This is a genomic window from [Clostridium] scindens (genome assembly GCF_019597925.1).
Taxonomy (GTDB): domain Bacteria; phylum Bacillota; class Clostridia; order Lachnospirales; family Lachnospiraceae; genus Clostridium_AP.
Map to the genome: position 1 here is coordinate 2,661,790 of NZ_CP080442.1, position 115,343 is coordinate 2,777,132.

Below are 115,343 nucleotides of genomic sequence, written 5' to 3' on the forward strand. Positions count from 1 at the left end.
TTACCGCCTGATATAATTTTGAATCCTTATGCTCTTTATAATCCCTAATCAGCCGGTCTGTCTCCTTATCTGCCTTTATATCCGTCCTGAGGCTATTAAGCCATCGATTCTCATCGCTGGATAGTTCGTGGTTTAATATGATCTGAATCGGCAGAAACTCATTTTCCAGCCAATAGATTCCGTTCTCAATCTTTCTTACGGCAATCTTCCGCTCCTTCTTTAAGATTCTTAGCATCTCTCTTGGATAGTGGTTGCACACAAAGGTAATGGTAATCTCCTCCAACCGGATCTACCCCACCTTCTCCGTGTCTGACTGGTAAAAGCAGGCGTATCCGTAAACTTTATAAAAGTCGTTGATGCTCAGATAATCCCCCGGACTTTTATATTCGATCAGGTTATGCTTCCGAAAAATTCTCCCAATATTCTTGCGTACCGGGGAATCGGTCATTTTCTTTACAATCAATGTGTCTATACGCATCGGCTTCTTGCTCAATTCGTACTCCGGGTAGAACTCCAGATTCCCGAATTCTTCCTGTAATTCAATCTGCAATGCTGCGCAGAATCCCGGATGCCATTGTAAAACCTTATCTGTCATCTGGTACCTCCATTATATTTAATTTTTTCTTCTCTTGCAAGGTCAATGGACAGATTCATTCATAGGCATCACCACATTTCTGTCTGAATTACAAATCGGATAATCCTGACGAACGTCAGATTGGATTATATAGATAACTTAGAAACTAGATTTGTGAGATTACTGTAACATATTTCTCTGATATAGGCAATCCGTTTTACTGGTATGCCTGACAAGCCTAGTGAATATGTCCAGCAGAACATTTCAACATATCAGCAAAGTTTACAACATTTTGGAGCATCAAAAAGGAGCAGGTTTTAAGCACCTGCTCCTTGCAAATATTCGAAATCTAAAACTGCGCATAGATGAATCCGCCCGTGGTGGTCATCACATACCCGAACATGGGAATCCCGAACACTAGCATTCCATACACGGCCCACCGAATCACCAAAGGCTTCCTTCCCAGACTTTCCCGGATCTGAATTCCCCTCTCCTTTAAAAAACTGATCAGGAATACCACCAGGCAGCCCATCGCCAGGATCATATAATCCAGTTTGTCCAGTCCCAGCATCATCAGAGAGCCATCCGTAAGCGTGGCAAGGCTGAACCCTGTCACCGTGCTTTTCATCATGGCAAATGCGGCCGACAGGCTGACAGCCATGTCAAAGTACCAGCTGATATTCACCAGTAGGAAGGTTCGAAGGATCTGCACGACATGCCAGGCTCCGGACTTGGGATTGATATGGAACTTCTCAAATCCTTTTCGGTAAAGCGGGGCCAGCAGGCTGCTGACCGCGATGATCAGGCCGTTATACAGACCATAGGCAATGTATTTCCATGCGGCGCCGTGCCAGATGCCAACGACCAGGAAGACGATGATATTAGCGACACAGATGGGAACCACCCGCCCGGTCTTCTTGCCAAAGGCCTTTTTGGACCATTTGCCGAACTTGCCCATCCATTTAGACAGAGATACTGGATAAAAGATATAGTCCTTCATCCAGGTCCCCAGCGTAATGTGCCAGCGATGCCAGAAGTCTGTGATGGACGTTGCAAAGTAAGGCCGCTTAAAGTTCTGATCCAGTTCTACGCCAAAGAGCGCGGCAACACCCATGACTACATCCATGCCGCCGGAAAAGTCCATATACAGCTGGATGGAATACATCAGGACCGCAACGATATTCGTCACGCCGGAATACTGGGTATAGTTCTGGAACACCTGATTTACCACCACCGCTGCCCGGTCTGCCAGCACCAGTTTCTTAAAGAATCCCCATAGCATCAGCTGAAGCGCGTACTGGGCCTTCAGCAGATCAAAGGAATGCTGTTCATACAACTGCCTGGCCAGCCTGTCGAATCTGCCGATCGGCCCCTGCAGCAGCTGGGGGAAGAAAGATACGAACAAGGCAAATCGGAACGGATTCTTCTCAGCCTCATATTTTCCCCAGTATACGTCGATGATATATCCCATGGACTGGAATGTATAGAACGAGATTCCAAGCGGCAGGATCAGTTTCTGGAACGAGATTCCTGCATGGAATATAGCGTTTACATTCTCGATCGCAAAGTTGGTATATTTTAAGACCGCCAGCATGCCGAAGTTAAGCAGCAGGCACCCAATCAGGATTCTCCGCTTTCTCGACTTCGCCTCATTCCTGGGCAGTTCTTTGTGGTTCACCCGATCTAAGAGTCTTCCTGTCCCATAAGTGGTGATGGTGGTATAGAGCAGGAAGAACAGAATCTTGATTCCCGATGATGCATAGTAAATATAACTGAAGATCAGCAGCCATATCCACTGGAATCTTTTCGGAATCAGATAGTAGCCGATTACCGCGATTCCCACAAATATCAGGAATTCCATTGATATAAGGGACATGTTTCTCCTCCGCTATTTAGGCTTCCTGAAGACGCTGTACCATAGCCCACAGCGCCTGTGCCGAATTGAAATTCTCAGGCACGATATCCACAGGCGTGATCTCGATGTCAAATGCTTCTTCCAATTCTCCTACAATAGACAGGATCGCAAATGAGTCCAGCACTTCGTCATCAATCAATGTGGTACAGGTCTCATAGTCCGCATCCGGCTGGATGTCATTTAAGATTTCCAATAATTTTTCCATATTCTTTCTCTCCTATTTTATCGTTTCCTTTTAATTTTCTTTTTTTGTCTCATTCTCAGACAGATATTTTCCCAGCTCTGCGCTGAATCTTTCTGCCTCTTCGCCGTACATATGGCCGTCATAGTCCCAATAACCTTCCATGCTCCGATCGATGTTCAGTCCATCATCAAAATTAAAGTTCTTGTACGGGACTTGATATTTCTTGGTCAGGGCTTTAAAATATGCATCCGACTGCCGGAAGCTATCCGGCATATTCGCTATCGTGTCCGCAGGGACCGGCAGAGTAATCACTTCCAGCTCGATTCCCTCTTCCTTGCAGAATCTGACCATTTTTCTGAAATACTCAAGCGCCGCCGGACGTATCTGTCCTTCGTCCCAGGGAACATTATTGAAAGTTCCCTTATCCGCCCCTTCGACTTTGTCCTGATAAAGGAATCCTCGGTCCGCATAATGACCGCCAGGCACGTCCAGGATCTTCGGGTCATGCGACTGATATGCGGGGCTAAGCTTCTTCTTGGCCGTTTCCTTGGCTAGAAGGAGATTATTCTTATAGTAACTCCAGGGAAACAGCGTTCCTCTGAATTCTAGTTCCATGATCTTATTTGCAAAGTATTCTGCCTTATTTAGCGACCATGGGAACTCCTTATAAAAGAAAATGGACGTAGAGCCAAGTCTCTGGTCCAGAATCCAGTAAGATGGATCCAGTTCATAGATGATTTTCTCTGGCTTCTGCTTTCTGCAGGCTTCCTTCATCAGATAATAAGTATCCACCGGATACTCGTCTGCCATGCACAGGTTGAAACTCTTCTTTCCTGTCACCTCGTCGACTTTCCCGGGGCTGATCCCATACTGTCCATGAGAGGTGCCGATGAATAGATAGTCAAAAGGCCCTTCTTCTTTTACTTTATGCAGATTCATCCACACCACGTTAGGCGGCATGGTAATCCAGTTCAGGCATCCGGACAGTACCTCGCAGATAGCCAGGAACAGGATGATCCTTATAATTTTAAATCTTTTTTTACTTTTCATGTCTATTGTTCTGCCTCTATACAATTGATCTCGTCCGTACTTCGGCGTCTTCTTGCCACTTTGATGCCTTCGTTTTTTGAATAGAACAGGATCTGTGGAAGGTCCCTGCTCAGAAACAGATACATGCCTTCCGTCACAGAATAGGCCCCCGTACGCTCAAATACCAGTATATCTCCAATCTTCGCCTCCTGCAAGGGCAGATTCTTCACAATCACGTCATTGACGGTACACAGCGAGCCGCATACGTTCCACTCCGTTACATCCTTTTGACTAATATCCTCCTGCTTACTGCCTTTATCCACAGATACTTCTTCATATCTGCCCTCTTCCTCGTGATACTGACGATAATGAGGGTGCTTCATTGCCATTGCCTGACCAAAATAGGTGAGGTGATGGATGCCTCCATCCACGATACAGTACTTCTGTCCCATATTTACCTTCTGATCCACGATGGCGGTCAGGTAGCATCCGCAATAAGCGGCCAGATACCGGCCCATTTCCAAAGTAATCTTACCCTGGAATCGAAGTTCTGAAAGAAATCCTGCAAATTCCTTCAGCATGGCTTCATCATCAACTTCTTCGTCTGTAGAAAAATATGGCACATAGAATCCAGGACCATACTCCAATTCTTCTGCCTCGTACCCATAGGCTTCTTTCAGCATGGCTATCAATTCATCCAGATGCGCCAGTTCCTTCTTAAGTTTTGCCAGTTTCTTTTTCTGAGTTCCGGAATAATGCTGCAAGCCTATGATATTTATATGGGAATACTCGTTTCGCCGCTCTATGATCCGGCAGATCTCTGCCTCATCCATCCCGAACTGGTTGCCGCTGGTCACGCGGATCAGTGCCCGGATACGGATGCCTTCCTTGCAGGCGCATTGTTCCAGAAGTTCCAGATGACTGGCGGACTCTATGGTATAGGTTCCCTTATCCCCATAGTTGCGCATAGCATGGGCAACGTCCTTCTCCTCCTTATACACGCCGGAGAGCACGATCTGTTCCATGGGGATCTGGCACATCTCGCAGATGCCAAACTCCCCTGGAGAGCAGACTTCATATTTATCAACCACGTCCTTTAAAGGCTTTACCAGAAAAGGATTGGCTTTCATAGCATAGCAGAGGCTTGCCTTTCCTCCAAGAATTTCCCGGATCATGGCAATTCTTATTTTCAACTCATCGATATGGAATACATAGAACGGCGTCTCATATTTTCCGGCAATCTGCCTTAATAGATCTCTATCCATGCAATCCCTCCTTATACTGCGTTTTCAGTCCTTTGCGGTCGATCTTTCCATTATTTGTAATCGGAAGCCGGTTCATCTTTATGAATACATTTGGTACCATGAACGCTGGCAAGGCCGTCCCCAGGCTTTTGACAATCTGGCGCTTTTCCAATTCTCCTTCATAGAATGCCACGATTTTGTTCTTCTCTTCATCATAGATGCAGCACCCGCGCCTCATTCCTTCCACCCGCTCCAAGGCAGTCTCGATCTCTCCCAGTTCGATCCTGTGGCCCATGTGCTTAATCTGGTAATCTTTCCTGGATGCAAAATACAGATACCCGTCTTCTCCATAGTAGCCCAGATCTCCCGTCCGGTAGATCGGCTCCAGATACTGCCCATTCAGAGGATTCTGCATAAACACAGCCTTCGTCTGCCTGGGATCATTATAGTACCCCAGCGAGAGCGCCGTGCCGGATACGCAGATTTCTCCTTTCTTAGAAGGCTCTGTAACCAGGCGGTCTTCCTCATCCAGAAGAAACACCTTCTCATTGGGAAACGGCTGGCCGATCGGCAGGTTCTCGCCTGGCTGAAACTCCCGGTCTATCTTATAGTACGTGCAATTGCAGGTAATCTCCGTAGGACCGTAAACGTTGGCATACCTGGCATCCGGCAGGTATCGCTTCCACTCGTTCAGATGCTTTACGGGCATTACCTCGCCGGAGAAGATTACCTTGTCTACCTTGGAAGGCACCTTGTACTCGAAGCCTTTCAGCGTCGTAATGATACACAGCGCGGAGACGGCCCAGATCAAGGTAGTCACTTCCCGTTCCACCAGATAGTCCAGCAGTTTCGTGGGAAACGAAAAGAGTTTCTTAGGGATAATCTGCATGGCAGCGCCTGTCTTAAGGGTGGAATAGATATCCTTTACCGATACGTCAAAATCAAACGGCGCCTGATTTCCGATCACATCTTTGTCGGTAATTCCAAAAATCTCCGTAAAATCTTCCATAAAGTCAATGACCGACCGATGGCTTACCACCACGCCTTTGGGAATGCCTGTAGAACCGGAGGTGAAGTTGGCATAAAGCGGATCAATGTCAAGCCTCTGGCTTCTGATTTGCTCCAGAAGTACGGGGTCTTCTTGCGTCTTTACTGCCTCTTCTATATCTATGACCACTCCTTCAAAGCCCAGGCCATCCAACTGCTTTTTATACTTTAAATCCGCCACCAATACCCTGGCCTTTAGCGTGTCCAGGATCTGCCTCAGCCGTTGGGACGGCAGTTTCGGATCCAGGAGCACATAAAAACAGCCCCCATATACCGCGCCCATAAAGGAATAGATCGCATTTACGCTCTTCTCCATCAATACGGGAACCGGCATCCTGGGGCTTACCTTCTGTGCAAGACAGGTTCCCACGGCCCTGGCTCTCATCTTAAGTTCCGCATAAGTGCAGGATGCCCCTTCATCCGCGAAGGCTGTCTTGTCCGGAAACTTGTTTTCGGATCGTTCCAGATACTCTAATATATTTCGAATCATATTTTCCCCCTGATTATATAACATTCTTAATATGCTATCTAGTTTATACGATACTGGAGAAAATGTCTATTACATCCATAAAATCTTAATAATTATCCGGCGGAAAAGACCCGATACCCTGCGCCCATCCATAGATGAATTGGCGCCCCTTTTCGGGACATATAATGCCAGGGTATCAAGCTATAACTGTATTTTCACTATGGTATTATCCCAGTGCTTTTTATTCATTGGCCTTTTTCCGATAACTTCTGTAATTATAGAGTTCCAGTTTTTCTTTCAGTTCCCTGCCCAAACGCTGCGCATAAGTACAGAATATGTTTTCTTCAAAATAAAGAATCCGATTCCTGGTATCTACTTTCCAGACTAGATCCAGATTCGCAAGCGTAGATGATTTTGTCTGAAAAAAATAGGGCGCGACCTTCTCATACAAAGGCTTTACATCCGCATGGATCTTGCCTGTGCCTTCTTTATGGACGACCTTGCAATAGTGGGAGGATTTAATGGTTTCAAAATAGTAGATATCTTTCAGCGACACTTTCATCCATAAATAATCCTCGCTCATAATATACATGTGCTTGCTCTCTTCCGTTGCTGCTCACTCCTTTAGCTGCCCTACACTAAGAAACCTTATTAGTATACCATATATAAAATACTATACATCTCCCTAAAACAGGTCGACTTTTCACATTATGTAGAATTTTGTCGCATTTTGTAGTATGAAAATATCATAATAGGCGGCCTATGCATATGCACAGGCCGCCTTTTCAACAGTCTTCCCTATTCGCCCAGGCCGCTCTCAATGGCTTCCACCATTGCCTTTAACGCCGCTTCTTCATCTTCCCCTTCACATACCAGTTCAATCTCGTCGCCCTTTTTGATACAGGCGCCAAGCACGCTTAAAACGCTCTTCGCGTTTGCAGTCGTATTGTCATACTCGAACGTCACCTTGCATTTAAAACTGCTGGCTGTATTGCAAAATATTCCAGCCGGCCGCAGATGTAGTCCGGTGGGGTTAATAATTGTAACTTTCTGCCTAACCATAATCTCCTCCGTTTATCCTTCTTGCTATACTATTCGCCAGCAGGAGCATTAGAATCCGCTTCTTCCAAAACCACCTCTACGCTGACTTCATTTACCAGGGAACACCCATCCGGAAGTTCCACGGTTACCGGTACCCGATAAGTTCCGGGTGCCGTGTAATCCTTCAAGTCTATGCTCACCTTCTTTGCGATGGAGAACACATCCAGAACCGCGCTGGGGCCTTTGATCTGTATCTCCAGATCTACTGTGCTGTCATAACTTACCTGCAGCCCATCGGTAAGGTTATTGACCATGATGGAACTGGTCGAGACTTCAAATATCTTCGCTCCCGGCTGCTCGATCGAAATGGACACCACCACATTGCTGGCATTCTCATCTGCCAGGGTGACTCCTTCCGGCAGATAGGGTGAGATATCTACCGTCTTTTCCGTCCTCTGGGTCAATTCAGATACCTTAAGCGCCTCCGCGGGGACATCAATCTCGGTCAGTCCCGCCAGATCCTTTTTCTCCCCGGATACCCGGACTTCCTGTGGCTCAACGGTAATTCCGCTTACTTTATAGCCTTCCGCCGCAGTTACCTGGGAAGTATCCAGCTTGACGGGTAAACTCTTGATCTGATAAAGAGTCACTTCTACGCTGACGCCATCCTTGCCCAGATTATTCGCCAGCAGCGTCTGGTCAATCACATTATTATTCGCGTCATACAGTACAAGTTTTGCCTCAAGGTTCGAATTCTCGGATAATCCTGAGACATCTACCTCGGCCACCACCTTATTGATGCTGTTGATCACCTTCTTAGGCCCTCTTAAGGTAACCTTCTCCGGATTCGCCGTCATCTCTCCTACCATATATCCTTCCCGTACCGTGCCGGTGGTAGTTGGAGTGATCGGGAAATTATTCTTTGCCTCGTCATCAATCTGTACTTGCAGATTCCGCGGCGTCGAGTAGGCCTTTTCATATTTGTAGCCCGGTATCGTCACCTCGATGGGAACCTGGGTTCCCAAAGTCAGTTCCTTCATATCTGCAACTGCCATAATGTCGTCCGCCTTGATATTATTAAGGACGGAACGTTTCGCAGTTACGGTAACGCTTACTTCCTGGGTATTGTCTATAATCTGGTAGGTTCTGTTGTTGTCCGTTACAATCTCTTCATTCATTACCGTGACAGGGATGCCGGAAAAGGTCTTATCCGTCACCGGATTGTCGATATTAACCACAATAAGCCACATAAAAGCGGCAATCAGAAAGGCTAATATCTTAAGACCAAGATTATCCATTAGTCTTTTTTTCATGCTTATGCCTTCCTTTCCATAATGCCGCTATTTTATTGACTTCTGCCTTTTTATCCTGAATGCTTGCTAATTTTTCCCTCAATTCTTTCTGGCTGATATTGCGGAACAGCTGGCCCCCCTGTGCCACGGATACTGCGCCCGTCTCCTCAGACGCCACGATTACCAGCGCGTCGCTTACCTCGCTCATTCCTACTGCAGCCCTATGCCTGGTGCCCAGGTCTTTGCTGATGCCCATGTTATCCGACAGCGGCAGATAGCAGGTAGCCGATACGATCCGGTCTCCCCGGATAATGATCGCCCCATCATGAAGCGGCGTATTGTGCTCAAATATGTTGATCAGAACCTGGCTTGACACAAGACAGTCCATCTGGATTCCCGTACTTTCATACTCGGTCAGACGGATTGCCTGTTCAACGACGATCAGCGCTCCGGTCTTAGCCTTTCCCATTACAAAGGCCGCTTCTACGATACTCTCTCTTGTCTCCTCGCTGAAACGTACCTTCTCCCTGTTCGTCTCAAAAGGCACCACGGAACTGAGAAACTTCTTTTCTCCCAGTTTCTCCAGGGCCCTCCTTAGTTCTGGCTGGAATACCACGATTGCTGCCGTCGCCATGACCGTTACGGCATTCTTGGCAAGATACAATATGGTATGCATCTTGAATATGGCGGCTAAAAGAATGAATGCAGCAAGCACGATGATTCCCTTTAGAAGCATCCACGCCTTCGTGTTCTTAATCCAGACCATGATCTGATATATCAGGAATGTAAGGATCAATACTTCGATCACATCGGTCAGCTGGATCTCCGGGAAATAAAACCCTGTGACATATTTTTCTGCAAATCTGGTGATCTGCTGTTCCATTCTTTCACCTCCTTCTTTCTATGATTCCTTTCCCCTTGAGGGAATGGCTTCCTCTTAATCTTTTAAATCCAAGTCTTTTCGAAGACTCTGGGTCAGAAGCATCTTATCTACTTCCCTCATATCATGCTTCTTTGCTGACGGCCCCTTCTTTGCAGAAGGCTTCCTTGGCGCTTTCTTCTGGGACGGCGCTGCTACATTCCTGCCCTGCCCTTTCCCTGATTTTCTGCGCACCTCTTCGGTATTGATGATCTCCGTCTCCTGCCTTTCATTGATCCTCTTCACCGTCTTCTCCGGTGTAGAGATGGAGACCTTAGGGATTGCTTTTACATAATAATAATATTCATCATCTTCAAACTGGAGATTCTCGCTTCTTGCATAATCCACCGTAAAGAAGAACAATTCCAGCACAAGTCCGATTGCGACGGCCGCAATACTTCCTCCGATCAAGGCTCCATAGGAAGTATGTACGCCAAGCGCAATGTCGCCGGCCGCGATCACGATGATGCTGGCAATCGCGCCTGTGATGATGGCGATCTTCCAGGCATGATCCATTGACTGCCTGCGTAAAGTATATACGACAAAGAAGCAGATGATGAATGCCACGATAATGACCCACATCTCTTTATTCTGGAAAACCTGCTTGGCATAATTGGCGACCTGGGTGAGCATTCCTTTTGCGCCTGCCCCCTCAATGGCGGCAGCCGACTTCTTCACATACTCCATCATGTAGAATACGATCGTTCCACATGCAATGGCAACCAGGCTTACCGGCGCTGCCACCAGGCCGCACGCGATGGGAATGACGTATGGAATCTTCAGCACGAAAGCCAGCGGCGTCAACAGCACGATCAGAGCCATCTTCGGCGTCAGTCTTAAATAGAAGATATACATGATCAAAAATACGATTGCCGTAACCGCCAAGGTTCCCAAGGATACCGCAAACATATGGGCCAGTATCAGAACCGTTGCCATTACGACGGTAACCATCAGTGGCAGGAAGGTACAGATGACTGCCAGGGCAAGGGATGCGACCGGCGATGCTGCGGCCTTCATAAAACCTACATTATGGTTAATTACTGAAAATGTTACTACAGCCAGGATAAACTGGAGCACCTTATCGAATATCTTGGAATTCCTTCCATATATCTCCTGCAGGCGTCCACGAAGCACATAAATACTATCCATCTATCTATTCTCCTTTTCATACATCTTTAGCAGTCTTGTCAGATCATGGTTATACTTCTTCACCCTTTGTCTGGCATCCCTGTGCTTTTGATTATAGATGTGGCTGGATATCACGGTATACAGGACCACCAGGAATACATAGCCTGCCAGAATAATCACCGCGAGCATTACGACAAGCCCGCTTGACATCTTCGAAAGCAGCTGCTCCATGCCTGCCAGCATAGCCAGCCCTACCACGCACACATAGCCAAACGTCACCCAGAGGAAAGAGCATATGCCATGCATGCTTGCATAATCTTTTCTGTAATATGCGCTGACCTTGAAATCTTCCTTTCCCTGCGTCTGTTCATAGAAAGCAAGACGGGTCATAAGCTTCACTTTTTTTTCGTCTAACATAATCCACCTCAAAATGTTGTCACTGTCATTTAAACATCATTTTTAGTATAACAAATATCAGTACCCTTGTCCAATACTTATAGTTAAAAAATAGACTTTTTCAACCCCTGCCCGCTTTAAAATATCTGCCGCCGCATCCATGGTGTTTCCAGTGGTGTAGATATCGTCCACCAGCAGTACGGTTGGCACTGGAACAAACCCGCGCCCAAGCGCAAAGGCCTTCCTTAAGTTTGCTTTTCTCTCCCCATGGCCCAGTGTCTTCTGGGGGCTTGTGGGGATCCTCCGGCAAAGGCTGGATGCGTCTACCGGTATCCCTAGCCTCCTGCCAAGTTCGCAGGCGACGATCTGCGCCTGATTGTAGCCTCTTTTTCTTCTTCGCGTTCGATGAAGCGGAATCGGAATGATCAGATCCGGATTCCATCTTCTGATGGACACAGCGAATTGCTCTGCCATTTCTTTGGCATACCAGGCTCCAAAACTTCTCTGATTGTGATACTTGAACTGATAGATAGACGTGCTGACCGGCTTTCTGTGAAGCCAGAGCGCAAGACCGCTGTCATAATGATGATGTGTATGCGAGCAGTCATGACAATATTCCTGCTCCATACGGGCAATCGGCTTGCCGCACCCTTTGCATCTTGGCTCATGGATCTTCAGTTTTTCCAGTTCTTTCCGACAGACACCGCAGATTCCCCGGCTGCTTGCCTTGCCACAGAATGGGCATATTTCAGGCCAGAGCCAGCGGAGGACAGTTTCATAGACTTTTCGTAAGATTGTCATTGTAATTCTTGGATTCGCTGTGCAAGGCTGGTATTGCGGTCCTGCTCATTGGTATTGCGTATCATCTCCTGGAATACCGAATCGCTTCCCACCAGAGTCACGCACTGCCTTGCTCTTGTAACAGCCGTATACAGAAGATTCCTGTGGTACAGCTGCCTAGGTCCCTGCAGAAGCGGTATGACCACTGCAGGATATTCACTCCCCTGTGATTTATGTATGGTAATGGCATAGGCCAGTTCCAACTCATCCAGTAAAGCATATGGATACTTTACCATTCTTTTTTCATCATACTCCACAATCACCGTTTCTTCATAGGTATTGATCTCCCGGATGATTCCCATATCCCCGTTGAAGATTCCCATGCCTTTGTCAATGGTCATGCCATATTTGGTGGCCACTTCCCATTCCAGCTGGTAATTGTTCTTAATCTGCATGACCTTATCCCCTTCTCTGAACAGGCGGTCTCCATACTCTTTTTCTGTCTTCCCCGCCTCCGGCGGATTGAGATACTCCTGCAGGATACGGTTCAGCCGCTCCACTCCCAGCAGGCCTTTGCGCATTGGGGTCAGCACCTGGATATCGTAAGGCTGGGCATTGACATACTTGGGCAGTTTCTTCTGGATTAGGGTGATAACCACGCTGATGATGACATTGGCGTCCTGCCGCTTCAGGAAGAAGAAATCCCTGCTCTTATTATCCAGCACGACTTCTTCCCCACGGTTGATCTTATGGGCATTCACCACGATATCGCTTTCTCCTGCCTGGCGAAAGATCTTGGTCAGCATCACCACCGGAAAGCAGTGAGACTCAATGATGTCTTTCAGCACGCTTCCCGGCCCCACGCTCGGAAGCTGGTTCCTGTCGCCTACCAGAATCAGCCGTGTCCCCGGGACGATTGCGCCCAGCAAGGCATGCATGAGCGGAAGATCCACCATGGACATCTCGTCAATAATAATTACATCTGCTTCCAGCGGATTCTCTTCATTGCGCCCGAATCCATTGACCGTCTCATCTTCTGGATTTCCGCTGACCTCCAGAAGGCGGTGGATGGTCTGAGCCTCATATCCGGTGGCCTCGGTCATCCGCTTGGCCGCCCGTCCCGTGGGGGCCGCAAGACGGATATCCAGCCCCTCGCTCTCAAAAAAATGTATCATGGCATTGATGGTTGTAGTCTTTCCCGTTCCCGGGCCTCCGGTCAGTACCAGGATGCCTCTTCTGGCAGCCTCCATCACCGCTGTGCGCTGCATGTCGTCCAGATACAGGCCGGTATTTTCTTCAATAGCCTGTAGCCGTTTCATCAGGCTGGCCTCCGCCACCTCGCAGGCGACATTCAGATCATGGAGCATCTTCGCCACATTCATTTCCATATAATAATAGTGAGATGCATAGACTCTCATGCCTTCTTGGGATTCCTTCATTACAATCTTCTTCTCAATAGCCAGATCCATCAGATACTTCTCGATATCCTGTATTTCCACTTCCAGCAGCTGGCCGGCACGGTAGGTCAGCGTTTCCTTTTTCAGATACACATGGCCTTCGTTCACGCTCTGTAAAAGGGTATAGAAAATACCGCTGCGGATGCGATAGTCGGAATCGGTATGGATTCCGACCTTGGATGCAATCTCATCAGCGGTCTTAAACCCTACGCCAGGCACATGGTCGGCTATCTGGTAAGGATTCTCTTCTATGACACGGTACACGCTCCGCCCGTAATGCTGGTATATCCTTGCTGCCAGAGTCGTCGATATCCCGTATTTCTGCAAATAGATCATTGCCTGGCGCATGTCCTTCTTTTCTTCTACTTGAGTGGCAATCTCCCGGGCCTTGCGCTCGCTGATCCCTTTGATCTCAGCTAAGCGTTCCGGCTCTTCCTCGATGATGCGGAAGGTATCCTGCTTAAACTTTTTTACAATCCTTCCGGCCAGGGCTGCGCCTACCCCTTTCACCGCTCCGGATCCCAGGTACCGCTCAATGGAAACCAAGTCCTCCGGCTCGCAGACTTCAGATGCCTCTGCCTTAAACTGCAGTCCGTACAGTTTATGGGTCGTATACTCTCCTTGCAATTTTAAGAGTTCGCCTTCCTCAATATAGTGGAAGTTTCCAACGCAGGTCATCTCGCCGTCGTCATTATTCAGATTAAATACCGTATACCCGTTATCTTCATTGCGGTATACGATGTGTTCTACATATCCTTTTATATTATCCATTAAAAATCTTTTCGCCCACCCATGAATTCAACAAACTGGCCGGTTCCGATGGCTACCACCTTCATCGGATCCTCGGCAGTCATAGTATTGATTCCGGTCTTCTCTTCGATTAGTTCTTCCAGTCCTCTTAACATCGCTCCCCCGCCGGTCAGCATGATTCCACGGTCAAGGATATCGGCAGACAGTTCCGGCGGCGTCCGCTCCAGCACGCTGATCACAGCTTCCACGATCTGTCCCGTAGTCTCCCTAAGCGCTTCTTCCGTCTCGGATGAAGTAACCGTAACGGTCTTTGGAAGTCCTGTCACCAGGTTCCTTCCTCTTACTTCCATGGCTTCATCCTCGATCAGGGGATAGGTCGTCCCAATCTTAATCTTGATATCTTCAGCCGTACGCTCTCCAATCAGAAGATTATGCTTCTTACGCATATAGCGCACGATGGCCTCGTCAAAATCATCTCCTGCCAGTTTGATGGAAGTATTCACCACCGTTCCTCCAAGGGAAATGACGGCGATATCGGAAGTTCCTCCGCCAACGTCAACGATCATATTTCCACAGGGCTTGGAGATGTCGATTCCCGCACCGATCGCGGCAGCCACCGGCTCCTCGATCAGATTGACTTCCCTGGCACCGGCTGCATAGGTCGCCTCTTCCACCGCTTTTTTCTCCACTTCCGTCACGCCGCTTGGCACGCAGATGCTGATCCGCGGCTTCTTGAATGTACGCTTGCCCATGGCTTTCTGCACAAAGTACTTTATCATCTTCTCCGTAACCGTATAATCTGAGATCACGCCCTGGCGCAGCGGGCGGATAGCCACGATGTTGCCCGGCGTCCTTCCAAGCATCAGGCGCGCTTCCTCGCCGATTGCCTTAATTGCGTTGGTATCCCTGTCAAATGCCACCACGGACGGCTCTTTTAAGATCACGCCCTTGCCCTTGACATATACCAGAACGCTGGCGGTACCCAAATCAATTCCAATATCTACTGACATCCTTATTCCCCTTTCATTATGCTATCTATTTGATTATCATTTGTTTATCCAATTAAACGCATCTTATGTGCACGTTTCATTATAATCAAATTTCCGAAAAATGGAAACCCCCTTTTTCCTTAATTCTTTGTGAACCGCCCTTATCGGCGCAGCATGGCGTCGATATATTTTCCTGTGTAGGACACAGGATTTGCAGCCACTTCTTCTGGTGTTCCCTGGGCAATAACGGTGCCTCCCTTATCTCCGCCTTCCGGACCGATGTCGATGATATAGTCCGCGGTCTTAATCACATCCAGATTGTGCTCGATGACGATGACCGTGTTCCCGTCGGAAGACAGCCTGCGCAGTATCTCCGTCAGTTTGTGCACATCTGCAAAATGCAGTCCTGTCGTAGGTTCATCCAGGATGTATATGGTCTTTCCCGTGCTTCTCTTGCTCAACTCTGTTGCCAGCTTGATCCGCTGCGCCTCCCCTCCTGACAGGGTTGTGGACGGCTGCCCCAGGCGGATGTATGACAGCCCCACGTCGTTGAGCGTCTCCATCTTCCTGCGAATGCTGGGTACATTCTCAAAGAAATGGAGCGCTTCCTCCACCGTCATATTTAGCACATCATAGATGCTTTTTCCTTTATACTTGACCTCCAGCGTCTCCCTGTTATAGCGCTTGCCTTTGCAGACTTCGCAGGGGACATAGACATCCGGCAGAAAATGCATCTCGATCTTCAGGATGCCGTCTCCGCTGCAGGCTTCGCACCTGCCGCCCTTGACATTGAAACTGAAACGCCCCTTCTTGTAGCCTTTCGCCTTGGCATCGGCCGTAGCGGCGAACAGATCCCGGATCAGGTCAAATACCCCGGTATACGTGGCCGGGTTCGAACGGGGCGTACGTCCGATCGGAGACTGGTCGATGTCGATGACCTTATCCAGCTGCTCGATTCCTATGATATCCTTGTGCTTGCCAGGAATGGTCCTGGCCCTGTTCAGTTCTTTTGCCAGACGCTTGTACAGGATTTCGTTGACCAGTGAACTTTTCCCGGAGCCGGAAACGCCTGTCACGCAAGTCATCACTCCCAGCGGGAACTGCACATCTATATTCTTCAGATTGTTCTGCCTGGCTCCGATCACCTTCAGCCATCCGGTAGGTTTTGCCCGCTCCTTGGGCACAGGTATCTGAATTCTCCCACTTAGGTATGCGCCAGTTATGGAATTCTTATTCGCCATAATCTCTTCTGCATTCCCTTGGGCGACGACTTCTCCCCCGTGTTCTCCGGCGCCTGGCCCGATATCCACAATATAATCGGCTTCGCGCATGGTGTCCTCGTCATGTTCTACGACCACCACCGTATTGCCCAGATCCCGCAGATGCTTTAAGGTTCCCAGCAGCTTGTCATTATCCCTCTGGTGCAGGCCGATGCTTGGCTCATCCAGAATATATGCCACTCCCACCAGGCCGGAGCCTATCTGGGTAGCCAGGCGGATCCTCTGCGCTTCTCCGCCCGACAGGCTTCCCGTTGCCCGTGACAGCGTCAGGTAGTTCAGGCCCACATCCATCAGGAATTGGATTCTCGCGTTAATCTCCTTCAGTATCTGCCCTCCAATCATCATCTGATGCTTATTCAGCTTCAGGCGGCTGAGGAACTTCTGAAGACGCTCGATCGAAAGCGCCGTAACCTCTGCAATGTTCTTTCCGCCTACCGTAACTGCCAGCGCTCCTGGCTTCAGCCTCTGGCCGCCGCACTCATGGCAGGGCGTGATACGCATGAACTCTTCGTATTCTGCCTTTGACGTCTCGGAAGACGTCTCCCGGTATCTGCGCTCCACGTTGCGGATCAAGCCTTCAAAGGCCACGTCATAGACGCCTTCTCCCCGCTGGCCCCGGTAATGCACCTTGATCTCCTTGCCTCCGGTTCCGTTGATGATAATGTCATGAATTTTCTTCGGATACTTTTTAAAAGGCGTGTCCAGAGAAAACTTATACTCTTTGCTAAGCGCATCCAGGATAGCATAAGTAAAACTCTTCTTATCCGTACAGGACTGCCATCCCATGACGGTTATAGCCCCCTCGCTGATGCTCAGATTCTTATCCGGAATGATCAGATCCTCGTCAAACTCCATCTTATAGCCCAGACCGAAACATTCCGGGCAGGCGCCAAAGGGATTGTTAAAAGAGAAGCTTCTCGGCTCGATCTCATCAATGCTGATCCCGCAGTCCGGGCAGGCAAAGTTCTGGCTGAAGTTAATCGGTTCCCCGCCAATGACATCCACGATCAATAGCCCTTCTGCCAAGGCCAGCACATCCTCAATGGAATCCGTCAGCCTCTGCTCAATGCCCTCCTTTACTACCAGACGGTCTACGATGATCTCTATGTTATGCTTGATATTCTTATCCAGCGCGATCTCTTCGGATAATTCGTACAAGTTCCCATCCACCCGCACGCGGACATACCCGCTTTTCTTAGCCCGTTCAAATAGTTTTGCATGGGTTCCCTTCCTTCCCCGCACTACCGGGGCAAGGAGCTGGATCTTGGTCTTCTCGGGAAGTTCCATGATCTGATCCACCATCTGGTCCACCGTCTGTTTCTTAATCTCTTTCCCGCACTGCGGACAGTGCGGAATTCCGATTCTTGCATAGAGCAGCCGGAAATAGTCATAGATCTCCGTCACCGTCCCTACCGTGGAACGAGGATTCCGGTTGGTGGACTTCTGGTCAATCGAGATGGCCGGAGAAAGTCCCTCAATGCTCTCCACGTCCGGCTTCTCCATCTGTCCCAGGAACTGTCTGGCATAGGAGGACAGGGACTCCATATACCTTCTCTGCCCCTCCGCATAGATCGTATCGAAGGCCAGGGAGGACTTGCCTGAACCGCTTAGGCCCGTCAATACCACCAATTCATTTCTGGGGATATCCAGATCAATATTCTTCAGGTTGTGCTCGTTGGCTCCCCTGATCTTAATAAACTGTCTGTTTGAATTCTTTTCGGTCATTGCTTTATCCTTTCAATAGTTTCTTCAATTCTACTAATTTATCACGCAATTCTGCGGCTGCCTCGAAGTTCAATTCTGCGGCTGCCTTCTTCATCTGTTTCGTCAGTTCTTTTGTCAGTTTCTCCAGTTCCTTCTCGCTCATGGATTCCGGATCTTTCTCCAGGCGCAGTTCTTCCGCCGCCACCTTCTTAGATACGGCGATCAAGTCACGGACGCTCTTCTGGATGGTCTGCGGCGTAATCCCATGGGCTTCATTATATTCCATCTGTACCTTTCTGCGCCGTTCGGTCTCATCAAGGGCAAGGCGCATGGAGTCCGTAATCTTATCTGCATACATGATGACATGGCCCTCTGCGTTACGCGCGGCACGGCCGATGGTCTGTATCAGGGACGTCTCGGAACGCAGGAATCCTTCCTTGTCCGCATCCAGGATTGCCACCAGAGTGATCTCTGGTATATCCAGTCCCTCTCTTAAAAGATTGATTCCCACCAGCACATCGAACACGTCCAGGCGCATATCCCGTACAATCTCGGTACGCTCAAGAGTATCAATATCCGAGTGAAGGTATCTGACACGGATGCCCAGTTCCCTCATATAATCTGTCAGATCTTCCGCCATCCGCTTTGTCAAAGTGGTAATCAATATCTTATTCTTCTTCGCGATTTCCTTATTCACTTCTCCAACAAGATCATCAATCTGGCCTTCCACTGGACGAACCTCTACCTCCGGATCAAGCAGGCCAGTTGGACGGATGACTTGTTCCGCCCGCAGCAGTTCGTGCTGTTCTTCATAAGGACCCGGAGTCGCGGATACGAACATGACCTGATCAATCTTGCTCTCGAACTCCTCAAAACTTAACGGCCGGTTATCTTTGGCAGATGGCAGACGGAATCCATATTCCACCAGCGTGGACTTTCTGGACTGGTCCCCATGGTACATGCCGCCTATCTGGGGCACCGTCTTATGGGACTCGTCAATCATCATAATAAAGTCATCCGGGAAATAATCGATCAGAGTATGCGGCGGCTGTCCTGGCTCCAGGCCGGTCAGATGCCGGGAATAGTTCTCGATCCCCGAACAGAAGCCAGTCTCCCGCATCATCTCAATGTCAAAATTGGTACGCTCGGAGATTCTCTGGGCCTCCAGAAGCTTCCCTTCGCTCTTAAAGTAGTGGATCTGATCCTCCAATTCCTCCTCAATACCACGGATCGCACGCTCCATGCTCTCTTTTGACACCACGTAATGGGATGCCGGGAAGATGGCGACATGGTTCAGCTCGTTCTTAATCTCCCCTGTCAGCACGTCCACTTCCGAGATCCGGTCCACCTCGTCCCCAAAGAACTCGATCCGGTAGGCCATTCCTTCCGTAAGCGCAGGGATGATTTCCAGTACATCGCCCCGCACACGGAAGGTTCCTCTCTTAAAGTCCATCTCATTGCGCTCGTACTGAATCTCAATCAACTTGCGGATAACCTCGTCCCGATCCTTCTCCATGCCGGGGCGAAGGGAGATGACCATGTTCTGGTAATCGATAGGGGAGCCCAGGCCATAGATGCAGGACACGCTGGCCACGATGATCACGTCCCTGCGCTCAGACAGCGCCGCCGTGGCGGAGTGGCGCAGCTTGTCTATCTCGTCATTGATTGAAGAGTCCTTTGCTATATAGGTATCGGAGGAAGGCACGTAGGCTTCCGGCTGGTAGTAGTCGTAGTAGGAGACAAAATACTCAACTGCATTATTGGGGAAGAATTCCTTGAACTCTCCATAGAGCTGAGCGGCCAGGGTTTTATTGTGTGCAATAATAAGGGTAGGCTTCTGCAATTCCTGTATCACATTCGCCATCGTGAAGGTCTTGCCAGACCCCGTCACCCCCAGTAAAGTCTGGCATTGATTCCCCTCTTTAAATCCCTGTACCAGCTTTTTAATCGCCTGTGGCTGGTCACCGGTCGGGGTGTATTCTGATACTAATTCAAACTTTCCCACTGCCAAAAACCTCCTTATTATTTCTATTGTTAACCCAAAATGGATTTTTCCTGTTCGTAACACAACGCAATTTTTAATACAAATTGATGATATAGTATACCATAATTTATCCTATATTAAAACATTCATGGCTTATATAAACTTGGACACACGCCAAATTCCTTTACAACACCTGTCATCATTGACATATATAAAAACACACTAAAATTCATTTTCACACGTTTCGAGAACATATGTTCCCACCCAAGTATAACGGTTATTTTTCGTACAGTCAATATGAAAATTAGAATTATATTGCTTTTATTTTCCAATCAAATAATAGACTGCAAAATGCTGCTGTTGCTTATATCAATTTCCTGTTTTAAACGCCTCTACATCATATTTCCACAAAAAATAAGACTATTGCGAGATATCCACAATAGTCTTACTTTTAAACTATGCTGAAATTTTCCTAAGATCTTTTCCATATTTTTCATTCAAAAGTCTGATGTCTTCTTCTGTATACGGATGTACTTCATCAATAAATTCTTCCATTTCTTCAACGGCACCCTCTATGATTGCCTGCTTATCCGTATATACATCTACTGTGATTATTGAACTGGCATGCCCCAACGAAGCCGCTATTGCACGTTGATTGATATTGTTTTTCATCAACAGGGTGGTGTAGGTATGCCTCAAGTCATGAGGTCTGATATAAGGAAGCTTTATACTCTCAATCAACTCTTTATAAGGCTCATATAGGTAGGAAATACTCCTTGGTCTTCCATAACTGGAACAGCAAATGTAATCCTTATCCTGGAAAGCCCACACTCCATGTTGCCGTCTGCTCCTGTTCTTTTCATATTTTGCGTTCTTCTAATATGCCATGGAACACATAATCAGAAATAGGAATTGTCGGCTTATTTTTATAGTATGATTCTCATAGTCAATATCTGAGTATTTTAAACCACTTATTTCACTCTTTCTTAAACCCATCAATACCATAAACAAGATGTACATATATATTTTTGTTCCTTTTGCTGCTTTTAATAGAACTTTTACCTGATCCAATGTATATGTCTTACTTAAGTCGATTCTTATCTCATGATAAGGTGAAGTTTCCGCATTCTTGGGCAACTGAAGTTCTGCTGCCGGATTATAAGTAATCAAATTTTTTGAAAGCGCAAATTCCAAAGACGTGTTCAAATTCGATTTTGCAATCTTGGCTTGTTACACATACATGTTTTAACCAGTAGTTCAATAATTCTTCCAGCTTCACGTCTTTGTATACGACATACTTTTTGCTATTAAGCTGTACAATTACGTTGTCTCTTTCCTTTTCTGCTTCTGATTTTTAAACAAACCCGGAATGCTGACATTCTTTTTCTGTAAGGTCATTAAATTTCACAACTACGCGGAATCCATATTTCCCCTTAATAGTGATAACACAGTCATAACTTTTATTTGCGTGCTTCCAACAGTTCCCTTATATGCAATTACTGTAGCTGGAGAACTACTTCTATTTGTATATTTAACAGTTGTATACGGCAAACTAGTACTAGCAGAAAATGATGCCGTCATAGATAACGTCTTTCTTGCAGAATATTGTTTATCTCCAAAACTCTCATTCCACACTGCGCCAGAACCAAACAATGCGATTTCTTCTGTTGTCAATTCCGTTTCACTCTTTCCCAATTCTTTAAGAATTATATCCTTGTTTTCTACAGAAAGGATATCCCCATATTGCATTGTAACCGAAGATTGTTCTTCAAGATTTTGTTCTGTGTCACTCGCAAGCGCAGTTATATTAAGTAGAAAAACTAAAGACAAAACTAACAATACAGACATCAAATTCTTATTCTTAATTTTTTTTATAAAAAATCCTCTCTTTTGTATTTAGTACCACGGATTAGGTAAAAACGGTAATACTCCATTCCAAATTGCACCAAGGATAATCTCAGTTCCTCCCATTAAAAAAAGAAGTATCATGCCAATTACAAAAACTGCATTCAAACTGCATATAAAAATTTTTATTGTCTTTGTTTCAAATATCACACATGTAAGCACTGAACTATAAAATGCAACCCATATAAAATTGAAAACAACCAATTTACTTCCACCTAGATACATAATACATAGAACAGGAAAAACAAATGATGCACATAAAACCAGGACCTTAACCCAAACTTTCGTTCTGATAAATTGTAAAACTTTTTTCATGTTATTACCTTCTTTCATTTACCATAACCCTACAATAACTTTTGTTCTTGCATTTTCTCATTCTTAAACAGAACATCTTGTTTCTTTTACCAATTCTATACTTCGGGTTTATATTCTTCGGGTTTATATTCTTCGGGTTGCAACCCTCCTCTCCTGATTTTTTATAATTATCGCTCAAATTAATTTGATAATTAAATTGTAATCTATCGACAGAATATTGCAATATTTCTTACCCAAACTACGATATCTATGTATAAAAAACTATCTTTTTGTGTCTACTACTTTTATAAGATGACATTAACACCCTAAACTGTATTTTCATTAATAATTAAGTTATTTTCGCAGAAAAAGCATTCTTTTCTACACTACCCCTAAATATATAATCATCCTGTCTAAGATAATTGAAATATTGTTCATAGTTCATACTCAACTTTTATCATATTTTTCCATACTCATCTTGATAATGTCGATCTCACATCTAAATACCAATTCAATTTCATACCGACTATATATTATAACAAAACTTTAAAGTTCTTATTTTCACCCCTGTAAGTTGTTTCTTTTATAAAAACAAGGACAGTTTTCTGCTGGAGTATGCCAAGACTCTGGGAACAAAAGGACATCAGATATTAGATGACAGTGACTTAAGTGCAGACCCTGTTGAGATTCTGTCAGAATATTATATTTATAAATCTTCGATTCTTGATGAAGCCGGATATATCCTGTGCAGAGATATCAATGACCGCTTTAACAATATATGGATGAGTAATTATGAGTATAATGAATATTCAGGGGTGCGCTGTCTTACGCCATTTCTGAGGAAAAGAATAGATGCCGGACAGTTTAAAATTAGTTATTCGGCTGAGGAAGCCGCATGGCTTATGCAGGCTTTGTTCCAGGGCTGTGTTTCATACTGGCTTCAGATTGAAGGAACAATCAAATTGCAGAATATAACGAAGGAACGGTTTCTTCCAATCGTGATTAAAAATCTTACCTAAACGAAACGGAGGACCCCAAAGTCATAAAATCTGACTCAAGGGTCCTCCGTTTCATACATCTAAAACCTCTGTAAGGTTATATCTTCATTAAAATTTCATCTGCCGGATCCATCCTTTCTCGCTTTCCCCCAAGGTAGTTAATTCCGGAGTACGAATCTCTTTTTTTATCTGCGCGGCAGCCGCATAGGTAATATTCCTTCCTGCAAAAATTTTAACATTCTCCATTGTAGTCAATAAGCCTCTATGCTACAATAATGTTTACTTAACTCTTGCCGACTGGAGGTATATCTGTGAGAAAACCTAATGCTGAGCACAGTAAAAAATGCAAGGCAAATATATATCGTGGGCAGCAATAATCCTTAGCATCCTGCTTTTGGCATCTTCGATCATCATCACCGGCTTTCCTGATATAAAGGATAGAATCCATTTTCCTGCCAAATCCCTGGATGCTTCTTTTGACGGCTGGTATTATTATGAAGGAACGGATAAAGTACCGGCTTCCCCGCTTCCATATAATGTTACCGGCTCGAAAGCCGACTTTTATAATATTATACCTGAAGGCTATAACACCGGATACGTCATGTCCTTTGACAATAGTTACCAATATATTAAAGTTTATATAGATGGCCAGCTAGTTTACCAATACCAGAAGGACAAGGAGAATCCTCGCTTCATGCCCTCTAAGATCCGATGCTTTGTGGATATTTTGCCAGAGTACTGTGGCAAGGAGGTTCGGATATCAATAAAAAGCGACTCTTTAAGTCCATATAGCAAACTGTCTCCCGTCTGGCTTCAGACGCCCAAAGAAGCAGTTAATACTCTTTTTATAGAAAACATCCGACCATTTTTATTCTTCATCATGATCGGAGGCCTCGGCATTGCGATGCTTATAGGGTTCCTCATCCTTTGCCGGCAGAAATCCCAGAACCGGCCCGACTTTTACATGCTGCTATACCTGGCGCTTTTCATTCTTGATTCAGCAATTTGGGTATTCACTGATTCCGGCCTTCCACAGTTTTTCTTCGGCAACAGCCTGTTAGTCATGGTGGTTTCTTTTGAAGCCTTCCTTCTGCTTCCGCTGCCGCTGCTTGCTTTTATCCGCACATTTAGTGGCCGCCAAAACTCCTTTGGCAAGTTTCAATGGCTCTGCGTGCTGAATTTTATCGCACAGAATCTGCTGTACATATTCGGCGCAGCCAATTTTATGCGGATGCTGCTTCTCACCCATGCTATCCTGCTGCTGAATATCGCTTACGGCGCTGTATACATGTGTGTCGAACTGTATCATAGCCGCTCGCTTTATGCTAAGTGGACATTGATCGGTTTGGGATTATTCGTAGGAATTTCCTGCCTGTCCCTTGTATCTTTTTATAAAACAAAGGGAAATGATAACTCCCGCTTTTTTACGCTGGGATTTACTATCTTTATCATTATTCTAATGCTCCTTATGTTTCGGCGCTTCCTCGGCATATCGGAAGAATCGGCCAAATCCGCAGTATATCAGGAACTGGCATATAAGGATATCCTTACAGGCCTGGGAAACCGGACTGCCTATGAGGAAAAACTGGAAACCCTGGACGATATCATACTGCTGAATCAGAACACCGCCGTTATCATGCTGGATATTGATAAGTTAAAGATTGTAAACGATACCTGGGGACACCGGGAGGGAGACTCCCTGATCCGGGACGCTGCTGAATGCATCTGGAATGCTTACGGGGATATTGGCGATTGCTACCGCGTTGGCGGAGATGAGTTTATCGTCATTCTGAAAAATTGTACGCTGACGCCTGACACCTATCGCGTAAATCTTGAAACGTCTATCCAGGCATGCAACGCGTCCAGAAATATCCCTCTGTCCATTTCAAGCGGTTTTGCCCAAAAGCCGGAAGATCTGCCGGAAATCACCATCCGAAGCCTGATCTCTATGGCTGACCAGCAAATGTACCAGCATAAGCATAAGGGAGCGTCAGACAAACCCGATTTTTAGGATACTATCTACAAGAAGCATATTTCACAGAATTCCGTGCTTTTCAGAACACGATCCCCTGTGAGATATGCTTCATTTATGTTTCAACAAAATTTTCCATAACTGGAACCTTTTTTAAATCAAATCACTTCTGACAATTCGTCCCTGAGTCCCTCTACCCTTTGGAATTCGTCTTCTATCTCCCGGTACATATCCGGATAGTCTTCTCTTGCCTCTCCCAGGCGCAAAGGCTCTACGATCGCGCATACACGATCAAATAGAGGCGTTAGCCCCATATTCGCGGTAACCCCTTTTAACGTATGGGCCGCCGTAAATGCCTCCCCGTAATCCTTGTCCTTCAGCGCCTGTCCCAGTTTTTCCATACTCGGATCCTGGAACAGCATTCCAAGAAACTTCATATACATTTTCTCATTCCCCATGAAACGGGCAATCGTTTTCTGATAATCTGCCCCGTATTCTTCAAATATCTCCTTGAACGTTCTCATTCTGCCAGTCCACCTCCAAATATAAAATCATACATAACCTGATACAGCCGTTCTGGCTCAATTGGCTTTGCCAAATGGGCATTCATCCCTGCTGCCTTGCTCTTCTCGATGTCGTCGTCGAACGCATTGGCCGTCATCGCTATGATTGGGATTTTCCGGGCATCCTCATTGCTCAGATGCCTGATATTGGTAGTGGCTGCCAGTCCATCCATCAATGGCATGCGTATATCCATCAGGATGGCATCGTAATAGCCTGCCTCGGACTTGCTGAATTTCTCCAGCGCGCGCAATCCGTTCTCTGAGGTTTCTACAGTAAAGCCCTTACTCTCCAATAGCATTACCGCAACCTCCGTGTTAATCTGGTTGTCTTCCGCAAGCAACACCCGTTTGCCGGTAAAGTCATAAACGTCAGCCGCCACCTGCTTCTCTTCTTCCTTCTCGTTCAATACCCTGGTAAACGCCGAGATCAGGGAGGACTTGAACATCGGCTTGCTCATCAGCAGATTTACTCCCGCAAGCTTGGCTTCGTGCTCAATCGCGATCCAGTCATAGGCCGTCATAATGATAATCGTCACATCCGGGCCCACTATTTTACGGATACGGCGGGCAGTCTCGATTCCGTCCATCTCCGGCATCTTCCAGTCTATCAGAATCATGTCAAAATACTTCTTCTCCTGCCAAAGTTCCTTTACCCGCTCAATAGCCTTGCGGCCGCTGTCCACCCACTCGGCCTTGATTCCCATCTCTTTTAGCGTAGCCATAGCACTTTCGCACACGGCCACATCATCATCTACTACTAGAGTCTTCAAATGCGAGAAATTGAGGTTCGTCTTTGTCTGATTGTGGCGCAGCTTCTCTTCCTCTGTAATTCCCAACTTCACATCAATGGTGAACTCGCTGCCCAGGCCTTTGATGGAACGTACGGCGATCCTCCCATCCATCATGTCTACGATGCTTTTCGAAATTGCCAGCCCCAGGCCAGTGCCTCCATACATCGTCGTGGCTCCTGTGGATTCCTGGGAAAATGGCTCATATATACGGGAAATAAATTCCTCGCTCATGCCGATTCCCGTATCATTCACGATAAATCGCAGTTGCGCGCTACTTTTGCTCCGTTTTCTCTGGGATGCCGAGAAGGTTACCTTTCCGCCTTCATTGGTGAATTTAATCGCGTTACTCAGGATATTGATCAGCACTTGCTGCAGTTTCATAGCGTCCCCTATATAATAATCATCCAGCACCGGATCTACGATGCACTCATACTCCACGCCTTTGGCTGCTGCCTGCCCATAGCAGATGGAATTGATTCCATTCAGAAACTCCTCCGTTGGAATCTTCTCATTCTTCAGCAGCATCTTCCCACTCTCAATCCGGCTCATATCCAGGATATCATTGATCAGTGATAGCAGAAACCTAGAGGATATCCCAATCTTGGATATGCAGTCAGCCACCTGTTCATCATCTCCGATGGACTGGGCTGCAATCGTACTCATGCCAATGATCGCATTCATCGGCGTGCGGATTTCGTGGCTCATCCGTGAAAGGAAGTCCGACTTGGCGGCATTGGCCTGTTCCGCCGCCACCAGCGCGGAAGCCAGTTCCTCCTTCTGCCGCTGCTCTTTGTGGATGACATCGCTTACGTCCCTGCGGGCCATGCAGACCCTTCCGGTAGCCCGGCTGATATAAAATACCTGGAAATGCTTCATCCGCTTCATGCCAAGCTGATCTTTAAATTCCACCAGGAACGTATAGGAATCCTGATGTTCCAGCTGTTCCTTCATATATTGGAAGTCCAGCTTCCCAAGATATTCCTTTCTGGCTTCCTCGTCCATAAATTTTTCCGCGATCCTGCGGATCGACTGCTGAAACCGCCCTTGCACGGGAATCGTATCCGCGCGACTGCTGTCGAAGGAAATCAGCCGATGCGTATCCCGCACGATATCGATGTCTGAGATAACGTCATAATCCAGTGTCGCAAGTTTTTTAAGCAGCAGTTCCTGCATTTTCTGCTCTGTAAGGTCGGAAGTATAGAAGAAAATGATTACATCGCCGGTTTCCGGATTCTGGGAAGTCCTCATATTCGTGCTTCCCCAGAATGCCATGCCGTCATTACGCCTGCGCAGGAATTCGAAGTGATAATCGCATCTGCCCAAGGCATAGTCCTGTAATACCTTCTCCCGCTTCAAGGTGGCACGTATTTCTTTTGCGGACTCCTCATCTATGGCAGACATTGCCAGCTGTTCTACAACCTGGTCATAATTTTCTCCGACCCTGACAATCGCCGTTTCCGAGGAAGACACATAACTTTCCAGACGGTTCTGCGTAATATTTATCCTTCCCTGGATGCTCTCCCCAGAAGAAAGCATTTCCGCAAAATAGGCCAATTCCTTTTCGTACAGTTCCCTGACTCTCTCATGCAGATGCTTCTCTTCCGTAATATCCACGAAAACGCAGTAGAAATACTGCTCCCCGTCAGGCTCGTCAAAGAGCTGGGCCTTGATGGAGATCCATCGCACCCTCCCGTCCTTGCAAACCAGCCGATTCTCATTGTGTATCGTATTCCCATGCTTTAACTGATCCTTGAGTTTGTCAGCCATAATCTCCAGATCCTCCGGATAGATCACTGACGCCATATGGTTCCCCATAGCTGCAAACTCTTCTCTTGTATAGCCTATGAACTCAAACAGCCCATCATTTGCGTCAATCACGGAAAACACATTGTCAAACTTGCACCTAAAAACTGCGCCTGGGATATTATTATAGATGTTCAGCACTTCTTCCTGCGACTGCCTCTGCCGGGTAATATCTATGCATACCGATATGAGGACCTCTCTGTCATCCTCGGTCTGCATTCCCCTTCCTGCATCATGTACCCAGATATAAGTGCCATCCTTCTTCCGCATCCGGTATTCCGCCGCATACTCTCCCTTTTCTTCTATCTGCCGGAACACATCTGCCTGCATATTCTGCCGGTCTTCCGGATATATGCAGTTTAGAAGCGATCCCTGGATTTGGGCCTGGAACTCCTCTTCGTTGACATATCCCAGATAATCCAGCATCCTCTTGTTGATGAAGTAAAGCGGCAGCCGTGGCTCCAGATAGCAGCCGATCATTCCTCCGGGCATAGATTCTTCCAGCAGTTCCTCCCTCAATTTTGCGGCCTGCTCGATAACCAGCGTCTCCGGATAATGTTCTCCATTCTGCTGGGCCCTGCTGGGCTCTGCAAAATGAATGCTCCTGATCTTCCATTGCCCGCAAGTTCTTCCCAAAACGCAGAACGCGCGCAGATGCCACTGGTACATGGTATTTCTTAAGCGGAATTTCGCAGACAGATTATGGACATTGTCCGCCAGTATCTGTTCGCGCATGTATAATATCTCGAACAGAAAAGGTTCCGGCATCTCATCGATATCCTGCCGGATATATGATGACATTTCCTCAATTCCGCTGGCTTCCTCCTCATCTCCTGTCCCTATGAATTCCACGTCCTCTGTCAGATACCCTAAAGCGTCTTCCAGATTCCGCTCTTCAAACCAGGCTTGGCAGAACGCCTGAAGCGTCGCCTTCGCCGTAACTTGCTGTTCCATCTGTCCTATTCCTCTCTATCCAATACTTTGTGCAATGTCATCCGTAATATGTCTATATCTATAGGCTTGGCCACATGCGCCGTCATTCCTGCTTCCAAAGATGCCTGTACGTCTTCGGCAAAAGCATTGGCAGTCATGGCCACGATCGGGATTGTCCGCGCATCGGGCCTGTCTGTCTGCCGGATACGCGCAGAAGCCTCATATCCGTTCATCACCGGCATCTGTATATCCATCAATATGGCATCGTATTCTCCCGGAGGCGCTTCCTCGAATGCCTGCACCGCCTGCCTGCCGTCCATCCTCAACACAGACTCTGCGCCAAACATTCCCAGCAGCTCGCAGAGGATCTCCGCATTGATATCATTATCCTCAACCACCAGGAACCGCCTGCCCGCCAATTCCTTTTCCCTCTTTGGGCCCAGAGTCTCTGACTCCAGGGAATTCTGCCATTCCTCCGGCATGATCTCGCATTCCAGTTCCACCTGGAATACAGAGCCTTTCGACACCTGGCTTTCAACCGTCAGCCGGCCTCCCATCAGATCTACCAGTCCCTTGGTAATACTAAGGCCAAGCCCCGTCCCTTCTACCTTCTCTGCCGCATGGCTTCGCATAAAGGGCTCGAACAGGCTCTGCTGGAACTCTTGCGTCATCCCAATGCCCGTATCCGTCACTGTAAAACGATAGCAGGTCCATTGTGCTCCTTGTTTTGCAGGCGACTCTTCAACGGCAAATCCGACGGTCCCCCCACTTGGCGTGAATTTTACCGCGTTGCTGAGGATATTGATCAGGATCTGGCTGATACGCAGCGAATCCCCATAAAAATTCTTATGGCTGATGCGTGACTGAATCTCGAATTTAATTCCGGCATCTTTCGCCTGAGGCTCGATGATGGCCGCCAGCTGTCCGATCAGCCCCGGCATATGGATTGCCATATGGTTGATGGTGATCTTGGAATTTTCAATCTTGCTCATATCCAGAATATCGTTGACAAGGCTTAAAAGATGCCTGGAAGATGTCTCGATCTTCTTCAGACAGTCTTTTACCCTCTCCATGTCATGGATATTGGCATTGGCCAGCGTGGTCATGCCTACAATCGCGTTCATAGGCGTACGAATGTCGTGGCTCATGGCAGACAGGAACTCGCTCTTTGCCCTGCTGGCTTCCTGCGCCATGTTCAGGGCATTCTCAAGTTCATGCTTGGCCTCCCGCTCGGATGCCAGCATATCCGTCACATCTGCCCGCACCAGGCAGATCGTGCTATGGTTCTGGTCTCCCCACAATACGTTAATCTGCTTATAGCAGATCTGATCTTCTTCTTGATAGGGAAGGACAAAGTCATATCCTTCCGGCTTTTCTTCCAGACGGCGGATCATGTTTTTCAGTTCAAACTGCTGCCTTGCTTCCTCCTTATTCTCTACCCCATAGAACTTGGCAAAGCCATCTACCGATTTGCTATACTGCTCTAAAATATATGGAGACAGATTTTCCAGCACCGTCTGCCGCGTATACATGATAAACTGCTCGCTTCTGATATTGATAAATCCTGCCAGTTCAAATGTATAGGCGATCATATGCAGCAGACCCTGCTGCTCCTGGATCGACTCCGTAATATCCGTTCTTGACAGGCACACCCTGCCAAGCCTTAAATCGATTGCGGAGACGGTAAGGTTCTTTGCCCATATATTTCCATTCTCATCCATGATAGAAAAGCCAAAAGTGTAGGAGTGTTCCTTCTTTAGCCTATCCATAATATAGCCAGGCTCCAGGCATGCCTGATACTGCTGCCTGTCTTTGGGGACGATCCGGGTCTGAACCATCTGGCTGACCCACTGCGTATGGCTGCCCTGTGCAGGCGGCGCGCAGCAAACCTTGCCGCTGCTTGACAGGATATTATATGTATCATGATGCAGGTCCACGTCCACCACAAAATCATAATCCGTAACGGAGAGACGATGCATGATCCGGTCGGAAATCGTCTGCTCAGTGATATCCGTAACCGTAAGGACTCCGGTAACATCTCCCGTATCCGGAGTTTCCAGCAGGTTCATCTTAAACTGGACATAGCGCCCCTGCTCCTCTTTGGGCAGTTTGACAAAGCATTGCAGAATCTGCTCCGTATCCTTTCTTTCAAATGCGGCCAGGCTTGGCTCATTCAAATACATTTCCAGGAACTTCCTGCGGTCTTTCTCTTCTACAATCAGGCTGCTAAGTCCTGTAAAGAACTTCTCCCTCTCCTCGCCAAACACCTCCAGAAGGCTGGAGTCCGTATAGTCAATGATTTCCAATATCCGATTCCTTGTTATATTGCAGTGCCCCAGCACCAGCGCGTTAGGCCCTGGAGCGCGGTAATGCCGGATAATCAGGTCTTTATACTGGCTGCGCATCCGCTCTTGTGCCTCTATCTCCTCTGTCATATCGTGATAGACGGCATAGACCCTATGGTCGCCACCCTGGTTTTGGATAAGAGAAAGGGTATTTTTTACCCACAGATAGCCATCCTTGCCTTTTTTAATACGGTACACGATCTCATAACTGCTATCACAGCCAGCGATGTACTTTTCCATTGCCTTGCGCACTCTTTCCCTGTCTTCCGGGTGAACTCCCGCCATAGCATCACTGCTGTATAACTCCCATGCATCATCCATATCCATCTCTGTCATAGCGGCAAATCCATCTGATATAAACTCCGGAATCATCGCGCCGTCCTTTTCATAGCGTACGACTGCCACGCCCCCCGGCAAGTGTCTGACCAGCGTCTGAAAATACTGCTCCAGCCTCTCCTTCTCCTTACGCATTTCCACTTCCTGCGTAACATCCCGGACAAACTTGATGTAAGCCGGAATCCCATTCCATTCTGTTTCCTTGAAGCGGGTCTTATAGTACTCCCCTTTCTCTTCCACCCACATCTCATGCTCTTCCCCGTCCGGCTTCTGCGTCTTTAACGAGCAGAAGCTGCAAGGCTCGCTTCTACCCTGAAGCGCTTGATAGCATTTTCTTCCAACGCTGTCTTTACAGTCCTTGAACAATTCTTTGGACTCATTGACATAGAGAAGGTCATAATTCTCCTTGTCTATTACATAGATGCCATCTGCCGTCTCATTGGCAATGCTTTGAAAGAGCCGGGTTTCGGCGGACATTCCCGTAAATACCGCGTAGAACCTGGCATTTTCCGATACCGGCCCCATGCGCCTCCCGTTCAGATGAATCCAGATCAGGCTGCCGTCCTTATGACGCATCCGGTAGGACACATCCAGGACGTCCCCGCTGATCACCGCAGCCTTTGCTGCTGCAAATACCCTCTCCCGGTCCGGTTCATAGATAATGTCCAGGACATTGTTGCGGATCATTTTCTTATACTCTTCTCTGCTGTGCCCAGACAGCATCATCACGCCATCAGAAAAGAAGGTGGGGATAAACTTCTCGCCTTCAACCCTGTAGCTGGCAATTCCTCCGGGTATGGAATTTACCAGATGGCTTAATTCCAGTTCCGTTTCCTTCTGATTGGAAATATTATGGAACACGCAGTGAATCAGAGGGCAGCCGTCCTGCTCTCCGATATATTTCATCTGGGCCCGCACCCATACGATATAGCCTTCCCGATGCTGCTTGCGGAATTCTATCTCGGCAATTCCACGGGTACGGATCACCTCCATAGCCTTATCTACGACCTTCTTAGTATCCTCTTTGTAAGTCAGTCCGGCGGCATCCTGTTTGATCAGCTTCTGGTATTCTTCCACCGTATACCCAGAAAGCTGCGGCACTCCATCTGAAAAGTAGACTGTCTCAAAAATATCCGATACTTTGTAGATTGCCACGCCGCCGGGAATTGCATCCACAATATCCTGCATCTTTTCGTTGGCGCTTGTCAGTTCGTTCTCCAGCCATACCTGCTGGCTGACGTCGCTGTAGACAGCGTAGAGCAGCCGTGTACCATCGTCTTCTCGCTTCATCGTGCCATCGATATGGATATAGTGGTACTTCGCTTCCCTGTCGCTATATAGCCGGAAGGTATGGTGAAGCTCGCGGCCTTCTTCTTTCATTTCTTTAAATTTCTTCTCCAGTTCAGGCATGTCCTCTTGATGAACGCCTGAAAAAGGCATCTTTTTCTCAACTCGGGAAATATGTTCTTTCGAATAGCCTAGTATCTCATAAAAAGCGGGATTGTGATATACCGGGAATATCCTCTCGTCCTCCAGCCGATAGACGCATACGCCGCTGGGGATATTTCGCAAGATTGCCTCTAATTCTTTCTCAAATCCTTTATTCAATTCTAATCCGTTCCTTTCCCAGGTTAAGCGATGCTACTTCGCAATTGCCCACATGCGGACCGGGAGTCCTGTGGCTCCTTCGATTGGAAGAAACGCCACAAATACGATGGCGCCTGCCGGAGGTACCTGATCCAGATTGCACATGACCTCGACCTGCAATTTCCCTTTTCCCAGGAGGTATCTTTCGCATGCCAGATCCCCGGCCTTCTCTGCCAGAGCGGAGGCATCCGTATCCAGCGTCTCATGCCCGTTGGCCGCCGCATTTCTGACTTCATAGATATACTGCAGCGCTTCCATAGACCAGCCCGGGAAATGTTCCCCGCCATTCTCATCTACATTGGAGATTGCATCCATATCCGGCCAACGCTCGCTCCATCCTGTGCGCAGTGCTACAAACGCCCCATCTGGAATATCTCCAAACTTCTCTTCATACGCCTTGATATCCTCCACGGTAACTGCATAGTGCACATCTTCCTTCACCTTCTCGGACACATCGATCACCACGAGAGGATATGCCATATTCCGCACCGTATACTGCTCGCTGAGCGGCTCCCCCTTCACAAAATGTCCTGGAAAATCAATATGCGTTCCAAACTGCCCCGGAAACTTGAAGGTCTGGATCAGACATTCCAGTTCATTTCCCCAGTCATAGGCCGTTTTCCCAAGTTCTACCGCACCTTCCGGTATCCCCGCCCAATAAGGGCTGTGATTGTTCAGTGGATGCGATAATTCTATCCAGCGATACTTTTTCAATTCTTCCAATTTTTCCCATAATTCATACATAATCCCGTCCTCCTCTAATAAAATGCACAAAATTTCTCTCCGTCCAAAAGTCATTATTATCTATTATATACAAATACCGTATTAATTGCAAGAAAAGTACAAAAAAGCAGGCTTTCTGACGAATATATTCAGAAAACCTGCTTGCCTTTACTTTTTTGCCGCCCTAAACGGGAGTTTGACACAGGATTATATCTCTTGTACGTAAAGAAAGGGACTCTGCCCCACCAGTTGAATCATCTGCTTTAGCATACGCCCCTTCTTTAGAAAATATATTTACATATTTGTCTTTTCGTTTATATCACATAGCTTTTCTTTCACATTGCTCACCAATACCTGATAACTCACGTTGACATTTTCCTGAATCAAATAATGAATTGCATCTATTTCTTCTGTCGATGCATATAAATCCTTATAATAATTTTTCCTCCCTTTCATATGACCCATACATCCAATATTAACCTGTTTTAATTCCACTTTATTTTCTACTAATTCTCGGTAGACAATTGGCGATTTTGCAAGTAGCATCTTCCTGTTTTCTGTATAATCTGTTTTATTCCGAAGCAACTGTATTGCGTTTTGCACACTTATAATCTGCAAGTCTATACCCGGCGCTAACATTGAACGAAACACCCGATAAATAAACGTATCTTTACACAATTCATCATCCACAATCACTAATTCGGCTGCACCAACATAATCCATCCACCGAAACACAACCTGTCCATGTATTAATCTGTCATCTACACGAGCAAAAACAATATCCGACATATAGTTACCTCTTCCTACCAGAATATACTAAAGAACTGTATTTTTTGTCAGTTCTATTTTTTTTGGTTTTACATATTGCTTTTCTGTTTTCCAAGCTCTGTTTTCAGAATCCAGCACTCGGATAAAATGCTTCACTCTGTCTCCATATCCTTTTTCAATCAGATTAGTCAATGCATAAGCTCCATTTCCCTCTGTATCTGCATTTTTAATTGCTGAAATCGCAGATGTAAAAAGGTCACAGCCAATGTTGACTTTATTAATTCCAAGCTTTGCGACTTTGGCAAGCCCCTCATCACTCGTACCCGATCCCCCATGTAGAACTAACGGAAAATTATTTGTTGCCTTTTTGATTTCTACAAGCCTGTCAAAATCGAGATATGGCTCTTGCCCTTTATTATATGCGCCATGTGCTGTTCCAATTGCAACTGCCAAACAATCAATTCCTGTCTCATCAATAAACTTTTTTGCCAATTCTGGCTCTGTAAGAGCTGCATCCCGGTCTTCACTGTAATTATTTGCCATACCCACATGTCCAAGTTCCGCTTCCACAGATACTCCAACCGCATGTGCAACTTTTACCAGTTCCTTAACCTGTGCGACATTTTCTTCATATGGTAATTGTGAGCGATCTGTCATAATAGAAGAAACGCCTGCTCTTATACATGAAACGGCTGATTCAAAGTCACTGCCATGGTCATGATTAACCGCTACAGGTACTGTAGCTTTTTCTGCAAGAGATTTCAAATAACGACCAAATAAATCCACATCATAATCGAAGATTAAAGGAATTAATAGAATAATTGGCGAATTCATTTCTTCCGCACACTTAATTGCAGTTCTGGCATTTAATTCTGTCTGTGTCACCGGTGCCGGAACTGCATAATTTTCTTCGTTTGCATGCTCCAGTATTTCTTTCATAGATACTAACATATTCTTCCTCTCTTTCTCAATTATTATCCTATGCTCCAACCTTGCTGCATAATCTAATCACAGCTTTTATATCTTCATCGTTTAATTTCGAAAAATTGCCACATAAATCCCCTATATCCCTCGGTATTCTTTCTACAATTAAATCCAAATCTTTTTCCTGATACCCCAAATCCTCCAGGTATTTTGGAATTCCTATTTCATTCATAAAGTTTTCTACTTTTTGAATCCCGGCTAAAATCGTTCTCTCTGGATCAAATGTGTCATTTTCAACTCCCCATACATTGGTAAAATATCTGACAAATCTTGGAATATCTTTTTTGTATACATATTTCATCCAACCTATTGTGAGCAATCCAACACCCGCTCCATGTGCCGAATCATAAAGTCCGCCAATCTCACCCTGGATACTATGAACTGCATTATCAAGAACACGTCCAACACCAAATTCATTGTTGTGCGCCAGGCGCCCTGCCCACATCAAGTGTGCCCTTGCTTCATAGTTTTCAGGATCTTTCATGACAATCGGTCCGTACCGGATTACCGTCTTTATTACCGACTCATTTAACATATCTGTAAGATAGTTATCATGCCGCTCTGTAAAATATCGTTCGTGTGCATGTACAATTATATCGGCAATCCCACATGCTGTAGGATAAGGCGGCACTGAATAAGTTAATTCCGGATTCATAACCGCAAATGTCGGCCTGTTTTTATCATCATATATAAATCTTTTTAGTTTTGTTTTTTCATCTGTAATAACAGACCCAGCCGATGATTCACTACCCGTTGCAGCAATCGTAAGGATAACACCTACTGGAAGTGGCTGCGGATTCTCTCCCCAATTTACATATAAATCTTCCCATACATCGCCTTCATACACAGCTGAAACCGCAATACATTTTGCAGTATCAATTACGCTTCCTCCCCCAACAGCTAAGATTAAATCAATATTTTCTTTTTTTACTGTTTCAGCCGCATCCAGACAAAGTTGAAGTTTTGGGTTTGGTTCGACTCCTCCAACCTCCAAATATCCAATTCCCTGCTCTTTCAAAGATTTTCTGACAGTTTCAAGCAAAGCGATTTCTGACGGATATACGCCTCCGTAGCTTACAATCATTACTTTTGTTCCACCTGCCGCTTTAACATAAGCCCCAATATTTTTTTCTGAATCTTTCCCAAAATAAAATTTTGTAGGCAAATAATGTTCAAAATTTTCCATTTTTATACATCTCCTTTTACATTTTTGCTTTCATCTCATCCGCCCATTTTTTCAGTCTCTCATCTTCTAAGACTTTTTTATTTAGAATATGGCGAGTATCCCCATCCTTTATGAATGATTTAATTTTTTCATATACGATAAGCGGAGAATTCGCCTGAGCATCGTAGGTGGCCCCACCCAGATGAGAAGTCAACGTCACATTGTCAAGCTGCATCCATGGACTATCTGCGGGAAGAGGTTCGACATCATATACATCCAAAGCTGCTCCAGCAATTTTCTTCGCCGCTAATGCTGCGTACAAAGCCTGATAATCAACCAGTCCTGCCCTTGCTGTATTTACGAAATAGGAATGTGGCTTCATTAATGAAATTTCTTCTTCTCCTACCAAATTCATAGTATCCTTTGTCAAACGCGCATGAATGCTGACAATGTCCGATTCTCTGAACAATACCTCTTTTTCCACCAGGGTGACATTTGTTCCTTCTAAAGCTTCCTGCGTCAGGAATGGATCATATGTAAGTATATTCACTTCAAAGCCCGCCATTTTTTTTGCAACCAGACGCCCTATATTTCCAAAGCCTACCAGACCAAGCGTTTTGCCTTTCATATCCGGTGTGAAATCGCTATTAGGAAAACGAAGTTTTGTGACTCCCTCTTTTATTTGATGATGGCATTTTGCAATATTCCTTATTTCACTTAATATCATTCCAACGGTAAAATCAGATACTGCATTTGCATTTCTTCCTGCTGCATTAAAAACCGCAATCCCATTTTGCGTGGCTGCTTCCAAATCAACATTTTCAACTCCTCCACGCGCTACACCAATAATCCTTAAATTTTTAGATTTCTTCATTATGGCTTCTGAAAACGGACAGAATGTTCCTATCATGATTTCCGCATCTGTATTGTCTTTCAGAATCTGCGGAATTTTCATTCCGTTTGCGCCTTTCTTTTCAACTGCAAGTGCCGCTTCTTGAAACGCATCATCCGTAGGCTCTTCAATCCAGTCTCCTGTTACATAATTTATCTCTCCCATAGAGCGGGCCCCTTGTTCCATTGGTCCTTCCATAGGAAGCATGATCGGAACTCTTTCCAGTACCGTAACAATTTTCATTATTTTGATCCTCCATTTTACTATTTTAAATCAGGTTAAAACAATCCAATCAGTGCACCCAAAAGGCATCCTACAATAATAAATGCCAAAAGGTACAAATATTTCCCTCCTTTTTTCATATACAGGTAGCATCCAAGTGTAACCAAGGCCGGCAGCAGGCCTGGCATCATATTATCCAACATTCCCTGTGCAGTTTCACTTGCCAGCTTAAGCGAAACATTTTGTGCGCACAATGCTCCCAGCATAAACATACCAAGTACACTTGCCCCTGTAATAAAAGCCTGTATTGTTCCATTTTTCAAAATATTCATGATGGAATTTCGTCCAAGATTATATCCCATATAATAAGTGACGAAACCCATAATTATTAAATGAAGCCAGAAAATAGGCTGACCTAAAACACCAATCATCATACCCTTTTGTGCGAATGGCATAAAGAATGACAATAACAATGGCATTGTCGTAACATATACACTATCTCCAAAACCAGCCATCGGCCCCATCATCCCTGTTTTGAACCCATTAATCATTTGATCAGGAATATCTGCTCCTCTTGCCCGTTCTTCTTCCATAACAATAACCGCTCCATTGATACACGCACCATAGCCAGGGTTTGTAATATATGGTGCTTCCAAATGTCTGTGCATAGAAGCTTTTAGTTCTTCCGGATTATTTTCGTAGATTTTAGTTAATGCTGGTATCATACTGTATAAGAATCCCAAGGCATAAAAACGTTCCAGATTTTGTGAAATACGCTGTCTGAAAATCCAACGTCTAATACACTTATTGCGAATTTTTGATGTTACTACGCTTTTGCTTTCCTCAACACTTACCACGTTTTCGTTATTTTCCATTGTTTCCTCCTCCTTTTACGCTTTACTCTTCGTAAACTGCACATGAAGCACTGCCATTGCAATAGCGATTACCGCCAGCGAAACTGTAGACAGACCACCATTAAGTGTCAACAGTATAAAACCAATCACAAAATATGGAAGCAGCTGCTGGCGTCCTATGGCAAGAATCGCCATAACAAAACCGATTACCGGAAGCACTCCACCCAAAACTACAAATCCAGCACTCATCCAGTCCGGAATCATTGCAACTAAAGTAGCTGTATAATTTGCTCCCAGGTATGTAATGATTGCAACCGGAAAAAATCTCAAAATAAAACTAACAAGAAGTGGACCAACTGTTGCATCAAATTCAATTGCCCGAATGTCCAGTTTATCAATATCCTTTTCTGCTTTATGAACCCAATAACCATTTACTACCCGGCGGACATTATCCAAAAGTCCACCCAGGACTCCAAATGGAACTGCAAGCACAACCGCTGTCTCTACATCTAAGCCAGCCGCTAATGCTGCTGGAATCGCAATACAGGATGCCAGTCCATAATCGGATGGCATATTTGCAGCAATTGAAAACGCCCCCATATAAATCAGTTGAATTCCCGCTCCTAAAATAATCCCCTGCGAAAGATCCCCAAAAATAAGCCCAAAAACTGCTCCCAATACAATAGGTGCCTGTAAAATATTTGCCAGCGTATGTTCTGACCAACTGACAAAATAAATCAAACCTACAATAACCGCCAATAGAAACATATTATCACTCATGATTTTCCTCCTTTAGTTTAGAACACTATCTTTTTATCTTCGGGTACCCCCTGGCAATAGATATTAATTCCCTTACCCTTTAACTGCTGCAGAGTCTTTTCTTCTTCCTCTGAAACATAAAAGGTAATATAAATCTTTTTCTTTCCTGCCCCGCTTGGGCCCTGTCCCAAATCTAATTCTTTGTATTTCAGCCCCGCTTCATAAGCAGCATTTGCAGTGGCGACATCATGGAAGATTAACATAACCCGTCCTCGTTCCATTCTTCCTTCTTTGTATAATGCAACAGCCTCATCTGTTGTACATATCAATACTTCTATATTGGGATCTGGCACTGCACAAGTATATAGTTCTTTCATAAATGGATCCTTTGCAACTATATCGCTTACCGCAATAATTGTATCTGCATTCAGAAATTTAAGCCATATAGCTGCAACCTGACCATGAATCAGCCTTGCATCAATTCTTGTTAATGAAATCATATTCCTTATTTCTCCTTCCCTTATTTATGCTTTGATAAATTTTCCAGCCATTCTGTAATATTTGCAACACCTCTTTTTCCAGCGTCAACTGCCATCTTTTGCAATTGTTCCGGAGTACTTTTCCCTCGGCTGGTCAGAACCTCCAACATCATTGGAACATTCACTCCCGATACAACATACATTTTTTCCTCCTTTACTCTGGATGTCATACACACTTGATTAAAAGGGGTTCCTGCCATCAAATCAACGAAAACTATCGATGCCCCAAAGTCCTCATACACCTCTTCAAATGTTTGTCGGAATTCTTCCGGATCATCTCCCGCCTCTAATGCAATGCCAGCACATTTATCTATGCCGCCGGCAATTAATGCTGCTGTATCCAGCATGGACAGTGCAAGAGTCCCATGACTTAATACAATCACCCCGATCATTTCATTCTTGTTTTCATACATCACATACTTTTTCATCTACTTTTCCTCCTTTCCCTCTAAAAGTTTTTTTATATCTGATGCAGTATTCATTTTGAACACCTTATCCACTAATTTATTGCATTTTTTACAATCGAGTTTTGCCAATGATTTTCGGATTTTTAAAATGGATTTTGGTACCGTAGATAATTCATCTATTCCCAACCCTATCCAGAGTGGCAGCAGTCGTCTATCTCCTCCCGCTTCCCCACATATTCCACACTCGATTCCCTCTTTATGTGCGGCTTCTGCAATATTTTTGATTAATTTCAAAACTGCAGGATGATAAATGGTATACAATTCTGAAACCGCTTCATTACCTCTGTCAACAGCCAATGTATACTGTGTCAGATCATTGGTTCCGATTGAAAAAAAGTCTACCTTCTTTGCAAATTCATTTGCCAGAATGGCGGCCGAAGGAATTTCCATCATCATACCAACCGGAATTTTGTCTTTTATCAAAACGCCTTCTTTCCTCAAGGCATCTGCCACATTTTGAAGTTCTTCCTTCGCCGCTTCCAATTCTTCTATTGATGAAATCATAGGAAACATAATAGCCAGATTCCCATATTCAGATGCACGGAGCAATGCACGGAGCTGCGTTTGAAACAGTTCTTTCCTTTTTAGACATAACCGAATTGCTCGAAAACCAAGAAACGGATTACTTTCTTCTTCAATATCAATTGCTTTTTGTGGCTTATCCCCCCCTATGTCGAGTGTTCTTACAATCACTCGCTTTGTACCCATCACCTCCAAAGCTTTTTTATATTCTTGAAATTGTTCCTCTTCAGAAGGTAATGTGTCACGGTTCAAATATAAAAATTCGCTTCTGAAAAGTCCAATTCCTTCCGCACCTTCTTGAAGCGCGTTCCGTGCTTCGGCACCATTTCCAATATTTCCGTAAAGAGAAATTGTCTTTCCATCTCTTGTTTTCGACGGACAGCCAATGTATTTTTTTAATTGATGCACTTCCTCTTCTTGTCTTCGTACATCATCTTTTGCTTTTTCAATTTCTTCCTCTGATGCATGTATAATTATATTGCCTGCGTCCCCATCTAAAATAATCATTTCCTCTGTATCCATATGCTCCATTGCATCTGCAATTCCAGCAACAGCCGGAATACCTAATGATTTTGCAATAATAGCTGCATGTGAAGTCGGCCCACCCACTTCGCTCACAATGCCTTTTACATATGAAAAATCCATTTTCATTGTCATAGAAGGTGTCAATTCATGGGTGACGATAATGCAAGGTTCCTTAGTTGGGATACTCCCAAGTTCTGAATGCAAAATTTCCGAAATCAATTGATTACGAATATCCCGGATATCTGATGCCCGCGCTTGGAACAACTCACTGTCGGATTCACTCATAGTTTTTTCAATGAATTTCAGCTGTTCTTCAACAGCTAACGAAGCATTTTTCTTTTCACACTCAATTTTCTGTTGTACCGGAGATATAAATGAGTATTGATCTTTTAAAATTGCTGCATGCACAGCAAATACTTCCGCTTCTTTACCTCCAACCCTTTTCTTTGCCTCTTTTTCCATTTTTTCTATCTTAGTAATTGTTTTATGGCATGCCTCAATGAAATTGCCTACTTCTGCTTTTACATCATAGATTTTTTCATTTGGAATTTCTTTTTTTTCCTGTTCTATAAAATAAGGCTTTTCCACTGCCATTCCCGGAGATATTGGAATCCCTTTATATTCCTGTTTATCCAATTATTCTTCCCCCAATCCTGCAGCAATTTCTGTTATCATCTTATTGACCGCCTCCCTTTCATCACTACCTTCCACTATCAATTCAATTTCTTTTCCACATTCAATGCAGCTGCTAAGGACGTCAATGATAGATTTCGCATTTCGAATCTGACCATTTGCTGTGTAAGTTATTTCACTTTCAAACTCTTGTGCAATTTCGACAAAATAGTATGCCGGTCTTGCATGTAATCCCATTTTATTCACAATTACAGCCTTTTTCTTAATCATCTTTTTATCTCCTTTTACTATTTTTTTGTTCATTTTCTATTTTTTTTATTATATTTCACCAAATCAAATCAGAAAAGTACGCACTTTTATTTCCATAAGTATCTCAAAAGATACTACTTCATATCAGCGTCCCGCTTTGCACTATGCAAATATAGTTCATCTATTGAAGGAAAGATTCTACAACAAATGTTTTATCACAGCAGGAAATTAGGAAGAAAATGCAGATAATCGAACAGGAACTTAAATCTTCTACATGGAGAGTTTTGGAAACAAATAGTAAGTTTGAATAGACACGAAGTTCTCTGAGAATCATAAACACACAATGACAATGAACAAATGCAGCCAGTTTGGAATACATATGAAAAGAACGAAGTTGATTGTACGTGTTGCCACAGGTAGGGCAAAATCTACTTTTACAACGAAAAGGAACAAACTTTATGCGCCACAATGAGGGCATGTTTTACAATAAAGTAGTACAAAAAAGCCCTGCCTCTTATGAATGAGGAAGGGCACTAAAAACATACTTTTTAAGTTTCAATTTTTATAAACAGATTTAATTTTAGTATAATAATTAAGAATCTAAATTGTCTACGGAAAAGGGAGAAGAGGTACTGGTATTGTTTCTTTCACTATATTTAAATCCCCAATTAACCAATGATTCTAATACCGGAATGAATTCTTCTCCAATTGGAGTTAAAGAATACTCAGTACGAGGTGGAACTTCGGGATACACTTTTTTGATGAGCATTCCATCATCCAGTAATTGACGCAAATTATTCGAAAGAGTGCGTTGAGTAATTCCGGGATTGTGATATAAAAGTTCTCCAAAACGTTTGGGGCCACTGGCTAAATAAAAAATAATATGTAGTTTCCACTTGTTAGTTATAACCTTTTGGGAGCATTCAATGCTCATAATAATTGAATTTTTCATGAGAAAATTGTAACATATTTAATTTTAATTGTAAATAAATGAAAAACTTGAGTTTCCGCAGTTATATCCACAGAACCGATATTTCTGTTTCTAAATATACAAATACCGTATTAATTGCAAGAAAAGTACAAAAAAGCAGGCTTTCTGACGAATATATTCAGAAAACCTGCTTGCCTTTACTTTTTTGCCGCCCTAAACTACATCTCCATCATCAAAGGGATCTCCACATTCTGGGCAGAACTTAGGCGGATTCTTCATATCTTTCGGTTCCCAGCCGCATTTATCACAGCGGTATTGGGGGACTCCCGCCGGCTTCTTCGCTCCGCACTCTGTACAGAATTTGCCCTTGTTCACCGTCCCGCAGGAACACGTCCAGCCCTCCTCAGGTATCGGCTTGGGCGCGCCGCATTCCTGGCAGAACTTTCCAGTATTCCCTGCCATGCCGCAGGCACAGGTCCACCCATCCATCACGGGGGTCCCGGGCTGATAAGGCGCTGCCTGAGGTTTGACATTCTGCGGTCCTTGCCCCGTCTGCTGCCCCATCTGGTAAAGGTTCTGCGCATTCATGCCTCCCAGCGTTCCTGCCATTCCCATGCCCATAAAAGCCATGGCCGGACCTGCATTCTCATTCTTTGCCGCCGCCTGCATTGCCGCCGCCTGCGCCTGCGCCAGGTGGGCCGCTGCCATGGTCGGATCCTTCATCACTGCCGTCCGCTGCAGTTCCTTAATATATGCCTCATCCTCCTCGGATGCGGTCACGCTGTTCACACCTATGGATACGATCTCAATTCCCCGGATGTCCTCCCATTTATCCGACAGGACTTCCTTCAGGGCATCTGCCAGTTCCATCGTATGGCCCGGCAGCGCGCTGTAACGGACGCCCATCTCGGATATTTTGGCAAATGCGGGCTGGAGCGCTGTCAAAAGTTCGCTTTTGAGCTGGCTGTCCAGATCCTTTGTCGTAAATTCATCGTCCACATTGCCGCATACATTCTTATAGAATAGGATCGGATTGTTCAGCTGATAGGAATATTGTCCAAAACACCGGATCGCAATATCCATATCCAGCCCGATATTATGGTCTACGACTCTGAATGGCACCGGATTCGGCGTGCCATACTTATTTCCCATCATTTCCTTTGTGTTAAAGAAATAGACCCTCTGGTCGTTTCCAGTCTCTCCGCCCATCGTAAAACGTTTCTTAAGGGTATTCCAGGAATCCAGAAGCCCTTTTCCAAAACCTCCGTAGAATATGGTGGGCTCTGTAGAACTATCCCAGATGAACTCGCCCGGCTCGGATGAAAATTCCACCACCTTGCCCTGTTCTACGATCATCATGCACTGCCCCTCGTTGACTGCTATGACAGAGCCATTACTGATAATATTGTCGCTTCCCTTTTTATTGGAGCCTCTTCTGGTCGTACGTTTGACTCCCTTGGTCACGATCACTCCGTCCTCCAGAGAATCGCAATAGAAGTATTCCCTCCACTGGTCTGCCAGCACTCCTCCAACTGATCCTAATGCCGCTTTAATCAATCCCATATCTGTATCCTCCTGCTCTAAAATTTACCGCTGGCGCCGCCATGCATATTCCCATGCTTATCCTTGTGCAGCGTGGTCTTGTTACGACTGCCATAATTCTGTCTGTTGTCCTGCTTTTGCTCGATCGGCTTCTTCGTGATGCTGCTGGTAAGAAAGATATCTCTCTTGCGTATCTGAGACGCAGCATCTCCTCTCTGGTAGCCCTGGGCGTCTTTCTGCATATTTGCCGTCTTCATCCCGGACTTCAGGGATGCCATATAAAGTATGGTCAGAATCAGTCCGCAGACAAGTGCCGGTATGATATAATCCTCCGGGCCTTTCGGCTCCTTAGGTTTTGCGTCCGTTTCTTCCGCCGTTTCTTCTGCCTTTTCTTCCTGCTTGCTCTCTGCCTCCTTCTGCCCATCAGCGATAGCAGAGGCCAGGGCGTCGCCGAGTTTATTTTCTTCTTTTTGCGGATTCAGATTGCGCTCAAGCGTCTTATTAAGTTCCTTCAAGTAAGATTGAAATCCCTGATAGTACTGGTCAGAGGAAAAATATCCGGATGCCGCGTGATCTCCCAATGCGGACAAGTCGTAATCGGAAAACATGGTCATGGCCGCCCCGTTGGTGGAGATTGCCCATTCCCTGCTACCCATGTCCAGCAGAAACATGATTCCGTCTTTCCCTTCTCCAATCCCATATCCTCTATTCACATACTGCAGGTCAGCCTCCGCCTGGGCTGTGCCTTCCTGCCTCCGATTCTCCGTCATCAGCACAATGTCTATCTGGTATTGCTGGATCAGTTCATCAATCTGGCTTGACAGCTGAGTCTCATCATAATCCGACAGAATCCCTGCATCATCTATGACTTTGGGCAGATCCGTCCCTTCGCTGGCCGCCACTGGAATGACATTTGCAACTAGCAGGCATAGGGCTGCCACAATCAACCGTAATCTCTTCATCATCTTCTACCCTTTCCTACAATTATAAAAATAAGCGGACAAGCATGATCAGCAAGTATACCACAATACTGCTTCCGGCAAAGAAGCCCAGGGCATTCTTCCAGAACAGCCCCGAATCAATCGGCAGCTCGCCTACCAGTTTCCCGGTCTGTCCATTCATGGCAAACCGATACATCTTGTCTTTATACTCTACCTTCACTACCCAGACAGGCAGCAGCGCGTAATGAACCGCTCCATTGGTGCAGCCGATCTGCGAATTCTTCAGCATCAGGATGTCATACTCCTTCTTGTCAACGGACTGCTTTAAAATGTCCTGGAAACTGGTCTTGATCCGCTCCTGCGCCCTGCCGCGACTCTCATCTTTGGAAACGTCGTACTTGATCGCTTCGTAGCCGGACAGGTATGCCTCGTCAAACGGAACGGCCTTTGACATATCATATGGCTCAATAGATTCCATATAGGCGTCGTCCATTTCCACAGATCCATCCACCGGTACATAGTCAAAATTCACGCAGCCTTCCCTGGATACCAGATAATAGTCTGTCTGTATGTATTCGTACTGCTGATCCTTCCATTTCCTGATCCTCTGTCCATTATAATTAATGGTTCCCTCTGCCTGGCAGCTGAACAGCCAGAAAGGAACGTAGATTCCTGTGATCTCCTTGATCTTCTGGTCGCTTTGGAAGGATCTTGGAAGCAGCGACTTCTTTTTGCAGAATCCTTTATATGCTTCTTTTGCTGCTTTCGCATCCAGCTGGAACGGCACGATAAGATCCGGCTTAAATCCCCCTGATACCTGTTCCGGAAGAATGACCGGGCTGTCGCAGTATGGACATTTGGTTGCGGCCGTCGTCTCCTGCGCCTCGATCTCACCGCCGCAGGATGGGCATTTGTATACTCTGCTTCCATCCTCTTTGACCACCCATTCGCCTGACCGTCCAAAGTCGGTGGCTCCCCAGTCGTAGGTATCTTCTTTCTGCTCCGTGGACTCGACCGCCTTCGCATATTCCCGGTAGGTCTCCATATCCATCTCGTTGTCGCAGCTCGGGCAATGAAGCTTCTGGGTGTCGCTGTTGAACACCAGGTTTCCGCCGCAGCAAGGACACTTATACTCTTTTACGCTCATGCTCTTCTACCCCTTTACCTTATGTAAGCCTAATTATAGATAGTATATCATAGATTGTTTCTGTTTTGTATAACTGTCAGCATACAAAAAATCATTTCCATTATTTTACAGAGGAAGGCCAGCGCTTCTAAGATGCGCTGGCCTTCCTTCTATTCCCGCAGGCTTAGGATCCCTTCCATAAGAATCTTCACATCGTCCAGAATATAGTCGAATGCGCCTGCCTTATAAAGATTTATTATAATCATCCCGATCGGGACCGCAAAGATCATTCCAAAAATACCGCCTGCCTTGTATCCAATATATAAAAACAAAAGGGTCAGAAGCGGCCGCATCCCCATACTGTCCCCCACCAGTTTCGGCTGAATCAGCTGCCGTACCAGCTGGGTGACCCCATAGAGGATGATCAGGCCCACCACCATCCGGTAGTCTTTCACCAGAAGCTTATACAGCGCCCACGGTATCAGAGCGGTTCCTGTCCCGAAAAACGGGAGGAAATCCAGGAATGCGATGAGCAGCGCAAGTAAGAAATAGAAGTGTACCTTCAGAATTACAAAGCCGATTACCAGAATCAGGCATACCACTCCCATAATCTTAAACTGGGCTTTAAAATAACCGCCTACCGCAAACTTCAGATTGTCGATCACCATGCTCATGCGGCGCACGACCGGTTCCGGCGATACCTTCTTCGCCCACTCGATCACCTCATCCCTTTCCGCAATGAAGAAATAGGCTGAGATGAATGTAACGATAGTTGCTATTAAGACGGATGGAATCCGTTTTGCGACGTTTCCGGCAGCCGCCACCGTAGGCTCGCTGATCCTTCCCATCAAGTCGCCCATAGTCTTATCCAGATTGCTGGTCATGGTATGCCATGCATCCTGAAGGCCCGCCGGAAGCACTTTGAACACGCCATTTAAGCTGCTCCCAATCTCTCCAAATCCGGACTCCAGGTCCTGATACATCTTTGGCATGTTCTGGATCAAAGATGCGATCTCTTTCCAGAGCTTGCTTCCGATAAAATAGATCAGGATCCCGACTGCCCCTAATACCGCGATGATAATTAATGCGGAGCCCAGCTTCTTAACGATTTTCACCCGCTTTTCCAGCCAATTGACGATTGGGCTGGCAATATAGGAGATAAACCATCCGATCACGAATGGCATAAAGAAGCCCAGCAGCCGGAAGCCTACATAGATGAACAGGATCGTCGCTATCAGGCTGAAGGTCAGGCTCACGATCACCTTCCAATAGGGACGGGTATCATGCAGCTGTTCCTTAAAGTTCGTCTCCATATGGCTACTCCACCTCTTCTTTGCCCAGCAATTCCGTCTCTACAAACGTCCAGATATCGTCTTTTCCCTGCTTGGTCACAGAGGAAAATGGAATGACCTTGGTTCCCGGAACAAGATTAAGCCCTTGCCTTACTGCCTTCAAATGCTTGTCAACCTGGCTTCTTTTAATCTTATCCAGCTTTGTGGCTATGATGATCGGATTGTACCCTTGTGCCACGATCCAGTCGTACATCATCTTGTCATTGGCAGAAGGATCATGGCGGATATCAATCAGCAGGAATACCGCTTTTAACTGGGCGGATCCATGCAGATACCGTTCGATCAGCTTGCCCCATTTTGCCTTCTCCTGTTCGGATACCTTCGCGTATCCATACCCGGGAAGATCCACCAGATACAGTTCTTCATTGATATTGTAAAAATTGATGGTCTGGGTCTTTCCCGGAGTCGCCGATATCCTGGCATAGGACTTGCGGTTCATCAGCGCATTGATCAGTGATGACTTCCCTACATTTGATTTCCCCGCAAAAGCGATTTCCGGCAGCTGATTGTCCGGCAGCTGGCTGGTTAGCCCGCACACGGTTTCCAAATTTATATTTCTGATAATCATTCTATTTCCCTTTCCTATTCTGCCAAAGCGATTTTCAATACCTCATCCATATGGGATACTGGAATAATCTCCAGCCCCCTGGTAATCTCCGAAGAGATCTCCTCCACATCCGGCTCATTCTCCTGCGGAACGATCACCGTGCGGATGCCTGCGTTCTTTGCTGCCAGCAGTTTTTCCTTCAGTCCGCCGATAGGAAGCACGCGGCCTCTTAAGGTGATCTCCCCGGTCATGGCAACATCTGCCCGTACCTTTCTTCCGGTGATCGCCGACATCATAGCAGTGGCCATGGTGATTCCGGCAGATGGGCCGTCTTTTGGAACGGCGCCTTCCGGTATGTGGATATGTACGTCATGCTCCTTGAAGAAATTTTCCTCTATCTTATGCTCTTTGCTGACAGAGCGGATGTAGCTGATGCCGGTCCTTGCGGATTCCTTCATTACGTCTCCCAATTGCCCGGTCAGCAGGATCTCACCCTCGCCTGGCATGACATTCACTTCAATCTGAAGCGTGTCTCCGCCTACGCTGGTCCACGCAAGGCCACGGACGATACCGATCTCATCCGCCTTATTGGCCATCTGGTAGATATACAGTTCCTTGCCAAGATAGAGATGGAGGTTGCGCTCGGTCACATGAACCGCCTTCTTCTTTGTCTCCAGGATCTCTCTGGCTGCTTTCCTGCAGATGTCCCCGATCTTACGCTCCAGCTGCCTGACTCCGGCTTCCTTTGTATAGTTGCGGGCCATCTTCCACAGCGCGTTCCGGCTTATGGTCAGCTGATCCGGCGCAAGGCCGTGCCGCTCCAACTGCTTTGGTATCAGATGCTCGATGGCAATATGCATCTTCTCATTCTCCGTATAGCTGCTGACTTCAATGACTTCCATCCGGTCCAGAAGCGGACGCGGGATGGTCTGAAGCGTGTTTGCCGTGGTGACAAAAAGCACTTCGGACAAGTCCATCGGAACTTCCAGATAATGGTCCCGGAACTTGCTGTTCTGCTCGCTGTCCAGCACTTCCAGCAGTGCGGAGAAGGTATCTCCTTTATAATCATTGCTCACCTTGTCAATCTCATCCAGCAGCATCAGAGGATTCTTAACACCCGCATGCTTCAGCGCGCTGGCAATTCTTCCTGGCATGGCCCCTACATAGGTCTTCCTGTGTCCCCGGATCTCCGCCTCGTCCCGCACGCCTCCCAGGGAAATACGCACATAAGGCTTTTTCAGCGCCCTGGCCAAAGACTTGGCGATGGAAGTCTTGCCAGTACCCGGAGGCCCGACCAGGCACAGGATCGGGGAATCTCCCTTTTTCGTCAGCGCCCGGACTGCCAGAAATTCCAGCACCCGTTCCTTGACTTTCTCCAGGCCATAGTGATCCTCGTCCAATACCTTCTTGGCATAGGCGATATCCTTGTGATCTCTGCATACTTTATCCCAGGGCATTTCCAGCATGGTCTCGATGTAAGTGCGGATCACTCCCACTTCCGCAGGGCTGTTCATGGAATTCTTAAACCGCTTGATCTCCTTGCCAAGCTTCTCCTTGACTTCCTTGGGAGCCTTTAAGGCATCTGCTTCCTGCTGGAATTCTTCCGCGTCTGAGAGCGTATTGTCATCTCCTAATTCCTCGCGGATCAGCTTCATCTCTTCCCGCAGAATGTACTCCCGCTGGTTCTTGTCCACGCGCTCCTTGACTTTTTTCTGAAGTTCTTCCTTTACATTGAGGATCTGTATCTCGCTCACCAGCTTATAGGACAGAAGTTCATAGCGCCGCATCAGATCCGGCTCTTCCAGCAGCTGCTGGGCATCCGTATAGGAAAATGGCATGTTGGCGGCTATGACGTCTACCAGTTTTTTCAATTCGTCGATATTTTCAATTTGAACCGCCAGTTCCTTGGACAGTTTCGGATCTTTTAAAAGATATTCCTTGAAAATGTCCTTCATCCCCCGGATCATGGCGTCCAGATTCATAGGATTCTTTTCAGCGCCCGTATCCTCAATGGATGTATCCGTGTCCGGAATCACCGTTACATTGGCCCTCATATAAGGCTCTTCGAATTCCATCACGTTGATGCAGGCCCTTGATTCTCCGGATATTAGCACCCGAAGCATTTTCTTAGGTAATTTGACTACCTGCCTGATGGTTGCGACGCAGCCGGTCTGGTACACATCCGTTACCCCCGGGCTCTCCGTCTCTACATCTTTTTGGGCTGTCAGGAATATCTTCTGGTCTCCCAGCATGGCTTCCTCTATCGCCTGGATAGACTTGGGCCTGCTTACGTCAAAATGACGCACCATCTCCGGCAATATGGACAGTCCTCTTAATGCTACCATAGGAAGGCTTAATGTTTCTCTGTTCATATACTATTCTCCCAGTTATAAAACAGGCGGGCACAAACGTCTTTCTTGCACCCGCCATACTATTTTATGCACTCTCAGATCTGACGGATGCATGCTCGCATTCCGGTTCTCCGATTCCTTTTACAACATCTTCTGTAATCCGGCATGATTTTAAGGTCTCATCAGATGGAGCCTTGTACATGATATCCATCATGATATTCTCCATAATGGCACGAAGCCCCCTTGCGCCTGTCTTCCGCTTAAGGGAAGTCTCTGCGATCGCTTCCAGCGCTTTTTGATCAAAGATCAGATCCACGCCGTCTAATTCCAGCAGTTTCTGGTACTGCTTTACAATCGCGTTCTTTGGCTCTGACAGAATCTGCATCAGCGCTTTCTTGTCCAGCATCTCCAATGCGACTGTCACCGGCATACGGCCTACCAATTCAGGGATCAGTCCGAATTTCACCAGATCCTGAGGCAGCACCTGCGCAAGCAGCCTGTCTACATCATTCTCATGCTTCTTTGCAATATCGGCGTTAAATCCGATGGATTTCTGGTCAATACGCTTTTCAACAATCTTATCGATACCTTCAAATGCCCCACCGCAGATGAACAGGATGTTGGTCGTATCAATCTGGATCAGTTCCTGATGAGGATGCTTCCTTCCTCCCTGAGGAGGAACATTGGCAACCGTGCCCTCCACGATCTTAAGCAGGGCCTGCTGCACGCCTTCGCCGGAAACGTCCCTTGTAATTGAGGGATTCTCGGACTTTCTGGTTATCTTATCAATCTCATCAATATAGATGATGCCGTATTCTGCGCGCTCGATATCGCCGTCCGCAGCCTGGATGATCTTTAGAAGAATATTCTCCACATCTTCTCCTACATACCCTGCCTCCGTCAGCGCAGTCGCGTCTGCAATGGCAAACGGAACATTCAGGATCTTGGCCAGGGACTGGGCAAGCAGCGTCTTCCCGCAGCCAGTAGGCCCCAGCATCAGGATGTTGCTCTTATTCAGTTCTACCCCCATATCCTTCTGGGCCATAATCCGTTTATAATGATTATAGACAGCCACAGAGAGTACTTTCTTTGCCTCTTCCTGGCCGATCACATACTCATCCAGAAATTCTTTGATCTCTTCTGGCTTCAGGAGATTGATGTCAGCGAATGGATTCCAATGCCTTCCATCATCATATTCAAATTCTTCTTCTATAATCTCTGCGCAGACATCGATGCACTCGTCACAGATATAAGCCCCATTGGGGCCTGCAATCAGTTTTCTCACTTGGTTCTGCGTCTTATTGCAGAACGAGCATCTCACCTGATCGTCGTTCTTTCCTACCATACTCTCACCTCATAATAATAAGGACCGATGCGCAAGACTAACGGCTCTTGATTACTTCGTCAATTAAACCATATGCTTTCGCTTCTTCCGCAGACATGAAATTATCCCTCTCTGTATCGATCCGGATAACGTCAAGCGGCTGTCCTGTATTCTCTGCTAATATCTGATTTAATTTTTGACGGGTCTTTAATATATGTTCAGCGGCAATCTGAATCTCCGTTGCCTGTCCCTGTGCGCCGCCTGATGGCTGATGGATCATGATCTCTGCATTCGGAAGAGCCAGCCTCTTGCCTTTGGTTCCCCCTGCCAGCAGGAAAGACCCCATGCTTGCAGCCATTCCGATACAGATCGTCTCAATATCGCACTTGATATACTGCATGGTATCATAAATTGCCAGTCCGGCTGTCACAGATCCTCCCGGGCTGTTGATATACAGATGGATATCCTTTTCCGGATCCTCTGCCTCAAGAAATAGCAGCTGTGCCACAATCACGCTTGCAGACACATCCGTCACTTCCTCGCCCAGAAAAATAATTCTGTCTTTTAATAATCTTGAATAGATGTCGTAGGAGCGCTCTCCGCGGCTTGTCTGTTCAATGACATAAGGTACTAAACTCATGTGTATGCCTCCTAACTACATGTTGCTTGTATGGGCCTATTTTTCAACAGCATTCTCTACCAGGAAAGTTACGGCCTCCTGTACTGCCATATCTTCCTTCATCTGCTTCTTTTCATTCTCGCCCATGAATTCTTTCAGTTTGTCTACTTCCATTTTATAGCTTTCCGCCATCTTAGCCAGCTCTTCATCCAGTTTTTCATCGCTGATCTCGATATTCTCTGCCTTTGCGATCGCTTCCAGCACAAGGCGGGTCTCAATGCGCTTGATCGCCTGCGGGCGCAGTTCATCCATCATCTTGTCGGCAGTCATTCCCGTAAACTGGAAGTACTGCTCCAGGGAAATGCCCTGTGACTGGATTCTCTGTGCGAAATCATCGGCCATCTGCATAACCTGAGTCTCGATCATCGGCTGAGGAATCTCATACTGCGCATTCTTGACTGCAGCATCTACAGCCTGGTCTTCCTGCTTTCTCTTTCCTTCGGAAGCCTTCTGATCTTTAATCTTTGCCTTAATATCAGCCTTATATTCCTCTAATGTATCAAATTCAGAAACTTCTGCTGCGAATTCATCATCGATTTCCGGAAGTTCCTTTGCCTTAATCTCATGAACTGTGCATTTGAATACTGCTTCTTTGCCTTTCAGGTCCTCTGCATGGTAATCTTCCGGGAAAGTAACCTTGACTTCCATCTCCTTCTCGGCTTCTGCGCCTACCAGCTGTTCCTCGAATCCAGGAATGAAAGAGCCTGAGCCGATGGTCAGAGGATAGTTCTCCCCTTTTCCGCCTTCGAAGGCTACTCCGTCAACAAAGCCTTCGAAGTCCAGGATCACTTCGTCCCCATCCTGTACCGGACGGTCTGTTACGGTGATCGTTCTTGCATTCTTCTCTGCTTCTTCCTGAATCTTGGCATCCACTTCCTTCTGCGTCACGCGCGTAGATACCTTTTCTATCTCCAGTCCTTTATACTCGCCAAGCGTCACTTCCGGCTTTGTCGCAACGTCGGCCGTGAAGATGAATGGCTTTCCTTTTTCGATCTGTACCACATTGATCTCCGGTCTTGATACGATATCAAGTTCCGCTTCATCATAAGCTTCTGCATATGCCTTTGGAATCAGTTCATTTGCAGCGTCATCATAGAAGATCTCTGCGCCGTACATCTTCTCGATCATCTGGCGCGGAACCTTTCCTTTGCGGAAGCCTGGCAATGAAATCTTGTTCTTTTGCTTCATATATGCACTCTGAAGCGCTTTCTCTAAATCATCGGCAGGAACTTCGATGGTAAGTTTTGCCATGTTTTTCTCTAACTTTTCTACCTGTAAACTCATTTACTATTTCCTCCTGTTTCTATCCCGCCCTTCGGTAGTCGAAAAGATGGGCATACTACATTACATTCACCCCAGAAGTATAACACAAACATCTGTAAATATCTAGCCTTGAATTTCATCTAAGCGAAGTATTTTTAAGACCAGGCTGTTCATATCATCCTCGTCGATGGAATATTCATGATTCTTATCTGCCTGCACATGCAGGATGACCGTTTCTTCTTCTCCATATGCAGTGTCCTGGTAGGCAGCGTCCAGCAGTTCGTAAGCATGGTTGACAATATCATTCAATACCTGCTGCGTCACCTCTTCCGTGGTTCCCTCATAGCCTCCCTCTTTGATCTTCTGGGTAATCTTGATGGAATCTTGCGAAAGAGACTGCTGGAAGTTTACGAACACATCCGAAGGCTGTATGGATACCGGCACTTCGTACTCCCTTTTTCCGGTTTTTTCCGCCTTTCCTACATCATAACGCATGGTAGCGAATATCTTGGACACCAGATCTGCAAACTGTGCCGTCTTGGTCTCGTTCATCTCAATCTCACTGGTGATATTGGCTGCCACAAAGTTATCGATGGACTGCTGATACTGACGCATCAGAGAATTCTCCGTAGCATCCTCCATGTAGGTCCTGGCCCTTGATGTATCACCCTGAAAAGTCAGATCCAGCAAAGCCTGCGTATATCCGGAGGCATCAAAATCCTTGCCGCAGCCCGTGACAAAGAGCGCCAGCATAAGAACCAGCGCCATAATCCGGAATATTTTTTTATATCTTTTCATACGCAATCGTCTCGCCAATCTCTTTTGCCTTTTCGCTTCCCGCCAGTACCTCAATCAGCTTAAGGGCAAAATCGACTGCCGCGCCTGCGCCGCGTCCGGTGATAACATTGTTGTCCACCGTTACCGGAACCTTTGTGATGACCGCTCCCTGGATATCCTGCTCCACAGTAGGATGGCATGTAATACGCTTGCCCTTCAAAAGGCCAAGGTTCGCCAGCACCGTAGGGCCCGCACAGATCGCGCCGATATACTTTCCTTCTTCAAAGAAGTCTTTTACGACCCTGCGCACGCCTGAGTGGGCGTCCAGATTCAGCGTTCCCGGCATGCCGCCCGGAAGAACGATCATATCTGACTCCACAAAATTCACCTCTTCAAACAGGTCTTCTGTCTGAACATTGATCCCATGCGCCCCATGGACCGTGTATTCTTCGGTAATCGAAACAGTATCTACATAGATCTGGGCTCTTCTGAGCAGATCTACCGCTGTCAAGGCTTCAATTTCTTCAAATCCGTCTGCTAAAATCACACTTACTTTTTTCATTGAAATCATCCTCCTTAATTTTACATATTAACACCGTTTACATTTTGTGTAAACTATATTATGATTGCTTTAAACATGGTACGATCATCCAGACTGGAGGTTGGAAGCTTATGGAAATAGAACGCAAGTATCTTGTACCTATACTGCCCGATAATCTAGAGGAATACCCCTGCCGCGTCATAGAGCAGGGATATCTGAATACAGAGCCCGTCATCCGCATCCGGCGGGATAACGATAAGTATGAAATCACTTACAAATCCAAAGGCTCCATGGCAAGGCAGGAATATAATCTCCCTTTGACCCGGGAAGCCTATTATCACCTTTTGCCCAAAATAGACGGACATCTGATTCAAAAGAAGCGTTACATGATCCCTCTTTCCGGCGGATTGACCGCTGAACTGGATATATTTGAAGGCCGGCTTGCGCATCTGGTCCTTCTGGAAGTTGAATTTCCTACAGAAGAAGACGCCAATACCTTTATTCCTCCCGCCTGGTTCGGAGAAGACGTAACCTTTTCCGGAAAGTTCCACAACAGTTATCTCAGCACGCTGTGATAGCAACATTTTGTTGCTTTTTCCCAAAAAGAAACGTTTTGATGCATAGATATCTATTTATTAGGTAAATTGCTATACTAACAAGTGAAATGACTTGTGGGGGTTAACGATTATGCCTAATATACAGCTGGCCAATAACTTAAGATATCTAAGAAAACAACATAATCTGACACAGACGACCTTAAGCAATATGCTCAACATTTCCAGACAGGCTTACTCGAACTATGAGACAAGCAAGCGTACTCCAGATCTCGATTCGCTGCTTCACCTGGCCGGATTCTACCACGTCAGTCTCAACGATCTAGTCCTTGGCAGCCTGAAAGACAAGCATGTCACTACATCAGGCATATCTGAGGATACGATTCCCTATGCCCTCGCAACAGATAAAAAGACCGGCAATTCCATCTATCTCACGGATGAAGAAGTAGATATGATTCTTAATTTCCGCACCCTTTCTAATGAGAATAAACAGATTATTACCGGCTTTCTACACTCCAATTCCAAACATTCAGATTAATCAGCTAACGCAAATCCATCATGAACGGCTATCATGGCCTGCTCGATGTCATCCTCTGCAACCAGTACGGTAATCCGGATCTCGGAAGTCGAGATCATGTTGATGTTGACCCTTGAGTTGTACAGAGATTCAAACATCTTTGCCGCCACGCCAGGATTGCTCATCATTCCGGCTCCAACGATGGAAAGTTTTGCCACCTTCTCATTCCATGTGATATCCTGAATCGTCAGCCTCTTCTTATTTTCCTCCAGAATCCTGATCGCATTCTCCAGGTCATCGGATGCCACCGTAAAGGAGATGTCTTTCGTCCCTTCTCTTCCCACTGACTGAAGAATAATATCCACATTGATATTGTTGCCAGCAAGAGTGTCAAAGATGCGGAACGCGATTCCTGGCTTGTCTTCCACTCCTATGACTGAGATTCTGGCAGTATTCTTATCGGCCGCCACGCCTGTCACTAATAGTTTTTCCATTTCGCTTGCCTCCTTGACTACGGTTCCCTCTGAGCGGTTCAGGCTGGACCGTACCACTAATTCTACGTTATATTTCTTCGCCATTTCCACAGATCGGTTGTGAAGCACCTTTGCGCCAAGGCTAGCCAGTTCCAGCATCTCATCATAGGTTATCACGTCTATCTTCTTTGCATCCTTCACAATTCTTGGGTCTGCCGTATATACGCCGTCCACGTCGGTATAGATCTCGCATTTATCCGCGTGCAGCACCGCTGCCAGCGCTACTGCCGTCGTATCAGAGCCGCCCCTTCCAAGCGTCGTGATATCGTCATATTTATTGACGCCCTGGAAGCCCGTTACAATTACGATCTTCCTGGAATCCAGCTCGTGGAGGATCCTCTCCGTATCCACGCGCTTAAAACGAGCATTTCCGTAGCGGGATGTGGAATGCATCATTACCTGGAACGCATTCAGGGATACTGCCGGCACATCCAGGGCATGCATTGCCATTGCCATCAATGATACGGATACCTGCTCGCCTGTTGACAGAAGCATATCCATCTCCCTTTTTTTTGCCTTAGGATTGATGGCATTTGCCATTTCGATCAGATTGTCCGTCGTATCCCCCATGGCAGAAAGCACGACCACAATGTCATGTCCTGCTTTATAGTCCTCAATGCAGCGCTGGGCCACATTGAAGATTCTCTCCTTGTTGGCCACAGAACTGCCGCCAAATTTCTTTACTATTAACATATATCCTCCTGCAGCAAGTGCCCGATTAATTGATATCCGTCCGGCCAGTTCCTGCCGGCCGCATAAGCCGTCTTCTCATTATACGCCTCCGGGCCTGCTTCTTCTTTCGTACTGTCATACAGAAGATAGGGAACCGGCTCCCCTGTATGGGTGCGTACCTCAATGGGCGTTGGATGATCCGGCAGAAGCAGAAGCCTGAATTCTTCTCCCGCCTCTCTAAGTCCATCCACTACGATGCCCAGTACTTTTTTATCTATATTTTCTATCGCGGTAATCTTATCCTTTATATTTCCCTGATGTCCCATCTCATCGGGCGCCTCCACGTGAATATACGCGAAGTCATAGCCGTCTTTTGTAAGTGCGCCGACTGCCGCCACGGCCTTCCCCTCGTAATTGGTATGCAGGCCTCCGTTGGCGCCTTCCACGATGATGCGGTCCATGCCCGCTCCCACCGCGATTCCTTTTAACAGGTCAACCGCCGAGATCATCACGCCGCGCTTGCCGGTACGCTCCTCAAAGGAGGTCAGCGCCGGTTTCTTTCCCGCGCCCCAGAACCAGGCCGAGTTGGCCGGATGAAGGCCCTCGCTTCTACGCTTTACATTGATCGGGTGATTTTCCAGGATATCATAACTTTTCTTCATCATGTCCCTAAGCACCTCGTCTTGCGGAAGGTAATCCCCGATTCTTTTTGTGAGAATATCATGAGGAGGCGTCAGTTCCACCACGTCCCCATTCTTCCAGATCAGAAGATGACGGTAGCTGGTTCCGGCGTAAAAACGGTATCCTTCCTTCTCAAGGCCTTCTCTTAAGGCTTCCAGAAGGATCGCCGCATCCTCGGTACTAATCTCATCGGAACTGTGGTCGATGATCGTCCGGTCTTCATAGGCGCAGTCTTCCTCCGACAACGTCACGATGTTGCAGCGGAAAGACACGTCCGTCTCTTCCATATCCACGCCGATGCTTAGCGCTTCTAACGGAGAACGTCCGGTATAATATACCTTTGGGTCATAGCCCATGACTGCAAGATTGGCCGTATCGCTTCCCGGAGCCATTCCTTCCGGAACCATGGAGGCCATCCCCACTTCGGATACCTTGGAAAGACAGTCCATCACAGGCGTCGCCGCCGCTTCCAGCGTCGTCCGCCCGTTCAGTTCCAAAAGAGGCCTTCCTGCCATCCCGTCGCTAAGCAATACCACATATTTCATAATCTCTCTCCTATTCCTTCTGGTCTTCTATACGTATCATATGTAAGATCTGCTCCTTGTAGATGTTAGCGCGGGTATCATAATCGCCCTCCATCATGACGGGAGTCGTAAAGCCGAACTCGCCCTCCAGGCCGTCAGCCCTTATGATCTCGATATCCCCGAAGGAGTCCTGAAGCGACGGAAGCATCTCCTGCGCATCGCCTTTCATTCGGATAAAGAATCTGCGCTTAGAGTCCGCCTTGTCTTCCAGGTGCAGCTTCTCCTGCTTCCACATGGTCATAATATTGCGGTTGAGATGCTTTGCGGCATCTACCACGTCCGCAACGACCGCGCTGGCAGTGGGAAGTTTTCCCGCGCCGCTTCCATAGAACATGGCATCGCCTAAAACATTGCCGTGGACGAATATGGAATTGAATACGCCATTAACGTTATAAAGCGGATGCTCGGGATAGAGCATGCAAGGTGCCACGATCGCATGCAGCCGGTTGCCGGCGTATCTCTTGCTGGAAGCCAGGAGCTTGATGGTGGTACCCATAGCCTTGGCATACTTCATATCTTCCACCGTTATTTCTGTGATTCCCTCACAGTAGATATCTTCAAAGTCGACCTGCTGGCCGGATATCAGGGAGGACAGGATCGCAATCTTCCTGCAGGCATCATAGCCTTCCACATCCGCCTCCGGATTGCGCTCCGCATAGCCGTTTGCCTGCGCCTCTTTGAGCACTGTATCATAGTCAGCGCCTTCGTAGAACATCTTCGTCAGCATATAGTTGGTGGTTCCATTCAAGATGCCGGTAATCTCTTCAATCTCGTCAGCAGTGAGGGAAGAGTTCAGCGGGCGGATGATCGGGATCCCGCCTCCTACGCTTGCTTCAAACAAGAAGTTGATATTGTTCTCTTCTGCGATGGAGAGCAGTTCCGCGCCGTGTTTTGCAACCAGCGCCTTATTAGATGTGGCCACGCTTTTTCCTGCCTGAAGGCATCTTTTGACAAATGTATAGGCCGGCTCGATGCCTCCCATTACTTCCACCACGATCTTAATCTCATCGTCATTGATAATCGTCTCAAAATCATGGACAATCTTTTCCTGTACCGGATCCTCAGGAAAATCCCTCAGATCAAGCACATACTTGATATTCAGTTCATCGCCGATCCTCTGGTTGATCCGGGCGCCATTCGTGTTTACGACTTCCACTACTCCGGAACCAACCGTTCCGTATCCCATAACTGCTATATTTACCATACGTTCCTCCCTTTAACTATTCACCGTCTGTTTCAAGTATGCATTTATGAACATGTCGATGCTGCCATCCATGACAGCGCCCACATTGCTGTTCTCCACATTGGTTCTATGGTCTTTTACCATAGTATATGGCTGCATTACATAAGAGCGGATCTGGTTGCCGAATCCGATTTCCTTGACTTCGCCGCGGATATCGGATACCTTCTCTGCCTGTTCCTGCTCCTTCATCAGCTGAAGCTTTACTTTCAGCATCTGCATCGCTTTCTCTTTATTGTGATGCTGTGAGCGCTCATTCTGGCATTGTACCACGATCCCGGTGGGAAGATGGGTGATGCGGATTGCGGAGGAAGTCTTATTCACATGCTGCCCTCCTGCCCCGCTGGCCCTGTAAGTATCAATCTTCAAATCATCATCTGCAATTTCAATGTCAATCTCATCCTCTATATCCGGCACCACATCACAAGATGCAAAAGATGTCTGCCGTTTGCCCGCCGCGTTAAACGGCGAGATGCGTACCAGTCTGTGGACTCCCTTTTCCGACTTCAGATATCCATAGGCATTCTCTCCGTTTACCTCAAAGGTTACCGTCTTGATGCCCGCGATATCTCCGTCCAGATAGTCCAGTACCTGGATCGTGAATCCTTTCCGCTCTGCCCAGCGGCTGTACATCCGGTACAGCATGCTGGCCCAGTCGCAGGATTCGGTTCCTCCTGCCCCGGCGTGTATCGTAACGATGGCATTGCATGCATCGTACTCGCCGGACAGCAGCGTCTGGATCCTGAGTTCCTCGTATGAGGTCTCAAATCCCCGGATCTCTTCTTCTATCTCGCGCGCCATGGAAGGGTCTTCATCCTCATATCCCATCTCGATCAGGAGATTGATGTCATCATAGGAAGCATACAGATTCTGGATGGTCTCCACCAGTTCTTTGAGATGCTTCAGCTCCTTCATCAGTTTCTGGGATTCTTCCGGATTATCCCAGAAGCCCGGCTCTTCTACTTTGCGCTCCAATTCTTCAATCCTTCTTATCTTGCCCGATAAGTCAAAGTGAATCCCTCATTTCGGCAAGGGGTTCTTCATAAGCATTCATGATGCTCTTAAACTGATCTAATTCAACCACTCAATCACCTCTTTCATCATTCTATTTGCGCCCGCAGCACTGTTTGTATTTCTTCCCGCTGCCGCATGGGCATGGATCATTGGGATAGATTTTCTTTTCTGTACGCTTCTTCGGCGTATGGGCAGCGCTTTCATCCTTGTTGGTTCCGGTAACCTTGGCTACCTGCTCCCGTTCCACCTTCTGCTCGATCCTTACGTGGGCCAGCGTACGGATCGTATCTTCCGCAATGCTCTTGGTCATCTGATCAAACATGTCGTATCCGATCATCTTATACTCCACCTTCGGATCTCTCTGTCCATATGCCTGAAGGCCGATACCCTGGCGCAGCTGGTCCATATCATCGATATGATCCATCCATTTCGCGTCAATGACCTTTAACAGGACTACACGCTCGATCTCACGCATATGCTCCGGCTCCGGAAATTCTGATTCCTTCGCCTCATAAGCTTTCGCCGCGCGTTCTTTCAGCAGATGCTTCAATTCCTTCTGGCTGAATTCCTTGACATCCTCTTCTGTGATTGGCGCCATCGGGATCGTATTATGGATGGTCATATTCAACTCTGACAGATTCCATTCATCATAATCCTGGTCCGGGCTGGTGACCATATCCACCACGTTCTCTACATACTCGTTCAGCATATGGAAGATAGAGTCGCGCATATTCTCTCCATCCAGGACGCGGCGTCTTTCTTCATATATAATCTCTCTCTGCTCATTCATGACCTGATCATATTCCAGCAGATTCTTACGGATTCCAAAGTTGTTGCTTTCTATCTTCTGCTGCGCCTTCTCAATAGCGGTAGACAGCATCTTATGCTCGATCTGCTCGCCTTCTTCAACGCCCAGCTTCGTAAATACGTCCATCAGCCTCTCGGAGCCGAACAGGCGCATCAGATCGTCTTCCAGGGAAATATAGAATCTGGATTCTCCCGGATCTCCCTGACGTCCGGAACGTCCGCGCAGCTGGTTATCAATACGTCTGGACTCATGTCTCTCCGTACCGATGATCTTAAGCCCGCCTGCTGCCCTTGCCTCGTCATCCAGCTTGATATCCGTACCACGTCCGGCCATGTTGGTGGCAATCGTGACAGCATCATGAATACCTGCCTGTGCAACGATCTCTGCCTCCATCTCATGGAACTTGGCATTCAGAACGTTATGCTTGATTCCACGCTTTTTCAGCATGCCGCTTAAGAGTTCCGAATTCTCAATGGTAATGGTGCCCACCAGCACCGGCTGATGCCTGGCATGGGCTTCTTCAATCGCATCGCAGACTGCCCGGAACTTCTCCTTCTGTGTCTTATATACCGCATCCTCTAGGTCTTTCCTGATGACTGGCACATTGGTAGGAATCTCGATAACGTCCATTCCGTAGATCTCGCGGAACTCTTTTTCTTCGGTCAGGGCGGTACCCGTCATACCTGCCTTCTTCTCATATTTATTGAACAGATTCTGGAACGTGATCGTTGCCAGCGTCTTGCTCTCTCTTTTAACCTTCACATGCTCTTTGGCCTCTATCGCCTGATGAAGTCCGTCAGAATAGCGGCGGCCCGGCATGATACGCCCGGTAAACTCATCGACGATCAGCACTTCGTCATCCTTAACTACATAGTCCTTGTCTTTGAACATCAGATTATGGGCTCTGAGGGCAAGAATGATATTATGCTGGATCTCAAGGTTCTCCGGATCTGCCAGGTTCTCAATATGGAAGAACTTCTCAACCTTTATCACGCCGTCTTCCGTCAGGTTGATATTCTTCTCTTTCTCATTGACGATAAAGTCTCCGGTCTCCTCGATGTCTTCTCCCATGATGGCATTCATCTTGCTGAATTCCCCGCTGGCTTCGCCGCGTTCCAGCTGACGGGCCAGGATGTCGCATGCCTCGTAAAGTTTTGTGGATTTTCCGCTCTGGCCAGATATGATCAGAGGAGTTCTGGCCTCATCGATCAGTACGGAGTCGACCTCATCAATGATGGCAAATTTCAGGCCTCTTTGTACCAGCTGCTCTTTGTAGATGACCATATTGTCTCTCAGATAATCGAAGCCCAACTCATTGTTGGTGACATATGTGATGTCGCAGTTATAAGCCGCACGGCGCTCGTCGTTGTCCATGCTGTTGAGTACGACGCCAACGGTAAGGCCAAGGAACTCATGCACTTGTCCCATCCACTCGGCATCACGCTTAGCCAGATAATCATTGACTGTTACGATATGCACGCCCTCGCCTGCCAGCGCGTTCAGATAAGCCGGAAGGGTGGAAACCAAAGTCTTTCCTTCACCAGTCTTCATCTCAGCGATACGCCCCTGGTGGAGGATAATGCCGCCGATCAGCTGCACGCGGTAATGCTTCATGCCCAAGGTGCGGACCGCTGCTTCCCGAACCACCGCATATGCTTCCGGAAGAATATCATCCAGCGTCTCGCCTTCCGCCAGACGCTTCTTGAATTCCCTGGTCTTTTCCTTTAATTCGCTATCTGTAAGTTTCTGCATCACAGGCTCAAGCGCCTCGATCGCATCCGCGATAGGATAGATTCTTTTCAATTCATTTTCGCTATGTGTACCAAATATTTTTTGTATCAAACTCATATTGACGTATACTCCTTGTCGCTAAAATTAGCCAGTCTCTGACCACTCTATTCCTCATTCTAGCACTATCTATATTCCAATTCAACTAATTTATAAAGTGTTGGCTGCGTAAATTTATCTTCGGAAAAATTGGTGTAGAGTCCACCCACGATGCTCTGATAAAGTATCAGGCAATGACTTGTGGTTTAACTATACTATTTTTGCGTATCACAAGCAAGCCCGATTTTAAGCGGGCACCCTATGGCTTATTCCTCTTGGGTGTTCTTTTGACCGAAGGTTTCCAGTTGTCAATGCTGCTTCGCACCGCATTGCGGCTATGGTATTGACAACTGGAAATACTTCGGTCTATTTGTAATCAGGAGGAATAAGCCTCTTTCTCACATTTCATGTGCTTCTTATAAGCCCCAGATATGACTGTTGAAATACATTTTCTTTTTGCTTTGTAATGATATACTGTGACTAATTGTTTCCGCATATTTTCCTAGTTCGCCATGGCGGTCTCTCTCTGATGATATTATCTGGGCACTGCTTAGAAGATTATATTCTTCTGCTCCAGCAGCTTTCGGAATCTCTTTTTCCTGAAAACGTACAAGTTCCAGCATATCTCCACCATTGTAATAATAAGCCCTGAGTCTAGCCATGTTTGTTGCACCAATAACACTCCAGCCTAATGGGCGTGAACTCATTCGACTTGAAAGAACATGACTTACATGACCTTCCGTACTACTCCCTTTTACACCATCTTTATGTTTTAATCTGCGCTTTGCGGCACTCCAGTTACACAGTATATATTCTCTGGCTTTTTCCATTCGCTCTAGCCCTGCATTCGGGTATTCTTCTAACCTATCAACCAATTTTATAAAGTCTGCTTTTGTTTGACTTCGTATACAGTCTCTCAGTTCCTGTTTTGCATCATCCTTTGTATCTTTCATGTGGCTTGTGAGTTTCGTTAAATATGTTTCCAGATGAAATCCATCCAGTACGTGAATTGCTCCTTCAATTCGCTTAATACCTGCCATTATCCAAGCCCCGCCATCTGAGTTTACATATATTTTCTTTACTTTGCTTAAGTCATAATGGCTGTCTAAATATTCATACACTTCGTCCCAGAATCTGTGATTTTCCTCGCCAGTGTTTACACCACAGAAATAGTAAGGATTTACCAACCGGTACCTGTGACTCTTAGGAGCTTCTCTTTCAGTTCCTTCATACACGTAGATTAACTTTGTAATTAAGCAGTTGTTTTTCTGATTATTATCGTTCCTTATCAAATCGCCCTTATGTTCGCGAAATTGCAGGGATACATGGTCTTCATCAGCATCAATATATAGATAATCGACCACCTTCTTTATTTTTGGTTTCTCTGCATTTTTAGGAAATTTCAATTCATGGATTTTGTTTTTCACAGTCTGTTTTGTTACATCAGTAGTTAAACTGGCAGCTTCCCCTCCACGACGATATGAGGTTTGCACAGCCTCCTCTAGCAGTTTTGCCTCTGCATCTTCAGTCATTCTTTCCTTTGGTTCGAGTCCGATTATCTTATCTAGCAGATATTCACTTTTTCCTGTCTCCCGATTTTTAAATAATGTTTTAGCAAACTGCACATCTCCGAGAGACGTTGTGAGTTGCTTTGTATCATGAGCTTCTACAACCCAGTTTTTCTTACGAATGGGACTTTCCTGAAGCATTTGATCCATAGACTCCAGCGATTCTTTAATCATTTCCAGACCAAGCTTGTGTAATTCATCTGTTACGCCAAGAACATACTCTGCTATCTTTGTTGGCTCTTTCATAAAATCATCTACAAGTTTTTCAAATTTTTTAATGCATTCTTCCTCAAAATATTTTATACTTTTAATCATAGAGGACACCTCCCTTTGTGTGTATTTTTGCTTGTCGGCCTAAATACTTTATCACAAAGTGGTGTCCTCTTTTAATTTCTATTTCATTTTTCCGAGTAAAATTTTACGCTAGCATAAAGTGTTCACAAACTGTTAATCTCACTGTCATCAATACTTTGCCACGATTTCATAGGGAATATCCCCCCCAAACAGATCCAGCGCGCTGCCGATCGTAAAGTCCAGGCTTCCTCCCGAAATATCCCGGAAATGGTTCAGGTCTTCCAGGCTTCCGATGCCGCCGGCATAGGTGATAGGGATGCGTCCCTGCCTTCCAAGCAAGGAGACCAGATCCTCCTCGATGCCGGAAGCCTTCCCTTCTACATCCACCCCATGCACCAGGAATTCATCACAGTATCCGGCAATGTCATCCAGCACCCCTTTTGTCAGTTTCACCCGGGTAAACGTCTGCCAGCGGTTGGTGACGATATAGTAATCCCCGCCCTTCTTCCTGCAGCTTAAGTCGATCACCACATGCTCTCTTCCCACCGCGCGGCAAAGTTCCTCCATGCAATCCCAACGGATCTGCCCGTCCCTGAACACATAGGAGGTTACGATCACATGGCTTGCTCCCGCGTCTATATATTCCCCGGCGTTATCCGCGGTGATCCCGCCGCCAATCTGCAGTCCACCCGGATAAGCCGACAGCGCCTTTAGCGCCTGGCTCCTGGTCCGTTCATAATAATCAGAAGAAGGCGGATTCAAAAGAATCACGTGTCCTCCTTTCAATCCGTCTTCCTTATATAAACGCGCATAATAGTCGGCATCCCTGGCGGAAGAGAAGTTCTCCACCGCCCTGTCTCCATTGTCCGCGAGGCTTCCTCCTACAATCTGCTTTACCTTTCCATTATGTATATCAATACACGGTCTGAATCTCATATTGCCTCCTAGTATCGGTTGTCAAAAATACGGGTGGATTTCTTCTCGCTTCTTGGAAGGTCTCCGATTGCAACCGGCTTTACATTGGTCATAATTCCAATCTTTGCTTTAAACTCCTGCTGGATCACCTTTGCCGCCGTTTTTGGCTCCACATCCTTGTTGATCTCCACGAATAAGGTGCATACGTCCTTTCCATTCATATGGTCCAGCATGAACTGATACTCGCTGGACGCCTCTTCCACGCCCTTTAGCATCTCTTCAATCTGGCTTGGAAAGATGTTCACGCCTTTTACTTTTACCATATCATCGGTACGTCCGATCAAAGTATCAATTCTTGGGAACCGTGAGCCGCAAGGGCAGTCGCCCGGAATAAATCTGGTCAAGTCATGGGTCCTGTAACGGATCAGCGGCGCTCCCTGCTTGCGAAGCGTCGTGATGACTAGTTCCCCGATCTCCCCGTCCGGAAGCACTTCTCCGCTCTTGGGGTCAACAATTTCAAAGTATACATAATCATCCCAGTAATGCATGCCGCACTCATAGTCGCAGCTCATGGCGATTCCCGGGCCATACACCTCAGTCAGCCCATAGATATCATAGAGCTGGACGCCCAGTTCCGCGGCGATCCTTTTGCGCATCTTCTCGCCCCAGCGTTCGGAGCCGATCACGCCTTTTTTCAGGCAGACCTTATCCGTCATGTCTCTCTTGGCAATCTCCTCCGCCAGAAGCAGCGCATAAGACGAGGTGGCACAGAGGACCGTGGCCTTCATATCCTGCATCATGCGCAGCTGCTTATCCGTATTCCCCGGTCCCATAGGGATTGTCATGGCCCCCAGGTGCTCGGCTCCCAGCTGGAATCCGATGCCTGCCGTCCACAATCCATAGCCAGGCGTGATCTGGATACGGTCAAGCGCCGTAATCCCCGCCATCTCATAGCATCTTGCGAACATCTTTGCCCAATCGTCCACGTCTTTCTGGGTATAAGGGATGATGATCGGCGTCCCTGTGGTCCCGGAAGAAGAATGGATCCTTACAATCTCTTCGTCAGGCACTGCCTGCAGCCCCAGCGGATAGGCCTCCCTTAAGTCTCCTTTCCAGGTAAACGGCAGTTTTTCAAAATCTTCCTGGGTCTTAATAGATTCAATATCAATATCCTGCAGCTTCTCTTTATAAAAGCAGGGCTTTGATGTCAATAATCTCAAATTTTCCTTGATCAGTCTGAATTGTAACTCTGTCATCCGCATAAGTTGCTCCTCTTATCTTTCATTATAATCTCTTGACTGTGCGGCAGCAGCCCCCAGTTCCAGCGCCAGCACATTCATCTTGGCATACTGGGGCTTCACTCTCCTGGCAAGTTCCGCCTTCATATCCTCCATCTGGATATCCAGCACCTTGCTCCCCAGCGCGACTCCCAGAAGCGCCACATTAAGCACCTTGGGGGATCCCGCCTTCTGGCAGATGGCTTCCCCGTCAATGACATACAGCTGATGGACATGCTTCTTCAGATATGCGATCATTGCCTCGCCATCGTAGCCGCCTCCGCCAAGCGTGGCTGTCACAGGCTGCATGGCCTTCCTGTTTACTACCGCTACGCCGCCTTCCTTCAGATAAGGAAGGCATCTTACTGCCTCAGCGGGCTCAAAAGCCATGATGACATCCGCGCTTCCTTTTGGAATCATGGGAGAATGGATATCCTCTCCCATCCTTACATGGCTGACTACTGATCCGCCTCTTTGGGCCATCCCGATGGTCTCTGACGTACGTACATCCATCCCCTTATCCATCGCCGCATAGGCGATCAGCTTGGAGGCAAGCACTACGCCTTGCCCTCCGACTCCGCATAACAGACAATTTTTATTCATCATGAGCCACCTCCTGTATCGCGTCAAACTTGCAGACCTGCGCGCAGATGCCGCATCCGGAGCACAAAGACGGCTCGATTGCGGCCTTGCCTTCCTCGATCACGATCGCCGGGCATCCCAGTTCCCGGATGCACTGCCTGCAGAACGTGCAGGAATCCGCCGCCACATGATATCTGGCGGTCGGTCTGGTGACGGCAATACATGGGGACTTGAATATTACGACCCTTACCCCGGCCTCATCCATGACTTCCTTCACTGCCTCCACCGCTTCGTTCAGGTTCAGAGGATCTGCCTTAACGATCCGGCTTACGCCGATCCCTTCCAGAATCTTCTCGATACTCACCTTGGCCACCACTTCTCCCATCATCGTCTTGCCGGTTCCCGGATGCGGCTGGTGCCCGGTCATCGCTGTTGTAGAATTATCCAGCACGACCAGCACGATATCCGTCTGATTATAGACCGCATTGACCACGCCCGTAAGCCCAGAGGCAAAAAACGTAGAATCGCCGATAAATGCAAAGTTCACCGTATCCGGCTCTATGATATGAAGTCCCTGGGCGATGGTCACGTCCGCGCCCATGCACAGACAGGTGTCTACCATATCTAGGGGCTTTGAATTGCCGAGGGTATAGCATCCGATGTCGCCGCTAAACACGGCCTTCCTGCCTTTTGCGGCCTGCTTTACCGCATAGAAGGAAGCCCGGTGCGGGCATCCGGCGCACAGCACCGGAGGACGGATAGGAAGCGGGGGCATCTCTTCTGCGGCTGCTCCCTCTGCCTGATTCCCTGCCATAAATTCAGGAACAAAGCGCCCCAGGTCTTCCCTGACGCTTTCTGTACTATTTTCCCCTGCATTCCTGGTATCTCCGGTCAGCTTGCCCTTGATGTTCACGGGAAGATGGTATTTGCCCGCTATCTTCAAAAGTTCCGTCTCAATAACCGGGTCCAGTTCTTCTATCACCAGCACTTCATCCAGCCCTTCCAGGAACGAGACTGCCAGATCCTCGGGAAACGGATGTGGGGTCCCCACGCGCAGAAGCCTTATCTCTTCCGGGACAGTTTCCTTGGCATATGCATAACTGATGCCGCCCGTGGCTATGCCTTTCCTGGAATCTGCCTTCCCTTCCACCGTATTATACCTGTAAGAAGAAAATACATGGGACAGTTCCACATTTCTCTTCTCGATCTTCCTATGGTTCTGATAGGAAAGCTTTGGAAATATCACCCAGCGGCTGGTATCTTTTAGGAAGCCTTCCGGCTCTTTTATCTTTGCCTCTCCTTTTAATTCCACCGTCGCACAGCCGTGGCATACGCGGGTCGTAGGCCTTAGCAGGACCGGTGTTCCGTATCTTTCCGAATATTCAAATGCATCCTTTACCATTTCGTAAGCTTCCTCCGGAGAGGAGGGATCAAACACCGGAAGTTTGGAAAATGCCCCAAAATGCCGGGTGTCCTGCTCCGTCTGGGAGGATATGGGACCCGGATCATCCGCCGCCACGATGACCATCCCGCCTTTTACACCCACGTAGGCCAGGCTCATCAGCGGATCAGAAGCCACATTCAGTCCCACCTGCTTCATGGTCACTAAGGTTCTCGCTCCCGCATAAGCTCCGCCTGCCGCCACTTCCAGGGCTGCCTTCTCATTGACGGACCATTCTACATGTATCCTTCCATCATCGTTATACCTGGCAACCGTCTCCAGTATCTCCGTAGACGGCGTCCCGGGATAGCCGGACACAAGGCCGACTCCCGCATGGATGGCGCCAAGCCCGATCGCTTCATTTCCCATCAGTAGTTCTTTCGCCATATGTATTCTCCTCACATTAAAATATATTCCTATCGGGATATTTTATCATAGTAAAGTAAGAAAGTCCAGAGTTTCGTATATCTGCCGCACGACGAAAAGAAAGCAGCCGGCAGAAATACCTGTCAGCTGCTTTCAGCTTGCATAAATAAACGTTTTAAATGCTATCGGTTCGTATTGTTTGTAGCATCATCCGCATTGTTTCTTGCATTGTCATCTGCGTTATTGCGGTCATTGTCCCCGTCAAGGCTGTCCTTTACATCATCAGCGCCATCACGGATGTCATCTCCGATCTCATCGGTAACGCTATTCGTGTCGCCTGTGCCGTCGGTAGCATCATTGGTGTTGGTATCATTGGCTTCACCGGTATTGTCTGTTGTCGTAGTGTTATTCGTTGCGCCATTGTCCTCGGCATTCTTGTCCGTGCCACAGGCTGTAAGGCCCATGATTACTCCGGTGCACATCAGGATAAGCATTAATTTCTTGAACTGTTTCATGTTAAATCTCCCTTTCATGTATAATTATCTTAATCAAGTATCACTTGTTGCTAGTAATATCTGCAAATTACGATAATTTATACCTTTCCCCCAATGGAAGTTTTTAACACAGTCTCCTGTATGCGCGTTCTTACATGCGCTCCGCGATCCGTCCGCTTCTATAAGCCATAAGCAGTGCTTCCAGATCTTCAATCTGCTCTTTTAAGTCCTTTCCAATGTCCGTATCTCCTACCAGCTTGCGGATGGCCACCCGTTTTACAATGGTACTGTCCGAATGGATATCGCTTTCCTTTTCTATGGCGGCCTCCGTAGATTCAAAAGGCTCATGGGCTGCAAGGATCAGTCCGTAGGAATTGTAGATCAGCGTATACCCCGCAATTCCAGTCTCCTTCTGGTATGCTCTGGAAAATCCTCCATCAATGACCAGGACTTTTCCGTTACATTTGATCGGGTTCTCCCCATTCTTGCTTTTTACCGGCACATGCCCATTGATGATGTGGGTTCCCTCTTCCGGCAGTCCGAATTCTTTTAAAATTCCATTGATTACTTTTTCATTTTCCAGGAGACAATAATAAGGATTCTTTTTCTCCTTGTGGGTTTCCTTGTCAGCCAGAAAATAACGCTCGAATGTGGCCATCTTGTCTTTGCCGAACAGAGGGGAATTCTCGCTGAGCCAGATATACCACATCATATCCTTGCCACGCTCCTTTTCCTTTGGATCCACGGCATAGAAGCCCTTCCTCACATAGCTTTCCAGGACCTCGTACAGGCTCTTTCCTTTATAAGAGCGTCCATAGATGCGGACCGTCTTCAGGCTTCCGTCATCTTTGAGCGGCACGCAGCCATGATAGAGAAGATTATTATTGTAGACTTTGTAAAGTCCTCCCTTGCTCAAAAGGAAGCGCATATGACGCTGCAGCTTTTCGCAGTTTAAGAAGGCCCGCTCCAGCCGGTCCATTACATCTTCCTCTTCCTTGGTAAGGGCATAAGGCTTCTTAGGATCGATGGTAGGGAAGTTCTTATCCAGCAGTTCATAAGTCTGCCCGTCTATCTCTATTGTTCCCTTTTCATAGTCGATATGATGCAGCAGATTTCTGCTTTCCATCTTGAATCCTGGATTCTTTTTGATGATCTGGCCTTCCACCTTAAACTGTATGATGGACATCGCCTTGTGCATCTTGATATCCAGGAGCATCTCCGTCTGACTGTAATTCGGCTCTCCCTTTAACTGGAAGCATTCGCAGGGATCGTCCCCATATGTAGCCATGGCAAATGTGGCCAGTGGCAGCAGATTGATTCCGTAGCCTTCTTCCAGGATATCCAGGTTCCCATACCGCGCGCAGATGCGGATCACATTGGCGATGCATCCCCTCTGGCCTGCGGCAGCACCCATCCACAGCACGTCATGATTGCCCCACTGGATATCCACAGAATGGTGCTCCATCAGTTTTTCCATGATGATATGCGGTCCAGGCCCTCTGTCATAGATATCTCCCACGATATGCAGATGATCTACGGTAAGCCGCTGGATCAGCTCGCTTAGGGCCACGATAAACTCTTCCGCCCGGCCGATCCGGATAATCGTGCTTACAATAGCATTGTAGTAAGACTCCTTATCCGTCATCTCCGCCTTTTCCGTAATCAGTTCTTCAATCACGTAGGCAAAATCCGGAGGCAGGGCTTTTCTTACTTTGGACCGGGTATATTTGCTTGCAGCGCACTTGCACACTTCAATCAGGCGGTACAGCGTAATCTTATACCAGTCCTCAATGTTCTTCTCTTCCTTCTTGATCCTGTCCATCTTCTCCCTCGGGTAATAAATAAGAGTAGCAAGGCCCTGCTTATCCCTGCTACTCATAGTATTCCCGAATACATCATCGACTTTACGGCGCACTGAACCAGAGCCATTCTTAAGGACATGGGAAAAAGCCTCATATTCTCCATGAATATCCGTAAGAAAATGCTCTGTGCCTTTCGGCAGATTCAGAATCGCCTGCAAGTTAATAATCTCTGTCGATGCCTTCGCGATGGTCGGATACAGTTGAGAAAGCCTTTCCAGGTAACGTACGTCTAACTCTTTCATAACATCCTCCCACTAAATGTTTTATATAATACAGTTCCTCCCTTAGAACTGGATTACATCGGACATATCGTATCTTCCGGCCGGTTTCCCTGCCAGGAACTTGGCGGCCTCCACGGCTCCTTTGCCAAATACGGTCTTAGAATATGCCGTATGCTTGAACTCAATCACCTCATCCGCTCCCGCATAAATGACTTCGTGATCCCCCACAATGGTGCCGCCGCGTACCGCAGAGATTCCGATCTCCTTGCTGTCACGCTTCTTGCGCACCTGGCTTCTGTCATATACATAGGAATACGCGTTGTCCATGGACTCATTGATAGAGTCCGCCAATGCCAGAGCTGTCCCGCTGGGTGCATCTACCTTCTGGTTATGATGCCTTTCCACCAGTTCGATATCGAATCCGGCAGGTGCCAGCACCTTGGTGGCGTCCTGAAGAAGCTTCAGGAGCAGATTGATCCCCAGGGACATATTGGCAGACTTCAGTACCGCTACCTTCTTTGCCGCTTCTTCTACCTTCGAAAGCTGTTCCTCTGATAACCCGGTGGTGCAAAGAACAACCGGAATCTGCCTGTCTACGCAAAAGTCCAGAAGCCGGTCCGCTGCCGCTGAGTTGGAGAAATCAATGATCACATCTGCCTTTACATCACATTTTTCTATACTCTCAAACACCGGGTAGTCATTGGCGATTCCCGTATATGTATCAATGCCCGCTACGATCTCTATCGCTTCGTCCGCTTTTATAAGGCCGGTGATTACCTGTCCCATCTTGCCATTGCAGCCATGCATAATTGCCTTTACCATATCTTGAGTCCTCCTTTATCCTGTTTATAAAAATGTACAAGAAAAGGATATCATATCCGCCGCTTGGACTCAACCTATGATATCCTTTTCACATATTTTCCTACCTATATCTATACCAGCTGAATGCCAAAATCCTTCATAGCCTGTGCCAGTGATTGCTCATGTTCCGCAGTCAGTTCTGTCAAAGGCATGCGAAGCGGTCCGCAGTCCATTCCCATGAGCTTCATAGCTCTCTTTACCGGAATAGGATTCACCTCGCAGAAAAGACGGTCAATCAGAGGAATTGCCTTCAGCTGCAGTTTTGCGCTTCCTTCAATATCGCCTTCAAAGAACTTTGCGCAGATATCGTGAGTTTCTTTTGGGGCAACATTGGCCAGTACGGAGATCACTCCGATTCCGCCAAGTGACAGTAACGGCACGATCTGGTCGTCATTTCCTGAATACAGGTCGATATTGCCGTCCGTCATGGACATGATCTTTGCAATCTGAGAAATATTTCCCGAAGCCTCCTTGACACCCACAATATTATCCACATTCTTCACCAGCGCAGCCACAGTAGCCGGCTCAATATTACATCCCGTACGGCTTGCAACGCTGTACATGATGATCGGTGCCTTTGCCTCCTTTGCCACTGCGGTATAGTGGGCGATCAGGCCTGCCTGCGTCGCTTTATTGTAATAAGGCGTTACCACCAGCAGCCCATCTGCACCGCTCTCTGCCGCTTCTTTGGACATGTCGATCGCCGTTCTCGTACAGTTCGAACCGGTTCCCGCAACCACAGGAATTCTTTTCTTTGTACGCTCAATGGCGAACTTCACGCAGTCCATGTGCTCCTCTTCTGTCATTGTGGCTGACTCCCCGGTAGTACCACATATAATAATACTATCTGTTCCATTCTCACAGTGATAGTCAATCAGTTCATCCAGTTTATCGTAATCAATACTTCCATCTTCCTTAAACGGCGTGACGATAGCCACCCCAGATCCCTTGAATATAGCCATAATTTTCCTCCTGACTTTCATAGACATACTTACTTTATCACACTACTCATATATTGAAATATTATCACCAATTAAATATGATGTCAATGAAAGTCTCAGGCAGAATTTCCGCCGCAGAGATTCTATTCTTCCAGGCATTCCAGTTTGCTGACAGACACCTCATAGGCGATTCTCTTCTCCGTCTCTGTCTCTGTCAGTTTCTTGATGTATTCCCTGCTCTGGATCCTTCCCATAATCTGGACATGCTCGCCCACTTCGAATGTCGACGCGAATCTTGCGTTTCTGCCCCAGCAGATGCATGGTATGTAGTCTGATTTGCCATACGGCCTGTTAACAGCCAGCAAAAGGTCCGCGATCTCTCTCCCAAGCGGCGTCTTGCGGTATACCGGCAATTTGCAGATATAGCCGTCCAGGAATATGTTGTTAGTCTTCGCCCCGTCCAGCTCCTCTTCTATAAAAGACACTTCTCTTACGAATACGGATAATACAAGTCTGTTCTTTTGTTCATCGTGTCTGTTATAAGAGCGGAACTGCCCGCTTACCATAATAAACTCTCCGGTGTAGTCCTGAGACACATCGATGAGCCGTTCCGATATCATAAGCGGAATCCTGTCTTCGGAATTGCTGAGGCGCTTTACGTTAACGTCCACCATATAAAAGCCTTCTCCAAACACTTCGTGGCTGAACGTAAACGGCGATGCGACTTCCCCCATAATGGTTACCTGGTTGTTTTCAATGATCTTATCTGACATAATTTTACAATCTCCCTTCCTCTGAATCGTATTTTGAGTCATTACATAGTCTATGAGTCAAGATTCCATTTTAGAACTAAATACTTGTAAATTTTGAAAAATGTGATAAACTAATGAAGTTGTATATATTAATAGGTAGAGAAAAGGAAGATTTGTATGAAGACAAAACGTGAAGACATTCGTAATATAGCCATTATCGCCCATGTTGACCATGGAAAGACGACATTGGTAGATGAATTATTAAAACAAAGCGGCGTATTCCGCGAGAATCAGGAAGTAGAAGAACGCGTCATGGACTCCAATGACATCGAGCGGGAGCGCGGCATTACCATCCTGTCGAAAAACACTGCCGTATACTATAAAGACACGAAGATCAACATTATCGACACGCCCGGTCACGCCGACTTCGGCGGTGAAGTGGAACGCGTCCTTAAGATGGTAAATGGAGTCGTCCTGGTGGTAGATGCTTTCGAGGGAGCCATGCCTCAGACCAAATTCGTACTGCGCAAGGCACTGGATCTGAATCTCCCGGTCATCGTCTGCATCAATAAGATTGACCGTCCGGAAGCCAGGCCTGACGAAGTCATTGATGAGGTCCTGGAATTATTCATGGATCTGGATGCCTCCGATGACCAGCTGGACTGTCCTTTTATATACGCTTCCGCCAAATCCGGAATTGCTGTCCTGGATCTGACGGATGAAGAAAAGGACATGCAGCCTCTCTTTGAGACGATCCTGGAATATATTCCGGCGCCGGAAGGAGACCCGGATGCTTCCACCCAGGTATTGATCAGCACCATCGACTACAATGAGTATGTAGGCCGTATCGGCGTGGGAAAGGTGGACAACGGCACGATCAAAGTGGGTATGGATGCGATCGTTGTCAATGAGCACAATCCCGATCGTCAGGAAAAAGTCCGCATCAGCAAGCTCTATGAATTCGACGGACTGAATAAGGTAGATGTAAAGGAAGCTACCATCGGCTCCATCGTTGCCATCTCCGGAATTGCCGATATCTCCATCGGGGATACCATCTGCTCTCCGGAAGAGCCAAAGGCGATTCCATTCCAGAAGATCTCAGAGCCGACTATCGCGATGCAGTTTATCGTAAATGACAGTCCTTTTGCCGGCCAGGAAGGAAAATACGTTACCTCCCGGCATCTGCGCGACCGCCTGTTCCGGGAATTGAACACGGATGTAAGCCTCCGTGTGGAAGAATCCGACAGCACCGACAGTTTCAAAGTGTCCGGCCGGGGCGAGCTGCATCTGTCCGTCCTGATCGAGAACATGCGCCGGGAAGGGTATGAATTCGCGGTCAGCAAGGCGGAAGTCCTGTATAAAAAGGATGAAAACGGCAAATTATTAGAACCAATGGAAGTTGCGTATATTGATGTTCCGGATGAATTTACCGGAACCGTCATTGACAAGCTAAGCCAGAGAAAGGGAGAACTGCAGGGCATGGGAACCACCGGCGGCGGCTATACCAGGCTGGAGTTTAAAATTCCTTCCCGAGGGCTCATCGGCTACCGTGGAGAATTCCTCACCGATACCAAGGGGAATGGAATTATGAATACCGCGTTTGACGGATATGCGCCTTATAAAGGGGATATCCAGTACCGCAAGCAAGGCTCCCTCATCGCTTTCGAGACTGGCGAGTCCGTAACCTATGGCTTGTACAGTGCCCAGGAACGAGGCGTACTCTTCATCGGACCAGGCGAAAAGGTATATTCCGGAATGGTAATCGGTGAAAATGCCAAGACGGATGATATTGAAGTGAACGTCTGCAAGACCAAGCATCTGACCAACACGCGTTCATCCAGCGCCGATGAAGCGCTGCGTCTGACTACGCCTAAGGTCTTAAGCCTGGAAGAAGCGCTGGACTTCATCGATACCGACGAGTTGTTGGAAGTAACCCCTGAGAATCTTAGGATCCGCAAGAAAATCCTGGATCCGAAAATGAGAAAAAGAGGAAATAAATAATGACATTTTTATGGCTGTTAGAAGGAATCCGTACTCCCTTCTTAGACAAACTGATGCAATTCATCACATATTTTGGCCAGGAAATCATCATCATAGCGGTTATCTGCGCACTGTACTGGTGCGCGGATAAGCGCTTTGCTTATCTGCTTGGCTTTACTTATTTTACGGCCGGACTGTGCGTGCAGTCCCTAAAGATCACATTCCGCATTCCAAGGCCCTGGATTCTGGATCCTGGCTTCCATGCGGTAGAAAGCGCCATTCCCGGCGCAACAGGCTACTCGTTTCCCAGCGGGCATACGCAGGGCGCTACCTGCCTGTTCTTCCCGCTGGCGCTAAAAGCAAGGAAGTTCTGGATAAAGTTTCTGTGTATCCTTGCTTTCCTTGCCATTGGATTCTCCCGGATGTATCTGGGCTGCCACACGCCCAAAGATGTGCTGGCATCCATGGGCATCTCTCTTCTGGTATCTGCCCTTATCTGGCACTACCAGGAGTTTTTCCTGGATGACACCAAGCACCTGAAACTGATCGCCGCTATCCTGGCCGGCCTCTCCCTGGCTGTTGCCGCCTATTCCCTGATCCTGCTTCGAAATGGCACGATCGAAGTCAAATATGCGGCAGACTGCTGTAAGGCTGCCGGAGCAGGGCTCGGATTCGCCATCGGCTGGTACGTAGAACGTACCCGTCTGAATTTTGACACCCGCACTGGGAATTTCTGGTCCCAGATATTGAAACTGGCCGCTGGTTTAGCGGCTGCGCTCATAATCAAGGAAGGCTTTTCGCTTCTCTTCGGAAGTTCTATCTTGGCAAAAATGGTGGAATATCTTATACTGGTGTTGTGGGTATTGGTAATCTACCCTTATCTATTCAGTAAACTATTGAGGAGAAATGTATGAGACACTATGTAACGATCTTTTTGAAACGGCTGGCCGTGGTACTGGAATTCGTCATTTCCATCATGCTGGCCATCGGTATCGTCCTGCTGTGCCTTCGCATGGCTACTTCTTTAAGCAGCATCCCCAATCTGGATGTCTGGCCTAATTATGACGACCTGCTGGAAACCTGCTTTAACCTGATTATCGGCGTCGAATTAATACGGATGATGTATTCCCATACGCCAAGCACGGTATTCGAGGTTCTGCTTTTTGCAATCGCCCGCCAGATCATCGTAGACCACTCTTCTATCTGGAGCAGCCTGGTCGGCGTATGCGCCATTGCCGTACTTTTTGCAACCAGAAAATTCCTGTTCTGCGAATTTGACGTATCCGATGAAATCGTCTTTAGGGCAAGCACCAGGATCAAGACCGTCAACAAAATACTGGGCATCGACATTCCCTATGAGGGCGCAAAAACCTTGTACGAGATTATCACGAAAAAGTTCGAAGAATATGAGATTGAGACTGGCGTAGGCGCCTGCGTATACTTTTCTGACTGTGGCCTCAGGGTTGCCAAGATGCATGATGGAAAAATTTCAAGAATTGAAGTAATACATGCTATACATTAATGTCCAAACATGATATACTACATATATCAGATAGATCACCAGTCTTGATATCAATTGTCAGACTTTATCTTCTGAAAATTATGTCGAAAAGGAGTTGGACATCATGAAGTTTATCATTATCGGAAAGAACATCGATGTAACACCCGGCTTAAAAGAAGCCGTAGAAAACAAGTTAGGAAAGTTAGAGAGGTACTTTACTCCTGATACGGAAATCCACGTAACCTTAAGCGTACAGAGAGAACGCCAGAAAATCGAAGTAACCATCCCCGTAAAGGGCGGCATTATCCGCTCCGAGCAGGAAAGCAGCGATATGTATGTATCCATTGATCTGGTTGAAGAGGTAATTGAGCGTCAGCTTCGCAAATATAAGAACAAGTTAATTGCAAGGCACCAGGAAGGAAGTGGAAATTTCAAGCAGGAATTCTTTGACAGCGGCGAGCGTTCCGAAGATGATGGCGAGATTAAGATCGTCCGCACCAAAAAATTCGGCTTCAAGCCAATGTATCCGGAAGATGCCTGCGTACAGATGGAACTTCTTGGACATGATTTCTTTGTATTCTGCAATGCAGAGACCGATGAAGTAAATGTTGTATACAGAAGGAAAAATGGAACGTTCGGCCTGATCGAGCCTGAATTTTCCTAAAATTTCAAACTTTATATTCTTAATGATAATATTCAGGGGATGTCCCCTCCTATGGTCGATCCGTAGGAGGGGACATCCCCTTTGTCTATTCTTCCAGCACCAGCACTTCTCCGGATACTTCTGCAAAATAACACTGCTCTCCTTCTTCCATTCCTGCCTGCCCATTGGTTCCCTCGCGTATCTCGGCCTTGACGGCTTCTAAGACATCGAGAGGTACCAGCGCGGCTATTTCCACCTTATCCGTATAGATAGAATCCAGAATCTTTATGCCCCTCTGTCCAAAAATATACTGGATTTTTCCCAATCCTGCATAATCCGTGGCAAGTCGAAGTTTAACTCCGGGAATTTTGGTTATAATCACTGATGAGGCCAAACCTTGTTTGGCTGCAGATGAATAGGCACGGACCAGCCCGCCGGTTCCAAGCAGTGTTCCTCCAAAATATCTCGTTACCACTATGGCAGCATTGTGAATCTCCTCTCCAGTGAGAACATCCAGCATAGGCTTTCCCGCGGTACCGCCAGGCTCTCCATCATCGCTGCACCTTTGCAGCTCATCATGTTCCCCGATGACATAGGCAAAGCAGTTATGCGTGGCATTCCAATACTTCTTCTTCATCGCCTCGATGAACTTAAGCGCCTCTTCTTCCGTATGGACTGGCACCACAGTAGCGATAAAGCGGGATTTCTTTTCAGTGATCTCGCCCTCGCCGCCTTTGTATACCGTCTTATATTGTGATAGCATATAGTCACCCTTTCGTACATTACATAGTCGTTATATCTATTACTATACCGAATTTCTTAAGATTTTCCTACTGAAATATGAAGTTTTCATTTTTTTCTTTATTAAAGCCTGTTTATTTGCTATAATGACTTGGTATGAAGGAGGCCTGAACTCATGAATTATGGTAAGAAAAAAGCTTCTCAAAAGCAGAAAAAAATAACGTCGAAATCTACCATGCAGGGAAAAAGAGTCGGCGTACGGCTTTTCAAGGCATTTCTACTCTGTCTTGTAGTTGTGGCCGTTATCGGAGTAATTGGCGGCGGCATTTTCGTCAAGAAGATCATTGCCGACACTCCGGACGTGTCTCCATCTGACGTAAAGCCAAAAGGGTTTACTACTTTTGTCTATGCCGACGATGGCTCCACCGAGATTGAACGTTTCGTATCTTCTGGTTCAAACCGTGTATATAAGTCTATTGACGAGATACCTAAGGATTTGCAGCATGCATTTGTAGCAATCGAAGACGAACGTTTCTACGACCACAATGGTATTGATCTTCAGGGTATCGCCCGTGCAGCAGTTGTAGGCATAACTTCCGGAGATTTCTCCGAAGGCGCGAGTACCCTTACGCAGCAGCTGATTAAGAATAATGTATTTCCGAATTTCACCAAAGAAAAGACTTTCTATGACAGACTGCAGAGAAAGCTCCAGGAGCAGTACCTTGCGCTGCAGATTGAAAAACAGATGGACAAGGATGAGATCCTGGAAAGCTATATGAACACCATCAACCTTGGCCAGAATTCCCTGGGCGTGCAGGCTGCCGCCAAGAGATATTTTAACAAGGACGTATCCGAGCTGACGCTGTCAGAAAGCGCAGTCATTGCAGGCATTACCCAGAATCCGACCGAATACAATCCGATCACCAATCCGGAGGACAACCAGAAGCGCCGGAACAAGGTTCTGAAAAACATGCTGGATCAGGGGTACATCAAGCAGGCCCAATATGACGAAGCCATGGCGGATGATGTATATGCCAGGATCCAGACGGTCAACAGCACGGCAGGCGAAGAAAGCCCATACAGCTACTTCGTGGATGCCCTGGCAGAACAAGTCATGAAGGATCTGCGCGAGCAGCTGGGATATACGGAGACCCAGGCCTATAATGCCGTGTACAGCGGAGGCTTGAGCATCTACTCCACCCAGAATATGGGGATCCAGCAGATCTGTGATGAAGAGATGAATGACGACGCCAACTATCCCGGCCTGAAAGAATACGGCCTGGATTATGCCCTCACCGTTACAAGGGCGGATGGTTCTGTAGAAAACTATAGTTCCGGCCACATTAAGCAATATGTTAAAAATGCCTATGGCAAGGAGCAGGGGCTTCTGTATTCCAGCGAGGATGAGGCTCGCGCCATGGTGGAAGAATGGAAGACGACGATTGCCCAGGAAGGGGATGCCTATGACGAGGTTATCAATATCACCCCGCAGCCCCAGGCCGCTGTCACGATTATCGACCAGGCCACCGGCCAGATCAAGGCCATGGTAGGCGGGCGAGGAGCCAAGTCGACTAGTCTTGGGCTGAACCGTGCCTATGGAACCGGCAAGACGGGCTCCAAGAGACAGCCCGGATCCTGCTTTAAGATACTGGCGTCCTATGCGCCGGCGCTGGATGCCTGCGGCAAGACGCTGGCCACCGTCATCGAAGATGAGCCTTACACATTGAAAGGTGGACAGGTTCTGAGAAATGCGGATGGCAATTATCGCGGACCTGTTACAATCCGCAATGCCATTGCCAAATCCGTCAATGTGTGCGCGGTAAAACTTAGCGACGAGATCACTCAGGAATTAGGCTTTGAGTATTGCGAGAAATTCGGCATCACCACCCTTGTAAAAAGCAAGGAAGTCAACGGAGGCATATACAGCGACCTTAGCCAGACTCTGGCACTGGGAGGTATTACGGACGGCGTTTATAATTATCAAATGTGCGCTGCCTATGCTACGATCGCCAATGGCGGCGTATACAATTCGCCTACCCTGTATACGAAGATCCTGGATCACGACGGCAATGTGCTTCTGGAAGGAACAGGCGAGAAGCGTACCGTTCTCAAGGACAGCACGGCTGCTCTTCTGACCAGCGCGATGCAGACGGTTGTGGAATCTGGTACAGGTACGGCATGCCAGCTTCCGAACATGCCGGTTGCCGGCAAGACTGGTACCACCACTTCCAATAAGGACTTGTGGTTCTGCGGCTTCACCCCTTACTATACATGCGCGGTATGGGGCGGCTACGATGATAACAAAGAATGCAACTATGATACGAACTTCCGGTTCCGCCTGTGGAAAGGCATCATGAGCAGGGTACACGAAAACCTGGAGCCTAAGGAGTTCACAATGCCATCCTCGGTTGAGCAGAAAACCGTATGCTCCATCACTGGAAAACTTGCGGTCGCAGGCAGCTGCCCGGCAATCACCGAGTATTTCGCAACCGACACGGCTCCGACAGAAAGTTGTCCGGGCCACGGCAATTCCGGCGGTAATACGGACGATAAGAAGACGGATGATCCGAATAGCGGAACCACTACGCCGACGACTCCAACCGATCCAAACTCCGGCGGTACGACTCCGCCTGACGGCGGCGGTGGGGATACGCCAGCGCCGACTCCGCCTGACAGTGGCGGCGGGGATACGCCAACACCTCCTGACGGCGGTGGTGGTGGCGAAGGTGGCACTACCCAGTAATTACGAATCAACAATAAAGAGATTAAAAAGCAGCAGAATCCCAAACGATTCTGCTGCTTTTATTTTCTTATATAATGCAAGTCCTGATCTTGCTGCTCTCCTCTAAAGGATCAATTTCGCTGCTCCGCAGATTCCTGCGTCATTTCCCAGCGTCGCAAGCACCAGCCTGGTATCTTCATTGGCAAAAAATGCCCGTTCCTTGAACGCTTTCTCCACATATTTAAGCAGGATATCCCCGGCTTTTGACACTCCACCGCCGATCACGATGACGGAAGGATCTGTGATCGCTGCCAGATTGGCCAGCGCGTGTCCCAGATATGCGCCAAACTCTTCCACGATCTCTTCTGCGATCTTATCTCCCTTTTTCAGTTCATCAAACACGGCCTTGGCGCTAAGTTTACGGTCCCTGAGGGAAGAAGGCGCATCATCTGCTTTCAAGCGCTTTCCTGCCAGCCTGGTGATTCCGGTGGCGGAAGCATATTGTTCGAGGCAGCCTTGGTTGCCGCATCCGCAATGATCCTCCTCCTCATAGTTGACGCAGATATGTCCGATCTCTCCGCCCGCTCCGTGGGCACCCACCACGGGCTGTCCATTCACGATGACTCCGCCGCCCACGCCGGTTCCCAGAGTGACCATGATCAGATTCTTCTCTCCTTTGCCTGCGCCCAGCCACATCTCGCCCAGCGCAGCCATATTGGCATCATTGCCCACCGCAACCTTCATCTGCGTCAGGTCTTCCATCTCCCTGCGGACTTCCTTATATCCCCATCCAAGGTTTGCCGTATTCTGGACGATGCCTTCAGCATTTACCGGGGCAGGAATGCCAATCCCGATGCCCGACACCTGCTCCTTTCCCAGTTTCTTTTCCTCCATCTTCTGCTTCAAGGAATCGGCTACATCCGGAAGGATCGCCTCGCCTTTCTGCTCAGTCCGGGTCTTAATCTCCCACTTCTCCAATAGTTCTCCTTCTATCGTAAAGAGACCCATCTTGACTGTGGTTCCTCCGATATCAACTCCAAAACAATACTCCATTCCTGCCATATCCTCCTATTTCTTTGCCAGATTCTGCTGTACGCGCTTATAGAGTTCCTGGGCCGCGTTGTACCCCATTTTCTTCTGCCTGTGGTTGATCGCTGCCGTCTCGACAATGATTGCCAGATTACGTCCTGGACGGATCGGCAGCTGGTGGCATACGACCTTGTTTCCAAGAAACTCCGTGTACTCTTCTTCCAGTCCCAGACGGTCATATTCCTTCTCCCGGTTCCAATCTTCCAGCGTAATGACCAGATCAATGTTCTGGGTCTCTCTTACGCTCTGTACGCCGAACAGGGTCTTTACATCCACGATGCCAATTCCCCTTAATTCAATAAAGTGCCTTGTAATATCCGGAGCAGAACCCACCAGAGTCTCGTCGCTGACCTTGCGGATCTCTACCACGTCGTCGCTGACAAGACGGTGTCCTCTCTTAATCAGTTCCAGGGCCGCCTCGCTCTTACCGATTCCGCTCTCTCCCATAATCAGGACGCCTACGCCGTATACGTCCACCAGAACTCCGTGGATGGAAATGCAGGGGGCCAGCGCTACATTCAGCCAGCGGATGATCTCCGCCGTAAACTCTGAAGTCTGCTTCTCCGTTATAAACACCGGTATATTGGCCCTTGTCGCTTTCTCAAGGAGCATTGGCTCCGGCGGAAGATTCCGGCAGAAGATTATGCAAGGAATCTGATAGGACAACAATGTCTCATAAGTCTCTTCCTTCGTCTTCTCGTCCATCGTCTCCAGGAATGTATACTCAACATACCCGATAATCTGAACACGTTCCGAGTCAAAATGCTCGAAGAACCCGGTAAGCTGCAGGGCCGGCCTGTTGATATCCGGAACCTCCACCTTCTTCTCCGTCAGATCCACATCCGGCGTAAGATTCTTAAGGTTCATCTTCTCTACAACCTTCTTTAATCCAACTTTATTAGCCATAGCACTCTCCTTCATAACACTTAATTTGTACAAAATAACTGTGTTTATTATATCATATCAATGGAAAAAGTTATATACGTCCCTCGCTGATTTTTCATTCATGGACGGTAACTCCTTCAACTGCTCCACCGTAGCATTCTTGATAGCCTCGATATTCTCAAAATGACGCATCAGATCTTTCCTTCTCGCCGGCCCTACTCCCGGGATATCATCCAGAATCGAATGCACCTGTCCCTGGCTGCGAAGCTGCCTGTGGAATGTAACCGCGAATCTATGAGCCTCGTCCTGGATTCTGGTAATCAGCTTAAAACTCTCAGAATCCTTGTCAATGCGGATTTCCTCATTCTGGTAATACAGCCCTCTGGTTCTGTGGCTGTCATCTTTTACCATACCGCAGACCGGGATATTAAGACGAAGTTTATCCAGCACCCGAAGCGCTACATTCACCTGTCCTTTTCCTCCATCCATTAGTATCAGATCCGGAAACAGGGTAAATCCTCCCATCTCCTTCCCTTCTTCCTTCTCCCTGAGTCCATGCTCAAAACGCCTGGTCAGGACTTCTTCCATGCTGGCATAATCATCTGCCCCCTGCACCCCTTTAATCTTGAACTTCCGGTAATCATTGCGTTTGGGCCTTCCTTTTTCATATACCACCATGGAGCCTACTGACTCAAAGCCATTGGTATTGGAAATATCGTATGCCTCCATCCTCACGATCCCTGTAAGCCCCAGCAGTTTCTCCAGTTCCTTTACCGCGCCGATGGTTCTTCCTTCCTCCCGCTTCAGTCGTTCTTTATCCGTACTCAGAACCAACTGCGCATTCTTTTTGGCCAGTTCCACTAATTTTTCCTTGGTCCCTTTCTTGGGCACGATCAGGCGTACCCGGTGTCCACGCCTCTTAGTAAGCCATTCCTCGATGACCGTCCGATCTTCTATCTCCTCCGGAAGCATCAGGCGGGGCGGGATATATGGCGTTCCAGCGTAGAACTGCTTGATGAAGCTGGAGAGAATCTCGCTCTGCGTCTCTCCCTTTGCAATCTTAAGGTAGAAATGATCCCTTCCGATCAGCCTGCCTCCACGAATGAAGAATACCTGCACCACCGCGTCTTCCTCTTCCACCGCCACGGCAAGTATATCCCTGTCCTCCCCTGCCGTGTCCGTAATCTTCTGCTTCTGCGCGATCTTCTGGACGCTCGTCAGAAGTTCCCGGTACTCGATCGCTCTCTCGAATTCCAACGCTTCCGAAGCTTCCTCCATCTTCTCTTCCAGTTCTTTTAAGATAACGTCATAATTCCCATTGAGAAAATGGATCACCTCATTGACTGATTCCCGGTACTCTTCCTGGGATATGTATCCCTGGCAGGGCGCCTTGCACTGGTGGATGTGATAGTTCAGGCAAGGACGCTCTTTTCCGATATCCCGGGGAAGCTTCCGGTTGCAGCTGCGGATCTGGTATAGTTTGCGGATCAGCTCGATGGCATCCTTCACTGCCCCCGCGCTGGTATAAGGGCCAAAATACTTAGACTTATCCTTCACCATCTTCCTCGCCAGCATGACTCTTGGAAATGGCTCTTCCACCGTCACCTTGATAAACGGATAGGCCTTGTCGTCCATCAGCATCGTATTATACTTGGGCCTGTGCTCTTTAATAAGATTGCATTCCAGCACAAGCGCTTCCAGTTCCGAATCGGTCACGATATACTCGAACCTGCGGATATGGGTCACCATCTGCTCAATCTTGGCTCCCTTGTTCCTGCTGCTTTGAAAATACTGCCGCACACGGTTCTTCAAACTGATAGCTTTTCCCACATAGATAATGTCGTCTTTCTCATCATGCATGATATACACGCCAGGCTTTCCCGGCAATTTCTTTAATTCTTCCTGAATGTCAAACATGTCGTCTCCCCCAGTAAAAAACCAGAAGAAATCCGCCTGCTCCCGGCAGATCTTCCTCTGGTTCCATACGATAATCTATCCTTCTATGATTCTATATGCTCTTCTGGCACAGGCTGGCCCTCCTCTGCCGGGTCATCCTCTCGTGCCTCGCCGTCGGCCTCAGGAGCAGGGCTGCTGCTCTCATCCACCGGATTCATAGCGATACGTTCCTCAGACTTCTTAGCGGACTCCGGATCAATCCCTTCCACTTCGTGGAAGATATTCATGAACTCTTTGCCTGTGATCGTTTCTTTCTCGATCAGGAATGCGGCAATCTTATCCAGGGAATCCCTATGCTGGCTTAGCAGTCTCTTTGCTTCTTCATAGGCATCCTTCAGCATCTTCATGACTTCCTGGTCAATCTCGGAAGCTGTCTCCTGCCCGCAGTTGCTCACAGGCCTTCCGTCCAGATAACGGTTCTGGATGGATTCCAGGCCGATCAGGCCGAATTTCTCGCTCATGCCATACTGCGTGATCATGGCTCTGGCAACGTTGGTAGCCTTTTCAATATCATTGGCCGCCCCGGTAGTGACGGTGTCAAATACGATCTCTTCCGCCGCGCGTCCTGCCAGCATTCCCACAAGCATCGCCTGCAGTTCTTTCTTCGTATTCAGGAACTTCTCTTCCTCCGGCGTCTGCATGACGTATCCAAGAGCGCCCATGGTTCTTGGGACGATCGTAATCTTCTGTACCGGCTCCGCGTCTTTTTGAAGCGCGCTTACCAGCGCATGTCCAACCTCATGGTAAGATACGATCCTTCGCTCCTCCTGGCTCATAATCCGGTCTTTCTTTTCCTTGCCCACCAGGACTACTTCTACAGCCTCGAACAGGTCTGCCTGAGAAACTGCCTTCCTTCCATTCTTAACGGCATTGATCGCCGCCTCATTGATCATATTGGCCAGATCAGAGCCTACCGCGCCGGAAGTTGCCAGCGCAATGGCTTCCAAATCAACCGTCTCGTCCATCCGCACATCTTTGGAATGAACCTTTAATACATCGACTCTTCCCTTAAGATCAGGCTTCTCCACAATGATACGCCGGTCAAAACGTCCCGGACGCAGAAGCGCCGGATCCAGAATCTCAGGACGGTTGGTGGCTGCCAGAAGCACAAGGCCTTTGTTGCTCTCAAAACCATCCATCTCTGCCAGCAGCTGGTTCAGAGTCTGCTCCCTCTCATCGTTGCTTCCCAGCTGATTGTCACGGCTCTTGCCGATCGCGTCGATCTCATCGATAAATATGATGCATGGCGCCATCTGCTGCGCCTGCTTGAACAGGTCACGCACCCTGGAAGCACCGACGCCTACATACATCTCAACGAAGGCTGATCCGCTTAAGGAGAAGAACGGTACCTTCGCCTCGCCTGCCACTGCCTTTGCCAGCAGCGTCTTTCCGGTACCGGGAGGTCCTACCAGCAGCGCGCCTTTTGGAAGCTTGGCTCCTACGCTGGTGTATTTTCCCGGATTATGAAGGAAATCCACCACTTCCTGGAGGGATTCCTTTGCTTCATCCTGCCCGGCCACATCCTTGAATGTAACGCCGGTCTGCTTCTCTACATACATCTTGGCGTTGCTTTTGCCAACGCCCATCATTCCGCCGCCCTTAGACATCTTCCTGGTCATCCAGACAATCATGCCCACCAATAGCGCGATCGGAAGGAATGTAAAGATGATCTGGGCCACTACGGCAGAAGTGGTATCCGGTATCTCCTGCTCATACTTAACGCCGGCCTCATACAGCTTGTCGGACAGCGTATCATCCTTTACAACGCCGGTATAATATTGCTTGGCCGGCTTCTTGTCACCCTTTGCCTTCTTCTGGGTAATCACGATCTTATCGTTCTGGATTACGACTTTTTCTACTTTGCCTTTATCCACCATCTTCAGGAACTCATCATAACTGACTTCCTTATCCCCGGTCATCCCCTGAAATTGATAGAGGGCCAGCACCAGGATGGTGGTAATCAACGTTACCAATATAATAAAAGATAAGCCTTGCTTATTATTTTTATTATTTTTGTTCTTGTTATTCTGGTTGTCCATTTTATTCCTCCTGTATTACCCTTCCATTATACGGACAGCCTACTTAGAAATCAATAAAAACATTATGAAAAGATTGTAAACTTCCTATATCTTGTAGTATACTTGGTGTTGAAATGCTTATACTTCAAATAAACGATTTCTATAGAAAAGTAAGAGGAAAGTGTACATATGAGAATTGGATTTGACAACGAAAAATACCTTCAGATGCAGTCTTCCCATATCCGGGAGCGTATCGATCAATTTGACAACAAACTTTATCTGGAATTCGGCGGCAAACTCTTCGATGATTACCATGCTTCCAGGGTTCTTCCGGGATTCCAGCCTGACAGCAAGCTTCGGATGCTCAAGCAGCTTTCCGATCAGGCCGAGATTGTCATTGTAATAAGTGCGGAAGATATTGAGAAGAATAAGGTACGTGGGGATCTTGGAATCACCTATGACTCCGATGTGCTCCGGCTGATGGGCGTATACCGCGAGCACGGCCTCTATGTAGGCAGCGTCGTCATTACCAAGTTCAGCGGCCAGGAAAGCGCGGTCCTGTTCAAGAACCGCCTGGAAAAGCTGGGCATCAAGGTGTACCGGCATTACGTTATCCCCGGATATCCTTCCAATGTACCCTACATCGTAAGCGATGAGGGCTACGGGAAGAATGATTATATCGAGACCTCCCGCCCACTGGTAGTGGTAACTGCCCCCGGACCGGGAAGCGGCAAGATGGCCGTCTGCCTCTCCCAGCTTTATCAGGAGCACAAGAGAGGCATCTGCGCAGGATACGCCAAGTTTGAGACATTCCCTATCTGGAATATCCCATTGAAGCACCCGGTCAACCTGGCATATGAAGCTGCCACTGCCGACTTGAATGATATTAATATGATAGACCCCTTCCATCTGGAAGCCTATGGAAAGACTACCGTCAACTACAACCGGGATGTAGAGATCTTCCCTGTGCTAAGCGCCATGTTCCAGCGCATCTACGGCGAAAGCCCTTATAAGTCTCCTACCGACATGGGCGTAAATATGGCAGGAAACTGCATCTGCGACGACGAGACCTGCAAGGATGCCTCGAGGCAGGAGATCATCCGGAGGTACTACGACTCGCTCAGAAGGCTGCTGGAAGGCGCCTGCTCCGATGCGGAAGTCTACAAGATCGAGATGCTGATGAACCAGGCCGGCATCACCGTCCATGACCGCCCGGTCGTGGATGCCGCCCTGCAAAGAGCCAAGGAGACCGGCGAACCTGCCGCGGCGCTCCAGCTCCACGACGGACGTATGATCACGGGTAAGACCTCCAACCTGCTGGGCGCTTCCGCTGCCTTGCTTCTGAATTCCCTCAAGGTACTGGCTGATATTGACCATGAAAGACACGTCATATCTCCGGAGGCCATCGAGCCAATCCAGAAGCTCAAGACGCAGTATCTGGGAAGCAAGAACCCAAGGCTGCACACGGACGAAGTGCTGATCGCCTTGTCCGTCAGCGCCGCAACCGACCCTACAGCCCAGCTGGCCTTAGACCAGCTTCCAAAACTGAAGGGCTGCCAGGCGCATACCTCGGTCATGGTAGGTTCTGTTGACATGAAGCAGTTTAAAAAATTATCCATCCAGGCGACCTTTGAAGCAAAATATGAAAAAAGTTCTGTATTTTTCAATGACAGGGGTGTATAATCTTTAAGTATTTTTTTGGACATGCTATGTAAACAGATTCAGCTAAGGAGGAAATTATGGCAGTTAAATACGTATTTGTTACAGGTGGAGTAGTATCTGGACTTGGCAAAGGAATCACGGCTGCATCCCTGGGGCGTCTTTTAAAGGCCCGCGGATATACGGTGACCATGCAGAAGTTCGATCCTTATATCAACATGGATCCCGGTACCATGAACCCTGTGCAGCACGGCGAAGTGTTTGTAACCGATGATGGAGCAGAGACCGATCTTGACCTCGGGCACTATGAACGATTTATAGACGAGAGCCTGGGCAAGAACTCTAACGTGACCACCGGCAAGATCTATTGGTCCGTCCTTCAGAAGGAACGCCGGGGAGACTTTGGCGGCGGTACCGTCCAGGTAATCCCCCACATCACCAATGAGATCAAGGATCGCTTCTACCGGAACCCTGCTGCCAAGAATACGGAGATTGCCATTATTGAAGTAGGAGGAACGGTGGGCGACATTGAAAGCCAGCCTTTTCTGGAAGCCATCCGCCAGTTCCAGCATGAAAAAGGACATGAGAATGTCATCCTGATCCACGTAACCTTGATTCCATATCTGCGCGCATCCCAGGAGATGAAGACAAAGCCTACCCAGGCCAGCGTCAAGGATCTTCAAGGCATGGGAATCCAGCCGGATATCCTGGTATGCCGTTCGGAGTACCCTCTGGATGCCGGAATCAAAGATAAGATCGCTTTATTCTGCAATGTGCCATCCAGCCATGTGCTTCAGAACCTGGATGTTGAATATCTGTATGAAGCGCCCCTGGCCATGGAAGAAGAGAATCTGGCAGGCGTCGTATGCGAATGTCTTCATCTGGACTGTCCCAAGCCGGATCTTAAAGAGTGGTCGGAGATGGTAGACTATCTCAGGCATCCCAACACCGAAGTGACGGTAGCCCTGGTAGGAAAATATATCCAGCTGCATGATGCCTACATCAGCGTCGTGGAGGCATTGAAGCATGGCGGCATCTATAGCCGCGCCACCGTCAATATCAAATGGGTGGATTCTGAGACTGTTACCGCCGACAACGTGGAAGAACTTCTGGGCGGAGTAAGCGGCATTCTGGTACCAGGAGGTTTCGGGCACCGTGGCGTCCCCGGCAAGATCGAGGCGATCAAGTATGCCCGCACCCACCATGTCCCCTTCCTGGGACTGTGCCTGGGCATGCAGCTGGCTATCGTAGAGTTTGCCCGCAACGTGCTGGGTCATCGAGACGCGCACAGTGCCGAATTAGATCCCGATACGACGCATCCTGTGATCCACATCATGCCAGAACAGATTGGAATCGAAGATCTGGGCGGCACCCTGAGGCTCGGTGCTTATCCCTGCGTGCTGGATACCGATTCCAGAGCTTATAAGATGTATGGCAGGCAAGAAATCTCCGAACGCCACCGCCATCGCTACGAGGTTAACAATGATTACCGGGAGGAACTGTCCGCTAGCGGAATGAAGATTTCCGGCCTGTCTCCGGATGGCAGGATCGTGGAGATGATCGAGATTCCAGAACACCCCTGGTTCATCGCGACTCAGGCGCATCCCGAATTAAAGTCCCGTCCCAACCGGCCTCATCCATTGTTTCGCGGCTTCATTGAAGCTGCCCTGGAATACGCAGAGCAAAACCAGGCGGTCACAGGCCAGTTCCTGAATCAAATATAAAAAAAGCCAGAATATAGAAAGCCTGCGGAGAAGCGGATGCTGATCATGTTGAATATGCATCCGCTTCCCCGCAGGCTTTCTTGCTTGATTGATTCATTCACTTCCTCCACATTGCGGTAAATACAATCGCCAGAAGGCAGCAGCAAAACCAGATGCTTTTGATTCCAAGCATCTCTGACATCACCGTGCCCAACACTGCACCCAGGATAAAAAGCGCGATAATCCCAAAGTAGTGGGCGGCTTCAAGTCCTGTCCCTTCCTCTTTATTGATCAGGCAGCGAAACAGTTTCTCAGTCCCTGAACGCAGGTTCCCGGTACACATAGTAGTCGCATAAGGAAGGTTTTTGATCTTTCTGAAACTGTTGACTTGAAGGGAGCACACGAAAGAGATCGTAACATTTACCACGCCGTCCGGCATAGACGGCGGAATAAATCCAATGATCAAAAGCAGCAGCACCTCGATCGCAATGATCCAGTGCTCGTACATCGCGAATCCCCGGCTGGAGAAATATTTTTTGAGAACCTCTGTGATGAACACTCCTAAGGAAAACGCTATGATCGGCACCACATAGTACAACGCCTGCCTGTAGTCCTTGTCCGCCATATGAACGCCCAGAAGGACGATGTTTCCAGTCTGGGCATTGGCAAATACGCCTCCCCTCAGAATATAGGTGTATGCGTCCAGAAACCCTCCTACCACTGCCAGCAGGGCAGCGACCCGAAAGGTCTCATGAATCGGAATTGCTGTAATCTCTTGTTCTCGCTCCATCTTATCCGTATAGATTCTCCTTTACACACTTCAATGCTTCTGCAATCACCTGGTGCATATCATAGTACCGGTACATCCCAAGCCTCCCGCCGAAAATGACATGCTCTTCCTTTTCTGCCAGTTCCCTGTATCTTTCATACAGGGCATTGTTTTTCTCGTCATTCATAGGGTAATATGGCTGGGCGCCCTTCTCCCAGGCAGCCGGGTATTCCCTGGTGATCACGGTCTTTTGGATGGCCGGCGTCCCTGTGTTCCCATATCCTCCCTGGCATCCATATTCAAAATGCTTATGCTCGATGATCCTGGTATAAGGAATCTCGTACTCTGTATAGTTTACTACGGCATTGCCCTGGTAATTTTCCATATCCAGAGTTTCCGTCTCAAACCGGAGGCTGCGGTATTCCAGCTCCCCATAGCAATAATCGTAGAAGGCGTCAATCATGCCAGTGAACACGATATGATCCGCCTCGCTTTCCAGTATCTCCCTATCTTCAAAAAAATCCACGCCCAGGCGTACCTCCACGCCTTCCAGCATCTTTTCTATGATCTGCGTATAGCCGCCGATGGGGATTCCCTGATATTGATCATTAAAATAGTTATTGTCATACACAAACCTCACCGGAAGGCGGCGGATAATGAAGCTTGGCAGTTCGCTTGCCCACTTTCCCCACTGCTTCTCCGTATATCCCTTGATCAATTTCTCATAGATATCCCGTCCCACCAGGGATATGGCCTGTTCTTCCAGGTTCGCGGGCTCCTTGATGCCTGCCTCTTTGATCTGGCGGTCTATGATCTCCTTTGCCTCTTCCGGGGTCTTGATCCCCCACATCTTGCTGAATGTATTCATATTAAAAGGCAGATTATACAGTTCATCCTTGTATCTGGCAACCGGACAGTTCGTATACCGGTTGAATTCCGCAAATTGCTGTATATAATTCCATACCTCTTTGTCCGAAGTATGGAAGATGTGCGCTCCATACTTATGAACTTGGATTCCTTCCACTTCTTCCGTAAAAATGTTGCCTCCTACATGAGGCCTGCGGTCAATCACCAGGACTTTCCTGCCCGCCTTATTCGCTTCATAGGCAAATATTGCGCCAAACAGTCCCGCTCCTACTACCAAATAGTCGTACTTCATCTTTGCATCTGCACCTTCCCTGATTATTTCTGGTGATTATTATACCCCTTCTGCTCTTATATTTCAATGGATAACCCCATCGGACCATTTGGCCTGGCTTCCCTTCTCCGTCTTTGTCACCTGAAGCTTGCAGTCAATCTGCTCCTTCAGTTCATTGACATGGGAAATGATGCCTACCAGCCTCTTGGTGCCGGCCAGATCATGAAGGACCCGGATGGCCTGTTCCCTGGCTGTATCGTCCAGAGACCCGAAGCCTTCGTCCACGAACATGGTATCCAGGCGGATGGCGCCGGCTGTGCTCTGCACGATGTCCGCAAGCCCCAGGGCCATTGCCAGGGATGCCAGAAAAGACTCGCCGCCGGATAAGGTCTTTACATCCCTCACGGACGCGCTGGCCATATGGTACACATCCAGGTCAAGTCCGGCCTGGCCCTGACTGCTTAGATTGCCTACTTCCCGGCATTGCAGGATAAATTCATTGGATGTCATACGCGCCAGCCTCTGATTGGCCGCATGGATGATCTGCCGGAAGTACTGCCTCTGGACATAGGTTTCAAAATCCATCTTTACCGTCCCGCTCAGATTGCCGTTGGCCGTCCTGCTTAAGTTTTCCAGCATTTCATACTGACTCCTTAGGATCCCTTTCTTATCCAGATACTGCTTCAGATGCTCCTTTACGCCCTGGTTCTTCCGATTCATGCTGTAGAAGCGCATGGATTCGTTCTGTACCGCCTGCGCATCCGTCTCGGTCTTCTGGATCTCTGCCAGTATCTTATCTGTATCCGCCGGCTCCATCCCTTCCAGCTGTGCTTCTATCGTCTTAAGCATGCCCGCGGTCTCATTTACCTTGACGCGGTATTCCTGAATTTTCTGTTCCAGGAGCGCCGTTTCTTCTTCCGGCATCTTTGCGGCCTGGTATGCGGCCTCGTCCGCAAAGCCCTGCTCCTTTAGCGCCTGGTTCCATGCCTCGCTTCTTATTCCTGCCTCTCTGCCAAGTTCTTCCACTGCTTCCTGACTGCTTTTTTTCTGGCCTTCCAGCCTCCGCACGGCTTCCATGGCTTCCTTTTCCTCAGCCTTTGTCCGTTCATAGGCCTGCTTCATTAGATGAAGTTTATCTTCCAGTTCTGCCAGGCGCTCTTTGGCCTGCTCCTTTGATGGAAGCGGCAATCCCTGGCACTTTGCAGCAAGATCCGCCTGGATCTGCTGATACTGCATTTTAAGTTCTCCTTGTTCTGCCTCCAGCTTGGAGTGCTGTTCTTTCAGAACGGCCAACTGTTCCTCTATCTGCCGTTCCAGAGTTTTTGCCTCTTCATGCAGCTTAGCCCCTTTGTCTGCCCTCTCATACTCCTTAGAGGCCTCATAATACGCTTCCTGGCATTGCCTTTCTGCCTCCAGAATCCTGTAGCAGATTGCCTCCGAAAGCAGCATTCCTTCATCCGGCTCATCCTCCGTCAGTTCCCGGTAGTGTCTTAAAAAGGCGTTCTTTCCAGAACCGTACCGGATAGCCGTCTCCTGGAAGGCAGCCGCAGAGGCATCCCTTTTTCCCTCTGCCAGATTCCTGCTTTCCCTGGCTTCTTCCACCTCCTGCTGGGTAGGCGCTCCTTCCTTTAACGGCCGGAGGTCGGGATGGCTTGTGGCGCCGCATACAGGACAAGGCTCCCCTGCTTCAAGCCCCTGGGCAAGGATGCCCGCCTGTTCATCCAGAAATGCCTGGTACTTCGCCTCATAGAGTGCTGCCGCGCTCAGATAGGATTTCCGATCCTCCTCTGACCTGCCGCGTTTCCTGTGACATTCTTCCTCCAGCAACAAAAGCGTGTCAAAGGAATCTTTCAGTTCTTTCAACTGTGAAAGCCGGTGGGAGCATTGCTCCTTTTTCACCCGCAGGGTCTCCTCATTCATCTTGCTTTCTTCATATAATTCCTGTGCCCTTCGTGCTTCCTCTCTGGAGTGCTTCAATCCGTCCTCCTTCGTTTCTGCTTCTCGAAGGATCCCCTGCTTTTTCTCCAGTGTTTTTCCAAGCGCTTCTTGCTGTTCTTTCAAGGTTTCTATCTGTTCGTACCGGGGCAGGGCATCCTGGATCCTGATAATCCCGGCTTCGCATTCTGTCTTGCAATCCAGAAATTCCTGCTCCTTCTTACTCTTTACGGCTTTTAATGCTTCCGCCAGGATTTCTGCTTCCTCCAGTTTTTCTTCCGTTATACGCAAGGTATTCCTTCCCCTGTCAAGATTCATCGTTGCCTGTGCAAGCGCCTTCTCCGCAGAAGATGCCTTTTCCGCCTGTCTCGCCTGCGCAAGCCTTCTTTCCGATTCCTGGTATCTCTCCTTCTCCTTTCCAAGTTCCAGCCAGGCTTCTTTCATATTCTCATAGGTTTGGATAAGTTCATTGCGTGCCTCCGCTTCCAGCTTCCTGCTCTTTAACTGATCCAGTCTTTTTGCCAGCCTGTCAGACTCGTTCTGTCTCTCCTTTTCCAGAGCCCGTCCTTCTTGCAGGATTTCTTCCAGCGCCGCTTTTACCTCTTCATAAGGCAGGACGGCAAGGCTTTTTATCTCTTCCCATCGTACTCTTAAAGGAAGGTCCTCTACTTCCACCCGCTCTATTTCCTGCCGGATCTCGCGCAGATTATCTTCCAGCTCATAGTAGAGCCTGCCCGCGCTTTTCTTTAATTCCTCCTGCACCCTGTAATAGAGCCTGGTCTGGAATATTTTCGTAAATATTTTCTTGCGCTCTTTAGATTCGGCATGCAGAAGTTTCAGGAAATCTCCCTGGGCGATCATGGCAATCTGGGTAAATTGGACCGAATCCAGTCCGATGATCTCCTCGATCTTCTGGTCCGTCTCCCGCTTTTTGCCTTGAAAGGCGCTCCCGTCCGGCAGGATCAGCTCAACCTTGGAAGGTTCCTTCACATATCTGGGAGAGCCGTTAGCATAGCGCCTTTTTCCCAGCCGGATATATTCCGGATTCCTGCGGATCGTATATTCTTTTCCCTGATAAGAGAATGTGTATTCTACATAAGTATCCATATCTTCCGAGGCATACTGGCTGCGCATCATATTCCCGTCCCGCGCTTTGCCGCTGGTCTGGTCATACAGCGCATAGGTAATGGCATCAAATATGGTCGTCTTCCCAGATCCGGTATCCCCGGTTATCAGAAACAGCCCTTGCTGCACTCCCTGAAAATCTATCGTCGTCACTTCTGCATAAGAGCCGAAGGCTGACATCACTAATCTGATCGGCTTCATCGCTCTTCTCCCTTCGCCTCGTCAAACATCTTCTTCATAATCTCCAATTCTTCCTGCGCAAGCTGTCTGCCCTGCATCTCCTGATAAAAATCACAGAATGTCTCCAGGGGATCTTTAAGCACCAGTTCCTCGTCCATCTCCCGCAGTTTATTTCTGGTCCTGGCATTGTCTGCCTTTACCTCCAGAATCCGGTCAAATACTTCTTCCAGCTGCTCTTTGGGCTTATAGGGATCCACCTCGTCAGTCAGCGTAATACTGACATAATCATCCCGCTCCTCTTCATTCGCCGCCTCAAGAATCTCCGCCAGGTTCCCCCTCTTCTTTTTGACATCCCGGAGGGGATGAAGCGCAAGCCGCTCCACTTTGGGAGGCGAGCCCTTCTGGGAAAGGGTTACCAGCGTAAGCGCCTTTTCCTGTCCAGACTCGCTGACCGAATATTTCAGCAGCGTGCCACAATAGCGGATATGCGGCATCCCCACGCTCTGAACGCCGTGCAGATGTCCCAGAGCCACATAATCAAAATCCTTAACGGCCCCAATGTCCACATTGTCGATTCCTCCTACGGAAAATGTCTCTGAATCGCAAGTCTCTGGCAGTTCATTTCCCGTATAAAATTGATGGGAGACCAGCACATTGCGCCTGCCGCGGTAGTCAATCTCTTCCCGCCTGATCAGTTCCGCGACAGCATCCCCATAAGTCTGAGGCGGTTCTCCCGGAAATACGTTTCTTACATAGGAAGGCTTCAAAAATGGCAGCAGATAAAAATCCACCTCCCCATATTCATCATTTAGCGTCACCTTGCGTATATGTTCTTCCTCTATCCTTGGCGCCGTCCCCGCAAGATAGATCTGGTGGCTTTTCAGAATGCAGGAAGCATAGTCAAGCCTCTGGGCCGAATCATGGTTTCCACTGATAATGAGCAACGCAATAGCCGGGGCAATCTCAGAAAGAGAGGTCAGAAATTCATCGAAGACGGCGACCGCTTCCGCTGAAGGCACAGATTTGTCATAGATGTCTCCTGCAATGATGATGGCATCCGGACGGAGGTCTTTCGCATACGCCACCACTTCCTTCAGTATGGCCTCCTGATCCTCTCTTAAATTATAATGGTGCAGCTGCTTGCCGATATGCAAGTCTGAAAGATGAAAAAATCTCATGGTTACCAGTCCTTCCTGTATTTCGCGTCTGAGACTATCTTACACTATCTGCCGGACTTCCCGCAAGGTCTCTCTTGCCGGGCTATAGACAAAGCAAGGGGGGCCCGCCTTCTAAAAAGATAATCAAAAAGCGCCGGAGGGGTTCCGGCGCTTTTTCAAGCATACTATCTTACAGGTTCTCTTCAAAGAATTTCTTCAATTTCTCCAGATCTTCCTCACTGTCGGCAGAGACGGTGATCTCTTCTCCCTTTTTCACTCCCAGGCTCATGATTGCCAGCAGTTTGGTTGCCTCCACGGTGCGATCTCCTTTTGTAATCGTCACTGCGCTCGACAATTCCTTCGCCAGCTTCACCAGCATTCCCGCTGGTCTTGCATGCATGCCTACCTCGTCCTTGATTACATACTGAAATGATCCCATAATGTTTCCTCCTTTATTTTTTTAAGATCCATAAGTTACTTTTTTCTGCCTTCCCCTGATACTTGACCTTGCATTCTCTCTCCTTCGGATAAAAGCGCGTGGTAAATACGCATTCTCCTTTATTCAGGAATATTTCCAATATCGAATGATCTGCAAGTATGCGGATGTCTCTCACCTGATTGATACGAGCCTTTCTACAACCCCGGCCTTGCCCCGCATCCCCTTCGAACGCAAGGCTGGCCACCCCGTCTTTCCACGTGAGCCTGCACGCTGCGTCAACCAGGATGCTGAATTCCCCTTGCATTCCTTCTATCTCCCAGTCGAAACTGCAGGATTCTATCGGAATCTCCTGTTCTGCTTCTATGCGGACACTCGCTCTTCTGATGCTCTCAATCTCCTGAACCGGCCATTGAAGCACCCTTTTGCCCTGTACCGACAGTTCCCTGGGGAAGGTAAGCGAATGCTGCCATCCCATTTCTACTGTAGGATTATGGTAATGGCCCTCTAAGTCCGGCAGCCCTGCCCAAGCCATCAGAATCCTTCTTCCCCGGCTATCCAGGAATGTCTGGGGAGCATAGAAGTCAAATCCCATATCCCATTCTTGAAATTCCTTCTGTTCACATTCTTTCCCGTCCTCCAGCAGAAAATATCCAGATTGGTAGACGTTCTGAAAGCGGAACTCTTCCGGGCGCAGCCCCTGAGGGCACACGGACAGTATCTTCTCCCCTTCTATTTCAAACAGATCGGGACACTCCCACATATATCCGAATGGCTCCCTGGTCGTAATCTCTTCCTGGAATCTCCACGCCTTCTTATCATCGGAAGCATACAGGATCACGGCTCCCTGGTCATTTGCCTTTCTTCCTCCCAGCACCATATAGTATCTGCCCTTTTCTTTCCATACTTTTGGATCCCTGATATGGGCAGTATAGCCTTTCGGATAATCCTTAAGGGACATCAGGCATTCTTTCTCTCCAAACTTCCTTCCATCCTTGCTTGCTGTATAGATGGTATTGGATTCCCTTCCAGTATTCACATAGTCGTAATCGCCCTCGTACTTGATGTTTCCGGTATAGAATAGTTCCAGCATCCCGTCTTCGGTAAATGCGCTGCCGGAATATGCCCCATGGCAGTCATAAGGGCTGTCGGCGACGAGGGGCACGCCGGCATATTCCCAATGGACCAGATCCTTGCTTATATATTCTCCCCAGACCTTTAATCCTCCCTCGGGATGGAAGGGGGAATACTGGAAGAATGCATAGTATTCTCCCTGATACTGGCAGAGCCCGTTGGGGTCGTTCAACCATCCGACCGGAGGCATCACGTGATATTCCATCCGCCACTGATCCTCTTTAAGCGCCTCTTTTCCTTCCGCTTCAAGTTCTTCTATCTCTTTTAACAATGTTGCCTTCATTACATTCATATGCAACCCCTGCCTTTAGCGCACTGCGATGATCTTATCCAGGACATCGGCTGTTCCCGTCTTTAACATGCTCACTTCTTCATAGTCAAATGTATTGGTTACGATTACAGGCGTGGTGATGTCATATCCCGCATCCTGGATCTGTTCTTTATCAAAGGTGATCAGAAGCTGCCCCGCTCTTACTTCTTCTCCTTCTTTTACATGAGCCTCATAGAACTTTCCTCCTAATTCCACCGTATTGATCCCAATATGGATCAGGACTTCCATTCCGTCCCCGCCTGTGATGCCGATCGCATGCTTCGTGTCGAACAAGGTCTCTATCTTTCCGGCAAATGGGGCATATACCTTCCCTTCTGAAGGCAGGATTGCCGCGCCCTTGCCCAGGACTTCTCCTGCGAACGTCTCATCCTTTACATCTTTAAGTTCTATTACTTCTCCCTTTATAGGACAGTATACCGTATGACCTTCTTCCGTCTTCACGGAACTGGATGCAGTCTGAACAGAAGCGTCTGCGGCCGGAACAGAAGTGTCTGCGGCCTGGATGTTCTCCTCTTTGAACAGGATCCAGGACAGAAGGAAAGCGACAGCCGCAGCCACCAGGATGACCAGCGTATACTGGATGGTATAGTCCGTCGTGATCAGATAGCCGAACAGGCCTGTGATGCCATAGGCGGATGCCCCGATTCCGGTAACGCCTGCCACCAGCGCGCCACATGCGCCTCCGATGCATCCTGCGATAAAGCATTTGAAAAACCGCAGGTTCACTCCAAAGATTGCAGGTTCCGTGATTCCCAGAAACGCGGACAGGGAGGAGGGCAGCGCCAGCGCTTTTAACTTCTGGTTCTTCGTCTTTAACGCCAGGGCAAGCGCCGCGGCTCCCTGGGCGATGTTTGCCGCCGTGGCAATGGGCATCCAGATGTTGACTCCATTTGCGCTTAATAGCCCGGCTTCCAGCGCATTATACATATGGTGGACGCCAGCCACGACCGTAGGCGCATATACCGCCCCAGCCAGGCAGGAGCCGATGCCAAATGGCAGAGTGATCAGGTATTCCACTGCGCTTAGCACTCCATTCTCGATCCAGGAGAATACCGGCCCAAATATGGTCAGTGTCAGATATCCTGTCGCCAGCACCGTAACCAGCGGCGTTACAAACAAATCGATCATCTCCGGCACGATCTTGTGCAGTTTCTTTTCCAGCATGCACATGAACCAGACTGCGATCACCACCGGGATTACATGTCCCTGGTAGCCGACCAGCTTGATATCATAAAGTCCGAACCAGGCCTGGGCCGTAGGAACAGAATCTGCGGTCGCCACTGCCCACGCATTTACCAGATCCGTGTGGATCATGATCATTCCGATGACTGCGCCCAGAAATATGTTGCCTCCGAATACCCGGGCGGCGCTTATGGCGATCAAGATCGGCAGGAATACGAGTGCCGCGTTGCTGAACAGATGGATGATGGTATAAGAGCCGGAATTCGCCATATCCGGGAACACATTGCACAATCCTTCCAGCAGGCCCATCAGAAGGCCGCTGGCAACGATCGCCGGTATGATCGGCACGAATACGTCTCCCAGCGTCTTGATCAGCCGTTTAAAAATATTCTGCTTGGAAGCCGCCGCCTGCTTGACTTCTTCCTTAGATGCAGCCGTAATTCCTGCCGCGGATACGAATTCCTCATATACTTTATTTACCACGCCGGTGCCGAAGATGATCTGCAATTGTCCGGATGCTTCAAAGACACCTTTCACGCCTTCGATCTCTTCCAATTTCTCTTTGCAGCATCTTCCATTGTCGCCGATCACCAGGCGAAGTCTTGTGGCACAGTGGGCGGCTGATATGATATTCTCTTTGCCGCCGATGTTTTCCAGCACCTGCTTTGCAATGCTCCTGTAATCCATTCTCTTTCCTTCCCTTCCCTGAAACATATGTGTTATCGTTCCCATACCACACTCTCTTTTATTTATTCGTAGTTTATCTATGTATTATTCTTTTATGCATGGTATCGTTCTCATATCTTGATTAAAGTATACCAGTCTACCCCGCCGTTGTAAACTGGTATACTTCACAAATATCCCCTTTTAAAATCATGCATTTTCACCAATTGCCCCGGCGTTGTTACCGGGTGGAATTCTTGAGAACGATTTCATATCCCATCTTCAATTCCTTGCACACCGTACTCTCAGACTCCAGCAGATCTACCAGCATCGTAGCTGCCTCCATCCCGCTGGTCTTATAGAAGAAATGGACCGTTGACAGGGATGGCTCTACCAGACGGGATACCGGCGTATCTCCCATTCCTGCGATCTGGATATCCTCCGGCACTTTTTTCCCCGCCTCTTTCAGGTACGCCATTGCCCCGGCGGCGATATTGTCTGTCGTGCAGAATACAGAATCAATATCCGGCGACCGGGATAGAAGGCCACGCATCTGCTCATAGCCTGACTCGATGCTGAATTTTGCTTCTGCCATCCATTCTGGCAAGGCTTTTTTTCCTGCTTTTCGAAGGGCCGCCTCATACCCCCTTCTCCGGTTAAGCCCGGCGGCTTCGTCCTTATCGGTTACGCCGATATAGCCGATCTTATCCCCGTTTTCATGCAATGCCTGCGTCATCTTTAACGCCGCGTGGTAATCATCCTGATACACGCAGGAATACCCTTCCAAACGCTGCCCAAGAATAACCACCGGAACCTTGCACTCCTTTAAAAGTTTGCGGTGCTTCGCGGTAAACATGGTGGCAATAAACAGGATGCCATCCACCTGGTTGTCCTTAAAAAGGTTCAGATACTTGAGTTCTTCTTCAATATTATTGTCCGTATTCGCCAGCAGAAGCTGGTACCCGCTTCTACTCAGCACGTCGCTGATTCCCGCGACCATGCGCCCCACAGTATCAGAATTAATCTTTGGGATAATGACCCCCACCAGCTTCGTCTTCTTGGTTCGAAGCATCTGCGCCTGGGAAGAAGGCTGATAGCCGGTCTCCTCTATCACCTTACGGATCACTGCCTTCTTCTCATCGCTGACATAGCCGTCATTCAGATACCGGGAAACCGTCGCCCTAGACACTCCTGCCAGTCTTGCAATCTCATTGATATTCACTGCCATCTTCCTCCTCCATTGCCATTCTATCATCCACCTGGGCCTACATCAGGAACCGGAACCAGTTGAACAAGCCAACAAGACGGATTCGCTGTTCCCGCTTTTTAGTAAGTTCCTGCCTTTCGACCCCTTCCGGGACCTCATAATTCTCTTCATCCAGGACTTTTACAGAGTCTGCCTCATATGCTTCCATATAGCCCTTCAACTGACTGGTTACTTCCTTGCTGTCAACCACCAGCATCAGTTCCGTATCCAGATATGCGCTTCGCATGTCCATATTAAACGAGCCTACGATCGCCAGTTCATCTCCTATGGTAATGCTCTTTCCATGATAAGACACCCCGCCTTCATACTCCTGGATTTTAAGGCCCGTCTCCAGAAGCCTTCCTTTATTTTTCTGATAATCTGACGCTCCAAAAGGATTCCCGTTATTGGCGACCGAATTAGTCATCATGGTTACATTCGGATTTTCCTCGCAGATATCCGCAAATGACTGGTACATCCAGTCATTACAGATGACATAGGGCGTATGGATCGCCACTTCCTCATCCGTCTCTTCCATCAGCCGCTTCAGGGAATAGAACAGCGTCGGCTCTTTGGAGTATACATGGGTGGGGTTGTAAAGAAGCGTAATACGGTTCACCTCAAACGTACGCTCTGTATAGTCGCGCGCTTCCTCCATCTCCGGAAACTCCTGGATCATCTTCTGGTAACGCTTCTTTAATTTCTCCCTGGCCTGGGCTACTTTCTCTTTGGATGCATTCTTCGAATCATTATAAAAAGGCTTGCAGACATCCAGTTTCCAGACGGACTCAAAGTACGCTTCCAGCTGATGGATGGAACTTTCCTGATTTTCAGGTTCCGGCGTATAGACCAGCACATCCCTGTCATAATTCTTATATCCATGATCTCCCAGAAAATAATCATAGGTGTTCCTGCCTCCCAGCAGATAGAGGTCGTCATCTATGATCACATATTTGTCATGAAGCCGTCCCATGCTCTTCCAGGGCATCAGCAGATTGATCCGGTTGTAGATCCTGATCTCCACCTTGTCCATGGTGGACAGCGCCTGAAAATATGCATTGCCATCCATCTGCTGCAGCGCCGAGAATCCGTCCACCAGAATCTTTACATCCACGCCCCGGTCTGCCGCCTCGATCAATGCGGCGATCACGTCCTTTCCGCTCTTATCCGCATGAAAGTCAAAAGTGGACAGAATAATCCTGTCCCTCGCCTGTGCAAACATGTTCAACCGTTCTTTCAATCCCTCTTCATTATCTTCAATCACGCAGGCTCTGTCACAGGAAGCCTGATCCGAATAGCATTCCTTTGGGTCGAAGTTCTCCTGATATTCTTTGCTCACCTGGGGATGCCTGTTATAGGACAGTATGATTCCCAGAAGCACGTACAGAACAAATGCCAAAATAATAAATACCAAATATCTCAATTTAAACCTCAGTCTCTTTTTCAATGTGATTCCTCTTCTTCTGCTTCTTTTCGCATGCGCCTGTAAAACAGCACATATTTCGCCAATGTAAACAGCATAATCAGGCAGCAAAGGCCTATCATGGCCTTAGTCGCCATATCCGGCATCCCTGGTATCATAAGAAGAAGGAATATCATTACATAGGTGTATGCAGTGCATACCTTTCCATACCACTGGGCACCGTCCATATACCGTCCTTTTTTCATCATCAGGCCTCCCATGATGAGCATATAGCCTTCTTTGACAATATACAGCAGTACTACCGCACGCATCAATGGATAGCGAAAAGCCAGGCTTAGGATAACCGCCCCAAGAGTCAGTTTGTCCGCTATGGGGTCCAGTATCTTTCCCCATTCCGTAATCAGATCGAACCGCCTTGCGATCTTTCCGTCAAAGCAGTCCGTAAGCCCTGAGATTCCGATCACCGCGGCAGCCTTCATATAATCCGCTGTCCCGCTGGCGTTAAAATAGAGCCATAAGTATACAGGTATCAGTATGATCCTGAAGTATCCCATCAGATTCGGGACTGAAAAATATTCCCGCTTCCAGTCTTGTCTCACCGTACATTCATCCCTTCCAGCATTTGTCTTGCTTCCTGCACATAGAATAGGCGTCCGCCCTTCTCCGTCACATATTCCAGTTTTAGCCTGGCGCTCTCCTTCTCGCCAAGCCCGAGGTAAATTTCTGCCTCCTTAAAGTAAAATCCCACCTTGGTCCATGTCTGGGACAGGTTCCCATTCAGTTCCATCCGCTCCTGCAAGAACCGGAACGCAGCGGTATAATCCTTGTTCTCCAGCGCCCTGGTCAGATTATTGCTGGCGCACAGAATCTGGAAATTCTTCTTCTCCCTCTTATTCTGAGCAGTCTTTCTATAGGCCTCTTCCAGTTCCCGGACCTGCTGCCCCATGCCTCTTCGGAAATACAAGGAACTCATCAATATATAGTAATTCAGTTTAAATTTTCCTTTTAACTTATATACTTCCATCCTCTGGAACGTCTCCCATGCAAGTTCGAACTTCCCCTGGTAGTACTGGGCCATCGCCTGATTGCATAGGAGCCGGTTCTTATGCCAGAATCCGCCGCTTTTTAGAATACAGGCTTCATAAAGGAATGGATCGCAGTCCATCGACAGCGCAGACGAGATCTTTGACGTCCCGACCATAATAATCATCTCACAGATAACGAACAGAATCAGCGTCAAAAGAAGAAGGCCAAATCCCAATATAAAATATCCGTATCCTCCGATCAGCCATGTTATCCTGCTGTCGATTTTAAATAGCAGATAGAGGAAATGAAATGCTACAATGATCCATACCGCGATGCCAAGGCATTTACACTTCCTGTATTGCGCAAGCCGTCTTTTGACTTCCAGTTCCATATTCTCGTCCATATGTAAGCCTCCTGTTTTTAAGTAATGGTATTGCTTGAATTTATTTTTTCCTTTACTATACTTCTATTTTCATATTTTTGCAAGCTATACGTCTGCGCTAGGCCTGATAGACTGGATCTCCGCTATGACTTCCTAGTTCATTTCCTAAGTAATGTTTCTATAATAATATAGACACTATACATTTATACTAAAAATGGCTGATTTAACCAGCCATTCTTTTAATCTCTTCCCCCAAAACACGAATCCTATCCTGGAACAGGTTCTAAGTCTCATAAGGCGTAAAACTTACTTTGCTATAGATTCTGGATCTCGGAAAAGAATTGAATCATATCGCCACGCATATAGGATTCACAGAATTCGATCCTCGTATCCTGGCTCCAGGATATTCTCTCCACATGGAGCCCGGCGGTATTCTTCGGCGTTCCCATAAGTTCCTGCGGCCTCCCTTTGACAACCACGGCTTCAAACAGCCGATTGGCCCGATCCGGCCGTCTTCCAAAACTTCCCAGAGAATTATAAAGCCCATTCTCCTGCACCATCTCCCTGGTAAGCCCGGGGCATTCTTTATAAGGAATATAAGAAATAGGGACTACGGTAGGGATATCATCGTTATAAAATATCCTCTCTATTCGAAAGACCTGGTCGGATCCGCTCAATTCCAGCTGCCTTGCTACCTTCTCATGAGCCTGGATCACGTCAAAATTGATGATTTTCTTCACCTGCTTTGTCTCATTCATATCATTATCATAAAAACGGAATGATAATATTTCCTGCCCTACCTTCGGATGAGTGACAAAAGTGCCAAGTCCTTGTTTCTTACAGATATAGCCCTTGTTCTTCAGATCCTCTATTGCCTGCCTGACGGTCATTCGGCTGATGCCATATAATTCGCAGAGTTCCGTTTCCGTCGGAATCTTTTCATTGTACTTCCACTCCCCTTTGGCGATCTTTTCATACAGAATCTTGCTGAGTTGTTTGTAAAGAGGGATGTCGCTTGATATATCCAGCACTTTTATGTTCTCCCTTCGTTATAGAATATGCTTCCAGTTAATTCCATTATATCACATATTTTCTCACATTTAATGAATTTTATTTCTGGAAATAGGCTGCTGCCCCAAGTATGCCTCCCTCTTCCTGCAATTGCCCGATAGCGATATCTATTTTATATCCATCACATACGGTGGCGGTAATCCGGCTGCGGATATCGGATAGATGGTCGTTTAAAGCAGGTGCCGCTCCACCGCCAAGAATAATCAGATCCGGTGCATACAGGTAGATATACTGGTTCAATCCGGCCGCAAGATACGCGATATATCTGGCAGTCCCTAATTTCTGAAGCCCTTCGGCACAGCAGGTCCTCTCAAGACATCCACGGATGCCGCAGTAGCAATCCTCTTCCCCGTCGCCGCGCACTTTAATATGGCCTGCCCGGTGAATATATGCCGGGGAATCCGGTCTTCTTCCATTTTGGATAAATCCTACTCCCACTCCTGTCCCCAGGGTCAACATCAATACATTCCGGTAGCCCCTGCCCGCGCCATACAGGCATTCTCCATAGCAGGCCAGCTGCGCGTCATTTCCTACGCTGCAGGGAAGCCCCGCAGATTCTTCTATCTTTTTCTTTAAAGGATAGCCGCTGAAAAACTCTAGAAATGACCCGCAGCTTCCATCCATCCTTCCATCATCCGTATGGACAAATCCGCTGGCGGCAATCCCAACTCCTTTGGCCTTCCCGCCGGATGGAATTCTCTCTTCCATCCAGCGGATCATAGAAAGATTCTTTTCCAGAAATATTTTCTCATTCTTTTTTTCTGTCAGGAAAACTTCTTTTTGGCAGACTTTCCCTGCCGTGGTATCCACAAGCCCGATTTTTGTTCTTGTGCCTCCTATGTCTATTCCGATTACATATCCCATTTACTTTACCACCCATCTGTCTTTTGCGATTCTAAGCGACCTTCCAGGGACATACCCCTTCTTAATACAGCACTGATAAGGGATAATCTGTGCGAACAAAGAAAGCCCGATACAATTATACGCCCCGATATTCCAGAAAGGATAAGGAAAATCATGCCGAGCCCCTGACTTTTCCTTTCCAATATAAATGCTGCTTCTGGCTGCTTCCGCAATCTCGCTCCATATCTTTCCGGAACGCTGATCCGGCAGCACGTCAAAGTATACTGGCACTATAATATTGGATGCCAACTCGCTGTTATAGATGGAGCGGATAGGACCATGATAGAAACTATCCAGCACGCACACCCCTCCGCTGATAAACGCGATTTCTTCCAGCCACAGGGAAGCAGCCTTTGCGGTTCCCATCCCATATAGCCTGGACAGGAAGATACAGCTGTGGGCTTCCTTCAGTATCTGAATTTCTCCCGCCTGTTCCAAAATATCACCTTTATGCTCCTCCATCCATTCCAGCATGGCCAACACCTTATGACAGGCTTCTCCTTCCACCCATGCCGGATCCATCATGCTTACGCAGGCAAGGCCGCATAACGCCATGGACGAGTATGCCTTCAGGCAGATGCACGCGTCATAGGAGGCTATGTCATGAAGCGTCACCGTAGAGTTCTTTGCCAGCATGCTCTCCTGATTCATCGTAATCCCCACCAGCATGCAGTTTCTATCCCGCAGCAGGCAGGAAAGGTCATATACTTCCCTGCTTTCCCCTGACCTTGACATCACCACATAAACGGCGCGTGCATCCAGAAGTGCCTCATCATGCAGTAGTTCCGAGGTCTCAATCAAAGTCACATTTTTCTTCTTCCCAAGCAATTCGTAGTACATCGGCATCAGGGAGTTGTACGCGCTTCCCATGGATGTCAGCACGATATGGTCTGCTCCCTTAAATATGCCGGCAATCTGTTCTGTCGTCTTTCTTCCTTCCCCCAACAAATATGCCCAGACTTTTTTCAGTTCTGACGGCTGTTCCAGAACATTGGTCAAATATGCATCCATTATTTTATTCCTCCTGCTGTTAATCCTTTGATAAACCATTTCTGTCCCAATATAAAAATCAATATTACCGGCACCGTCGTGATTGCCGCCCCTGCCATAAGAAGCGGAACGTTCAGCTGGAACAGCCCCTGCATGGAGGTCAGTCCCACCACCAGCGTCCGCTTGGCCTCATCCTGCAGAAATATGAACGCGATCAGCATCTCATTCCACAGCCACATGGCCCCTACGATGGTTGTCGCCGACAGAGCCGGGGCAAGCAGGGGAAGGATGATCTTATGGAATAGCCGGAAGAACCCGCAACCGTCCATCATCGCCGCCTCCAGATAACTGCTTGAAATGGATGACATGAAACTAGTCAGCATATTCAATATGAATGGAAGGATCAGGCCGATATATATGATGATGACCGACGGAAAGCGATTGGTCATATTTAATTTTGCAAAAATCCTGAAAAGCGGGAAGAGCATGACCACTGAAGGAATCGACATCAGCGGAAATATCATATTTGCAAATATCTTCCTGCCTTTAAATTGGAACTTCCCTATGGCAAAAGCAGCCAGCGCCCCGAAATACACGCAGAATATAATTGGTATCACTGTTACAAGAAGGCTGTTCATAAATAATCTGGGGATGTCATACGCCTGGAACAGCTGGCTGTAGTTGTCAAACGACCAATGTGACGGCAGAGAAAAGATATTATAGACATACTCTTCTTTTGTCTTAAAAGAAGTGATCAACGTAAAAAATATGGGAATCAGGTCAATCAGTATGAATATTCCCACTGCCAGGGACAATAGCCATTTTATCATTCGGCTCTTTCTCACTTCTTACACCTCCTCGTCATGAAATACATGGGTCCGTACATAGGCCTGCACGCCAACCAGGCAGAACGTTACAAACAGCAGAATCACCGACAGCGCGGATGATAGACCGTAATTCACATACTTGGCACCCAGCTGGTATATATAAAAGTCCATAACATAGGTGCTGTTCATAGGTCCGCCCTTTGTCATCACGTAGATGTAATTAAACAGCCAAGACAGCATGTTGATCATACAAAGCACAAAGTAAAAGGAGACTACCGGCTTAATTTCCGGCAGCAGGATCCTTCTGGTAATCGTAAATAGTCCTGCTCCGTCAAGTCTTGCTGCTTCAACCAAGGACTCATCCACCGACATCAGCCTTGCCAGGATCAGCATTGTCCCAAACCCAAGTTCTTTCCAGATGATAACCGCCATCACCGCATAGAGGGCTGTGGAAGTCTGGCCAAGCCAGGCCTGCGCCAGCCCGCCCAGGCCTATCTTCTGCAATATCCCGTTAAGAAGGCCGTTCTCCCGCAGGATACAGTCGAACACGATTCCTGTCACAGTGATAGAGAATATGTAAGGAATCAGCATCAGTACCCGGTATATCCTCCAGCCCGGTATCTGGTTATAAAGCAATACCGCCAGAACTATGCCAAGGATGATCAGAACCGGAACACATATAAAAAACTTCAGATTATTGGTTACGGATTTCCAGAACAATTCATTCTTAAGTAGCAGGATGAAGTTTTCAAGCCCTGCGAAAGTCCGCTTGCGCCCGCTGATTTGGAACATGCTGTCATACAGGACCGTAATGATAGGATAAATAAATACGATCGCGATCATGAACAGCGAAGGGGCAAGAAAGCAATATGGCACCTTCTTTTCTTTCTCTCTCAATAGAATCACAATATTCACCTCTTTGGCAGGACCGCTGCCCGCCATCGGGGCAGCAGCCTGGCTGCTTATTCACAGTTTTTCGACCATTTCACAAAATTATCATACTCATCCGGGCTCATCTGCCTCCATTCCTTAGCCGTATTCTCAATCTGCTCTGCCGCCTCCTTGGCCGTCTTTCCTGACAGTACCATCTGAGCCGCCGCATAATTCCCCTGGCTGTTTACCATAGTCGGAATGTATAAAGATGGATAAATCGTGCTGTCTTCAAGCATATAATCCCAGAGGAACTTCTCTCCTTCAAGCTGGAGGGAGTCCGGATCGAATCTGTCATCTGCCGGGAAGTTCTTGGTCAGTTCATAGAACCGCTTCAACTGCTGAGGCTGGTGCGTAAATACCAGGAAATCTGCCGCTTCCTCTTTGTGCTGTGAAAACTCTGGTATCCCGAACGCCTGGCTCTGTACATTCTGTTTGCCGGCCATATCTCCGTCAGAGAACTCCGGAATTCGCATCACGCCTACCTTCTCGTCTCCGCCCATCTCTTCGATCCACTGCATTCCCTGTCCATTCGTCACAAGGCCCATGGCAGATTCTCCTCTCAGGAAGGATTCCCGCCCGGATGGGAAATCATTGGACATGGTAAGCGGGTTAATGTATCCGCTGTCATTTAATTCTTTCAATCGTTCCAGCCACAGCGTATGGGAATCTTCTGTAAAACTTCCCTCTTCTACCGCGGCACTTACAAATTCCTGCACGCTGTCATGGGCAGACGTGCCAATTGTGGCATACAGCCAAGGTGAATCAAATCCGTCCTTCATTCCTCCGATTTCGAAAGGTATGACTCCGCTCCCTTTGAGCTTCTCGCAGGCATCTTTGAATTCTTCCCATGAGGCAGGCGGATTCTCTGCATCCAGTCCTGCCTGGGCAAATATTTCTTTATTATACAGCATGATAATGCTGACCTGGTACCAGGGAACCGCCCAAGGCTGTCCATCCCAGGAGATGCCTTCCGTTCCCATCCAGTGCTCCATCTCATCTTCCGGAATCAGTTCCGTCAGGTCTGCAAGGCTTCTGTTCTCTTCATCCCAGACATACATCAGCGTGTATGTACCGGTCCAGAAGAACTGGATATCCGCTCCTTTTCCAGACTGTACCGATGTCTCCCACGCTGGAATCAGCTGATCCGATGTCTGCTGCACCATTTCAATCTTAATATCCGGATTCTCCTTCTCATAGGCATCCACCGTCTCTTCAAGCCATGCCTTGGAGCCGGGAACATCTTCCTCGCCCCACCACCACAGTGTAAGTTCCGTCTTGCCGCCGGATCCATCTTCTGCCTTCTCCTTGCCCTGGCAGCCGGATAGCATTGCCATAAACATTGCTGCTACAATCAACATACTGACAACTCTTTTCATATGCGTCCTCCTTTAATCATTATAACGTCATATTGTTATAATGATTATAACCTTTTGGATTATGGATGTCAATATGAATTTTCTTACAATAAAGCCTGCCGTTTCTATCTTCGCATATCGGCTTTTAGCCTTGTCCATGGCAAGCTCGGCCTGTCTTTTAAGAATTCTCTCAGATACTCGAACTGCGGATTCTTCTTCAGAAATTCCTCCGCATAAAATGGCATCCCGCAAGGACTTCCCCATCTGGCCCACAAACTCAGTTCCTTCGCGTCCGCACTGTCGGCGGTCACCGCATCCACTGCTCCCCTCGGCTGGAAGGGAACCGGCCTTCCCGGCTGGCTCATGTATGCCCTGTCATCCAGTTCATAATGGGCGCATACCGTTCGGGAGCATGGATTCTCCCGATCCAGGTATACATCGAAATGATCCGCCAGAATCTCCTGTGCGGCCAAATTGTCTATCCTCCCCTTATATTCTTCCAGAAGTCCGGGAAGGCGGACCTGTCTTGCTCCCTGATGCCGCCTGATATCCGCAAACCCGCTGTTCTCGCATTCCAAGTTGCGGATTCTCGGATCCAAAGGCGCATTAAAGCCTGCATAATATCCATCAGTAGTTCTGTCTATATGATAAAACTTAAGACCTGCTTCAAACCGCATGATCTCTCCAGTCTTAATGTCTCCTGCCAGCCAGGTATTGGCATACCCGCCGTTATTGTCCTCCCAGAAAAGTTCCACGAATTCATCCAGACTCCCTGCATACTGGGCGGCACGCCGGATACGCGCAAATTCCGGCGCGCCGTCGCAGTCATAAGCGTTGAATCCTCCAATGGTGGTCTCCGTTATCATAAGCCCTTTTCCTTCTCCAATCCGGGTCTCATAGAAGTCGGACAGGCTATGGATATATCCCGGACAGGACTGCATGATGAAACGGTTTCCATCTGCCGGAACCAGATCCACTACTACATTCATAGAATTGCTGTTCTCATACGGCGTAAAACTATTGTGTGCCATGACAATTCTTCCGTCAGCCGTATACGATCCAGTTGCTATAAATGCGCTGCAGTGATCTCCCGCTCCAGAAGAAAATCTTTTCAAGGTTCTTCCGCCTGCATGCCGGATGCCATGCTGCACGTCCAGGCTATCATAAAGTTCTGGCGCTGCGTTGGGAAACCAGGAACCGGTAAGTTCCTCATACCCATTCCACAGAATCAGATCATCTGGCGTCACCGGACAGTCTGGTATGACTTGCCGGACTCCCTGTACCATGCCCTGCATTTCTTCCAGAAATTCTTTGTAAGGCTTCCTGCATAGGTGCTCCTTCCATTTATGCAAAATACTGATCTTGCTGTCTTTCAAAAACTCCCACTCTATGCCAGTCTGGAGCATCACCAGCCGGGATGCCTCCCTTATGGCATCCCGGATTTCCCTGGCCAGAAGTTCTCCATAGGAAACGCCCCGTTCGAAAGGCTTTCCCTCGATATAGAGGAATTCCCATCCATCCTTAGAATACCGGTAACTCTTCCCGTCCCTCGACCATTCCTTCTTTTCCATATGCTCTCTCCCGTCACGATTATAATTACTTCTGATATAATTTCCAAATCTGCCAGTTCCAATTCATTCTCCTTTTCAGAGAATCCATACCTTTATTTATTTTTTCAGAACTCTCTAAGCCGTAACCTCATGAAAAGCGAGAACAGGCCAGTAAAAGGTTATTCAAAACCTGGCTTGGAAACCTGGAATAAGAATGGACCTCTTCACTTCAAGGCAGAAA

At 47.6% G+C, this 115,343-nt stretch carries 95 protein-coding genes and 2 pseudogenes (1 of these 97 running past the window's edge); 10 read left to right on the forward strand and 87 right to left on the reverse strand.

Annotated elements, in window-relative coordinates:
• From K0036_RS19115 to K0036_RS12900, 22 genes and pseudogenes are all read right to left on the reverse strand, one after another.
• Positions 1–283 carry the 5' portion of a hypothetical protein gene (locus K0036_RS19115; RefSeq protein ID WP_259283305.1) on the reverse strand. The gene continues 230 nt to the left of window position 1, outside the view, so only the first 283 of its 513 coding nucleotides appear in the window; its start codon is at positions 281–283; its stop codon lies off the left edge, out of view.
• 6 nt (positions 284–289) lie between these two features.
• On the reverse strand, positions 290–595 hold the full coding sequence (locus K0036_RS19120; RefSeq protein ID WP_259283306.1) for a hypothetical protein: 306 nt from the start codon (positions 593–595) through the stop codon (positions 290–292).
• Between the two features lie 328 nt (positions 596–923).
• Positions 924–2,450 (reverse strand): MBOAT family O-acyltransferase, encoded by a 1,527-nt coding sequence (locus K0036_RS12800; protein ID WP_220429906.1) that lies wholly within the window; start codon positions 2,448–2,450, stop codon positions 924–926.
• A gap of 16 nt (positions 2,451–2,466) precedes the next feature.
• Positions 2,467–2,694: an acyl carrier protein gene (locus tag K0036_RS12805; protein ID WP_009249180.1), complete on the reverse strand. Its 228-nt coding sequence runs from the start codon at positions 2,692–2,694 to the stop codon at positions 2,467–2,469.
• Positions 2,695–2,724: 30 nt separating this feature from the next.
• Positions 2,725–3,723 (reverse strand): hypothetical protein, encoded by a 999-nt coding sequence (locus K0036_RS12810; protein ID WP_220429907.1) that lies wholly within the window; start codon positions 3,721–3,723, stop codon positions 2,725–2,727.
• Positions 3,724–3,725: 2 nt separating this feature from the next.
• Positions 3,726–4,967: an alanine racemase gene (locus K0036_RS12815; protein WP_220429908.1), complete on the reverse strand. Its 1,242-nt coding sequence runs from the start codon at positions 4,965–4,967 to the stop codon at positions 3,726–3,728.
• Positions 4,960–6,483, reverse strand: a complete 1,524-nt coding sequence (locus K0036_RS12820) for an amino acid adenylation domain-containing protein (protein ID WP_220429909.1) — start codon at positions 6,481–6,483, stop codon at positions 4,960–4,962. Before K0036_RS12820 ends, K0036_RS12815 begins: the two co-directional genes overlap by 8 nt.
• A 220-nt stretch (positions 6,484–6,703) precedes the next feature.
• Complete coding sequence (locus tag K0036_RS12825; protein WP_220429910.1) at positions 6,704–7,054, reverse strand: LytTR family transcriptional regulator DNA-binding domain-containing protein; 351 nt, start codon at positions 7,052–7,054, stop codon at positions 6,704–6,706.
• Positions 7,055–7,260: 206 nt separating this feature from the next.
• Positions 7,261–7,524 (reverse strand): HPr family phosphocarrier protein, encoded by a 264-nt coding sequence (locus K0036_RS12830; protein WP_025642954.1) that lies wholly within the window; start codon positions 7,522–7,524, stop codon positions 7,261–7,263.
• Between the two features lie 29 nt (positions 7,525–7,553).
• Entirely contained in the window at positions 7,554–8,816 is a 1,263-nt protein-coding gene (locus tag K0036_RS12835; RefSeq protein WP_220429911.1) for a YbbR-like domain-containing protein, read from the reverse strand.
• Entirely contained in the window at positions 8,794–9,678 is an 885-nt protein-coding gene (gene cdaA, locus K0036_RS12840) for a diadenylate cyclase CdaA (RefSeq protein ID WP_220429912.1), read from the reverse strand. The genes K0036_RS12835 and cdaA overlap by 23 nt, the downstream gene beginning before the upstream one ends.
• Positions 9,679–9,732: 54 nt before the next feature.
• The gene (locus K0036_RS12845; RefSeq protein WP_025642951.1) at positions 9,733–10,863 is read right to left on the reverse strand and encodes a hypothetical protein; all 1,131 of its coding nucleotides are present in this window, start codon (positions 10,861–10,863) and stop codon (positions 9,733–9,735) included.
• Positions 10,864–11,259, reverse strand: a complete 396-nt coding sequence (locus tag K0036_RS12850; RefSeq protein ID WP_220429913.1) for a hypothetical protein — start codon at positions 11,257–11,259, stop codon at positions 10,864–10,866.
• Positions 11,260–11,316: 57 nt separating this feature from the next.
• Entirely contained in the window at positions 11,317–12,039 is a 723-nt protein-coding gene (locus K0036_RS12855) for a ComF family protein (protein WP_220429914.1), read from the reverse strand.
• On the reverse strand, positions 12,036–14,246 hold the full coding sequence (locus K0036_RS12860; RefSeq protein WP_029466902.1) for an ATP-dependent RecD-like DNA helicase: 2,211 nt from the start codon (positions 14,244–14,246) through the stop codon (positions 12,036–12,038). Before K0036_RS12860 ends, K0036_RS12855 begins: the two co-directional genes overlap by 4 nt.
• Complete coding sequence (locus tag K0036_RS12865; protein ID WP_025642949.1) at positions 14,246–15,235, reverse strand: rod shape-determining protein; 990 nt, start codon at positions 15,233–15,235, stop codon at positions 14,246–14,248. The genes K0036_RS12860 and K0036_RS12865 overlap by 1 nt, the downstream gene beginning before the upstream one ends.
• 140 nt (positions 15,236–15,375) lie before the next feature.
• Complete coding sequence (gene uvrA / locus K0036_RS12870; RefSeq protein WP_025642948.1) at positions 15,376–18,219, reverse strand: excinuclease ABC subunit UvrA; 2,844 nt, start codon at positions 18,217–18,219, stop codon at positions 15,376–15,378.
• A gap of 4 nt (positions 18,220–18,223) precedes the next feature.
• Complete coding sequence (uvrB, locus tag K0036_RS12875; RefSeq protein WP_220429915.1) at positions 18,224–20,203, reverse strand: excinuclease ABC subunit UvrB; 1,980 nt, start codon at positions 20,201–20,203, stop codon at positions 18,224–18,226.
• Between the two features lie 435 nt (positions 20,204–20,638).
• Positions 20,639–21,388, reverse strand: a pseudogene (locus tag K0036_RS12880) (tyrosine-type recombinase/integrase).
• 204 nt (positions 21,389–21,592) lie between these two features.
• Positions 21,593–22,030: a hypothetical protein gene (locus K0036_RS12890; protein ID WP_173693827.1), complete on the reverse strand. Its 438-nt coding sequence runs from the start codon at positions 22,028–22,030 to the stop codon at positions 21,593–21,595.
• 48 nt (positions 22,031–22,078) lie between these two features.
• Entirely contained in the window at positions 22,079–22,402 is a 324-nt protein-coding gene (locus tag K0036_RS12895) for a hypothetical protein (protein WP_173693828.1), read from the reverse strand.
• 1,085 nt (positions 22,403–23,487) lie between these two features.
• The gene (locus K0036_RS12900; protein WP_155855064.1) at positions 23,488–23,625 is read right to left on the reverse strand and encodes a hypothetical protein; all 138 of its coding nucleotides are present in this window, start codon (positions 23,623–23,625) and stop codon (positions 23,488–23,490) included.
• A gap of 97 nt (positions 23,626–23,722) precedes the next feature.
• Between K0036_RS12900 and K0036_RS12905 the strand changes: the two genes are divergently transcribed.
• Positions 23,723–25,390 carry a GGDEF domain-containing protein gene (locus K0036_RS12905; protein ID WP_220429917.1) on the forward strand — a complete coding sequence of 556 codons (1,668 nt, stop codon included), beginning with the start codon at positions 23,723–23,725 and terminating at the stop codon, positions 25,388–25,390.
• A 119-nt stretch (positions 25,391–25,509) separates the two neighbouring features.
• Here the strand turns inward: K0036_RS12905 and K0036_RS12910 are convergent, their stop codons facing one another.
• The 27 genes and pseudogenes from K0036_RS12910 to K0036_RS13040 form a co-directional block, all read right to left on the reverse strand.
• Positions 25,510–25,875 (reverse strand): Hpt domain-containing protein, encoded by a 366-nt coding sequence (locus tag K0036_RS12910; RefSeq protein ID WP_025642936.1) that lies wholly within the window; start codon positions 25,873–25,875, stop codon positions 25,510–25,512.
• Positions 25,872–29,462, reverse strand: coding sequence for a response regulator (locus tag K0036_RS12915; protein WP_220429918.1), 3,591 nt, complete (start codon positions 29,460–29,462; stop codon positions 25,872–25,874). The genes K0036_RS12910 and K0036_RS12915 overlap by 4 nt, the downstream gene beginning before the upstream one ends.
• A gap of 5 nt (positions 29,463–29,467) precedes the next feature.
• Complete coding sequence (locus K0036_RS12920; RefSeq protein WP_220429919.1) at positions 29,468–33,730, reverse strand: PAS domain-containing protein; 4,263 nt, start codon at positions 33,728–33,730, stop codon at positions 29,468–29,470.
• A gap of 33 nt (positions 33,731–33,763) precedes the next feature.
• Positions 33,764–34,513 carry a cyclase family protein gene (locus K0036_RS12925; RefSeq protein ID WP_173693832.1) on the reverse strand — a complete coding sequence of 250 codons (750 nt, stop codon included), beginning with the start codon at positions 34,511–34,513 and terminating at the stop codon, positions 33,764–33,766.
• A 273-nt stretch (positions 34,514–34,786) separates the two neighbouring features.
• The gene (locus tag K0036_RS12930) at positions 34,787–35,281 is read right to left on the reverse strand and encodes a PTS sugar transporter subunit IIB (RefSeq protein WP_173693833.1); all 495 of its coding nucleotides are present in this window, start codon (positions 35,279–35,281) and stop codon (positions 34,787–34,789) included.
• 27 nt (positions 35,282–35,308) lie between these two features.
• Positions 35,309–36,211: a class II fructose-bisphosphate aldolase gene (locus K0036_RS12935; RefSeq protein ID WP_173693834.1), complete on the reverse strand. Its 903-nt coding sequence runs from the start codon at positions 36,209–36,211 to the stop codon at positions 35,309–35,311.
• A gap of 28 nt (positions 36,212–36,239) precedes the next feature.
• Entirely contained in the window at positions 36,240–37,430 is a 1,191-nt protein-coding gene (locus K0036_RS12940; RefSeq protein ID WP_220429920.1) for an iron-containing alcohol dehydrogenase, read from the reverse strand.
• 16 nt (positions 37,431–37,446) lie between these two features.
• A complete protein-coding gene (locus K0036_RS12945) occupies positions 37,447–38,544 on the reverse strand; it encodes a 2-hydroxyacid dehydrogenase (RefSeq protein WP_220429921.1) in 1,098 nt (365 codons plus the stop codon).
• Between the two features lie 35 nt (positions 38,545–38,579).
• Positions 38,580–39,398, reverse strand: coding sequence for a PTS system mannose/fructose/sorbose family transporter subunit IID (locus K0036_RS12950; protein WP_173693837.1), 819 nt, complete (start codon positions 39,396–39,398; stop codon positions 38,580–38,582).
• 15 nt (positions 39,399–39,413) lie between these two features.
• Entirely contained in the window at positions 39,414–40,157 is a 744-nt protein-coding gene (locus K0036_RS12955) for a PTS mannose/fructose/sorbose/N-acetylgalactosamine transporter subunit IIC (RefSeq protein WP_173693838.1), read from the reverse strand.
• Between the two features lie 17 nt (positions 40,158–40,174).
• On the reverse strand, positions 40,175–40,636 hold the full coding sequence (locus K0036_RS12960; protein WP_173693839.1) for a PTS sugar transporter subunit IIB: 462 nt from the start codon (positions 40,634–40,636) through the stop codon (positions 40,175–40,177).
• A 20-nt stretch (positions 40,637–40,656) separates the two neighbouring features.
• A complete protein-coding gene (locus tag K0036_RS12965) occupies positions 40,657–41,103 on the reverse strand; it encodes a PTS sugar transporter subunit IIA (protein WP_220429922.1) in 447 nt (148 codons plus the stop codon).
• A complete protein-coding gene (gene ptsP, locus K0036_RS12970; RefSeq protein WP_173693841.1) occupies positions 41,104–42,825 on the reverse strand; it encodes a phosphoenolpyruvate--protein phosphotransferase in 1,722 nt (573 codons plus the stop codon). It lies immediately after the preceding gene.
• The gene (locus K0036_RS12975) at positions 42,826–43,092 is read right to left on the reverse strand and encodes an HPr family phosphocarrier protein (RefSeq protein WP_173693842.1); all 267 of its coding nucleotides are present in this window, start codon (positions 43,090–43,092) and stop codon (positions 42,826–42,828) included.
• 292 nt (positions 43,093–43,384) lie between these two features.
• Positions 43,385–43,548: pseudogene (locus tag K0036_RS19675) on the reverse strand (transposase zinc-binding domain-containing protein); the annotation flags it as partial.
• Positions 43,549–43,663: 115 nt separating this feature from the next.
• Complete coding sequence (locus K0036_RS19680; RefSeq protein WP_173693843.1) at positions 43,664–44,023, reverse strand: winged helix-turn-helix transcriptional regulator; 360 nt, start codon at positions 44,021–44,023, stop codon at positions 43,664–43,666.
• Between the two features lie 192 nt (positions 44,024–44,215).
• Positions 44,216–45,565, reverse strand: coding sequence for an SPFH domain-containing protein (locus K0036_RS12990; RefSeq protein WP_025642932.1), 1,350 nt, complete (start codon positions 45,563–45,565; stop codon positions 44,216–44,218).
• A gap of 17 nt (positions 45,566–45,582) precedes the next feature.
• On the reverse strand, positions 45,583–46,509 hold the full coding sequence (locus tag K0036_RS12995) for a TPM domain-containing protein (RefSeq protein WP_220429924.1): 927 nt from the start codon (positions 46,507–46,509) through the stop codon (positions 45,583–45,585).
• Between the two features lie 19 nt (positions 46,510–46,528).
• Positions 46,529–47,632, reverse strand: a complete 1,104-nt coding sequence (locus K0036_RS13000; protein WP_220429925.1) for a hypothetical protein — start codon at positions 47,630–47,632, stop codon at positions 46,529–46,531.
• Positions 47,633–47,781: 149 nt separating this feature from the next.
• Positions 47,782–48,924 (reverse strand): sporulation integral membrane protein YtvI, encoded by a 1,143-nt coding sequence (gene ytvI / locus K0036_RS13005; protein ID WP_044955290.1) that lies wholly within the window; start codon positions 48,922–48,924, stop codon positions 47,782–47,784.
• A gap of 4 nt (positions 48,925–48,928) precedes the next feature.
• The gene (gene yihA / locus K0036_RS13010) at positions 48,929–49,531 is read right to left on the reverse strand and encodes a ribosome biogenesis GTP-binding protein YihA/YsxC (protein ID WP_025642928.1); all 603 of its coding nucleotides are present in this window, start codon (positions 49,529–49,531) and stop codon (positions 48,929–48,931) included.
• Between the two features lie 14 nt (positions 49,532–49,545).
• On the reverse strand, positions 49,546–51,882 hold the full coding sequence (lon, locus tag K0036_RS13015) for an endopeptidase La (protein WP_025642927.1): 2,337 nt from the start codon (positions 51,880–51,882) through the stop codon (positions 49,546–49,548).
• A gap of 64 nt (positions 51,883–51,946) precedes the next feature.
• Complete coding sequence (gene clpX / locus K0036_RS13020) at positions 51,947–53,206, reverse strand: ATP-dependent Clp protease ATP-binding subunit ClpX (RefSeq protein WP_004608355.1); 1,260 nt, start codon at positions 53,204–53,206, stop codon at positions 51,947–51,949.
• 37 nt (positions 53,207–53,243) lie between these two features.
• Positions 53,244–53,825: an ATP-dependent Clp endopeptidase proteolytic subunit ClpP gene (gene clpP / locus K0036_RS13025; protein WP_009249200.1), complete on the reverse strand. Its 582-nt coding sequence runs from the start codon at positions 53,823–53,825 to the stop codon at positions 53,244–53,246.
• A gap of 36 nt (positions 53,826–53,861) precedes the next feature.
• Complete coding sequence (gene tig, locus K0036_RS13030; RefSeq protein ID WP_025642926.1) at positions 53,862–55,148, reverse strand: trigger factor; 1,287 nt, start codon at positions 55,146–55,148, stop codon at positions 53,862–53,864.
• Positions 55,149–55,250: 102 nt separating this feature from the next.
• Positions 55,251–55,925, reverse strand: coding sequence for a hypothetical protein (locus K0036_RS13035; protein WP_025642925.1), 675 nt, complete (start codon positions 55,923–55,925; stop codon positions 55,251–55,253).
• Complete coding sequence (locus K0036_RS13040; protein ID WP_025642924.1) at positions 55,912–56,466, reverse strand: DJ-1 family glyoxalase III; 555 nt, start codon at positions 56,464–56,466, stop codon at positions 55,912–55,914. The genes K0036_RS13035 and K0036_RS13040 overlap by 14 nt, the downstream gene beginning before the upstream one ends.
• Positions 56,467–56,576: 110 nt before the next feature.
• On the opposite strand from K0036_RS13040, the gene K0036_RS13045 reads away from it, so the two are divergent.
• Both K0036_RS13045 and K0036_RS13050 read left to right on the forward strand, forming a co-directional pair.
• Positions 56,577–57,020 (forward strand): CYTH domain-containing protein, encoded by a 444-nt coding sequence (locus K0036_RS13045; RefSeq protein ID WP_173693846.1) that lies wholly within the window; start codon positions 56,577–56,579, stop codon positions 57,018–57,020.
• A gap of 112 nt (positions 57,021–57,132) precedes the next feature.
• Positions 57,133–57,537 (forward strand): helix-turn-helix domain-containing protein, encoded by a 405-nt coding sequence (locus K0036_RS13050; protein WP_025642922.1) that lies wholly within the window; start codon positions 57,133–57,135, stop codon positions 57,535–57,537.
• Here the strand turns inward: K0036_RS13050 and K0036_RS13055 are convergent.
• The 15 genes from K0036_RS13055 to K0036_RS13125 all read right to left on the reverse strand — a co-directional run bounded on the left by K0036_RS13055 (position 57,534) and on the right by K0036_RS13125 (position 76,470).
• Positions 57,534–58,742: an aspartate kinase gene (locus tag K0036_RS13055; RefSeq protein ID WP_004608348.1), complete on the reverse strand. Its 1,209-nt coding sequence runs from the start codon at positions 58,740–58,742 to the stop codon at positions 57,534–57,536. The two genes, K0036_RS13050 and K0036_RS13055, sit on opposite strands and share 4 nt — an antisense overlap.
• Positions 58,736–59,947 (reverse strand): cofactor-independent phosphoglycerate mutase, encoded by a 1,212-nt coding sequence (locus K0036_RS13060; protein ID WP_220429926.1) that lies wholly within the window; start codon positions 59,945–59,947, stop codon positions 58,736–58,738. Before K0036_RS13060 ends, K0036_RS13055 begins: the two co-directional genes overlap by 7 nt.
• A 10-nt stretch (positions 59,948–59,957) precedes the next feature.
• The gene (locus K0036_RS13065; protein WP_025642920.1) at positions 59,958–61,190 is read right to left on the reverse strand and encodes a homoserine dehydrogenase; all 1,233 of its coding nucleotides are present in this window, start codon (positions 61,188–61,190) and stop codon (positions 59,958–59,960) included.
• 12 nt (positions 61,191–61,202) lie between these two features.
• A protein-coding gene (gene prfB, locus K0036_RS13070) for a peptide chain release factor 2 (protein WP_196813519.1) occupies positions 61,203–62,310 on the reverse strand; the annotation gives its coding sequence in 2 pieces (ribosomal slippage) (positions 61,203–62,246 and positions 62,248–62,310; 1,107 coding nt in all).
• A gap of 21 nt (positions 62,311–62,331) precedes the next feature.
• Complete coding sequence (gene secA / locus K0036_RS13075) at positions 62,332–64,896, reverse strand: preprotein translocase subunit SecA (protein WP_029466912.1); 2,565 nt, start codon at positions 64,894–64,896, stop codon at positions 62,332–62,334.
• A gap of 395 nt (positions 64,897–65,291) precedes the next feature.
• Positions 65,292–66,758 (reverse strand): ISLre2 family transposase, encoded by a 1,467-nt coding sequence (locus K0036_RS13080; protein ID WP_220429927.1) that lies wholly within the window; start codon positions 66,756–66,758, stop codon positions 65,292–65,294.
• A 147-nt stretch (positions 66,759–66,905) separates the two neighbouring features.
• Entirely contained in the window at positions 66,906–67,673 is a 768-nt protein-coding gene (hisA, locus tag K0036_RS13085) for a phosphoribosylformimino-5-aminoimidazole carboxamide ribotide isomerase (RefSeq protein WP_220429928.1), read from the reverse strand.
• Between the two features lie 8 nt (positions 67,674–67,681).
• Entirely contained in the window at positions 67,682–68,914 is a 1,233-nt protein-coding gene (locus tag K0036_RS13090) for a phenylacetate--CoA ligase family protein (protein ID WP_173693849.1), read from the reverse strand.
• A gap of 12 nt (positions 68,915–68,926) precedes the next feature.
• Positions 68,927–69,532, reverse strand: a complete 606-nt coding sequence (locus K0036_RS13095; RefSeq protein WP_173694083.1) for an indolepyruvate oxidoreductase subunit beta — start codon at positions 69,530–69,532, stop codon at positions 68,927–68,929.
• Positions 69,525–71,339: an indolepyruvate ferredoxin oxidoreductase subunit alpha gene (iorA, locus tag K0036_RS13100; protein WP_220429929.1), complete on the reverse strand. Its 1,815-nt coding sequence runs from the start codon at positions 71,337–71,339 to the stop codon at positions 69,525–69,527. The genes K0036_RS13095 and iorA overlap by 8 nt, the downstream gene beginning before the upstream one ends.
• A 161-nt stretch (positions 71,340–71,500) precedes the next feature.
• Positions 71,501–71,833 (reverse strand): hypothetical protein, encoded by a 333-nt coding sequence (locus K0036_RS13105; protein ID WP_025642916.1) that lies wholly within the window; start codon positions 71,831–71,833, stop codon positions 71,501–71,503.
• A 130-nt stretch (positions 71,834–71,963) separates the two neighbouring features.
• A complete protein-coding gene (locus tag K0036_RS13110) occupies positions 71,964–73,916 on the reverse strand; it encodes a fructose-1,6-bisphosphatase (protein WP_173693851.1) in 1,953 nt (650 codons plus the stop codon).
• A gap of 42 nt (positions 73,917–73,958) precedes the next feature.
• Positions 73,959–74,717 carry a 4-hydroxy-tetrahydrodipicolinate reductase gene (gene dapB / locus K0036_RS13115; RefSeq protein WP_173693852.1) on the reverse strand — a complete coding sequence of 253 codons (759 nt, stop codon included), beginning with the start codon at positions 74,715–74,717 and terminating at the stop codon, positions 73,959–73,961.
• A gap of 110 nt (positions 74,718–74,827) precedes the next feature.
• On the reverse strand, positions 74,828–75,718 hold the full coding sequence (dapA, locus tag K0036_RS13120) for a 4-hydroxy-tetrahydrodipicolinate synthase (protein WP_220429930.1): 891 nt from the start codon (positions 75,716–75,718) through the stop codon (positions 74,828–74,830).
• Between the two features lie 122 nt (positions 75,719–75,840).
• Positions 75,841–76,470, reverse strand: a complete 630-nt coding sequence (locus K0036_RS13125) for a single-stranded DNA-binding protein (protein WP_025642912.1) — start codon at positions 76,468–76,470, stop codon at positions 75,841–75,843.
• Between the two features lie 156 nt (positions 76,471–76,626).
• On the opposite strand from K0036_RS13125, the gene typA reads away from it, so the two are divergent.
• The 4 genes from typA (at position 76,627) to hpf (ending at position 80,594) form a co-directional block, all read left to right on the forward strand.
• Entirely contained in the window at positions 76,627–78,450 is a 1,824-nt protein-coding gene (gene typA / locus K0036_RS13130) for a translational GTPase TypA (RefSeq protein ID WP_220429931.1), read from the forward strand.
• Positions 78,450–79,343 (forward strand): phosphatase PAP2 family protein, encoded by an 894-nt coding sequence (locus tag K0036_RS13135; RefSeq protein ID WP_220429932.1) that lies wholly within the window; start codon positions 78,450–78,452, stop codon positions 79,341–79,343. The genes typA and K0036_RS13135 overlap by 1 nt, the downstream gene beginning before the upstream one ends.
• Positions 79,340–79,951, forward strand: coding sequence for a transporter associated domain-containing protein (locus K0036_RS13140; RefSeq protein WP_220429933.1), 612 nt, complete (start codon positions 79,340–79,342; stop codon positions 79,949–79,951). Before K0036_RS13135 ends, K0036_RS13140 begins: the two co-directional genes overlap by 4 nt.
• Positions 79,952–80,054: 103 nt before the next feature.
• On the forward strand, positions 80,055–80,594 hold the full coding sequence (hpf, locus tag K0036_RS13145) for a ribosome hibernation-promoting factor, HPF/YfiA family (RefSeq protein ID WP_004608331.1): 540 nt from the start codon (positions 80,055–80,057) through the stop codon (positions 80,592–80,594).
• A gap of 85 nt (positions 80,595–80,679) precedes the next feature.
• Here the strand turns inward: hpf and K0036_RS13150 are convergent, their stop codons facing one another.
• On the reverse strand, positions 80,680–81,336 hold the full coding sequence (locus K0036_RS13150; RefSeq protein ID WP_173693854.1) for a YigZ family protein: 657 nt from the start codon (positions 81,334–81,336) through the stop codon (positions 80,680–80,682).
• Positions 81,337–81,489: 153 nt separating this feature from the next.
• Between K0036_RS13150 and K0036_RS13155 the strand changes: the two genes are divergently transcribed.
• Positions 81,490–84,057, forward strand: a complete 2,568-nt coding sequence (locus tag K0036_RS13155) for a transglycosylase domain-containing protein (protein WP_220429934.1) — start codon at positions 81,490–81,492, stop codon at positions 84,055–84,057.
• Between the two features lie 102 nt (positions 84,058–84,159).
• Here the strand turns inward: K0036_RS13155 and K0036_RS13160 are convergent, their stop codons facing one another.
• The 4 genes from K0036_RS13160 to ftsH form a co-directional block, all read right to left on the reverse strand.
• Positions 84,160–85,089 carry an ROK family glucokinase gene (locus K0036_RS13160; RefSeq protein WP_220429935.1) on the reverse strand — a complete coding sequence of 310 codons (930 nt, stop codon included), beginning with the start codon at positions 85,087–85,089 and terminating at the stop codon, positions 84,160–84,162.
• A 15-nt stretch (positions 85,090–85,104) separates the two neighbouring features.
• Positions 85,105–86,031, reverse strand: a complete 927-nt coding sequence (gene hprK, locus K0036_RS13165; RefSeq protein WP_025642906.1) for an HPr(Ser) kinase/phosphatase — start codon at positions 86,029–86,031, stop codon at positions 85,105–85,107.
• A gap of 57 nt (positions 86,032–86,088) precedes the next feature.
• The gene (uvrC, locus tag K0036_RS13170) at positions 86,089–87,927 is read right to left on the reverse strand and encodes an excinuclease ABC subunit UvrC (RefSeq protein WP_220429936.1); all 1,839 of its coding nucleotides are present in this window, start codon (positions 87,925–87,927) and stop codon (positions 86,089–86,091) included.
• Between the two features lie 83 nt (positions 87,928–88,010).
• Positions 88,011–90,005, reverse strand: coding sequence for an ATP-dependent zinc metalloprotease FtsH (gene ftsH / locus K0036_RS13175; RefSeq protein ID WP_220429937.1), 1,995 nt, complete (start codon positions 90,003–90,005; stop codon positions 88,011–88,013).
• Positions 90,006–90,173: 168 nt separating this feature from the next.
• On the opposite strand from ftsH, the gene K0036_RS13180 reads away from it, so the two are divergent.
• Both K0036_RS13180 and K0036_RS13185 read left to right on the forward strand, forming a co-directional pair.
• Positions 90,174–91,667: a DUF1846 domain-containing protein gene (locus K0036_RS13180; RefSeq protein WP_173693858.1), complete on the forward strand. Its 1,494-nt coding sequence runs from the start codon at positions 90,174–90,176 to the stop codon at positions 91,665–91,667.
• A 56-nt stretch (positions 91,668–91,723) separates the two neighbouring features.
• Complete coding sequence (locus K0036_RS13185) at positions 91,724–93,367, forward strand: CTP synthase (RefSeq protein ID WP_173693859.1); 1,644 nt, start codon at positions 91,724–91,726, stop codon at positions 93,365–93,367.
• 97 nt (positions 93,368–93,464) lie between these two features.
• Here K0036_RS13185 and K0036_RS13190 read toward each other — a convergent pair whose 3' ends face one another.
• From K0036_RS13190 to K0036_RS13275, 18 genes are all read right to left on the reverse strand, one after another.
• A complete protein-coding gene (locus K0036_RS13190; protein WP_025642902.1) occupies positions 93,465–94,136 on the reverse strand; it encodes a YoaK family protein in 672 nt (223 codons plus the stop codon).
• A gap of 1 nt (position 94,137) precedes the next feature.
• Complete coding sequence (gene glf / locus K0036_RS13195) at positions 94,138–95,274, reverse strand: UDP-galactopyranose mutase (RefSeq protein ID WP_220429938.1); 1,137 nt, start codon at positions 95,272–95,274, stop codon at positions 94,138–94,140.
• Between the two features lie 63 nt (positions 95,275–95,337).
• Complete coding sequence (locus K0036_RS13200) at positions 95,338–98,514, reverse strand: AAA family ATPase (RefSeq protein WP_220429939.1); 3,177 nt, start codon at positions 98,512–98,514, stop codon at positions 95,338–95,340.
• On the reverse strand, positions 98,511–99,671 hold the full coding sequence (locus K0036_RS13205; protein WP_220429940.1) for an exonuclease SbcCD subunit D: 1,161 nt from the start codon (positions 99,669–99,671) through the stop codon (positions 98,511–98,513). The genes K0036_RS13200 and K0036_RS13205 overlap by 4 nt, the downstream gene beginning before the upstream one ends.
• Before the next feature lie 169 nt (positions 99,672–99,840).
• Positions 99,841–100,089 carry an HPr family phosphocarrier protein gene (locus K0036_RS13210; protein ID WP_025642897.1) on the reverse strand — a complete coding sequence of 83 codons (249 nt, stop codon included), beginning with the start codon at positions 100,087–100,089 and terminating at the stop codon, positions 99,841–99,843.
• A gap of 13 nt (positions 100,090–100,102) precedes the next feature.
• Positions 100,103–101,512 carry a glycoside hydrolase family 32 protein gene (locus K0036_RS13215; RefSeq protein WP_220429941.1) on the reverse strand — a complete coding sequence of 470 codons (1,410 nt, stop codon included), beginning with the start codon at positions 101,510–101,512 and terminating at the stop codon, positions 100,103–100,105.
• 15 nt (positions 101,513–101,527) lie between these two features.
• On the reverse strand, positions 101,528–103,420 hold the full coding sequence (locus K0036_RS13220; protein ID WP_220431316.1) for a PTS beta-glucoside transporter subunit IIBCA: 1,893 nt from the start codon (positions 103,418–103,420) through the stop codon (positions 101,528–101,530).
• A 217-nt stretch (positions 103,421–103,637) separates the two neighbouring features.
• Positions 103,638–104,624 (reverse strand): LacI family DNA-binding transcriptional regulator, encoded by a 987-nt coding sequence (locus K0036_RS13225; RefSeq protein ID WP_310593059.1) that lies wholly within the window; start codon positions 104,622–104,624, stop codon positions 103,638–103,640.
• Positions 104,625–104,661: 37 nt separating this feature from the next.
• Entirely contained in the window at positions 104,662–106,089 is a 1,428-nt protein-coding gene (locus tag K0036_RS13230; RefSeq protein WP_220429942.1) for a phospholipase D family protein, read from the reverse strand.
• Positions 106,086–106,664 (reverse strand): CDP-alcohol phosphatidyltransferase family protein, encoded by a 579-nt coding sequence (locus tag K0036_RS13235; RefSeq protein WP_220429943.1) that lies wholly within the window; start codon positions 106,662–106,664, stop codon positions 106,086–106,088. Before K0036_RS13235 ends, K0036_RS13230 begins: the two co-directional genes overlap by 4 nt.
• Positions 106,661–107,494 (reverse strand): hypothetical protein, encoded by an 834-nt coding sequence (locus K0036_RS13240; RefSeq protein ID WP_025642891.1) that lies wholly within the window; start codon positions 107,492–107,494, stop codon positions 106,661–106,663. Before K0036_RS13240 ends, K0036_RS13235 begins: the two co-directional genes overlap by 4 nt.
• A gap of 293 nt (positions 107,495–107,787) precedes the next feature.
• Positions 107,788–108,504, reverse strand: a complete 717-nt coding sequence (locus K0036_RS13245) for a GntR family transcriptional regulator (protein WP_220429944.1) — start codon at positions 108,502–108,504, stop codon at positions 107,788–107,790.
• Between the two features lie 79 nt (positions 108,505–108,583).
• The gene (locus K0036_RS13250; protein WP_220429945.1) at positions 108,584–109,408 is read right to left on the reverse strand and encodes an ROK family protein; all 825 of its coding nucleotides are present in this window, start codon (positions 109,406–109,408) and stop codon (positions 108,584–108,586) included.
• Complete coding sequence (locus K0036_RS13255; RefSeq protein WP_220429946.1) at positions 109,409–110,458, reverse strand: SIS domain-containing protein; 1,050 nt, start codon at positions 110,456–110,458, stop codon at positions 109,409–109,411.
• Positions 110,458–111,282, reverse strand: coding sequence for a carbohydrate ABC transporter permease (locus K0036_RS13260; RefSeq protein ID WP_220429947.1), 825 nt, complete (start codon positions 111,280–111,282; stop codon positions 110,458–110,460). Before K0036_RS13260 ends, K0036_RS13255 begins: the two co-directional genes overlap by 1 nt.
• Positions 111,283–111,285: 3 nt before the next feature.
• A complete protein-coding gene (locus K0036_RS13265) occupies positions 111,286–112,170 on the reverse strand; it encodes a carbohydrate ABC transporter permease (RefSeq protein ID WP_220429948.1) in 885 nt (294 codons plus the stop codon).
• A 56-nt stretch (positions 112,171–112,226) separates the two neighbouring features.
• A complete protein-coding gene (locus tag K0036_RS13270) occupies positions 112,227–113,573 on the reverse strand; it encodes an ABC transporter substrate-binding protein (RefSeq protein ID WP_220429949.1) in 1,347 nt (448 codons plus the stop codon).
• A gap of 104 nt (positions 113,574–113,677) precedes the next feature.
• Positions 113,678–115,123, reverse strand: coding sequence for a C45 family autoproteolytic acyltransferase/hydolase (locus tag K0036_RS13275; protein ID WP_220429950.1), 1,446 nt, complete (start codon positions 115,121–115,123; stop codon positions 113,678–113,680).
• Positions 115,124–115,343: the final 220 nt, after the last annotated feature.

What these genes read in the sequence shown, in the direction of transcription:
- K0036_RS19120 (WP_259283306.1), bottom strand. Translation starts at nt 595, where the DNA reads ATGACAGATAAGGTTTTACAATGGCATCCGGGATTCTGCGCAGCATTG.
- K0036_RS12800 (WP_220429906.1), bottom strand. Translation starts at nt 2,450, where the DNA reads ATGTCCCTTATATCAATGGAATTCCTGATATTTGTGGGAATCGCGGTA.
- K0036_RS12805 (WP_009249180.1), bottom strand. Translation starts at nt 2,694, where the DNA reads ATGGAAAAATTATTGGAAATCTTAAATGACATCCAGCCGGATGCGGAC.
- K0036_RS12810 (WP_220429907.1), bottom strand. Translation starts at nt 3,723, where the DNA reads ATGAAAAGTAAAAAAAGATTTAAAATTATAAGGATCATCCTGTTCCTG.
- K0036_RS12815 (WP_220429908.1), bottom strand. Translation starts at nt 4,967, where the DNA reads ATGGATAGAGATCTATTAAGGCAGATTGCCGGAAAATATGAGACGCCG.
- K0036_RS12820 (WP_220429909.1), bottom strand. Translation starts at nt 6,483, where the DNA reads ATGATTCGAAATATATTAGAGTATCTGGAACGATCCGAAAACAAGTTT.
- K0036_RS12825 (WP_220429910.1), bottom strand. Translation starts at nt 7,054, where the DNA reads ATGTATATTATGAGCGAGGATTATTTATGGATGAAAGTGTCGCTGAAA.
- K0036_RS12830 (WP_025642954.1), bottom strand. Translation starts at nt 7,524, where the DNA reads ATGGTTAGGCAGAAAGTTACAATTATTAACCCCACCGGACTACATCTG.
- K0036_RS12835 (WP_220429911.1), bottom strand. Translation starts at nt 8,816, where the DNA reads ATGAAAAAAAGACTAATGGATAATCTTGGTCTTAAGATATTAGCCTTT.
- cdaA (WP_220429912.1), bottom strand. Translation starts at nt 9,678, where the DNA reads ATGGAACAGCAGATCACCAGATTTGCAGAAAAATATGTCACAGGGTTT.
- K0036_RS12845 (WP_025642951.1), bottom strand. Translation starts at nt 10,863, where the DNA reads ATGGATAGTATTTATGTGCTTCGTGGACGCCTGCAGGAGATATATGGA.
- K0036_RS12850 (WP_220429913.1), bottom strand. Translation starts at nt 11,259, where the DNA reads ATGTTAGACGAAAAAAAAGTGAAGCTTATGACCCGTCTTGCTTTCTAT.
- K0036_RS12855 (WP_220429914.1), bottom strand. Translation starts at nt 12,039, where the DNA reads ATGACAATCTTACGAAAAGTCTATGAAACTGTCCTCCGCTGGCTCTGG.
- K0036_RS12860 (WP_029466902.1), bottom strand. Translation starts at nt 14,246, where the DNA reads ATGGATAATATAAAAGGATATGTAGAACACATCGTATACCGCAATGAA.
- K0036_RS12865 (WP_025642949.1), bottom strand. Translation starts at nt 15,235, where the DNA reads ATGTCAGTAGATATTGGAATTGATTTGGGTACCGCCAGCGTTCTGGTA.
- uvrA (WP_025642948.1), bottom strand. Translation starts at nt 18,219, where the DNA reads ATGACCGAAAAGAATTCAAACAGACAGTTTATTAAGATCAGGGGAGCC.
- K0036_RS12890 (WP_173693827.1), bottom strand. Translation starts at nt 22,030, where the DNA reads ATGTCTGTATTGTTAGTTTTGTCTTTAGTTTTTCTACTTAATATAACT.
- K0036_RS12895 (WP_173693828.1), bottom strand. Translation starts at nt 22,402, where the DNA reads ATGAAAAAAGTTTTACAATTTATCAGAACGAAAGTTTGGGTTAAGGTC.
- K0036_RS12900 (WP_155855064.1), bottom strand. Translation starts at nt 23,625, where the DNA reads ATGGAGAATGTTAAAATTTTTGCAGGAAGGAATATTACCTATGCGGCT.
- K0036_RS12905 (WP_220429917.1), top strand. Translation starts at nt 23,723, where the DNA reads ATGCAAGGCAAATATATATCGTGGGCAGCAATAATCCTTAGCATCCTG.
- K0036_RS12910 (WP_025642936.1), bottom strand. Translation starts at nt 25,875, where the DNA reads ATGAGAACGTTCAAGGAGATATTTGAAGAATACGGGGCAGATTATCAG.
- K0036_RS12915 (WP_220429918.1), bottom strand. Translation starts at nt 29,462, where the DNA reads ATGGAACAGCAAGTTACGGCGAAGGCGACGCTTCAGGCGTTCTGCCAA.
- K0036_RS12925 (WP_173693832.1), bottom strand. Translation starts at nt 34,513, where the DNA reads ATGTATGAATTATGGGAAAAATTGGAAGAATTGAAAAAGTATCGCTGG.
- K0036_RS12930 (WP_173693833.1), bottom strand. Translation starts at nt 35,281, where the DNA reads ATGTCGGATATTGTTTTTGCTCGTGTAGATGACAGATTAATACATGGA.
- K0036_RS12935 (WP_173693834.1), bottom strand. Translation starts at nt 36,211, where the DNA reads ATGTTAGTATCTATGAAAGAAATACTGGAGCATGCAAACGAAGAAAAT.
- K0036_RS12940 (WP_220429920.1), bottom strand. Translation starts at nt 37,430, where the DNA reads ATGGAAAATTTTGAACATTATTTGCCTACAAAATTTTATTTTGGGAAA.
- K0036_RS12945 (WP_220429921.1), bottom strand. Translation starts at nt 38,544, where the DNA reads ATGAAAATTGTTACGGTACTGGAAAGAGTTCCGATCATGCTTCCTATG.
- K0036_RS12950 (WP_173693837.1), bottom strand. Translation starts at nt 39,398, where the DNA reads ATGGAAAATAACGAAAACGTGGTAAGTGTTGAGGAAAGCAAAAGCGTA.
- K0036_RS12955 (WP_173693838.1), bottom strand. Translation starts at nt 40,157, where the DNA reads ATGAGTGATAATATGTTTCTATTGGCGGTTATTGTAGGTTTGATTTAT.
- K0036_RS12960 (WP_173693839.1), bottom strand. Translation starts at nt 40,636, where the DNA reads ATGATTTCATTAACAAGAATTGATGCAAGGCTGATTCATGGTCAGGTT.
- K0036_RS12965 (WP_220429922.1), bottom strand. Translation starts at nt 41,103, where the DNA reads ATGAAAAAGTATGTGATGTATGAAAACAAGAATGAAATGATCGGGGTG.
- K0036_RS12975 (WP_173693842.1), bottom strand. Translation starts at nt 43,092, where the DNA reads ATGATTAAGAAAAAGGCTGTAATTGTGAATAAAATGGGATTACATGCA.
- K0036_RS19680 (WP_173693843.1), bottom strand. Translation starts at nt 44,023, where the DNA reads ATGAAAAATTCAATTATTATGAGCATTGAATGCTCCCAAAAGGTTATA.
- K0036_RS12990 (WP_025642932.1), bottom strand. Translation starts at nt 45,565, where the DNA reads ATGGGATTGATTAAAGCGGCATTAGGATCAGTTGGAGGAGTGCTGGCA.
- K0036_RS12995 (WP_220429924.1), bottom strand. Translation starts at nt 46,509, where the DNA reads ATGATGAAGAGATTACGGTTGATTGTGGCAGCCCTATGCCTGCTAGTT.
- K0036_RS13000 (WP_220429925.1), bottom strand. Translation starts at nt 47,632, where the DNA reads ATGAGCGTAAAAGAGTATAAGTGTCCTTGCTGCGGCGGAAACCTGGTG.
- ytvI (WP_044955290.1), bottom strand. Translation starts at nt 48,924, where the DNA reads ATGGAGACGAACTTTAAGGAACAGCTGCATGATACCCGTCCCTATTGG.
- yihA (WP_025642928.1), bottom strand. Translation starts at nt 49,531, where the DNA reads ATGATTATCAGAAATATAAATTTGGAAACCGTGTGCGGGCTAACCAGC.
- lon (WP_025642927.1), bottom strand. Translation starts at nt 51,882, where the DNA reads ATGAACAGAGAAACATTAAGCCTTCCTATGGTAGCATTAAGAGGACTG.
- clpX (WP_004608355.1), bottom strand. Translation starts at nt 53,206, where the DNA reads ATGGTAGGAAAGAACGACGATCAGGTGAGATGCTCGTTCTGCAATAAG.
- clpP (WP_009249200.1), bottom strand. Translation starts at nt 53,825, where the DNA reads ATGAGTTTAGTACCTTATGTCATTGAACAGACAAGCCGCGGAGAGCGC.
- tig (WP_025642926.1), bottom strand. Translation starts at nt 55,148, where the DNA reads ATGAGTTTACAGGTAGAAAAGTTAGAGAAAAACATGGCAAAACTTACC.
- K0036_RS13035 (WP_025642925.1), bottom strand. Translation starts at nt 55,925, where the DNA reads ATGAAAAGATATAAAAAAATATTCCGGATTATGGCGCTGGTTCTTATG.
- K0036_RS13040 (WP_025642924.1), bottom strand. Translation starts at nt 56,466, where the DNA reads ATGAAAAAAGTAAGTGTGATTTTAGCAGACGGATTTGAAGAAATTGAA.
- K0036_RS13045 (WP_173693846.1), top strand. Translation starts at nt 56,577, where the DNA reads ATGGAAATAGAACGCAAGTATCTTGTACCTATACTGCCCGATAATCTA.
- K0036_RS13050 (WP_025642922.1), top strand. Translation starts at nt 57,133, where the DNA reads ATGCCTAATATACAGCTGGCCAATAACTTAAGATATCTAAGAAAACAA.
- K0036_RS13055 (WP_004608348.1), bottom strand. Translation starts at nt 58,742, where the DNA reads ATGTTAATAGTAAAGAAATTTGGCGGCAGTTCTGTGGCCAACAAGGAG.
- K0036_RS13060 (WP_220429926.1), bottom strand. Translation starts at nt 59,947, where the DNA reads ATGAAATATGTGGTATTGCTTAGCGACGGGATGGCAGGAAGGCCTCTT.
- K0036_RS13065 (WP_025642920.1), bottom strand. Translation starts at nt 61,190, where the DNA reads ATGGTAAATATAGCAGTTATGGGATACGGAACGGTTGGTTCCGGAGTA.
- secA (WP_029466912.1), bottom strand. Translation starts at nt 64,896, where the DNA reads ATGAGTTTGATACAAAAAATATTTGGTACACATAGCGAAAATGAATTG.
- K0036_RS13080 (WP_220429927.1), bottom strand. Translation starts at nt 66,758, where the DNA reads ATGATTAAAAGTATAAAATATTTTGAGGAAGAATGCATTAAAAAATTT.
- hisA (WP_220429928.1), bottom strand. Translation starts at nt 67,673, where the DNA reads ATGAGATTCAGACCGTGTATTGATATACATAATGGAAAGGTAAAGCAG.
- K0036_RS13090 (WP_173693849.1), bottom strand. Translation starts at nt 68,914, where the DNA reads ATGCGGATGACAGAGTTACAATTCAGACTGATCAAGGAAAATTTGAGA.
- K0036_RS13095 (WP_173694083.1), bottom strand. Translation starts at nt 69,532, where the DNA reads ATGAATAAAAATTGTCTGTTATGCGGAGTCGGAGGGCAAGGCGTAGTG.
- iorA (WP_220429929.1), bottom strand. Translation starts at nt 71,339, where the DNA reads ATGGCGAAAGAACTACTGATGGGAAATGAAGCGATCGGGCTTGGCGCC.
- K0036_RS13105 (WP_025642916.1), bottom strand. Translation starts at nt 71,833, where the DNA reads ATGAAACAGTTCAAGAAATTAATGCTTATCCTGATGTGCACCGGAGTA.
- K0036_RS13110 (WP_173693851.1), bottom strand. Translation starts at nt 73,916, where the DNA reads ATGAAAGAGTTAGACGTACGTTACCTGGAAAGGCTTTCTCAACTGTAT.
- dapB (WP_173693852.1), bottom strand. Translation starts at nt 74,717, where the DNA reads ATGGTAAAGGCAATTATGCATGGCTGCAATGGCAAGATGGGACAGGTA.
- dapA (WP_220429930.1), bottom strand. Translation starts at nt 75,718, where the DNA reads ATGGCTATATTCAAGGGATCTGGGGTGGCTATCGTCACGCCGTTTAAG.
- K0036_RS13125 (WP_025642912.1), bottom strand. Translation starts at nt 76,470, where the DNA reads ATGTCAGATAAGATCATTGAAAACAACCAGGTAACCATTATGGGGGAA.
- typA (WP_220429931.1), top strand. Translation starts at nt 76,627, where the DNA reads ATGAAGACAAAACGTGAAGACATTCGTAATATAGCCATTATCGCCCAT.
- K0036_RS13135 (WP_220429932.1), top strand. Translation starts at nt 78,450, where the DNA reads ATGACATTTTTATGGCTGTTAGAAGGAATCCGTACTCCCTTCTTAGAC.
- K0036_RS13140 (WP_220429933.1), top strand. Translation starts at nt 79,340, where the DNA reads ATGAGACACTATGTAACGATCTTTTTGAAACGGCTGGCCGTGGTACTG.
- hpf (WP_004608331.1), top strand. Translation starts at nt 80,055, where the DNA reads ATGAAGTTTATCATTATCGGAAAGAACATCGATGTAACACCCGGCTTA.
- K0036_RS13150 (WP_173693854.1), bottom strand. Translation starts at nt 81,336, where the DNA reads ATGCTATCACAATATAAGACGGTATACAAAGGCGGCGAGGGCGAGATC.
- K0036_RS13155 (WP_220429934.1), top strand. Translation starts at nt 81,490, where the DNA reads ATGAATTATGGTAAGAAAAAAGCTTCTCAAAAGCAGAAAAAAATAACG.
- K0036_RS13160 (WP_220429935.1), bottom strand. Translation starts at nt 85,089, where the DNA reads ATGGAGTATTGTTTTGGAGTTGATATCGGAGGAACCACAGTCAAGATG.
- hprK (WP_025642906.1), bottom strand. Translation starts at nt 86,031, where the DNA reads ATGGCTAATAAAGTTGGATTAAAGAAGGTTGTAGAGAAGATGAACCTT.
- uvrC (WP_220429936.1), bottom strand. Translation starts at nt 87,927, where the DNA reads ATGTTTGACATTCAGGAAGAATTAAAGAAATTGCCGGGAAAGCCTGGC.
- ftsH (WP_220429937.1), bottom strand. Translation starts at nt 90,005, where the DNA reads ATGGACAACCAGAATAACAAGAACAAAAATAATAAAAATAATAAGCAA.
- K0036_RS13180 (WP_173693858.1), top strand. Translation starts at nt 90,174, where the DNA reads ATGAGAATTGGATTTGACAACGAAAAATACCTTCAGATGCAGTCTTCC.
- K0036_RS13185 (WP_173693859.1), top strand. Translation starts at nt 91,724, where the DNA reads ATGGCAGTTAAATACGTATTTGTTACAGGTGGAGTAGTATCTGGACTT.
- K0036_RS13190 (WP_025642902.1), bottom strand. Translation starts at nt 94,136, where the DNA reads ATGGAGCGAGAACAAGAGATTACAGCAATTCCGATTCATGAGACCTTT.
- glf (WP_220429938.1), bottom strand. Translation starts at nt 95,274, where the DNA reads ATGAAGTACGACTATTTGGTAGTAGGAGCGGGACTGTTTGGCGCAATA.
- K0036_RS13200 (WP_220429939.1), bottom strand. Translation starts at nt 98,514, where the DNA reads ATGAAGCCGATCAGATTAGTGATGTCAGCCTTCGGCTCTTATGCAGAA.
- K0036_RS13205 (WP_220429940.1), bottom strand. Translation starts at nt 99,671, where the DNA reads ATGAGATTTTTTCATCTTTCAGACTTGCATATCGGCAAGCAGCTGCAC.
- K0036_RS13210 (WP_025642897.1), bottom strand. Translation starts at nt 100,089, where the DNA reads ATGGGATCATTTCAGTATGTAATCAAGGACGAGGTAGGCATGCATGCA.
- K0036_RS13215 (WP_220429941.1), bottom strand. Translation starts at nt 101,512, where the DNA reads ATGAATGTAATGAAGGCAACATTGTTAAAAGAGATAGAAGAACTTGAA.
- K0036_RS13220 (WP_220431316.1), bottom strand. Translation starts at nt 103,420, where the DNA reads ATGGATTACAGGAGCATTGCAAAGCAGGTGCTGGAAAACATCGGCGGC.
- K0036_RS13225 (WP_310593059.1), bottom strand. Translation starts at nt 104,624, where the DNA reads ATGGCAGTGAATATCAATGAGATTGCAAGACTGGCAGGAGTGTCTAGG.
- K0036_RS13240 (WP_025642891.1), bottom strand. Translation starts at nt 107,494, where the DNA reads ATGGACGAGAATATGGAACTGGAAGTCAAAAGACGGCTTGCGCAATAC.
- K0036_RS13250 (WP_220429945.1), bottom strand. Translation starts at nt 109,408, where the DNA reads ATGGGATATGTAATCGGAATAGACATAGGAGGCACAAGAACAAAAATC.
- K0036_RS13255 (WP_220429946.1), bottom strand. Translation starts at nt 110,458, where the DNA reads ATGGATGCATATTTGACCAATGTTCTGGAACAGCCGTCAGAACTGAAA.
- K0036_RS13270 (WP_220429949.1), bottom strand. Translation starts at nt 113,573, where the DNA reads ATGAAAAGAGTTGTCAGTATGTTGATTGTAGCAGCAATGTTTATGGCA.
- K0036_RS13275 (WP_220429950.1), bottom strand. Translation starts at nt 115,123, where the DNA reads ATGGAAAAGAAGGAATGGTCGAGGGACGGGAAGAGTTACCGGTATTCT.